Annotated in this window: 108 protein-coding genes, 2 tRNA genes and 3 pseudogenes (1 of these 113 running past the window's edge); 54 read left to right on the top strand and 59 right to left on the bottom strand. The window is 62.0% G+C overall.

Annotated features, from left to right (window positions below; genetic code table 11):
• Both alaS and recA read right to left on the bottom strand, forming a co-directional pair.
• Positions 1 to 596, bottom strand: the start of a protein-coding gene (gene alaS / locus LB536_RS14905; RefSeq protein WP_224593758.1) for an alanine--tRNA ligase. 2071 nt of this gene lie to the left of the window's left edge; only the first 596 of its 2667 coding nucleotides appear in the window; it begins with the start codon at positions 594 to 596; its stop codon lies beyond the left edge, outside the window.
• A 272-nt stretch (positions 597 to 868) separates the two neighbouring features.
• Complete coding sequence (recA, locus tag LB536_RS14900) at positions 869 to 1969, bottom strand: recombinase RecA (protein ID WP_013895892.1); 1101 nt, start codon at positions 1967 to 1969, stop codon at positions 869 to 871.
• Between the two features lie 301 nt (positions 1970 to 2270).
• On the opposite strand from recA, the gene LB536_RS14895 reads away from it, so the two are divergent.
• Both LB536_RS14895 and LB536_RS14890 read left to right on the top strand, forming a co-directional pair.
• Positions 2271 to 3215, top strand: coding sequence for a carbohydrate kinase family protein (locus LB536_RS14895; protein WP_224593756.1), 945 nt, complete (start codon positions 2271 to 2273; stop codon positions 3213 to 3215).
• Between the two features lie 57 nt (positions 3216 to 3272).
• Positions 3273 to 4190 (top strand): pseudouridine-5'-phosphate glycosidase, encoded by a 918-nt coding sequence (locus tag LB536_RS14890; protein ID WP_224593754.1) that lies wholly within the window; start codon positions 3273 to 3275, stop codon positions 4188 to 4190.
• Between the two features lie 188 nt (positions 4191 to 4378).
• On the opposite strand, the gene LB536_RS14885 is transcribed toward LB536_RS14890, so the two are convergent.
• On the bottom strand, positions 4379 to 4702 hold the full coding sequence (locus LB536_RS14885) for a TfoX/Sxy family protein (RefSeq protein WP_224593752.1): 324 nt from the start codon (positions 4700 to 4702) through the stop codon (positions 4379 to 4381).
• A 90-nt stretch (positions 4703 to 4792) separates the two neighbouring features.
• Between LB536_RS14885 and LB536_RS14880 the strand changes: the two genes are divergently transcribed.
• Entirely contained in the window at positions 4793 to 5290 is a 498-nt protein-coding gene (locus LB536_RS14880) for a GFA family protein (protein ID WP_224593749.1), read from the top strand.
• Positions 5291 to 5394: 104 nt separating this feature from the next.
• Here the strand turns inward: LB536_RS14880 and sufA are convergent, their stop codons facing one another.
• From sufA to LB536_RS14845, 7 genes are all read right to left on the bottom strand, one after another.
• The gene (gene sufA / locus LB536_RS14875) at positions 5395 to 5775 is read right to left on the bottom strand and encodes a Fe-S cluster assembly scaffold SufA (RefSeq protein ID WP_224593746.1); all 381 of its coding nucleotides are present in this window, start codon (positions 5773 to 5775) and stop codon (positions 5395 to 5397) included.
• A 102-nt stretch (positions 5776 to 5877) separates the two neighbouring features.
• Entirely contained in the window at positions 5878 to 6270 is a 393-nt protein-coding gene (locus tag LB536_RS14870) for an SUF system Fe-S cluster assembly protein (protein ID WP_027143659.1), read from the bottom strand.
• 5 nt (positions 6271 to 6275) lie between these two features.
• Complete coding sequence (locus tag LB536_RS14865) at positions 6276 to 7517, bottom strand: cysteine desulfurase (protein ID WP_224593743.1); 1242 nt, start codon at positions 7515 to 7517, stop codon at positions 6276 to 6278.
• Positions 7518 to 7692: 175 nt separating this feature from the next.
• A complete protein-coding gene (sufD, locus tag LB536_RS14860) occupies positions 7693 to 8961 on the bottom strand; it encodes a Fe-S cluster assembly protein SufD (protein WP_224593738.1) in 1269 nt (422 codons plus the stop codon).
• Between the two features lie 39 nt (positions 8962 to 9000).
• The gene (sufC, locus tag LB536_RS14855; protein WP_224593735.1) at positions 9001 to 9756 is read right to left on the bottom strand and encodes a Fe-S cluster assembly ATPase SufC; all 756 of its coding nucleotides are present in this window, start codon (positions 9754 to 9756) and stop codon (positions 9001 to 9003) included.
• 30 nt (positions 9757 to 9786) lie between these two features.
• Positions 9787 to 11304, bottom strand: coding sequence for a Fe-S cluster assembly protein SufB (gene sufB, locus LB536_RS14850; protein ID WP_224593733.1), 1518 nt, complete (start codon positions 11302 to 11304; stop codon positions 9787 to 9789).
• Positions 11305 to 11519: 215 nt separating this feature from the next.
• The gene (locus LB536_RS14845; RefSeq protein WP_224593730.1) at positions 11520 to 12680 is read right to left on the bottom strand and encodes a cysteine desulfurase family protein; all 1161 of its coding nucleotides are present in this window, start codon (positions 12678 to 12680) and stop codon (positions 11520 to 11522) included.
• 254 nt (positions 12681 to 12934) lie between these two features.
• Between LB536_RS14845 and LB536_RS14840 the strand changes: the two genes are divergently transcribed.
• Positions 12935 to 13609, top strand: a complete 675-nt coding sequence (locus LB536_RS14840; protein ID WP_027028091.1) for an alpha/beta hydrolase — start codon at positions 12935 to 12937, stop codon at positions 13607 to 13609.
• 96 nt (positions 13610 to 13705) lie between these two features.
• Here the strand turns inward: LB536_RS14840 and LB536_RS14835 are convergent, their stop codons facing one another.
• From LB536_RS14835 to LB536_RS14820, 4 genes are read right to left on the bottom strand one after another with little or no spacing between them, the layout of a single operon-like run.
• Complete coding sequence (locus tag LB536_RS14835) at positions 13706 to 14527, bottom strand: phosphatase PAP2 family protein (protein WP_140809290.1); 822 nt, start codon at positions 14525 to 14527, stop codon at positions 13706 to 13708.
• 25 nt (positions 14528 to 14552) lie between these two features.
• Entirely contained in the window at positions 14553 to 16202 is a 1650-nt protein-coding gene (locus LB536_RS14830; RefSeq protein ID WP_224593726.1) for an ArnT family glycosyltransferase, read from the bottom strand.
• 32 nt (positions 16203 to 16234) lie between these two features.
• Positions 16235 to 16567 (bottom strand): lipid-A-disaccharide synthase N-terminal domain-containing protein, encoded by a 333-nt coding sequence (locus LB536_RS14825; RefSeq protein WP_140755232.1) that lies wholly within the window; start codon positions 16565 to 16567, stop codon positions 16235 to 16237.
• Positions 16560 to 17294 (bottom strand): glycosyltransferase family 2 protein, encoded by a 735-nt coding sequence (locus tag LB536_RS14820; protein WP_140755234.1) that lies wholly within the window; start codon positions 17292 to 17294, stop codon positions 16560 to 16562. The genes LB536_RS14825 and LB536_RS14820 overlap by 8 nt, the downstream gene beginning before the upstream one ends.
• A 321-nt stretch (positions 17295 to 17615) precedes the next feature.
• Between LB536_RS14820 and tyrS the strand changes: the two genes are divergently transcribed.
• Positions 17616 to 18869, top strand: a complete 1254-nt coding sequence (gene tyrS, locus LB536_RS14815) for a tyrosine--tRNA ligase (protein ID WP_224593723.1) — start codon at positions 17616 to 17618, stop codon at positions 18867 to 18869.
• 7 nt (positions 18870 to 18876) lie between these two features.
• On the opposite strand, the gene LB536_RS14810 is transcribed toward tyrS, so the two are convergent.
• Positions 18877 to 22257: a DUF3971 domain-containing protein gene (locus LB536_RS14810; protein WP_224593720.1), complete on the bottom strand. Its 3381-nt coding sequence runs from the start codon at positions 22255 to 22257 to the stop codon at positions 18877 to 18879.
• Positions 22258 to 22352: 95 nt separating this feature from the next.
• Between LB536_RS14810 and LB536_RS14805 the strand changes: the two genes are divergently transcribed.
• Entirely contained in the window at positions 22353 to 22820 is a 468-nt protein-coding gene (locus tag LB536_RS14805) for a peroxiredoxin (RefSeq protein ID WP_140755240.1), read from the top strand.
• Positions 22821 to 22861: 41 nt separating this feature from the next.
• On the opposite strand, the gene LB536_RS14800 is transcribed toward LB536_RS14805, so the two are convergent.
• Positions 22862 to 23998, bottom strand: a complete 1137-nt coding sequence (locus LB536_RS14800; RefSeq protein WP_224593717.1) for a GNAT family N-acetyltransferase — start codon at positions 23996 to 23998, stop codon at positions 22862 to 22864.
• Positions 23995 to 24996: a sterol desaturase family protein gene (locus LB536_RS14795; protein ID WP_224593713.1), complete on the bottom strand. Its 1002-nt coding sequence runs from the start codon at positions 24994 to 24996 to the stop codon at positions 23995 to 23997. Before LB536_RS14795 ends, LB536_RS14800 begins: the two co-directional genes overlap by 4 nt.
• Before the next feature lie 302 nt (positions 24997 to 25298).
• Here LB536_RS14795 and LB536_RS14790 point away from each other — a divergent pair, with 302 nt between their 5' ends.
• The 6 genes from LB536_RS14790 to LB536_RS14765 all read left to right on the top strand — a co-directional run bounded on the left by LB536_RS14790 (position 25299) and on the right by LB536_RS14765 (position 31919).
• Positions 25299 to 26603 carry a M23 family metallopeptidase gene (locus tag LB536_RS14790; RefSeq protein ID WP_140755246.1) on the top strand — a complete coding sequence of 435 codons (1305 nt, stop codon included), beginning with the start codon at positions 25299 to 25301 and terminating at the stop codon, positions 26601 to 26603.
• Positions 26604 to 26982: 379 nt separating this feature from the next.
• Positions 26983 to 28146: an ROK family transcriptional regulator gene (locus LB536_RS14785; RefSeq protein WP_140755248.1), complete on the top strand. Its 1164-nt coding sequence runs from the start codon at positions 26983 to 26985 to the stop codon at positions 28144 to 28146.
• On the top strand, positions 28146 to 28910 hold the full coding sequence (locus tag LB536_RS14780; protein WP_224534337.1) for an ATP-binding cassette domain-containing protein: 765 nt from the start codon (positions 28146 to 28148) through the stop codon (positions 28908 to 28910). The genes LB536_RS14785 and LB536_RS14780 overlap by 1 nt, the downstream gene beginning before the upstream one ends.
• 39 nt (positions 28911 to 28949) lie before the next feature.
• Positions 28950 to 29990: a sugar ABC transporter substrate-binding protein gene (locus LB536_RS14775; protein WP_224593710.1), complete on the top strand. Its 1041-nt coding sequence runs from the start codon at positions 28950 to 28952 to the stop codon at positions 29988 to 29990.
• A 116-nt stretch (positions 29991 to 30106) separates the two neighbouring features.
• On the top strand, positions 30107 to 31102 hold the full coding sequence (locus LB536_RS14770; RefSeq protein WP_224593707.1) for an ABC transporter permease: 996 nt from the start codon (positions 30107 to 30109) through the stop codon (positions 31100 to 31102).
• 46 nt (positions 31103 to 31148) lie between these two features.
• On the top strand, positions 31149 to 31919 hold the full coding sequence (locus LB536_RS14765) for an SDR family oxidoreductase (protein WP_224593705.1): 771 nt from the start codon (positions 31149 to 31151) through the stop codon (positions 31917 to 31919).
• A gap of 112 nt (positions 31920 to 32031) precedes the next feature.
• On the opposite strand, the gene LB536_RS14760 is transcribed toward LB536_RS14765, so the two are convergent.
• A tRNA-Asp gene (locus tag LB536_RS14760) sits at positions 32032 to 32108 on the bottom strand.
• 216 nt (positions 32109 to 32324) lie between these two features.
• Between LB536_RS14760 and LB536_RS14755 the strand changes: the two genes are divergently transcribed.
• Positions 32325 to 32400, top strand: a tRNA-Val gene (locus tag LB536_RS14755).
• 373 nt (positions 32401 to 32773) lie between these two features.
• Positions 32774 to 33541: a hypothetical protein gene (locus tag LB536_RS14750; protein ID WP_224593702.1), complete on the top strand. Its 768-nt coding sequence runs from the start codon at positions 32774 to 32776 to the stop codon at positions 33539 to 33541.
• Between the two features lie 121 nt (positions 33542 to 33662).
• Here the strand turns inward: LB536_RS14750 and rbsK are convergent, their stop codons facing one another.
• From rbsK to LB536_RS14735, 3 genes are read right to left on the bottom strand one after another with little or no spacing between them, the layout of a single operon-like run.
• Positions 33663 to 34619: a ribokinase gene (gene rbsK / locus LB536_RS14745; RefSeq protein WP_140809257.1), complete on the bottom strand. Its 957-nt coding sequence runs from the start codon at positions 34617 to 34619 to the stop codon at positions 33663 to 33665.
• A 4-nt stretch (positions 34620 to 34623) separates the two neighbouring features.
• A complete protein-coding gene (locus LB536_RS14740) occupies positions 34624 to 35076 on the bottom strand; it encodes an RbsD/FucU family protein (protein WP_149905107.1) in 453 nt (150 codons plus the stop codon).
• A 27-nt stretch (positions 35077 to 35103) separates the two neighbouring features.
• Entirely contained in the window at positions 35104 to 36153 is a 1050-nt protein-coding gene (locus tag LB536_RS14735; RefSeq protein WP_140809254.1) for an ABC transporter ATP-binding protein, read from the bottom strand.
• Between the two features lie 276 nt (positions 36154 to 36429).
• On the opposite strand from LB536_RS14735, the gene LB536_RS14730 reads away from it, so the two are divergent.
• From LB536_RS14730 to LB536_RS14720, 3 genes are all read left to right on the top strand, one after another.
• Positions 36430 to 38094, top strand: coding sequence for a sugar ABC transporter substrate-binding protein (locus tag LB536_RS14730; RefSeq protein ID WP_224593700.1), 1665 nt, complete (start codon positions 36430 to 36432; stop codon positions 38092 to 38094).
• Between the two features lie 97 nt (positions 38095 to 38191).
• The gene (locus LB536_RS14725; protein ID WP_224593690.1) at positions 38192 to 39313 is read left to right on the top strand and encodes a carbohydrate ABC transporter permease; all 1122 of its coding nucleotides are present in this window, start codon (positions 38192 to 38194) and stop codon (positions 39311 to 39313) included.
• A 12-nt stretch (positions 39314 to 39325) separates the two neighbouring features.
• Entirely contained in the window at positions 39326 to 40243 is a 918-nt protein-coding gene (locus tag LB536_RS14720) for a carbohydrate ABC transporter permease (protein WP_140755286.1), read from the top strand.
• Positions 40244 to 40296: 53 nt separating this feature from the next.
• Here the strand turns inward: LB536_RS14720 and LB536_RS14715 are convergent, their stop codons facing one another.
• Both LB536_RS14715 and LB536_RS14710 read right to left on the bottom strand, forming a co-directional pair.
• The gene (locus LB536_RS14715) at positions 40297 to 41040 is read right to left on the bottom strand and encodes a creatininase family protein (RefSeq protein ID WP_224593687.1); all 744 of its coding nucleotides are present in this window, start codon (positions 41038 to 41040) and stop codon (positions 40297 to 40299) included.
• Between the two features lie 3 nt (positions 41041 to 41043).
• Complete coding sequence (locus LB536_RS14710) at positions 41044 to 41610, bottom strand: SIS domain-containing protein (protein WP_224593684.1); 567 nt, start codon at positions 41608 to 41610, stop codon at positions 41044 to 41046.
• A gap of 190 nt (positions 41611 to 41800) precedes the next feature.
• Between LB536_RS14710 and LB536_RS14705 the strand changes: the two genes are divergently transcribed.
• On the top strand, positions 41801 to 42823 hold the full coding sequence (locus LB536_RS14705; protein WP_140809243.1) for an aldo/keto reductase: 1023 nt from the start codon (positions 41801 to 41803) through the stop codon (positions 42821 to 42823).
• 89 nt (positions 42824 to 42912) lie between these two features.
• Here LB536_RS14705 and LB536_RS14700 read toward each other — a convergent pair whose 3' ends face one another.
• The 4 genes from LB536_RS14700 to clpP form a co-directional block, all read right to left on the bottom strand.
• Entirely contained in the window at positions 42913 to 43185 is a 273-nt protein-coding gene (locus LB536_RS14700; RefSeq protein ID WP_027143628.1) for an HU family DNA-binding protein, read from the bottom strand.
• Positions 43186 to 43477: 292 nt separating this feature from the next.
• Positions 43478 to 45889 (bottom strand): endopeptidase La, encoded by a 2412-nt coding sequence (gene lon, locus LB536_RS14695; RefSeq protein WP_127869591.1) that lies wholly within the window; start codon positions 45887 to 45889, stop codon positions 43478 to 43480.
• A 274-nt stretch (positions 45890 to 46163) separates the two neighbouring features.
• Complete coding sequence (gene clpX, locus LB536_RS14690; protein ID WP_023759839.1) at positions 46164 to 47438, bottom strand: ATP-dependent Clp protease ATP-binding subunit ClpX; 1275 nt, start codon at positions 47436 to 47438, stop codon at positions 46164 to 46166.
• 294 nt (positions 47439 to 47732) lie between these two features.
• The gene (gene clpP, locus LB536_RS14685) at positions 47733 to 48362 is read right to left on the bottom strand and encodes an ATP-dependent Clp endopeptidase proteolytic subunit ClpP (protein WP_140809241.1); all 630 of its coding nucleotides are present in this window, start codon (positions 48360 to 48362) and stop codon (positions 47733 to 47735) included.
• 335 nt (positions 48363 to 48697) lie between these two features.
• Between clpP and LB536_RS14680 the strand changes: the two genes are divergently transcribed.
• Positions 48698 to 49291 (top strand): hypothetical protein, encoded by a 594-nt coding sequence (locus LB536_RS14680; RefSeq protein WP_224593681.1) that lies wholly within the window; start codon positions 48698 to 48700, stop codon positions 49289 to 49291.
• Positions 49292 to 49293: 2 nt separating this feature from the next.
• Here the strand turns inward: LB536_RS14680 and LB536_RS14675 are convergent, their stop codons facing one another.
• Entirely contained in the window at positions 49294 to 50397 is a 1104-nt protein-coding gene (locus LB536_RS14675; RefSeq protein WP_224593678.1) for an NAD(P)/FAD-dependent oxidoreductase, read from the bottom strand.
• 104 nt (positions 50398 to 50501) lie between these two features.
• Here LB536_RS14675 and LB536_RS14670 point away from each other — a divergent pair, with 104 nt between their 5' ends.
• Entirely contained in the window at positions 50502 to 51752 is a 1251-nt protein-coding gene (locus LB536_RS14670; protein WP_224593674.1) for a cytochrome P450, read from the top strand.
• 51 nt (positions 51753 to 51803) lie between these two features.
• On the opposite strand, the gene LB536_RS14665 is transcribed toward LB536_RS14670, so the two are convergent.
• From LB536_RS14665 to LB536_RS14640, 6 genes are all read right to left on the bottom strand, one after another.
• Entirely contained in the window at positions 51804 to 52148 is a 345-nt protein-coding gene (locus LB536_RS14665) for a cupin domain-containing protein (protein WP_224593671.1), read from the bottom strand.
• A gap of 6 nt (positions 52149 to 52154) precedes the next feature.
• The gene (locus tag LB536_RS14660; RefSeq protein ID WP_224593669.1) at positions 52155 to 53435 is read right to left on the bottom strand and encodes an O-acetylhomoserine aminocarboxypropyltransferase; all 1281 of its coding nucleotides are present in this window, start codon (positions 53433 to 53435) and stop codon (positions 52155 to 52157) included.
• Between the two features lie 157 nt (positions 53436 to 53592).
• A complete protein-coding gene (locus LB536_RS14655) occupies positions 53593 to 54114 on the bottom strand; it encodes a CoA-binding protein (RefSeq protein ID WP_140755302.1) in 522 nt (173 codons plus the stop codon).
• On the bottom strand, positions 54111 to 54893 hold the full coding sequence (locus LB536_RS14650) for an AAA family ATPase (protein ID WP_224593665.1): 783 nt from the start codon (positions 54891 to 54893) through the stop codon (positions 54111 to 54113). Before LB536_RS14650 ends, LB536_RS14655 begins: the two co-directional genes overlap by 4 nt.
• The gene (locus LB536_RS14645) at positions 54893 to 55315 is read right to left on the bottom strand and encodes a VOC family protein (protein WP_224593663.1); all 423 of its coding nucleotides are present in this window, start codon (positions 55313 to 55315) and stop codon (positions 54893 to 54895) included. Before LB536_RS14645 ends, LB536_RS14650 begins: the two co-directional genes overlap by 1 nt.
• A gap of 10 nt (positions 55316 to 55325) precedes the next feature.
• A complete protein-coding gene (locus LB536_RS14640; protein ID WP_224593660.1) occupies positions 55326 to 56150 on the bottom strand; it encodes an enoyl-CoA hydratase in 825 nt (274 codons plus the stop codon).
• 147 nt (positions 56151 to 56297) lie between these two features.
• Here LB536_RS14640 and LB536_RS14635 point away from each other — a divergent pair, with 147 nt between their 5' ends.
• The 3 genes from LB536_RS14635 (at position 56298) to rpsI (ending at position 57925) form a co-directional block, all read left to right on the top strand.
• The gene (locus LB536_RS14635; RefSeq protein ID WP_224593658.1) at positions 56298 to 56762 is read left to right on the top strand and encodes a PaaI family thioesterase; all 465 of its coding nucleotides are present in this window, start codon (positions 56298 to 56300) and stop codon (positions 56760 to 56762) included.
• Positions 56763 to 56976: 214 nt separating this feature from the next.
• Complete coding sequence (gene rplM / locus LB536_RS14630) at positions 56977 to 57441, top strand: 50S ribosomal protein L13 (RefSeq protein ID WP_010915638.1); 465 nt, start codon at positions 56977 to 56979, stop codon at positions 57439 to 57441.
• A 1-nt stretch (position 57442) separates the two neighbouring features.
• Positions 57443 to 57925 carry a 30S ribosomal protein S9 gene (rpsI, locus tag LB536_RS14625; protein ID WP_140809218.1) on the top strand — a complete coding sequence of 161 codons (483 nt, stop codon included), beginning with the start codon at positions 57443 to 57445 and terminating at the stop codon, positions 57923 to 57925.
• 112 nt (positions 57926 to 58037) lie between these two features.
• Here rpsI and LB536_RS14620 read toward each other — a convergent pair whose 3' ends face one another.
• Complete coding sequence (locus LB536_RS14620; protein WP_224593656.1) at positions 58038 to 59096, bottom strand: glycerophosphodiester phosphodiesterase family protein; 1059 nt, start codon at positions 59094 to 59096, stop codon at positions 58038 to 58040.
• A gap of 174 nt (positions 59097 to 59270) precedes the next feature.
• A complete protein-coding gene (locus LB536_RS14615) occupies positions 59271 to 60479 on the bottom strand; it encodes an acyltransferase family protein (protein ID WP_224593652.1) in 1209 nt (402 codons plus the stop codon).
• A gap of 123 nt (positions 60480 to 60602) precedes the next feature.
• On the opposite strand from LB536_RS14615, the gene speB reads away from it, so the two are divergent.
• From speB to LB536_RS14595, 4 genes and pseudogenes are all read left to right on the top strand, one after another.
• The gene (gene speB / locus LB536_RS14610) at positions 60603 to 61610 is read left to right on the top strand and encodes an agmatinase (protein WP_224593649.1); all 1008 of its coding nucleotides are present in this window, start codon (positions 60603 to 60605) and stop codon (positions 61608 to 61610) included.
• Positions 61611 to 61640: 30 nt separating this feature from the next.
• Positions 61641 to 62567 carry an N-acetyl-gamma-glutamyl-phosphate reductase gene (gene argC / locus LB536_RS14605; protein WP_224593646.1) on the top strand — a complete coding sequence of 309 codons (927 nt, stop codon included), beginning with the start codon at positions 61641 to 61643 and terminating at the stop codon, positions 62565 to 62567.
• Positions 62564 to 63407, top strand: a pseudogene (locus LB536_RS14600) (aminoglycoside phosphotransferase family protein). The gene argC and the pseudogene LB536_RS14600 overlap by 4 nt, the downstream one beginning before the upstream one ends.
• An 82-nt stretch (positions 63408 to 63489) precedes the next feature.
• Positions 63490 to 63813 (top strand): hypothetical protein, encoded by a 324-nt coding sequence (locus LB536_RS14595; protein WP_224593643.1) that lies wholly within the window; start codon positions 63490 to 63492, stop codon positions 63811 to 63813.
• Positions 63814 to 63823: 10 nt separating this feature from the next.
• On the opposite strand, the gene LB536_RS14590 is transcribed toward LB536_RS14595, so the two are convergent.
• Entirely contained in the window at positions 63824 to 64915 is a 1092-nt protein-coding gene (locus LB536_RS14590; RefSeq protein WP_224593640.1) for a COX15/CtaA family protein, read from the bottom strand.
• Positions 64916 to 65068: 153 nt separating this feature from the next.
• On the opposite strand from LB536_RS14590, the gene LB536_RS14585 reads away from it, so the two are divergent.
• Positions 65069 to 65284: a DUF2842 domain-containing protein gene (locus tag LB536_RS14585; protein WP_027143610.1), complete on the top strand. Its 216-nt coding sequence runs from the start codon at positions 65069 to 65071 to the stop codon at positions 65282 to 65284.
• Positions 65285 to 65304: 20 nt separating this feature from the next.
• Here the strand turns inward: LB536_RS14585 and LB536_RS14580 are convergent, their stop codons facing one another.
• Positions 65305 to 66363 carry a polysaccharide deacetylase family protein gene (locus tag LB536_RS14580; protein WP_224593637.1) on the bottom strand — a complete coding sequence of 353 codons (1059 nt, stop codon included), beginning with the start codon at positions 66361 to 66363 and terminating at the stop codon, positions 65305 to 65307.
• 89 nt (positions 66364 to 66452) lie between these two features.
• On the opposite strand from LB536_RS14580, the gene LB536_RS14575 reads away from it, so the two are divergent.
• A complete protein-coding gene (locus tag LB536_RS14575; protein WP_224593634.1) occupies positions 66453 to 67676 on the top strand; it encodes a GNAT family N-acetyltransferase in 1224 nt (407 codons plus the stop codon).
• A gap of 3 nt (positions 67677 to 67679) precedes the next feature.
• Here LB536_RS14575 and LB536_RS14570 read toward each other — a convergent pair whose 3' ends face one another.
• On the bottom strand, positions 67680 to 68393 hold the full coding sequence (locus LB536_RS14570) for a GntR family transcriptional regulator (protein ID WP_140809201.1): 714 nt from the start codon (positions 68391 to 68393) through the stop codon (positions 67680 to 67682).
• Positions 68394 to 68655: 262 nt separating this feature from the next.
• On the opposite strand from LB536_RS14570, the gene LB536_RS14565 reads away from it, so the two are divergent.
• From LB536_RS14565 to LB536_RS14540, 6 genes are all read left to right on the top strand, one after another.
• Positions 68656 to 69744: an ABC transporter ATP-binding protein gene (locus LB536_RS14565; protein WP_224593631.1), complete on the top strand. Its 1089-nt coding sequence runs from the start codon at positions 68656 to 68658 to the stop codon at positions 69742 to 69744.
• A gap of 34 nt (positions 69745 to 69778) precedes the next feature.
• Positions 69779 to 71068: a PotD/PotF family extracellular solute-binding protein gene (locus LB536_RS14560; protein WP_140809197.1), complete on the top strand. Its 1290-nt coding sequence runs from the start codon at positions 69779 to 69781 to the stop codon at positions 71066 to 71068.
• Between the two features lie 90 nt (positions 71069 to 71158).
• Positions 71159 to 72070, top strand: a complete 912-nt coding sequence (locus LB536_RS14555; RefSeq protein WP_140809195.1) for an ABC transporter permease — start codon at positions 71159 to 71161, stop codon at positions 72068 to 72070.
• 1 nt (position 72071) lies between these two features.
• Positions 72072 to 72890: an ABC transporter permease gene (locus LB536_RS14550; protein ID WP_224593628.1), complete on the top strand. Its 819-nt coding sequence runs from the start codon at positions 72072 to 72074 to the stop codon at positions 72888 to 72890.
• Positions 72891 to 72892: 2 nt separating this feature from the next.
• Positions 72893 to 73639, top strand: coding sequence for an aspartate/glutamate racemase family protein (locus tag LB536_RS14545; RefSeq protein WP_181182841.1), 747 nt, complete (start codon positions 72893 to 72895; stop codon positions 73637 to 73639).
• 5 nt (positions 73640 to 73644) lie between these two features.
• Complete coding sequence (locus tag LB536_RS14540) at positions 73645 to 74481, top strand: GNAT family N-acetyltransferase (protein WP_224593626.1); 837 nt, start codon at positions 73645 to 73647, stop codon at positions 74479 to 74481.
• 29 nt (positions 74482 to 74510) lie between these two features.
• On the opposite strand, the gene LB536_RS14535 is transcribed toward LB536_RS14540, so the two are convergent.
• On the bottom strand, positions 74511 to 76811 hold the full coding sequence (locus tag LB536_RS14535) for a GumC family protein (protein WP_224593623.1): 2301 nt from the start codon (positions 76809 to 76811) through the stop codon (positions 74511 to 74513).
• A 255-nt stretch (positions 76812 to 77066) separates the two neighbouring features.
• On the opposite strand from LB536_RS14535, the gene LB536_RS14530 reads away from it, so the two are divergent.
• The 4 genes from LB536_RS14530 (at position 77067) to LB536_RS14515 (ending at position 81660) form a co-directional block, all read left to right on the top strand.
• Complete coding sequence (locus LB536_RS14530; protein ID WP_224593620.1) at positions 77067 to 77630, top strand: polysaccharide biosynthesis/export family protein; 564 nt, start codon at positions 77067 to 77069, stop codon at positions 77628 to 77630.
• Positions 77631 to 77641: 11 nt separating this feature from the next.
• Complete coding sequence (locus LB536_RS14525; RefSeq protein ID WP_224593618.1) at positions 77642 to 78772, top strand: glycosyltransferase; 1131 nt, start codon at positions 77642 to 77644, stop codon at positions 78770 to 78772.
• Positions 78773 to 78859: 87 nt separating this feature from the next.
• Positions 78860 to 80395 (top strand): undecaprenyl-phosphate glucose phosphotransferase, encoded by a 1536-nt coding sequence (locus tag LB536_RS14520; RefSeq protein ID WP_140809183.1) that lies wholly within the window; start codon positions 78860 to 78862, stop codon positions 80393 to 80395.
• Entirely contained in the window at positions 80392 to 81660 is a 1269-nt protein-coding gene (locus LB536_RS14515) for an O-antigen ligase family protein (protein ID WP_224593616.1), read from the top strand. The genes LB536_RS14520 and LB536_RS14515 overlap by 4 nt, the downstream gene beginning before the upstream one ends.
• Positions 81661 to 81765: 105 nt before the next feature.
• Here LB536_RS14515 and LB536_RS31225 read toward each other — a convergent pair whose 3' ends face one another.
• From LB536_RS31225 to LB536_RS14500, 3 genes and pseudogenes are all read right to left on the bottom strand, one after another.
• Positions 81766 to 82878, bottom strand: a complete 1113-nt coding sequence (locus tag LB536_RS31225) for a tyrosine-type recombinase/integrase (protein WP_224593614.1) — start codon at positions 82876 to 82878, stop codon at positions 81766 to 81768.
• Positions 82761 to 83063, bottom strand: a complete 303-nt coding sequence (locus tag LB536_RS14505; RefSeq protein WP_224593612.1) for a helix-turn-helix domain-containing protein — start codon at positions 83061 to 83063, stop codon at positions 82761 to 82763. Before LB536_RS14505 ends, LB536_RS31225 begins: the two co-directional genes overlap by 118 nt.
• Before the next feature lie 241 nt (positions 83064 to 83304).
• A pseudogene (locus LB536_RS14500) lies at positions 83305 to 83496 on the bottom strand (hypothetical protein); the annotation flags it as partial.
• Positions 83497 to 83747: 251 nt separating this feature from the next.
• Between LB536_RS14500 and LB536_RS14495 the strand changes: the two are divergent.
• Positions 83748 to 84653 (top strand): LysR family transcriptional regulator, encoded by a 906-nt coding sequence (locus LB536_RS14495; protein ID WP_096454070.1) that lies wholly within the window; start codon positions 83748 to 83750, stop codon positions 84651 to 84653.
• On the opposite strand, the gene LB536_RS14490 is transcribed toward LB536_RS14495, so the two are convergent.
• The 6 genes from LB536_RS14490 to LB536_RS14470 all read right to left on the bottom strand — a co-directional run bounded on the left by LB536_RS14490 (position 84637) and on the right by LB536_RS14470 (position 90237).
• Positions 84637 to 85179, bottom strand: coding sequence for a peroxiredoxin-like family protein (locus LB536_RS14490; protein WP_318013454.1), 543 nt, complete (start codon positions 85177 to 85179; stop codon positions 84637 to 84639). The genes LB536_RS14495 and LB536_RS14490 overlap by 17 nt on opposite strands.
• On the bottom strand, positions 85179 to 85325 hold the full coding sequence (locus tag LB536_RS31220) for a hypothetical protein (RefSeq protein ID WP_318013453.1): 147 nt from the start codon (positions 85323 to 85325) through the stop codon (positions 85179 to 85181). The genes LB536_RS14490 and LB536_RS31220 overlap by 1 nt, the downstream gene beginning before the upstream one ends.
• A gap of 140 nt (positions 85326 to 85465) precedes the next feature.
• Complete coding sequence (locus tag LB536_RS14485; protein ID WP_318013452.1) at positions 85466 to 86794, bottom strand: NAD(P)/FAD-dependent oxidoreductase; 1329 nt, start codon at positions 86792 to 86794, stop codon at positions 85466 to 85468.
• A gap of 36 nt (positions 86795 to 86830) precedes the next feature.
• Positions 86831 to 88225 carry an NAD(P)/FAD-dependent oxidoreductase gene (locus LB536_RS14480; protein WP_224593608.1) on the bottom strand — a complete coding sequence of 465 codons (1395 nt, stop codon included), beginning with the start codon at positions 88223 to 88225 and terminating at the stop codon, positions 86831 to 86833.
• 45 nt (positions 88226 to 88270) lie between these two features.
• The gene (locus LB536_RS14475; RefSeq protein ID WP_224593606.1) at positions 88271 to 89428 is read right to left on the bottom strand and encodes a patatin-like phospholipase family protein; all 1158 of its coding nucleotides are present in this window, start codon (positions 89426 to 89428) and stop codon (positions 88271 to 88273) included.
• 26 nt (positions 89429 to 89454) lie between these two features.
• Entirely contained in the window at positions 89455 to 90237 is a 783-nt protein-coding gene (locus LB536_RS14470; protein ID WP_224593604.1) for a 3-hydroxybutyrate dehydrogenase, read from the bottom strand.
• Positions 90238 to 90520: 283 nt separating this feature from the next.
• On the opposite strand from LB536_RS14470, the gene LB536_RS14465 reads away from it, so the two are divergent.
• Positions 90521 to 91432, top strand: coding sequence for a LysR family transcriptional regulator (locus LB536_RS14465; RefSeq protein ID WP_224593603.1), 912 nt, complete (start codon positions 90521 to 90523; stop codon positions 91430 to 91432).
• Positions 91433 to 91478: 46 nt separating this feature from the next.
• On the opposite strand, the gene LB536_RS14460 is transcribed toward LB536_RS14465, so the two are convergent.
• The 6 genes from LB536_RS14460 to LB536_RS14435 all read right to left on the bottom strand — a co-directional run bounded on the left by LB536_RS14460 (position 91479) and on the right by LB536_RS14435 (position 95815).
• On the bottom strand, positions 91479 to 91922 hold the full coding sequence (locus LB536_RS14460; protein WP_224593945.1) for a DUF302 domain-containing protein: 444 nt from the start codon (positions 91920 to 91922) through the stop codon (positions 91479 to 91481).
• A 66-nt stretch (positions 91923 to 91988) separates the two neighbouring features.
• Positions 91989 to 93191 (bottom strand): MFS transporter, encoded by a 1203-nt coding sequence (locus LB536_RS14455; RefSeq protein ID WP_224593601.1) that lies wholly within the window; start codon positions 93189 to 93191, stop codon positions 91989 to 91991.
• Positions 93192 to 93283: 92 nt separating this feature from the next.
• The gene (locus LB536_RS14450) at positions 93284 to 93766 is read right to left on the bottom strand and encodes a cupin domain-containing protein (RefSeq protein WP_224593600.1); all 483 of its coding nucleotides are present in this window, start codon (positions 93764 to 93766) and stop codon (positions 93284 to 93286) included.
• 193 nt (positions 93767 to 93959) lie between these two features.
• Positions 93960 to 94874 carry a LysR family transcriptional regulator gene (locus LB536_RS14445; RefSeq protein ID WP_224593597.1) on the bottom strand — a complete coding sequence of 305 codons (915 nt, stop codon included), beginning with the start codon at positions 94872 to 94874 and terminating at the stop codon, positions 93960 to 93962.
• A 199-nt stretch (positions 94875 to 95073) separates the two neighbouring features.
• Complete coding sequence (locus LB536_RS14440) at positions 95074 to 95349, bottom strand: hypothetical protein (RefSeq protein ID WP_224593594.1); 276 nt, start codon at positions 95347 to 95349, stop codon at positions 95074 to 95076.
• Positions 95350 to 95539: 190 nt separating this feature from the next.
• Positions 95540 to 95815: a hypothetical protein gene (locus tag LB536_RS14435; protein WP_224593591.1), complete on the bottom strand. Its 276-nt coding sequence runs from the start codon at positions 95813 to 95815 to the stop codon at positions 95540 to 95542.
• A gap of 519 nt (positions 95816 to 96334) precedes the next feature.
• Between LB536_RS14435 and LB536_RS14430 the strand changes: the two genes are divergently transcribed.
• From LB536_RS14430 to LB536_RS14385, 10 genes are all read left to right on the top strand, one after another.
• The gene (locus tag LB536_RS14430) at positions 96335 to 96877 is read left to right on the top strand and encodes a hypothetical protein (protein ID WP_224593588.1); all 543 of its coding nucleotides are present in this window, start codon (positions 96335 to 96337) and stop codon (positions 96875 to 96877) included.
• 230 nt (positions 96878 to 97107) lie between these two features.
• Positions 97108 to 97377 carry a DUF2282 domain-containing protein gene (locus tag LB536_RS14425; protein WP_224593584.1) on the top strand — a complete coding sequence of 90 codons (270 nt, stop codon included), beginning with the start codon at positions 97108 to 97110 and terminating at the stop codon, positions 97375 to 97377.
• Between the two features lie 42 nt (positions 97378 to 97419).
• Positions 97420 to 98454 (top strand): DUF692 domain-containing protein, encoded by a 1035-nt coding sequence (locus LB536_RS14420; RefSeq protein WP_224593580.1) that lies wholly within the window; start codon positions 97420 to 97422, stop codon positions 98452 to 98454.
• Positions 98441 to 99226 carry a DNA-binding domain-containing protein gene (locus tag LB536_RS14415; protein ID WP_224593576.1) on the top strand — a complete coding sequence of 262 codons (786 nt, stop codon included), beginning with the start codon at positions 98441 to 98443 and terminating at the stop codon, positions 99224 to 99226. Before LB536_RS14420 ends, LB536_RS14415 begins: the two co-directional genes overlap by 14 nt.
• 11 nt (positions 99227 to 99237) lie before the next feature.
• On the top strand, positions 99238 to 99714 hold the full coding sequence (locus tag LB536_RS14410) for a DoxX family protein (protein ID WP_224593573.1): 477 nt from the start codon (positions 99238 to 99240) through the stop codon (positions 99712 to 99714).
• Positions 99715 to 100367: 653 nt separating this feature from the next.
• Positions 100368 to 103706 carry an AAA family ATPase gene (locus LB536_RS14405; RefSeq protein ID WP_224593570.1) on the top strand — a complete coding sequence of 1113 codons (3339 nt, stop codon included), beginning with the start codon at positions 100368 to 100370 and terminating at the stop codon, positions 103704 to 103706.
• 718 nt (positions 103707 to 104424) lie between these two features.
• Complete coding sequence (locus LB536_RS14400; protein ID WP_224593942.1) at positions 104425 to 104853, top strand: MucR family transcriptional regulator; 429 nt, start codon at positions 104425 to 104427, stop codon at positions 104851 to 104853.
• On the top strand, positions 104850 to 105032 hold the full coding sequence (locus tag LB536_RS31330) for a Lar family restriction alleviation protein (RefSeq protein WP_224593567.1): 183 nt from the start codon (positions 104850 to 104852) through the stop codon (positions 105030 to 105032). The genes LB536_RS14400 and LB536_RS31330 overlap by 4 nt, the downstream gene beginning before the upstream one ends.
• 154 nt (positions 105033 to 105186) lie before the next feature.
• Complete coding sequence (locus LB536_RS14390) at positions 105187 to 105396, top strand: hypothetical protein (RefSeq protein WP_224593563.1); 210 nt, start codon at positions 105187 to 105189, stop codon at positions 105394 to 105396.
• Between the two features lie 144 nt (positions 105397 to 105540).
• Positions 105541 to 107280: an adenylate/guanylate cyclase domain-containing protein gene (locus LB536_RS14385; protein WP_224593560.1), complete on the top strand. Its 1740-nt coding sequence runs from the start codon at positions 105541 to 105543 to the stop codon at positions 107278 to 107280.
• A 539-nt stretch (positions 107281 to 107819) separates the two neighbouring features.
• Here LB536_RS14385 and LB536_RS14380 read toward each other — a convergent pair.
• From LB536_RS14380 to LB536_RS14365, 4 genes are all read right to left on the bottom strand, one after another.
• Positions 107820 to 108254 carry a hypothetical protein gene (locus LB536_RS14380; protein ID WP_224593557.1) on the bottom strand — a complete coding sequence of 145 codons (435 nt, stop codon included), beginning with the start codon at positions 108252 to 108254 and terminating at the stop codon, positions 107820 to 107822.
• A complete protein-coding gene (locus LB536_RS14375; protein WP_224593554.1) occupies positions 108254 to 108427 on the bottom strand; it encodes a hypothetical protein in 174 nt (57 codons plus the stop codon). The genes LB536_RS14380 and LB536_RS14375 overlap by 1 nt, the downstream gene beginning before the upstream one ends.
• Positions 108428 to 109453: 1026 nt before the next feature.
• Positions 109454 to 109663 carry a hypothetical protein gene (locus LB536_RS14370; protein ID WP_224593553.1) on the bottom strand — a complete coding sequence of 70 codons (210 nt, stop codon included), beginning with the start codon at positions 109661 to 109663 and terminating at the stop codon, positions 109454 to 109456.
• The gene (locus tag LB536_RS14365; protein ID WP_224593551.1) at positions 109638 to 110522 is read right to left on the bottom strand and encodes an ATP-dependent DNA ligase; all 885 of its coding nucleotides are present in this window, start codon (positions 110520 to 110522) and stop codon (positions 109638 to 109640) included. The genes LB536_RS14370 and LB536_RS14365 overlap by 26 nt, the downstream gene beginning before the upstream one ends.
• Positions 110523 to 110651: 129 nt before the next feature.
• On the opposite strand from LB536_RS14365, the gene LB536_RS14360 reads away from it, so the two are divergent.
• The 3 genes and pseudogenes from LB536_RS14360 to LB536_RS31320 all read left to right on the top strand — a co-directional run bounded on the left by LB536_RS14360 (position 110652) and on the right by LB536_RS31320 (position 112561).
• The gene (locus LB536_RS14360; protein WP_224593549.1) at positions 110652 to 111059 is read left to right on the top strand and encodes a hypothetical protein; all 408 of its coding nucleotides are present in this window, start codon (positions 110652 to 110654) and stop codon (positions 111057 to 111059) included.
• 595 nt (positions 111060 to 111654) lie between these two features.
• A pseudogene (locus tag LB536_RS31325) lies at positions 111655 to 112302 on the top strand (thermonuclease family protein); the annotation flags it as partial.
• A gap of 4 nt (positions 112303 to 112306) precedes the next feature.
• Positions 112307 to 112561, top strand: a complete 255-nt coding sequence (locus LB536_RS31320) for an excalibur calcium-binding domain-containing protein (protein WP_224593937.1) — start codon at positions 112307 to 112309, stop codon at positions 112559 to 112561.
• The last annotated feature ends 340 nt before the right edge of the window (positions 112562 to 112901 follow it).

Below are 112901 nucleotides of genomic sequence, written 5' to 3'. Positions count from 1 at the left end.
AGGAACCGGTCGCCATCCTCCTCCGGACTGCCGGGAGGGCCGCCCCAGATGTGCTCGCCACGGTCGATGAATATCTCCGAGCATGGGCCGCAGGGTCCGGTGTCGCCCATCGCCCAGAAATTATCCGAGGTCGGGATGCGGATGATGCGATCGTCGGAGAAACCAGCGATCTTCTTCCAGAAGCCGGCCGCCTCATCGTCCGTGTGGTAGACGGTGACCAGCAGCTTGTCCTTCTTCAGCCCGAATTCCCTGGTGATGAGGTTCCAGGCAAGTTCGATGGCGCGCTCCTTGAAATAATCGCCGAAGGAGAAATTGCCGAGCATCTCAAAGAAGGTCAGGTGGCGCGCGGTATAGCCGACATTGTCGAGGTCGTTGTGCTTGCCGCCGGCGCGAACGCTTTTCTGGGCGGTGGTGGCACGCGAATAGGGCCGCTTCTCCAAACCGGTGAAGACATTCTTGAACTGCACCATGCCGGCATTGGTGAACATCAATGTCGGATCATTGCGTGGCACGAGCGGGCTCGAGGCCACGACCTCGTGGCCCTCCTTGCGGAAATAGTCGAGAAAGGTCGACCGGATCTCGTTCACGCCACTCATGGATACTGCCTTTTCGAGAGAGCCGCCGGCCGGACCGGCGGGAGATGGCTCTGTGTTTTCTAGAAGATGGAGTTGGCCTTTTAGCCGTAGCTCTTGACCCTGTCCAGAAACACGGAATTGGGCCAATTCGCGCCTTGCACCGGCATTTGCGCGGACGCGCAAACGAAAACCGCCGGCGCGAAGGCCGGCGGTTTGGAACGCGATACTACAGAACTCTGTTACTTAAGCATCAGATGTTAGGCTGGTTTTATGGCCAAACTCTGGCCGTTACCCTACATCGCGCCGGCTTCGTCCTCGAAACCGTCGTCGCCATTGCCTTCAGAGCCACCATTTTCAAGGAATTTTTCGGCGATCAACCCGGCATTCTGCCTGAGCGCCAGTTCGATCTCGCGCGCGGTGTCGGGATTGTCGCGCAGGAACAGTTTGGCGTTTTCGCGGCCCTGGCCGAGACGCTGCGAATTGTAGGAGAACCAGGCGCCCGACTTCTCGACCACGCCGGCCTTGACGCCGAGATCGACCAGTTCGCCGGTCTTGGAGACACCCTCGCCATACATGATGTCGAACTCGACCACCTTGAAGGGCGGCGCCAGCTTGTTCTTGACCACCTTGACGCGGGTCTGGTTGCCGACCACCTCGTCGCGATCCTTGACCGAGCCGATGCGGCGGATGTCGAGGCGCACCGAGGCGTAGAATTTCAGCGCGTTGCCGCCGGTCGTCGTCTCAGGCGAACCGAACATGACGCCGATCTTCATGCGGATCTGGTTGATGAAGATGACCATGGTGTTGGAGCGCGAGATCGAGGCGGTCAGCTTGCGCAGCGCCTGGCTCATCAGGCGGGCCTGCAGGCCGGGCAGCGAATCGCCCATCTCGCCCTCGATTTCGGCACGCGGCGTCAGCGCCGCCACCGAATCGACCACCAGCACGTCGATGGCGCCGGAACGGACCAGCGTGTCGCAAATCTCCAGCGCCTGCTCGCCGGTGTCGGGCTGCGAGATCAGCAGGTTTTCAAGATCGACGCCGAGCTTGCGAGCGTAGACCGGATCGAGCGCGTGCTCGGCGTCGACGAAGGCGCAGATGCCGCCCTTCTTCTGGGCTTCGGCCACGGTGTGCAGGGCCAGCGTCGTCTTGCCCGAGCTTTCCGGCCCGTAGATTTCGATGATGCGGCCGCGCGGCAGGCCGCCGACGCCGAGCGCGATGTCGAGGCCGAGCGAGCCGGTCGGCACCGTTTCGATCTCGACGACCTGCTCGTTGGCGCCGAGCCGCATGATCGAGCCCTTGCCGAAAGCCCGCTCGATTTGCGACAGCGCCGCATCCAGAGCCTTTGATTTGTCCACTGCCTTATCCTCTACCAGCCGCAAAGAATTCTGAGCCATGATACATCACCCCTTGGTCGTCAATGAAGGCCGGACAATCCGTAATCCCTGCCATTTTGTACCTTTTTTGTTCTCATTTGGCAAGGGGTGACAACCAACTGAAAAACAAGCGATATCCCAATTTGTTCTTTTTTTGTCTCGCAACCCCGGGCAGGAGAGGGCTCCGCCCGGCAGGAACAAGCTCCGCATTGGGCCAGACGGCTCGATCCTATCGCCCGGCCGAATCGCCGTCCTGCATGCGAAGCTCTGTCGCGCATTGTAGCGCTTGTGCGTCTGCAACAACAAAGGTCATATCGCCGCCATGGTGGAATCCCTAGAGATACTGGCCGTGGGCGGCGCCCATATCGACCGGCGTGGCCAGGTATCCGGCCCCTATGTGCCGGCCGCCTCCAATCCCGGCACGATGCGCGAGGATGTCGGCGGTGGCGTCTTCAATGCGTTGCGCAGCATGGTGCGGCGCGGCCTCTCCGCATCGCTGCTCTCGGTGCGCGGCGGCGACGCGTCAGCCGATACGGTTTCACGGGCCATCGCCGAGGCAGGCATCGTCGATTTGTCGGCGGTGTTCCTCGACCGTACCACGCCGAGCTATACGGCACTGATCGATCGCGAAGGCGAATTGATCGTCGGCTTTGCCGATATGGCATTGTACGACCTGGCCTTTCCCAAGCAGATCCGGCGTTCCAAGATACGCCAGGAAGTGGCCGCCGCCGATGCCATCCTGTGCGACGCCAACCTGCCGTCGGCCGCGCTGGAGGGGTTGCTGTCGCTCGCCGCCGGCAAACCGGTTTTCGCCATCGCGATTTCGCCGGCCAAGGTGACGCGGCTGATACCGGTGCTCGGCGGGCTGGCTCAGCTCTTCATGAACCGACGGGAGGCCGTTGTACTGGCCGACGTCAATGCAAGTGCCGCCGAGCGGGAAATGATCGACGGCTTGCGATGCAGCGGCCTTGCCAGCGGCGTGATCACGGCAGGCAGTGGCCCCGTGCTGGGTTTCGATGAGACAGGCGCCTTTTCGATCGTGCCGCCTGCTCCCAGAAAGGTCGCCGATGTCACCGGCGCCGGCGACGCGCTGGCGGGCGCGACGGTCGCGGCACTGCTGCGCGGCCTGCCGTTGCGCCAGGCCCTGCGCGAAGGCGTCGCGGCGGCAACGTTGGCCATCGAAAGCGCCAACGCCGTGCCCGAATTCACCGCGGCGAGCTTCGCGGAGGCGCTGGCCCTTGTGCCGGATGCCAGGGAAGTGGCATGAGACCGGCAAATTCATAGAGCGCAGGGGATGCGCCGCACTCCGGATTGGAGATCAGAGATGACGCCAGAAACCGCCCGCCCTTTCATCGATATCCACGCACCGGTGGCGCAGGCCCTGGCGGCCGGGCGTGCGGTGGTGGCGCTCGAAAGCACCATCATCACCCATGGCATGCCCTATCCCGACAATGGCGCCATGGCCGCCAATGTCGAAAAGATCATCAGTGACGGCGGCGCGGTGCCGGCGACGATCGCCGTGATTGGCGGCCGCATCAAGATCGGCCTCTCCGACGGCGAGCGCGAATCGCTGGCGATGACGGGTGACGCCATGAAGCTGTCGCGTGCCGATCTCGGCTTCGCCGTCGCGCAGGGACGCACGGGCGGCACCACGGTCGCTGCCACGATGATCGCGGCTGACATGGTCGGGATAAAGGTGTTCGCCACCGGTGGCATCGGCGGCGTGCACAAGGGCGCGGAAAAGAGTTTCGACATCTCGGCCGACCTCGATGAACTGGCGCGCACGCCGGTCATCGTCGTCTCGGCCGGCGCCAAGGCGATCCTCGACATCGAAAAGACGCTGGAGGTGCTGGAAACGCGCGGTGTCCCAGTGGTCGGCCATGGCTGCGAGACGATGCCGGCCTTCTGGTCGCGGCAGTCGCCGTTCCGGGCGCCATTGACCCTGCACAAGCCGGAAGACATCGCGCATTTCTACCAGACGCGCCTGGCTCTGGGGCTCAGCGGCGGCTTGCTGGTCGCCAATCCGGTGCCGGAAAACCATGAAATCCCCGCTGAAGAAATGGCCAGCTACATCGAAGCCGCGCAGAAGGCGGCCGAAGCCCTCAACGTCACCGGCAAGGCGGTGACGCCGTTCCTGCTGGGAAAAATCCTCGAACTCACCGGCGGCCGCAGCCTGAAGACAAACATCGCGCTGGTCGAGAACAATGCAAGGCTGGCAGCGCGGATAGCGAAGGCGCTGTAGTTTCTCGCGACGAAGGTCCCCCTCACCCGGATTGCCAAGACCGAATTGCAAAAGAGCAATTCGGGGCAATCCGACCTCTCCCCGAAGGGAGAGGAGCTGGCTAGCGCCGATGTCGACCTCTTCTCCCCTCGGGGAGAAGGTGGCCGCGAAGCGGCCGGATGAGGGGGCTGCCTCGCGCTTACGGGAATCTACCTCCCGGCGCGCCGCCCCGCCTCATAGGCGCGGCGTGCCCACACCGTCATTTCGTCCGGATCGTCGAAAGCGCTGTCGGGAATGCTCCAGTAGGGCATCGCCACCAGCTTGCCGTGGCGCGTGCCGGTATAGGTCCACTGCCGGCAGCCCGCGGCTTCGAAATCCGGTGCGCCTTGCTCGTCGGCTTTCAGCAGCAATTCGCCGCGCAGCACGATGGCGACGATGACGCCGTCGAAATAGATGCCCTTGCCGCCGAACAGCTTTCGGATGCTGACCGGACCGAGGCCCTCAAACAGTTCGGCGATGCGTTCATTGTCCATGCCGCGATCATGTCACCGGCATTTGGCCTTGTCATCGCCGCAACCAAAATTCATGGTGACAGGTTGAGGCTATCCTGTCGGAGTTTTGCCATGCCTGTGCTGCTCAAGGGGTCCTGTCGCTGCAACGCCGTGCGTTTCGAAGTGGAAAGCCACACGCCGGTGCCGTTCATGCTGTGCTACTGCTCGATCTGCCGCAAGCAGCAGGGCGGCGGCGGCTTCGCCATCAATCTCGGTGCCGACTACAAGACGCTGAACATCAGGGGCAAGAGGAGCCTTGGCGTCTATCGCGCCGAGATCGAGGACGACGAGCATCCCCACTGCGAGGTCTCGACCGGCGAGCGCAATTTTTGCCGCAAATGCGGGTCAGCGCTGTGGCTCTACGACCCGACCTGGCCAGAACTGGTGCATCCCTTCGCCTCGGCGATCGACAGCGACCTGCCGAAGCCGCCCGAAAAGGTGCATCTGATGCTGAAATACAAGGCGAACTGGGTCGAGCCCGATGTCGGGCCGAAGGACAAGGTGTTCGACGTCTATCCTGAGGAATCGATCGCCGACTGGCACAAGCGGACAGGCATGTGGGTGGATTAGCGGCAGATAGATGGGAGAGAGCGGCGCCAAATTCTGAGAGGCAGGCGCTGCCCCTCATCCGGCCCTTCGGGCCACCTTCTCCCCGTAAACGGGGCGAAGGAAGGCTAGGCCGAAGCGCGCGCCTCGGCCAGTGCTTTCAGATCGGCTGGCTTCAATTCGACCGATTCACCGCAGCCACAGGCCGAACTCTGGTTCGGGTTATGGAAGGCAAAGCCGGTGCGCAGCGTTGTCTGTTCGAAATCCATTTCGGTGCCGAACAGGAAAAGGGCGGCCTCGGGCGCAACATAGACATGGGCGCCATCGCGCTCGATATGGTCGTCCTTGGTGTTGGGTTCGGTCACCAGATCGACCGTGTATTCCATGCCGGCGCAGCCGCCCTTCTTGATGCCAAGGCGAATGCCATGCGCGTTGTCGCGCGTGGCGACGATCTCGCGCACCCGGTCGGCGGCCTTTTCGGTCATCGTGATGACGGCAAAGCGTCCCATGTTTTTTCCTTCTCCATTCCCTGCAGGTTCAAGGCCTGCCGAATGATTCCTCACCTAAAATGGTGAAGTTTTACCACTGGCGCAAGTGTACCAGGCTCGGCGCTAGTACCAGCCCACCGCGACCTGCGCCTCTTCCGACATGCGGTCGGGCGTCCAGGGCGGATCGAAGGTCATGTTGACCTCGACCCCGGACACGCCTTCGACCGCGCCGACGGCGTTCTCGACCCAGCCTGGCATTTCGCCGGCCACCGGGCAGCCGGGCGCGGTCAGCGTCATGTCGATCTTGACCGAACGGTCGTCCTCGACGTCGATCTTGTAGACGAGGCCGAGTTCGTAGATATCGGCCGGGATTTCCGGGTCGTAGACCGTCTTCAGCGCCGAGACGATGTCATCGGTCAGCCGCGCCAGTTCATCTGCGGGGATGGCCGAGGCGGAAACGACGCTGTTGCCGGCGGTTTCCGGCGTAGCTTCGGTGGTGGTGCTCACATCATCCATGGTCGTCACCCGAAAAACTTGCGCGCTTTTTCAAGCGCCTCTGCCAAAGCGTCGACTTCGGCCCTGGTATTATACATGCCGAACGATGCCCTGCATGTGGAGGTTACGCCAAAGCGTTTCAACAGCGGCTGGGCGCAATGGGTGCCGGCACGGACAGCCACGCCTTGCCTGTCTATCACCATCGATACGTCATGGGCATGAATGCCTTGCAGTTCGAAGGAGATGATGGCGCCCTTGCCAGGCGCATCGCCGAAGATGCGCAGCGAATTGATGGCGCGCAGGCGCTCATGGGCATAATTCTTGAGGTCTTCCTCGTGTGCCGCGATGCGCTCACGCCCGACAGAGTCCATGTAGTCGAGCGCGGCACCCAGTCCGATCGCCTGGACGATCGGCGGCGTGCCGGCCTCGAAGCGGTGCGGCGGCTCGTTGTAGGTGACGATGTCTTCCGTCACCTCCTCGATCATCTCGCCGCCGCCCATGAAAGGCCGCATACCGGCGAGACTATCCTTCTTGCCGTAGAGCACGCCGATGCCCGAGGGGCCGTAGACCTTGTGGCCGGTGAAGACGAAGAAATCGCAATCGAGGTCCTGCACGTCGATGGGCATGTGCACGGCGCTCTGGCTGCCGTCGACGAGCACCGGGATGCCACGCGAATGCGCGATCCGGACGATTTCCTTGATCGGCGTCACCGTGCCCAGCGCATTCGACATCTGCGTGATGGCGACGAGCTTGGTGCGATCGGTCAGGCGCTTTTCGAATTCCTCGATGTGGAAGACGCCGAGGTCGTCGACCGGCACCCAGACCAGCTTGGCGCCCTGGCGTTCGCGGATGAAATGCCAGGGAACGATGTTGGAATGGTGCTCCATGATCGACAGCACGATCTCGTCGCCCTCGCCGATATTGGGCATGCCATAGCCATAGGCGACGGTGTTGATCGCTGAGGTCGTGTTCGAGGTGAAGACGATGTTGTCGGTGCTTGGCGCGTTGAGGAAACGGCGCACCGTTTCTCGCGCCTTCTCATAGGCATCGGTAGCGGCATTGGAGAGGAAATGCAGGCCACGATGGACGTTGGCGTATTCCTGGGAATAGGCGTGCTGGATGGTATCGAGCACCACCCGCGGCTTCTGCGCCGAGGCGCCGTTGTCGAGATAGACGAGCGGCTTGCCATAGACTTCGCGCGACAGGATCGGGAAGTCACGGCGGATCGCCTCGACGTCGTAGGGGGTGGTCTCGATCTTCTGGTCCATCACAATCCCTTTTGAGGCACCGCCTCACTCCGCCACGCACCCCTCATCCGTCTCGGCGCTGCGCGCCGATCTACAACGGGAGAAGGTCGGGCGCTCTTCCTTCTCCCCTTGTGGGGAGAAGGTGGCCGCGAAGCGGCCGGATGAGGGGTTGGTCGAGGCTACGCCTCGACCCACTTCACCCGTGCGTCAAAAACCACTCATCGAGCCGCGCTTCCAGCGCCTCGACGATCGCCTCGTCGTCCAGTTCCTCGATCACCTCCGCGACGAACGCCTTGACCAGCAGGCCACGCGCGCTCTTTTCGTCGACGCCGCGCGCCATCAGGTAGAACAAATGATCGTGGTCGATCTCGGTGACCGTCGCGCCATGACCGCAGACCACGTCGTCGGCAAAGATTTCGAGCTCCGGCTTGGTGGAGAACTCGCCGTCGTCGGACAAAAGCAGCGTGTTGCAGGCCATCTTGGCGTTGGTCTTCTGCGCATATTGGTGGACGTTGATGCGGCCCTGGAAGACGCCGCGCGCCTTGCCGGTCACCACGTTGCGGATGACCTCGGTCGACGTCGTGTGCGGCACGGCATGGTCGAGCACCATGGTCACGTCGGTGTGGGTGTCGCCGGCCAGCAGGTTGATGCCGCGCAGCTTGAAGTCGGCGCCCTCGCCTGTCGTCTTGACCATGATCTCCTGGCGCACTAGCCTGCCGCCGGCGTTCATGACGAACAGCGTCAGTTTCGCATCCTTGCCGATATGGGCCTTGAATTGCGCCAGATGCGTTGCCGTTTCCGGCTGTTCCTGGACGATAAGCCACGTCACCTCGGCGCCCTCGCCGAGCACCAGCTGACTGACCGAGCTCGTCAGCGCCGCGCCCTCGCCGGCCTGGCGTTCGACGATGACCGCCTTGGCGCCGGTGCCGACCCGTACCGGCAGGCGCACATGGGTCTGACCGCCGGCCTGCAGGTTCTGCAGCTCGATCGGCTTTTCCAGCTCCGTGCCATCGGCGATGTCGACGAAATAGCCGTCGGCGACGAAGGCGGTGTTCAACGCACCGATGGCATCGTCGCTGCCATAGGGATCGAGCCCTGGCGCAATGCTGCCATCGGTCAGCTTTTCGGACAGGCGCTGGACGCTGACGCCTTCGACGACCGGCGCCTTGGCGCTCGAGACCCCGTTCAACAGGCTCAGAACCGTCGAACCGTCGACGATTGGCGCGATGGCTTTCGCGGCGGCGGCCGGATCGAAGTCCGGCACCGCATTCAACAGCCGGCGCAGATCGGTGTAATGCCAGGATTCGATGCGCCGCGTCGGCAGGCCGTGCTTGACCGCCTCGATGGCGTCGTCGCGCTTCAGCATGACAGCGCCGTCGCCCGGCAGCAGCGACAGTCGGTCACCGAACGCGTCGATCAACGCGGTCTCGGCCGGTGTCCGCTGCGGTTGTGTGTGCATGTTCATCAGTCTCGCCTGTCTTTTGGAACAAAATGACTTGGCATCTCACGCGGCTTCGCCGATCACGCCGGCATAACCGTTGGCCTCGAGGTCGAGCGCCAGCGACTTGTCGCCCGACTTGATGACCTGGCCCCTGTAGAGCACGTGCACGCTGTCCGGCACGATGTGCTCCAAAAGGCGCTGGTAGTGGGTGATGACGACTATGGCGCGCTCCGGCGAGCGCAGTGCGTTGACGCCGTCCGAGACGATCTTCAGCGCATCGATGTCGAGACCGGAATCGGTCTCGTCGAGCACGCAGAGCTTTGGCTCAAGCAGCTTCATCTGCAGGATCTCGGCGCGCTTCTTCTCGCCGCCGGAGAAGCCGACATTGAGCGGCCGCTTCAGCATCGCCATGTCCATGCTGAGCGAGGCGGCGGCTTCCTTCACGCGCTTCAAAAATTCCGGGATCTTCAGCGGCTCCTCGCCACGCGCCTTGCGCTGCTCGTTCATGGCCACCTTGAGGAATTCCATGGTCGCGACGCCCGGTATCTCCATCGGATACTGGAAGGCGAGGAAGATGCCGGAAGTGGCACGCTCGGCCGGGTCCATTTCGAGGATCGACTGGCCGTTGTAGAGAATGTCGCCTTCGGTCACCTCATAGTCCTCGCGGCCGGCGAGGATGTAGGAGAGCGTCGATTTGCCCGAGCCGTTCGGCCCCATGATGGCGGCGACCTCGCCGGCTTTCACCGTCAGGTTCAGGCCGCGGATGATTTCTGTGCCGTCATCGACGATGCGGGCGTGCAGGTTCTTGATCTCAAGCATTTTTGTTTCCTGAATATTTGTCTGGGCCGGTCAGCCCACCGAGCCTTCCAGCGAGATGCCGATCAATTTCTGCGCCTCGACCGCGAATTCCATCGGCAGCTGCTGGATGACATCCTTGACGAAGCCGTTGACGATCAGCGCGATCGCTTCCTCTTCCGGAATGCCGCGCTGCATGACGTAGAACTTCTGGTCCTCGGAAATTTTCGACGTCGTCGCTTCGTGCTCGAACTGCGCCGTCGAGTTCTTGGCTTCCATGTAGGGCACGGTGTGCGCGCCGCACTGGTCGCCGATCAGCAGCGAGTCGCAGTTGGTGAAGTTGCGGGCGTTGGTCGCCTTGCGATGCGCCGAGACCTGGCCGCGATAGGTGTTCTGCGAGAAGCCGGCGGCGATGCCCTTGGAGATGATGCGGCTCGACGTGTTCTTGCCGAGATGGATCATTTTGGTGCCGCTGTCGACCTGCTGGTAGCCGTTCGACACCGCGATCGAATAGAACTCGCCGCTGGAATCGTCACCGCGCAGGATGCAGCTCGGATACTTCCAGGTGATCGCCGAGCCGGTCTCGACCTGCGTCCACGAGATCTTCGAACGGTGGCCACGGCAGTCGCCGCGCTTGGTGACGAAATTGTAGATGCCGCCCTTGCCCTCGGCATCGCCGGGGTACCAGTTTTGCACCGTCGAATATTTGATCTCGGCATCGTCAAGCGCCACCAGTTCGACCACCGCGGCATGCAGCTGGTTCTCGTCGCGCTGCGGCGCCGTGCAGCCCTCGAGATAGGAGACGTAGGCCCCCTCCTCGGCGATGATCAGCGTGCGCTCGAACTGGCCGGTGTTCTTCTCGTTCATGCGGAAGTAGGTCGACAGCTCCATCGGGCAGCGCACGCCCTTGGGCACGAAGACGAACGAGCCGTCGGTGAACACGGCCGAATTCAGCGTCGCGTAGAAATTGTCGGAGGTCGGCACGACCGAACCGAGATATTTCTGGACCAACTCAGGATGCTCGCGGATCGCTTCGGAGATCGAGCAGAAGATGACGCCGGCCTGCGCCAGCTCCTTCTTGAAGGTGGTGACGACGGACACGGAATCGAACACGGCGTCGACGGCGACGCGGCCCGATTTGTAGACGTTGTCGCTGATTTCCTCGAACTCCGAGACGTCGGTCTTCTGCACGCCGGCGAGGATTTCCTGCTCCTTCAACGGAATGCCGAGCTTCTCGTAGACCTTCAATATCTCGGGATCGACGTCGCTGAGCGAAGTCGGTCCGGGCGTGCTCTTGGGCGCCGCGTAATAGTAGATGTCCTGGAAATCGATCTTGGGATAGTTGACGCGCGCCCAGGTCGGCTCTTCCAGCGTCAGCCAGCGCCGATAGGCTTCCAGGCGCCACTCCAGCATCCAGGACGGTTCATCCTTCTTGGCCGAAATGAAACGGATGATGTCTTCGCTCAGGCCCTTGGGAGCCTTGTCGACAGCGATCTCGGTTTGGAATCCGTATTTGTATTGGTCGACGTCGATCTTTCGGACCCGATCGATCGTGTCCTGCACAGCAGGCATATGCGTTCTCCATCCACGCCGGGGTCAAGGCCCGACAGTTTTCAAACTATGGCACCGCCGATTGGACGCCGAGCAGCGTCCGCGGCAGCGTAAGTTCAATATAGTGCGCCTCGACCGGAAATTCACCCGGCCAGCATGAAACGCACGGCTCTACCAGGCCGAAGCCCAAATCCGTTTTTCTCAAGCATCGGATTTTCGGTCCGATGCTCAAACCGCTACGCGGCTTTCTCTCTACCCGCCCGGCGCGCGGCAATGCCTGCCAGCGCGGCGCGGAACAGTTCGATGTCCTCGGCTCCGGTCGCGGCACCGACCGACACGCGCAAGGCGCCAAGGCTGTCACCGTACCCCATGGCCTTCAGCACATGGCTCGGCCCAACCTTGCCCGACGAGCAGGCGGAGCCGGCGGAAAGCGCCACGCCCGCCAGATCGAAGGCGATCTGGGCGGTCTCGGCTTTGACGCCGGGAATAGCGAAGAATGTCGTGTTGGCAAGCCTTGGTGCGCCGGCTCCGAAGATTTCCACATCCGGCACCAGCGTCTTGATCGACGTTTCGACCGCATCGCGACGCTGACGCACGGCACCGATGGCGTTCAGTCCGGCCAGGGCTTCTCGCGCGGCGGCGCCAAAACCGGCGATGCCGGGCAGGTTCTCGGTGCCGCCACGGTGGCCCTTCTCCTGGCCGCCGCCATTGATCAGCGGCCTCGGCATCATCAGGTCGGCGGCGGCAACGATGGCGCCAGCGCCCTTGGGGCCGCCGATCTTGTGCGAGGACAGAATCACATAGTCGGCGTATCCAGCCGACATATCGATGGAAACGCGGCCCGCGGCCTGGACGGCGTCGACGGCAAGAATGCCGCCCGCCGCCCTGACGATCTCCGCGATGCGATCGATCGGCTGGATGACGCCGGTTTCGTTGTTGGCGGCGTGGATCGCGACCAGCGGCAAGCCATGGGCCTTGTCGTGACCGCCTAGCGCCGCCGTCAAGGCGTCGAGACTGACGATGCCATCAGCGCCGACACCGATCCGAGTCACCAGGTCCGCCGGGAAGCGTCCGCCATTCAGCAGGCACGGATGGTCGGCCTCGCACACGTAGAGCCGGCTCATGCGAATGGCGCCGCGCCCCATCCGCCAGTCCGGCGTCAGGAGCGTCGAGGCAGCCTCGGTCGCGCCCGAGGTGAAGACGACATGCTCAGCCTTGCCGTTGACCAACGCCGCCACGTCGCGCCTGGCATTCTCGACCAGCCTGCGCGCGGCACGCCCCTCGGCATGGACCGACGAGGGGTTGGCTGCGTCAAACGCCGCGACCATGGCCTCGCGCGCCGCTGAAAGCAGCGGCGCACTGGCATTATAGTCGAGATAGGCGCGTATCGCGGCCATTTTCGTCCAGTTCTTCCCGTCCGAAGCCATTCCGCCGACGTATGGCGTTATTTCCTTGAAATTCCAAGGCAAGCCGTCCTATTTACGCGGCTTGCGGCGAGTGCGACCGGGCGATCGCGTTTCGGCCACCCAGTTTTGAACAATTCTAAACTAGCTTCTAGGAAGACGCTCGCCCTGCGTCAAGGTCTGTGGAAGCGCGGCCAGAGGAAGAGTTCCGGGCGCCGCGCACTTGTATATGTCACGTGGAGTATTTCATGCCTGAGGTCATTTTTACCGGTCCGGCTGGCCGCCTGGAGGGACGCTACCAGCCCTCGAAGGAAAAGAGCGCGCCGATTGCCATCGTGTTGCATCCGCACCCGCAGTTCGGCGGCACGATGAACAACAAGATCGTCTATGACCTTTTCTACATGTTCCAGAAGCGTGATTTCACCACGCTGCGCTTCAATTTCCGCGGCATCGGCCGCAGCCAGGGCGAGTTCGACCACGGCACCGGCGAGTTGTCGGACGCGGCAGCCGCGTTGGACTGGGTCCAGTCGCTGCATCCGGATTCCAAGAGCTGCTGGGTGGCCGGCTATTCGTTCGGTTCGTGGATCGGCATGCAGCTCCTGATGCGCCGGCCCGAGATCGAGGGCTTCATCTCGATCGCGCCGCAGCCCAACACCTATGATTTCTCGTTCCTGGCGCCCTGCCCGTCCTCGGGCCTGATCATCCACGGCGACGCCGACAAGGTGGCGCCGCCGAAGGACGTGCAAGGCCTGGTCGACAAGCTGCATACGCAAAAGGGCATCACCATCACGCAGAAGACCCTGCCCGGCGCCAACCATTTCTTCGCCAACGACGCCGATGTGCTGATCGAGGAATGCGCCGACTATCTCGATCGCCGGCTGGCGGGAGAATTGTCCGATCCGCGGCCGAAACGGCTGCGCTAGGACATCGGGCGATCTGCATTCGCGGCTATGAGTGGGCGGGCAATGCCCGCCTCCTCGACATGTGTCTTGCCGCCGTGCTGATAGTCCGGCAGCGATCTATTTTTCCGGGGCAATGAGCCGGAACGATGGCTTGCGGACCGGCAATCCTGAAGGTGCCGGCCGGAAGATGAAGCCAAGCCTGGCAAAGACCAGTCCGCACGCCAGCGCGAAGGCGCAGCCGAGGCCGAAGCCGGCAACGGTGTCGCTCGGATAGTGCGCGCCGACGAAGACCCTGGTCGAGGCGACGCAGGCCGTGACCGCCAAAGCGATGTACCAACGTCGCGGGAACAAAAGCAGCAGGATACCGAACACGGCACCCATCGTCGTGGCATGGCCGGACGGAAAGCCGGCAAAGCGCGCATCGAAGGCAAAAGGGTGCAGCGCAAGGACGCCGAAATCCTGGAAGTAGAGCGGGCGGGCCCTGCCAATGGCATATTTCAGGACATTGACGGTTAGGCCGGACAGGCCAACGGCGCTCAGCACCAGGAAAGCCAGACAAGTCCAACTGTAGACCAGCATCAGCGCGCGCCGCGAAAGGCTTCGCCAATCCGTCAGATTGGCCGCCACAAGCAGCAGCGCGGACGGGATGAGATACCAGCCGCCCAGTCCGAATTGCGTGAAGAACTCGGCAAGCCTGGCCACATCAGGCGACCATTGGCCATGCGCCACCCCTGCCGGCGTATCGAGACGGACAAAGGCCGCTGCCGTCAGAAAGACCCAGACCAGGCCCCACGCCCACCACGAAATGTTGGGATAGCGACCCGGGCGAACGGCAAGGCGCCGTCTTGCGATCTGCAGGGTGTCGCGAAAATTGCCAAGGGATCGGCGTCCTATCCCGAGGAGCGATCTGGAAACTGGAGGGCGCGATTTCACGAGCATTGGGAACTCGACCCCATCATTGAAGTCATTGCGCGATACGGTAGAGACCGAGCGACAGTTTGTCTCCCGACGAATAGTTGAGGCCGTCGACTTCGGCGAGGCGGTTCGCCGACTTGCCTTGCACGGACAGCATGCCATTCAATTTCTGTTCGTCGCCGATCGGCACCAGGCCCAAGGAGCAAGCAGGATCGGCGAGCAGATGTTCCGCCACGCCACCGACATCGGTCAGCACCGTTTTCGTGCCGACCAGGAACACCAGGCTCGGCTCCTGATAGCGCGCCGAGGCCAGCACCGTCGTGTCGCAAGGTTTGTTGGCGCGCACCGCTTCCTTGATCGCCGGGCTCAGCCAGATCGGCTTCAGCGACGGGGCGATGACCCCGAACAGCAAGGCGTAGGCGATACCCGCACAGGCTGCGGTGGCGCCGATGCGGGGCAGCGGCACCTGCAACTGTCGCGAAAAAGCGAAATAGCCTGCGCCGAGCGCGGCCGCGGCCGCCGGAATGCTCCACCAGGAGAAAGTGTGGGCAAGGTAGATCGGCGCTCCGATGCAGACCGCCGCCAGGCCAAGGCTGACCACGACAAGACCGAATGCGGTCGACCACCACAACCATTGCTGCCAGGGCCTGAGCGGCGCATTGGCGTCCTGCGGTTGCAATGTCAGCAGCCAGCCGATCAGCAGCGCCATGCCGGGATAGGCCGGCAGGACATAATGCGGCAGCTTGGTGGGAATGAGTTCGAAGACGAGCCAGAACGGAACGTACCAGGCGAGGCAGAAGCGCAGCCTGACATCGTCGCGCAGACGGTTGAGGGCCTGCAGGCCAGCGCCGACCGCGATCAGGCCGAATGGCCACATGAACAGCGAATAGGTTAGCATATAGAAGCCGGGCGGCAGGCCGTGCGATTCCGCGCCTGACGCGACCTTGCCGAGCATGTCCTTGCCGACGGCCTGCTGCAGGAAAGCACCGTGGCTCTTCCAGGTGATCGCGGCAAGCCAGGGCAGCGCAATCACCAGGACAAGCAGCAAGCCGCGCCCAATCCTGAGTTTCGAGAGCCAGCGCCCATCGCGCTCGAAGGCGAACAGCGCCGCGATGGTCAACGCGGACAGTAGCGGCGCGATCGGCCCCTTGATCAGGATCGCGGCCCCTTGCGCGATCCAGAAGATCCACCAGAGATGGCCGGCGACCGGTTCATTGCGGCGCGATGCGAGATAGATCTGCCCCAGCGCGCCTTGCGCCGCCACGCAGCAGGCCAGCAGCATCGCATCGGTCTTGGCGTCGCGGCCCTCGAAAGCCGTGGCGAAGATCGCGGCCATCACCAGGCCGGCCGCGAGGCCGGCATTGGCACCGAAAAGATTGGTCCCTGTCCAGGCAATCGCCAGCACGGCAATGGCAATGCCAAGTGCCGAAACCGTGCGATAGACCCAGATCGGTGCCTCGGCTCCCTGCCCGCTCAGCGCCACGGCCGCCGATTGCAGCCAGTAGATCCCGATCGGCTTCTGATAGCGCGAGGTCTCCTGAAAGCGGATGTCGACATAGTCGCCGCTCTCGACCATCTGTTTGGTGGCCTGGACGAAGCGCGGCTCGTCACGGTCGATCGGCGGCATGGAAGCCAGCCCCGAAGCCGTCATCGCCAGGCTGAACAGGAAGAGGAAGATGTAGTTCCTGTTCAACGCCATTTTTGAGCCTCTCCGATCATTTCTTTTTGGGCTCAATCGACCTTGGTCATCGCCGCCTTGCGCTCATTGGCGATCAGCCAGAGATTTCTGATGTAGATGAACATGCCCATGGCCTGCCCGGCGATGAACACCGGATCCTGACGCTGGATGGCATAGATCAGAAGCAGGCCGCCGCCGAACAGCGAGAAGAACCAGAAGGCCACCGGCACGACGCTGCGCTTGGCCTTTTCCGAGGCGAGCCACTGCACGACGAAGCGCATGGTGAAGAAGAACTGGGCGATGAAGCCGAGCAGCACCCATGCGTCGAATTGCATGATGAAGACCTGGTGAAGCCAGGTCGCCAATTCCTGAAGCACGTTAACCACGCCTGATTTCCTCTATCTTTGGCATTCTGCGGCGCCTGCGGCGCAACCACCAGACGCCACAGAGATCGAGCACGCCCTGCAGGCCGCGATCGAAAATGCCGTAATTCGATTTGCCGTGCCGGCGCGAGCGGTCGACCACGTCGCAATGCACGACGCGATACCCCTCCTGGATGACCAGGGCTGGAACGAAGCGATGGGTGCCGTCGAAGAACGGCAGTTTGCGCAGGATATCGGTATGAACCGCCTTCAGGCCACAGCCGGTGTCGCGCGTCTCGTCATGCAGGATGGCGTTTCGCAGCCAGTTGGCAAAACGCGACGCCAATTGCTTGACCTTGCTGTCGCGACGCTTGAGGCGCTGCCCTTGCGCGGCGCCGAAATCGGGGCCGGCCTGGCGCAGCGCATCGACCAGAACCGGAATGTATTGCGGATCGTTCTGGCCGTCGCCGTCGATGGTCGCGACGATGCCGCCCCGTGCCGCCCAGGCGCCCGAACGCACCGAGAGGCTCTGGCCGGCGGACTTCTGATGCCGCAACTCGCGTAGCGCAAACGGGCGACGCGCGGCCTGTTCGGATAGCACGGCAGCGGTCTCGTCGGTCGAGCCGTCATTGACGATGATCAGTTCGAAGTCGCGGCCAACCATCGCCGCCTCGATCTCGTCGATCAGCAGCGGCAGGTTTGCCGCCTCGTTCCTGCAAGGAATGACAATGGATATCAATGCGTCCGGCATGTCGCGTCGGGGCTCTGTCGTCGGATATGGCATTTTGTGGATGCCGTGCGGTGCCGCTTGAGGTCGTGGGCTGCAAGAACCTTTTGGCGCGGCGCCTCATTACGCCAGCCGAAACGATGAAGCAAGCATCGCAGCCGGATCGCCGCGGGCACCATCCGCGCGGCCGCAAACCGGAATCCACTTTTGCTGATCGCCAACTCTTGGTTGGCGCGCGATCCGGCGCAAAACCGGAATCCACTTTTGCTGATCGCGCTTGGGTGCTAAACGCGCGCGTTCACATATGCCCGCGACGGACCGGGCGTACGCTTCGGGAAAGAAAACATGCCTGCCTTCAAATCCGATTTCCTGCGCACGATGAGCGAGCGCGGTTTCATCCACCAGACCTCGGATGATGCCGGCCTCGACACTATTTTCGCCGAGGAAACGGTGACGGCCTATATCGGCTTCGACGCCACGGCCAAGAGCTTGCATGCCGGCTCGCTGATCCAGATCATGATGCTGCACTGGCTGCAGCAGACCGGCCATCGGCCGATCGCGCTGATGGGCGGCGGCACGTCGATGATCGGCGACCCCTCCTTCAAGGACGAGGCGCGCAAGCTTCTGACGCCCGCGGATATCGACGCCAATCTCGCCGGCATCCGCCGCAACTTCATGCCCTACCTCAAATTCGGCAGTGGTCCGAACGACGCGGTCATGATCAACAATGCCGACTGGCTGATGGAGATCAACTACGTCAATTTCCTGCGCGATGTCGGCCGGCACTTTTCCGTCAACCGCATGCTTGCATTCGATTCCGTCAAGTTGCGGCTCGATCGCGAGCAATCGCTGTCGTTCCTCGAATTCAACTACATGATCCTGCAGGCCTATGATTTCGTCGAACTCTACAAGCGCCTCGGCTGCCGCCTGCAGATGGGCGGCTCCGACCAATGGGGCAACATCATCAACGGCATCGATCTCGGCCGCCGCATGGAGGATGCGCAACTCTACGCACTGACCACGCCGCTGCTCACCACCTCGTCCGGCGCCAAGATGGGCAAGTCCGCCTCGGGCGCGGTGTGGCTCGATCCGGAGATGCTGAGCCCCTACGAGTTCTGGCAATACTGGCGCAACACCGAGGATGCCGACGTTGCCCGTTTCCTGAAACTCTACACCACGCTGCCACTGGACGAGGTCGCGCGGCTCGAGCGGCTGGGCGGCTCCGAGATCAACGAGGCAAAGAAGATCCTCGCTACCGAGATCACCGCCCATCTGCATGGCCGCGCGGCCGCCGAACAGGCCAGCGAGACGGCGCGCAAGACCTTCGAGGAAGGCGCGCTCGCCGACACATTGCCGACCGTCGAGACGGACAAGGCCGCGCTCGAAGCCGGCGTCGGCATCCTGTCGCTGTTGGTCAGCGCGGGGCTGGCTTCATCCAATGGCGAGGCACGACGGCACATCCAGGGCGGCGCCGTGCGCCTGAACGACCAGCCGGTAAGCGACGACCGTCGAATGGTCACGCTTCAGGATTTGAGTCCGGAAAACGTCGTAAAGCTTTCATTGGGCAAGAAAAAACACATCCTGGTGAGACCGGCCTGAGAACCCCTCACCGGTACTCGAAGATCGACCTGAATATCCCCGGCGCGATCACCGACAGCGGGTTGACGTCGAGCACCGGCTTGTTGGCATTGCCCCTGAGCCGGTAGGTGACGCCGATCAGACCGCGGTCGCGGCCATTGCCCAGAAGCGCGCCGACGATGGGCAGTTCGCCGAAAATGCGGTTGAGGCCGTAGGCCGGCATGAAGGTGCCGGTCATGTCCATATTGTCGTTCTGGTCGTAGAGGATGCCCTGGAACGTCGTGCCGATGCGCGGGCCACGCAGCACGCCATTGGTCAGCTTCAGATAGCCGCTGCCCTTGTCGATCTCGGCGTAGCCACGTTCGAACTTCACCCGCGACGTGTCGAGCTGGCCCTTCACCGCCTGGTTGAGGCTGCGGCTGTCGCCGGCCGGCGTGGTCGAGACGATGGAGGCGAGCTTGGGTTCGTTGACGACGAAGAAGTTGCTGGTGTCGACCTTGCCCTTCATCGGTCCGTCGCCGGCTCCCGTCAGCGCTAGCGTGATCGATCCGCCTTCCATGTGCTCATAGATGTTGAGGAACCGCAGGATGGCGCCGGCGTCCGCCGACTGCACGTTGAGCGAGCGCCTGCCGCCGTCGGTGGTGTTGCTGATGGCGATGGCGGCGCCGGAACTCGCCGTCGCGCTGACCTTCAGTCCGTTCACCCGCGAACCAGCCGCACTGTAGTCGAGCTTCAGGTTGGACAGTTGCTCATCGTGGAAGCCGGTCAACTGATCGATATCGGCGCTGACGGAAATGTTGTCTGTTCCCGTCGTCTTGGTTGCGGTGTCCACGTCGGACGTGAACTGCTTGATGAGCGAACGAGCGTCGAGCGCGTTGCCGGTGATGTCGACCGCATAGCCCTTGCCCGACCGCTTCACTGAAACCGCTACGTCGTCGCCCCTGTTCAAGGTGACCTTGCTGAACTTGGCCGAAGACAGGGCGCCGTTGACCAGCACGATGCTGCCCTCGACGGAGAACGTCTTGCCGCCGAGGTTGAAGTCGGACAGCGTCGTGGTGTCGCCGGACTTGGTCATGACGAAGGTGGCGCTGGCGGGAACCCCCGCCCCCTTGCTCCAGCCGGCCCAGGGAACGTCCACCCTGGCATTGGTCAGGTCGGCCGAGACATTCTGGTTGCCGCTGCCGCTCTTGTCGATCGCGACCTTCACCGTTCCGCCTAGCAGCGGCGTCAGACCGGGCATGGCGGCGGCGCGGATCTTGTCATCGAGCACCAGGGCCACCTTGCGGCTGCGCGCCGGCCCGTCATCCGCCAGCGGCTCGACGAGGTCGAGTTCGGCCGGAATGCCATTCAGCGATGCCTTGGCCGAAATGACAGCCTTTTGCGGGTCGACGGTGATCGAGCCATCGGCACCGGTCACGGTCTGTCCCTCGAACGGCTTGGCCAGGGACAGGCCGGTGTAGTTGAGCGACACCAGCCAACCGAGCTTCGCGGTATCGACCCCCGACTGCAGCGGAATGTCCGCCTTGACGTGGCCGGTGACGCCGCCGGAAAGGTCCTCCGGCAGAATGCCGACATGGCGCATCGCATTGATCGGTTCGTAGGATGCAAGTTCGGCCACGGCGGACGCATCGCCGGCGACGTCGATATCGAGAGCGCCGATGACCGGTGGGCGGTTGGCTGCCTTGACGGCCAATGTCCCGTTGCTGGCCGCCACCACGCGGCCACTGGGCATGAAGACGGTGCCCGACGACAACGATATGTCGACGTCGTTGCCGTGGAATCCGACGACGCCCACCGCGTCGCGAATCGGCGGAATGCGGCCGGCCGTGTCGAAACGCGCCCCCTCGATCTGGAAGCGGCCGAAGACCTCGTCGGCGGAAAGCGGAACGCCGTTGCCCAGGCGATCCGGCACCACCTGGAACTGGAGATTGGCGTCTACCACGCGGCCGCCGAACAGATTGTCCAGCACCCAGAGCCGCGCATTGCGCGCCGAAAACCACGGCCACAACTGTTTGACATGGGAGACCGGCATGTTGTGGACGTTGAGCGCCAGATTGATCCCGGGGGCCTTGCCGTCGACGAATTCCACCGTCGCGGTGCCAAGCACCTCACTGGAAGCGGCTGATCGAACGGCGATCTGCTCGGCCACCAATTTGTGGCTTTTGGTCTGATAGACGCCGGCGACGCGGGAGAGGAAGGTCAGCGCGGGCTCCGGCGATTCCGACGGCGCCAAGGTCGAGCCGTCGCTGGTCAGGTCGTAGCGGTAGGCGGGCTCCTCGCCCGCGGCGCCGGACGAGGGCTTTGGCCCGATGGAGCCGGCAAAATCGAAAGTCGAGCGGCCGGTCTTGAGCAGCAACCTGTCCACCTGGATCTTGTTGGAGCCATAGACAAGCGTCGCATTGATATCGGCATCCGCCTGCAGCAGCCCACGCGTGCCAAGATCCAGCACCGACCCGGTGGACGAAAGGGTGGCCGTCAAGCGTGATGCAGTGGCATCTGAGCCCTCCGATCCCGCCAGCTTCAACGCGACGGCTCCAAGCTTGCCGGAACCGGCAGCGGCGGCGCCGGCATCCGCCAGATTGATGCTGGCATGCAGGTCCGTCACCCGGTGCGCGGCGATATCGCGAGTGGCTGAGGCGGCAACGGTGACTGTCCTGCCGTCGACATCCGCCTCGGAAGTAAACTCCATGCCGCCCGGCCCCGACTGGACGACGGTCGCGTCGGCGATCTTGACCAGTTTGATCGACCCGGCATCAGGCAGCACGAATTCGACATTGCGGAGATCGATCCGGCGCATCGAATCTTCCCGCACGGCGTCGAGCGCGCGATGGATGTTGGCGAACACCGCGTCCGACAGCTTCTCCGGATCGACGAGGCCGTCCTGGTTGCGCAGCGCCGCGGTCCAGTCGCCGCCGGACGGCATCGCCGCCATGACGATGCGGGCATCGGAGATCCTGGCACTGGTCAGCCGCACCTCGCCCCATAGAAGCGGCACCAGGCGCACGCCAAAGCGCACTCGCCCGGCATCCGCCATCGGTTTGCCATCACTGGTCTTCAGGCTGACATCGCTCACCTGCAGCGCGACGAAGCTCGAACTGTCGAGTGTGATGCGCGCGGGCCCGACCGCGACATCGACGTCGACGCCCGCCAGCCTCTCTATGGCACTCTCCGCTTCGACGCGCAGCCGGTCCGACCCGATGCCGGAAAGGCCGATGAGATAGACGGCCACCGCGGCCAGCAGCATGAATGCGGCCAGGCCGGCAAACACGCGCGAAAGCATGCGGAAGCCGCGGCCGATCGCCGCCTGGCCGAGAGGCGGGACACGGCACGCGGACGGCAAGGCCCCCAGGTCGGTGATCTCGTCCCGCCTGAACCTGATCTTCTCGTGCTGGGGTTGCTCCTGATCCACGCAATCTTCCGTTGTACGAATTCGCTCGTGGACGAATCCCCGCTCGACACTATATCGCTGTGGCTGCGCGCGTAACCTCAAACAAGGGCATCGATATGGCCGACCTCGAAGTAGGCGATCTCGCGCCGCAATTCGATCTTCCACGGGATGGCGGCGGGTCGCTCAGCCTGGCGGTATCCGCCGGCAAGCCGGTCGTGCTCTATTTCTATCCGCAGGACGACACGACGAGCTGCACGCAAGAGGCGATCAGCTTCTCACAGCTGAAGCCGGAATTCGAGAAGGCCGGCGCCGTGGTCATTGGCCTGTCGCCCGACAGCGCCAAGAAACACGACAGGTTCAAGTCGAAATACGATCTCACCATCGATCTTGCCGCCGACGAGGAGCGCAAAGTGATCGAGGCCTACCATCTGTGGGTCGAGAAATCGATGTATGGCCGCAAATACATGGGTGTCGAGCGTGCGACGTTCCTGATCGGCCGCGACGGGCGGATCGCCAGGATTTGGCGCAAGGTCCGGGTCAAGGGCCATGCCGAGGCCGTGCTGGAAGCCGTTCGCGCGCTCTGAACGCAGCCAAAGCCCACGCAGGCAATCGACAATTGCGGTCGTTACTCGTCAGATGCCTCGACCTTCGGCTGCCGCCCAGTCCTCCAGGATTTCGAAACATGGCTCACATGATCGGCCAGCGCGGCGAGATGACCACGCAGGCCGCGCGCGCCCATCATCGATGACAGCGTGACTGACTGCGTGGCGAAGCGCCGCTTGAAATCCTCGCCGCCGCAGAGAAAGTCAATTGTGGCAAGACCACGGTCGAGCGACCACTGGATATAGTCCATCATCAGTACCATGCCCGGCGAGCCGCGCTCATATTCGGGATCGTAGGTGGTGACGAAAGCCATCATCGTGCCGTGCTGTTCGAAATTGATCGAGACGGCGACGATCGTGTCGTCAAGCTCCAGCACGAAGATGCGCAACAGCCCGAGGTCGGCCAGCACCGAAATGAGCGCGGCGAGAACCGGCGAGCCCTTATCGAACAGATCCGAGGCACGACCATGCCGGGCGAGCCAGAGGCGTTTCAGCGTCGCGACCCGCTCGAGCACCGGCTCACGCGGGTCCTCCGCATCCAGGAGCCGGAAACGCAAAGCACCGCTCTCTTCCATGAACTTGCGGCCACGACGATAGTTCTGCCGGCCCTTCTTGGACAACGTCTCGAACCATTCCGCCCCGCGCTGCCAGGGACCCGCGACACGATAGCTGATTTCAGTGCGGTGGTTGGGCCGAAGCGCCTTGCCATGGGCCGGTTCCAGCAGGGCATGAACACCGCCATCCGGCAGCAAACGGTTGAGATAGATCAGGTCGAAGCCGCCCTGGTCAAAAACATACTGCCAAAGTCGGGAGATCGCCCGCGGGTCGCTGTCGGGTGCAACCAGCGCGTCGCAATAGTCACTGTGATCCTTCGCCGCCCATTCGAGCATGCGGACGCCGGAGCGCCTGAAGGTCGCGAGCGCTATCACGCCATCGAGCCGGTCGCCGTTCCAGGCAAGCCCGATCCTGAGTGCGCGCCGCTCCTGATGCGGGGTGGTGCGCCACCAAGCCGCGATCCAGTCCGGGTGCTGGAAGACAAGCCCGCCAGCCCGCTGCCAGAGCGCGCTCCAGGCCGGTGCGATCTCGGCCAGGCGCACCGCCGATGTCACGACTTCGAAGGTACGTGTCCGCGGGACCGCAAGCACAACGGGAGCGTTCATGGCCGTGTCCCTTCCGATGATCGCGAGGTGCGTGGCCGTGGCTTACCAGGCCGCATGCGCCTGGCGATATGCCCCCACATCCGCTTCAACGGCATGACGTAAAGGCCGGCGAGCGACTGGTAGTCACGCACATCGCGGTCGACCAGCCCGAACTTGAAGTCCTCGTCGGGCCTCGGCACGCACAATGTTCCGAAGAGCCGATCCCAGAACGAGAAGAGCAGCCCGAAGTTCTTGTCGTAGTGGCGCGGATCGACGCTGTGATGCAACTGGTGCCAATGAGGACACAGGATCAAATTGTTGAGCGGGCCGAACGAGATCTTGAAATGCGTGTGCCTGACGAAATCCATCATCAGGATGTTGCGCATGACGTAGACGTTGACGCCAAAGACGGTCAGTTCGACAAGGTTCAGCGAAATCAGCGACCAGATGCCGAAGCAGAACCCCACGATGAGGCCGTCCCAGGCTCGATTCATCAGCTCGTCGAGCGGATGGACCCTGTCCTTGGTGACCCCGACCATCACCTCGGCCGAGTGATGCACCTTGTGCAGTTCCCAAAGCAGAGGGTAGCGATGCTGGGCGACGTGATAGAGATAATAGGAAATGTCGTAGGCGAGCAGCATGCTGACGGTGAAGATCAGCACCGTCACCGGACCTGCCGGCCCCTCGATCAGAGGCGGCTGAAACTGGAACAGTGTCGAAAACAGCCAGATGGTCCCGTAGCCCACCGCCGTGACGAAAACGATTCCGGCTGGCAGCATCAGGAAAGGCATCAGGGCCTTCTTCGTGACCCAGAACAGCAGGTCGGCCTTCGCGGAGGGATGGGTGATGACCTCATGCGGGATGACGAACTCGAAAAACTCCTTCCAGCTCTTTTCCTCGACCGTGCGCCAATAGGCCACGAGCGCGCTGACAAGGGCAGTCAGCAGCAAAAGCCCGGTCGCCAGCAGACTGGTGCCCGAAATCTTGTCGAGGATCTTGCCAATCAGATCGTTCAGCATCCCTACCGCCACGGTGAATCCGAAATACCAGCTCGCCTTTACTCGAAAAACGTCAATCAAATGCAATCGAAGACAGTTAAGAAACCCAAGCCTTGCTCTGCGCAAGACAGATCGCTGCTGGCAGAACATTGGTGCTCATCGCCAACGATTTCGCGGCATGGCGGCCGCACCCTGGCGATTTACAAGCAACCTCTTGCCCGCGCTGCGTGCATTCGGCGCCGCGCAGTGGACAAGGCAAACCTTTGTTAACCCTAATAATGTGTAATCGGGCGGTCGTGGTGTCGTAACGAAAGCTTGGTCCCGTGAACGCAACCGGTCAGTCCGCAGTCTTCGGCAGGCGCAAGGAACCCCACACGGTCATCATCGCCCGAGGCAACGAGATCAGGCACTTCACGATCCGTCCCTGGCTCGCGGCATTCATCGGCTCGGCACTCGCCGCCATTGCCATCGGCTACCTTCTGGCCACATCCTATCTCGTGCTGCGCGACGACCTGATCGGCGCCACCACCGCGCGCCAGGCGCGGATGCAGCAGGCTTACGAGGACCGCATTTCGGCGCTCCGCGCCCAGGTCGACCGCATCACCAGCAGGCAGCTGCTCGACCAGCAATTGATGGAGACCAAGGTCAGCGAACTGCTCGAGCGCCAGACGCAGCTCAGCCAACGGCATGGCCGTCTCGGCCCGCTGCTCGAACGCGCCGAGAACGATGTCGGAACGGCGCCCGCCAACGATCCGGCCGCGGCCGCCAAGCCCGACAAGCGCGCAGAGGTGACCGGCAGCATCAACCAGCCCGCGCAGACCTACGCGGTCGCCGGCCTGGGCGCCGACCTCGGCACCGCCGACACCAGGCCCTTCTCCTTGTGGTCGACCCGCACCGATCCGCTGCCCAGCGATTCAGCCGCCGATCGCGCCGACAAGCTGTTTGTCTCGATCAACCAGTCGCTGAAATCCATCGAGAATGAACAGCTCAGCCGCATCAGCACGCTCGCGGACAATGCCTACAAAAGCGCCGATGCCATCCAGCAGGCGCTGCAGGCAGCCGGACTGCCGGTCGACAGCGATTTCGGCAAAAACGAAAACGATGTCGGTGGACCGTTGATCCCGCTCAACGCCTCGATGATCTTCGACAGCAAGGTCAAGGAACTGGACGAGGCGCTGGACACGCTCGACCAGCTGAAAAAAGAAGCGCGCCGGCTGCCGCTTGCCAACCCCGCTCCCGGCCACCCCGTCACCAGTCCGTTCGGCGTGCGCACCGACCCCATCCTCGGCACCGCCGCGTTGCATTCGGGCATGGATTTCAGGGCGCCGATCGGCATGGCGGCGCGGGTGACAGCGCCCGGCATCGTGACCAAGGCCGGCTGGAACGGCGGTTATGGCCGCATGGTGGAAGTCGATCACGGCAATGGCTTTGCGACCCGTTACGGGCATCTCAGCGAGATCGACGTGACGGTGGGCGAAAAGGTCGACGCCGGCGCAACTATCGGCAAGACCGGCAGCAGCGGGCGCTCGACCGGCCCGCATCTCCACTATGAAGTGCGGCACAATGGCGAGGCGATCGATCCGCTGCGCTTCCTGACAGTCGGCAAGAAAGTCGCGCAATATCTCTAGCAAGGGCAACCGCTCGCTTGCCGGCTGAATCCGGAAGTCCGGCCGAGCCGCGCCTCTCTCTCGCCAAGCAGTATCCCGCACCGCCAAACCGCTGACGGCCATCAGCCATTATTGCGGCGCGATCGCAACCCGTCGTTTCTTAATGCATGTCGCCCGGAAGTGTCCTCGGTTCCGGGACAACGACATGCATGAAATCAGAAGCTTACAGCAGGTCTGGCGAACCCTATTCGCCGCGACATGCTGTTGTCTCATCACTGATCAACCGAAGGTGAGACGCAGAAAGATCGGCAGCTCGGTCCCGCGTCCCGAGACTTTTTTGAATTCCATTTGACTGAATAAATGTTTGATGCGAACCTTACGTCAAGTGGGGGCGCAAGGCATGGCATTGCGGGGAACCAATCAGGAGTTCGGGCGGCCGTACAACCGGCGCATCGTGCTGGAGTCCATCCGCCGTCATGGCCCGATCGCACGTGGCGACATTGCCAGGCATGTCGGGCTCACCGTCCAGACCGTGTCGACCATCGTTCGCGAACTGGAGGAACAGGGCTACATCCTGTCCGTGCGCGAAGATCCGAAGGGGCGTGGCCTGCCACCGGCGACGCTGCGCATCAACCCGGAAGGCGGCTATGCCGTCGGCATCCACCTGACGCCGCTTGGAATAGACGCCGCACTGATCAATCTCAGCGGCGACGTCATCGAGAGTTCGCGCCGCGAAGCGCCCAACGCGGCGCCCGATCATGCGTTCGACCAGATCGGCGCCATGGTCCGGGACCTGACCGGCAAGCGGCCCGGCGGCCGCGTCATCGGCGTCGGCATGGCGCTTCCCGGCCCGTTCGACGTGGACTCCATGAGCTTCGTCGGCCCGACCACGATGACCGGCTGGAAGCATGTGGCGCTGCGCGAGCGGCTGACGGCCGCGACGGGATTGCCGGCCTTCTTCGAGACCGACATGGCCGCAGCCGCGATGGGCGAGCGGCTCTATGGCATCGGAGCCCGCCATTCCGACTATTATTATCTCTATTTCGGCGTTGGGCTCGGCGGCGCCATGATGCACGACGGCAGCGTTCTGCGCGGCGCCTGGGGCAATGCGGGCGAGATCGGCCACATTCCCGTGGTCGCCGATGGCGAGATTTGCCCCTGTGGCAACCGAGGCTGCCTCGAGCGCTACCTCTCGCTCGAAGCGCGGGGCCGGCGGGCCGGCAATGACGCCGATTGGGTGGCACAGGTCGGCCCGATCTTTCGCAACGCCATCGCCATCATCGAAAACCTCTTCGACCCGGAGACGGTCGTGCTCGGCGGCCTGGCGGCATCGGAGTTGCTCGAACGCCTGGCGGACGCGGCCGAACCGCTGCACAATTCGGTTTCGGCCCGCGCGGACCGCAAGACGCCGCGTGTCATCGTTGCCAGCGGCGGCCAGCATGCCGTGCTGCGCGGCGCGGCGGCACTTGCCGTTTCCGGGGTATTGTCGCCCCGCTTCGGCCAGATGTTCGCCGCCGAACGCGAGCGCGGCCGCGACGTCCTTTCGGCCCGGGAGATTGCCTGATGAGCGAACCCCTGCTGGTGCTCGACAACGTGACCAAGAATTATGGCGCGATCGAAGCGCTGAAGGGGATCAGCTTTTCCATCGGCAAGGGCGAGGTGGTGGCGCTGCTCGGCGACAATGGCGCCGGCAAGTCGACGCTGGTCAAGATCATCGCGGGCGGTCTCGAACCGACGTCGGGCCGCATGCTGTTCGAGGGCAAGGAGTTCCTGGCCCGGTCGCCGGCGGAAGCCAAGGCGGCGGGCATCGAGACCGTCTACCAGGACCTGTCGCTCTGCACCAATGTCGACGTGGTGGCCAATTTCTTCATGGGCCGCGAGATCACCAGGAAGGTGCTTGGCATTCCCGTGCTCGACGAACGCGCCATGGAAGCCGTCGTCGGCAAGGCGCTGGCCAGCGCCGGTACCCGCATTCCTTCGCTGCGCACCAATGTCGAGCATCTCTCGGGCGGCCAGCGCCAGGCCATCGAGCTCAACCGCTTCGTGCACTGGGGCGGCAAGCTCGTGCTGCTCGACGAGCCGTTCGCCGCCCTTGGCGTCGAGCAGACGCGGCGCGGTCTCGACATGATCCGCCAGGTGGCGAGCCAAGGCATCGGCGTCGTCATCATCACGCATATCATGCAGCAGGCTTTCCAGGTCGCCGACCGGATCGTGGTGATCCGGCAAGGCGTCGTGGCGGGCGATGTCGCACGCAACAAAACAAGTCCCGACGCGGTGATCAACATGATCACCGGGGAAACGCTTGCCGGTGCCGGACCGGCGAGCTGAGGGACAAAGAGGGGTCCGGCTTAACAGGGAGCCAACGACATGAAGCGAATACTTCTTGCTGTCATCGGTATCCTGGCACTGGCTTTTGCCACGCTCACGCCGGCATTCGCCCAGTCCAAGGGTATCGTCTACTACATGGTGCCGACATTGCTCGACGAGTTCCAGACCGGCTCGGTGAGCGCGCTGGAGTTGTTCCTGAAACAGACCGGCTACGAGATGAAGACGCTGAACGCCGACAACAAGACCGACGCCCAGCAGTCACAGATGAACGACGTCATCGCGCTGAAGCCGGCGGCGATCATCCTGGCCGCCGTCGATTTCAATGCGCTGAAACCATCGATCGAAGCCGCGCGCGCCGCCGGCATTCCGGTGGTCGAGTTCGACCGCCAGATCACGTCGACGCCGTCCGACTTCACCTCGGTCGCGGGTACCGTCGAGATCGGCTACGTCGCCGCCGACCAGGCCGAAAAGCTTCTGAAAGCCAAGAACGGCTCGGTGAAGGGCAAGGTCCTGCAGGTGCTTGGCGACCCCGGCGATCCCTACACGCTCGACATCCAGAAGGGTTTCGAAGAGAAGATGAAGGCGTTCCCGGACGTCAAGATCATCTCGCTGCCGGCCATGCAATGGGAGGCCAGCAATGCCGGCACCATCGTTGCCGACCAGATGCTGGCCAACCCCGACATCGACCTGATCTTCAGCCATGCCGCACACCTGTCGGTCGCCGCCGTCGCCTCGCTCGAGGCCGCCGGCAAGAAGCCGGGCGACGTCATGCTGATGAGCTCGAACGGCGCGCCGGTCGGCCTCGACCTGATCCGCAAGGGCTGGCTCAACGTCGAGGTCGAGCAGCCGCTTTACGCACAGGCCGCGGCCGTCGCCATGTTCATGGACAAGGTCGTCAAGAAGGAAGAAATCAAGCCCGGCGAATACGATGTGCTTGGCCTGAAATCGACCGTCACCAAGGAAGCCTGGGGCCCGAACATCAAGATCCCGGGTGCCGCCATCACCAAGGAGAACGTCGACAATCCGGCCTTCTGGGGCAACCAGAAGCCGCCGACCGACACGGTCAAGTCGGTCGAATAGACAGACGGCCCAGGCGCTCCGGGCCATACCCGGCCCGGAGCGCTTCCCTGCCCGCATGAAACGAGACGCAGGCAACCTGCCGCGGCCTCGATTGCGCACGCCAACCGGATCGACACATGAACCTTCGCACACGCCACGCACTGGAGTTCGTCCTCGACAACCTCGTCTGGTTCATGCTGCTTTTTGTCCTGGTCGTCTTCTCGCTGTTCATCCCGAACTATTTCCAGCTCGGCATTTTCGCCAACATCATCGAGGCGTCGAGCGTGCTCGGCGTCATGTCGATCGGCCTGGCGCTGGTCATCATTGCCGGTCACATGGACCTGTCGGTCGAATCCGTCGCAGCGCTCAGCGCCATGGCGGTCGGCATCCTGTTTTGTTCCTCGGGCATCGGCCTCGGCGTCCAATTGCACCCGGAATGGCTGATGGTTCCGGTCTCGCTGCTGCTGGCGCTGGCCGTCGGCGGCCTCATCGGCGCCTTCAACGGCTATCTCGTGGTCAAGGTCAAGATGAGCGCCTTCATCATCACACTCGCCTCCTACATCTGGGTGCGCGGCCTGGTGCTGGTCATTTCGGGCGGCCGCTCGGCGCAGGATCTGGCACCTGCCATCCGCTGGTTCGGCATCCAACGCCTGATCGGCCTGCCGCTTACCGCCTGGATCGCGGTGGCCTGTTTCGTGGTGTTCTCGCTGATCATGGCCAAGACGCCGTTCGGCAGGCACCTCGTGATGATCGGCGGTAATGAAACCGCGACCTTCCGCGCCGGCATACGGGTGAACCGCAACCTGATCATCGCCTTCGTGCTCGCCGGCGCCATCGCAGGGCTCGCCGGCTGGCTGCTGGCGATCCGCACATCGGGCGCCACGGCCAATCTTGGCGTCGGCCTTTTGTTCAACGCCTTTGCCGCGGTCGTCATCGGCGGTGTCAGCCTGAAGGGTGGTGTCGGCTCCTTGCCCGGCGTCTATGCCGGCGTGCTCCTGCTCTCCGCCATCAACACGGCGATCAACCTGATGGGCCTGCCCGCCAACTTCACCCAGGTCATCCACGGCCTGCTGGTTCTGGCAGCCGTGCTGCTCGACGCATTCAAGCAAACCATTCGCCAAAGACTGGCGTGAGCGGGGATTGGCATGAGGTGGGGATTGGCATGACAGGACGGTTCGCATGACAGGACGACTGGAAGGCAAGGTGGCGTTGATCGTCGGCGGCGCGCGCGGCATCGGCAAGGGCATCGCGCTGCGCTTCGCCGAAGAAGGCGCAAGGCTTGTGCTGGCCGATACGGAGGGCGAGGCCGGGCAAGCAAGTGCGGATGAGCTCGGCGTCCCCTTCATCCGCACCGACATCTCGCAAATGAGCGACGCCGAGGCCGCGGTGGCACTAGCGCTGAAACACCATGGCCGCCTCGACATCATCGTCCAGAACGCCGGCATCTATCCCTGGCAATTGATCGAAAACACCAGCGCCGACGACTGGGACCGCGTGATGGCCGTCAACCTGCGCGGCACCTTCAACGCCAGCCGCGCGGCCCTGGTGCCGATGAAGGCCCAGCGCTTTGGCCGCATGCTCTACACCTCCTCCATCACCGGACCGCACGTCACCAGCCCTGGCCATGGCCATTATTCGGCGACGAAAGCGGGCATCAATGGCTTCATTCGCGCTGCGGCGCTAGAATTCTCCGGATATGGCATCACCGTCAACGGCGTCGAACCCGGCAATATCCTCACCGAAGCCATCCAGCAGCATCGCGGCGCCGCCTATATCAAGAACATGGAGGATTCGATTCCGCTCGGCCGGCTCGGCAGCCCGCGCGACGTGGCCAACGCCTTCCTGTTCCTCGCCTCGGACGACGCCAGCTACATCACCGGCACGACCATCGTCGTCGATGGCGGGCAATTGCTGCCGGAAGGGAAGGATTTCCGTATGGTGCCGACGTGAGCGGGGCAAGATCAAGCCGGATACGAAAGGATCCTGGCTACCTCCTGAAATCTTTTGATATTCGACGTCTACATTTCTCCGAAACCAAGGGCTCGAAATCCCTTGAGAGAAATGGCGCGAGTGACGGGGCTCGAACCCGCGACCTCCGGCGTGACAGGCCGGCACTCTAACCAACTGAGCTACACCCGCGCATTGACGAGCACGTGTCAGCCGTGTTCGTCGTTGGGGCGGTGGATAAGGGGTTCGGTACCGAGTGTCAAGCGCGGGAAGACAGCATAAACGCAAAGTCGAGAAGGTTTTTTGACAGCCGGTGATTTGGTCGCAGATGCGCTCGTCGAACAGGGTGCCGGCTGCTCATTTGGCCTTGCGAAGCCGAGCCTGAGCGCTTAAAGGTCCGGCCGGAGAGGGCGATTAGCTCAGTTGGTAGAGCGCTTCGTTTACACCGAAGATGTCGGCGGTTCGAGCCCGTCATCGCCCACCACGTCGATTCAAAGTTCGCAAGATTTTTGACTCCAAATGCCTTCAAAGGCCGAGCGACCACCTACAAAATAGCAACAACTTTCGAAACGTAGCGCGATTGCGGCCGCAGTGTCGGAGCGCCGCTGAGACATCAAAGATTTCTGCGTGACGCACGCCAGGCTATTGTAGTGCCCCAAGGCGCTTACTAGCCGTCAACCCAAGGGAGAAGAAGGCTCCTGCCTCAAAGGACTATCTCGGCTTGCCTTGATCAAGTCTTCGGCGCAATTTCGGATCGCTTTTTCGATTGGCGCCAGATACATCTTAGCGATCTTCACGGACAACCGAGGTCCCAAGATTGGCGCACCCTGTATTCAGAGTTACGAATTAGGCTTCGCTTGGATCACGTCTACGAGGGGCATTTGATGCGAATTTCACATGCTTTCTTTTTGTTAGTCGTCTCAACTGTGACTATGTACGTCGCAGTCCAATTCGCCGTTGCCGACAAGGCGAAGTCTATACAGCAAGAGCCGATGACTTTTAAGATCATCGAGAATCCCCACTGCGAGAACTGCGTTGTCGTGTTCGCCGACGGCGAGATTTCTGACACGACCATCGACCGCTTTCAGACGACGCTCGATCATCTCGAGAAGTCCACAAACTGGTCGCGAGACAACGCCATAAAGGGCCTAGGTCCACATTTTATCCTACTTCTTGATTCTCTTGGCGGGCTGGCCAGTCCAGCCTATTCAGTGTCAAGACAAGCTAGAATTTACGGCGCAATAACGGTTGTCGCACGCCCGTCTGTAACAGTTGAGATCGACGGCGCGCTTGATCCCTCATCATGTAATTCTGCCTGCAGCCTCATTTTGCTGGGCGGCAAGCAGCGCTTCTCCCACATTTTCTCCAATATCGGCCTCCATCAAATTTATCCTTTAGTCAAGGATAAGCGCAATTTCACGCGAAGCGAGGTTCTGCAATATTTGTCATTTTTCAAAGAAGGATCAGCTGATCTTGCTAGACATATTTCTGAGATGGAAATGGATCAGAGAATTTTTCTGATTGCGATGCAGCAGACGGAAGATGAATTTCATTTTCTCAGTGCTTCAGAGGCCATATCGTTCAAATTGATAAACGCGAATGTTGACTCACTTGTTGGGATTTGACCATCGCTCTTAGCATTCCTTGCATTGAATAACCGCATATCCAGGGACCATTGACAAAATCTCTTTGGTCAATGCTTTACATCTGATATGCGGGCCTAGGCAAAAACTTCTTGCCCAATCGCTATGTCTTTAGCCCTTCAAACTTTTTTAACCCCTTGGCCAGCAGCTCCCCAACCTCCTGCAATGTCGGCATCGACGGTGCGGTGCCTGGACGGGTCACGGAAATGCCGGCAACGGCGCAGGCGAAGCGCACCGCCTCCAGCGGCTCCATGCCGCGCGAAAGTGCTGCGGCCAGGCCGCCATTGAAGGCGTCCCCCGCGCCGGTGGTCTCGACGACAGGGCCGGCACTGATGGCTGGAACATGCTCGGACCGATTCTTCGCGTGCAGCAGCGCGCCCTTGTCGCCGAGCGTGACGATGACCGTGCCGACGCCCTTTTCAAGCAGCTTGTCCGCGGCGACGCGCGCTTCATCGACAGAGGAGACTTTCAGCCCGGTCAATTCCTCGGCCTCTGTCTCGTTCGGTGTAAGATAGTCGCAGAGCTTGTAGATGCGGTCGGAAAGCGTTGCGGCGGGTGCCGGATTGAGAATGGTCGTCACCCCTGCCCCGCGCGCGATCTCCAGGGCCCGCATCGCGGCATCGATCGGCTGTTCGAGCTGCGTAACGAAAACACCGGCACTCCTGACAAGGTCGGCATTGGCATCGATATCCTCAGGCGTGATCAGCATGGCGGCGCCGGGGCTGACGATGATGGCGTTGTTGCCGCTTCCCTCCTCGACGAAGATGTAGGCGGCGCCGGTATAGCTGTCCGGCGTGTCGATTGCGGCGCTCTTCACGCCGGCATCCTTCCAGGTCCGCTTGGCCATGTCGGCGAAGGCGTCGACGCCGAGCCTGGTCAGGAATGTGACGTCCGCCCCCAGCTTGCCGGCGGCCACCGCCTGGTTCGAACCCTTGCCGCCTGGTCCCAGCTTGAAGGAATTGCCGAGGATCGTTTCACCCATGCGCGGCTGGCGATCGGCGCGATAGGCGGTGTCGGCAACAAACACACCGAGAATGACGATCGGCTTGCCCGAGGCCATGCCGCTACTCCGCATCCGGTGGCACGACGCCCTTGCGGAAGGCAAAGCAGCCGTAGAATCGGCGTTCTCCGGTCTGGATGACGCAATAGGCCTGCTTGGCTCGCTCGTAGAAGGCGTAACGCTCGACCGGCACCATCGGCCAGGACTTGCCCTCGGCGGCGTCGATCTCCTTCTGCACTTCCTTTTGCACGGTTGGAATCTCGTCCGGCTTGCCGACGATCTCCATGCGGGCGGCCGAGTCGTCGACGAACGTGTCCAGCGGGTAGAGCGACAGCACCGCCTTCACCACCTGGGCCGCCGAGGCATCGATGCGCAGCACGCGACCGAGCGCCGTCTGGCGCGCCACCGAATCGGAGGGAAAGTTGGTGTCGGCGATGATCAGGTCATCGCCATGGCCCATCGCCCGCAATGCCTGGAGCACATCGGCATTGAGCAACGGATCGATCCCTTTGAGCATGATGGTCCTCGTGAAGTGCGTTTGAGATCAGAGACGCTTGCCGGTCTCGGCATCGAACAGATGGATATGGTCGAGCCTTGGCCGAAGCCTTAGCGTATCGCCAGGCTTGAAGTCATGGCGCTCGCGAAACAGCGCCACCATCTCGCCGTCGCCGAAGCGCAGGAAGACTAGGGTTTCCGATCCGGTCGGCTCGACCACCGAAATCTTGGCCGGCACGCCATCGGGATGGATCTCGAGATGTTCGGGCCGCACGCCATACACCACGGAGCGCCCCTCCTCGACGGCGTTGTTCGGAGAAACCGGGAACAGCGTTCCGGCAATGTCGACGCCACCCTTGCGCCCGGTGCCCTTGAGCAGGTTCATCGACGGCGAGCCGATGAAACCGGCGACGAAAAGGTTGGCCGGCCGGTCGAAAAGCTCCAGCGGCGCGCCGACCTGTTCGATGCGGCCGTCGCGCATGACGACGATCTTGTCGGCCATCGTCATGGCTTCGATCTGGTCGTGGGTGACATAGATGGTGGTGGTCTTCAGCCGCTGGTGCAGCTCCTTGATCTCGGTGCGCATCTGCACGCGCAGCTTGGCGTCGAGGTTCGAAAGCGGCTCGTCGAACAGGAATACCTGCGGATTGCGCACGATGGCGCGCCCCATGGCGACGCGCTGACGCTGGCCGCCGGAAAGCTGGCGCGGATAGCGCTTCAGATAGGGGCTGAGGTCGAGGATGTCGGCGGCGCGCTTGACCCGCTCGGCAACCACGGCCGGATCGGTCTTGCGCAGCTTGAGGGCGAAGGCCATGTTCTGCTCCACCGTCTTGTGCGGATAGAGCGCATAGTTCTGGAACACCATGGCGATGTCGCGTTTTGCGGGCGGCAGGTGATTGACGACGCGGTCGCCGATGGCGATCGTGCCGCCAGAGACAGTCTCCAGCCCCGCCACCATCCTGAGCAGCGTGGACTTTCCGCAGCCTGACGGGCCGACAAGCACGACGAACTGGCCATCGGCAATGTCGACGCTGACTTCGTGCAGAACCTTGACGGTTCCAAACGCCTTGGCCACCTTGCTTATCGCGACTTGAGCCATCGTTCCCCCATCGGCTCCAATGGCCGTAGGCGCAGAAGCTAACCAACGCGACCGGTCAGGGCAAGCCGGTCTCTTATAGATAAAAACCGTTCTCGTTGACACGGCGTTTGGTTGCGAGAATAGTGACGAGCGCCGATCCGAAACGCTGGTACTCTATCCGAAAAAACGGAACGCGAAGTGACGCAGGTTGGGGTCCTGGTTTCGCATCTGAACAAAGCCAGCGCCCGGCACGATTGGCACTTCGATTCACGACTAACGTTCTGGGAGGAATAGTCCATGCGAGTAGATCTTTACGACAAACTGGTCCGTGCCGGCGCTACAAGGCGCGACCTATTGAAGGGCGCGGCCTCCATGGCCGCGATCGCGGCCGCATCCGGCGCCGGACTTGGCGCCCTGACGCGCCCGGCTTCGGCCGCAAGCGAACTGCGCTCGAAAATCTTGCAGATTCCCGGGGTTGGCAAAGGTCAGCCGACCGACGCCGACTTCCAGAAGGTCGGCGAACTCTGCCTCGATGCGACCAAGGCAAGTGTCAAGCAAGGCGAGTTCGCCGGTGTCGAGCTCGCCTTCATGGGCCTCAACAACCAGAATCTGCACAATGTGCTGTTCCGCGGCTTCCTGAAGCCATGGGAGACCTATACCGGCGCCAAGATCAACTGGATCGATCTGGCGCAAGCGGATTACAATGCCCGCCTGCAGCAGTCGATTGCCACCGGAACCGTCGACTTCGACATTGCCGAGATGGGCGCGCCTTTCGAAGGCGATGTCTGCGGCAAGGGCCTGACCTCTGAAATGCCCGACTGGGTCAAGAAGCAGATCGACTTCGACGATCTCGTCAACTACCTCAAGCCGCCGGTCGGCACCTGGGATGGCAAGCAGTATCGCGTCACCATCGACGGCGACACGCACAACTTCAACTACCGCACCGACGTGTTCGCCGACGCAGACCTTGCCAAGCAGTGGAAGGACGGCGGCGGAGCCGGTGAATGGGGCGTACCGAAGACCTGGCAGCAGGTGCAGGCCGTCACCAAGTTCCTCAAGGGCAAGAAATTCAAGGGCCAGGACGTCTATGGCTATCTGGATGCGCCCAAGCCCTGGGGCGGTTTCGGCTTCTACTTCCTCGGCAGCCGTGCCACCGCCTACGCCAAGCATCCCGACGACAAGGCGTGGCTGTTCGACGCCGACACGATGAAGCCGCGCATCAACAATCCGGCCTGGGTGCGCGCCATCCAGGACGTCATCGACGCCTTGCCGTCCGAACCGGCCGACCAGATCAATGCCGACCCGAACACCACCGGTTTCCAGCAGTTTCTGGCCGGAACCGGTTCAATGATCCCCTGGTGGGGCGACATCGGTTCCAACGCCAAAACCAACGATTCCTCTGTGATTGGCGACCTTTGCGGCTTCGACATCCTGCCGGGCTCGGATGACGTCTACAATTCCAAGGCCGGCAAATGGGAAAAACTGCCGAGCGGACCGAACTACGCGCCCAACCTCGCCTATCTCGGCTGGGGCGTCTATGTCATGGCCCGCGTCGACGGCGATCCGAAGAAGCACAAGGCCGCCTGGAGCGCGGCGGCGCATCTCGGTGGCAAGGATCTGGCAATCTGGACGGCGATGTATCCGTCCGGATTCCAGTGCTACCGCAACAGCCAGCACGACATCGACGAATGGGTGGCCGCCGGCTACGACAGGGCATTCATCACGAACTACCTCGACTCCCAGTTCAACTCTTACAATCATCCGAATGGCGCTATCGAGCCACGCATCCCCGGTATCTTCCAATACTACAGCGCTGCCGAGGACATCCTGGCCAATACGTTCGCAGGCAAGATGAAGGCACAGGAAGGCGCCGATGCCATCGCCGCCGCCTGGGAGAAGCTGACCGACCAGATCGGCCGCGAGAAGCAGATCAAACTCTACAAGGCCTCACTCGGCGCATAGGTGGACGTTTGATAAAAGTCACGGCCCGGCGTCACATCATCGCCGGGCCGAGTTTTGACCGGCTCTGCCGGCCATCGTACCAGAAGAGGCGAGAGGCGTGGCTGAACAGACCTCGACCACGAATGCGTGGCCGGCAAATTCCACACCAATGGATCTGATCCCGCCTGGCCGCAAACGCTTCGGCTGGACACTGATGGCCTTGGCCACACTCGTCCTCCTGGCGACGATCCTGCTTCAGATCCTCTACAAGACCGAGGTCGATACGATCGGCTTCGAGACATGGCGGCCCGTGGTCTACGCCTATGTGCTATGGGGCGTTGCTATCGGGATAGGCCAGGTTCTGACACGCGGCGAGGACGGCCAGCGCGCGCTGTTCCTGCTGCCGGCGCTGCTGTTCACCATCGCGATGGTGATCTTCCCGACGCTGTTCGGCTTCTACATCGCGCTCACCGACTGGAACCTCAGCTCCTTCAGCGGCCGCAGGTTCAACGGGCTCGACAATTTCTGGCAGATGCTCGGCGATCCATACTACCGCAATGCGCTGTTCAACATGGTGCTCTATGTGCTTGCGGTGCTGGTCGAATATGTCATCGCCTTCGGGCTGGCGCTGTTGCTCAACGCGCAGATCCGGGCGCGAAAATTCTTCCGCGTCGTCTTCCTGATGCCGCTGATGCTGTCGCCGGTCGCAGTGTCCTGGATGATCGGCAAATCGCTGATGGAATACCGGTTCGGCCCGGCGGCGACGCTGGCGCGCCATCTCGGCTGGGACAATCCCGCCTTCTTCTCAGAGCCGATCACAGCCCGCATCTCGATCATGATGCTGGACGCCTGGACCTTCATTCCCTTCATGATGATCATGCTGCTGGCCGGACTGCAGGCGATGTCCCGCGAGGTGCTGGAGGCGGCGCGTGTCGACGGCGCCAATGCATGGCAAACCTTCTGGCAGGTCACCTTCCCGCTGATGCTGCCGGTGTCTGTGACCGCCGTCATCCTGCGCATCATCTTCAAGCTGAAGCTTGCGGACATCATCATTACGGTGACGTCGGGCGGCCCGGGCGGAGCCACCGATTCGGTGTCGAGCTTCATCTACCGCGAATATCGCGACCGCTCGAATGTCGGCTACGGCACCATGCTGGCGATGGCCTATCTCGTCATCATCGTCGTGTTCGTGACCTGGCTCCTGAAGATCGCCAACCGCTTCGTGCGCAACGTCAACTAGAGCGGCCGGATCATGAGCGTTCAGACCACCGACTATACCGTCTCCGAAATCCGCTCCCCGGCGAGCTTCATCACCAGCCGTGTCTTCATCTATGGCGCACTTGTCTTCTGGGCTTTCATCTGCCTGTTCCCCATCTACTGGACGATAACGACCTCGTTCAAATCGGCGGTCGACGTCACGCAAGGGCATCTGATCCCGTTTGTCGACTTCCAGCCGGATTGGAAAGGCTGGCGATCGCTTGGCCTGTCGCCGGACTCGATCTTCCAGACCTCGACCGTGCGCGACGAGTTCCTCAAGCGTTTCATGAATTCGGTCATCACCTCGGTTGGTGCGTCGAGCCTGGCGATCATCATCGGCAGCCTCGCCGCCTATGGCCTGACCCGCTATCGCTACCATTTCGCCTGGTTCAAGAACGAGGACATCTCGTTCTTCTTCCTGTCGCAGTTGATCCTGCCGCCGGTGGTGCTCGCCCTACCCTTCCTGGTGCTCTACCGCGAAGTCGGGCTGCTCGATACGCGCATCGGGTTGATCCTGCTCTACACGCTGATGGTGCTGCCGATCGTCATCTGGATCATGCGCGACCAGTTCAACTCGATTCCAGTCGAGCTCGAGGAAGCAGCCCTCGTCGACGGCCTGTCGATCTGGGGCGCCTTTTTCCGCATCGTCATGCCGATCGCGCTGCCGGGCATGGTCGCCGCCTTCATCCTGGCAATGGTGCTGTGCTGGAACGAGTATTTCTTCGCCGCCCTTTTGACCTCGACGGACGCCAAGACGATCCCGGTCATGGTTGCCAGCCAGACGGGGTCGCAAGGCATCAACTGGTGGTCGATGGCCGCGCTGGCCACCGCAGCGATCGCGCCGCTTGCGGTCATCGGTATCGCGCTGGAGCGCTACCTGATCATGGGCATGACGGCTGGTGCGGTGAAGTGACCGGGCGCCTCTTCTTTCCCTCTGTACCCCTCTGTGGGAGAAGGAGGGGCGCGCTAGGCCTTCAGGATCGCGCGCAGATGATCCATGATCATGGCGACGCCCTTCTGTCCGAGTTCTGCCGAAGCATCCGCCGCGCTCACCGTATACCAGCTTTTGTTGTCCGCGAAGTGCGCGGCGTCCACTGCTTCCGGACATAGCGCCAGCATCAGCGATGTCTCGCCGATGCCGGCATGGTCGAATGGATATTTGCCGTTCATGGCGGCCGGCATCAGCGGATGCACCTGCACCCAGTTGAAGAAATTTTCGCCCGCGGCATGCCCGGCATAGTAGTCGGCCATCGTCTCGGAACCCCACCAGCCCTCGCCGCGCTGCTTCTCGAGGAAGCGGAAGATCGCCTGCCTGCCGGCGGTCTTGAAGGCGAGATCGGTCGGCATGCCGGCGGCGAAATTCTCGGTCTGGTGATGGACGATGGCGTGGATGTTGCGGAAACCGATACGCAGCAGGCTGTAGAACAGCTCCTCGCCGAACGGCGCCAGTTGATTGCCGCCGACCTGAACGGAGCCACTGCCTTCCGGCGGTGCCACCGCATAACTCGCTGCACCGTAATAGAAGGGCGGCAGGATGACGACATCGCTCTCTTGTTCGAGCAGCTCCAGCGTCTTGATGACGGCCAGCGTGTCCATGCCGACGGCCATGTGCTCGCCATGGTATTCCAGCACGCCGAGCGGCAGCGCAACCGGCCAATTCTCAGCGATCGCCTTGCGGATCTGGTGCGGCAGCATCAGGTCATAGCGCATGATCTATTCCATGTTGGTGTGGCGGGCGCGCATGGCTTCCGGCGACGCCGCAGTCAATTCCCTGAGTTTCAGCACCATGATCTCGAACAGCAGGAACAGCGCGCCCTCGAAAACCGAGCCCATCGGCAGCACCGACGTCTTTTGCGGTCCCTGGTCGTCGGCCATGGTCTGCGCCGGGATCAGCAACGTCAAATCAGCCAGCCCTACGGCGCTGCCGCCTGCCTGGGCGGTCAGGAGCAGGACGGTCGCGCCGGCCTCGCGCGCGATGCGCATCAGGGTGAGCACGGTCGAGGTTTCGCCAGGCCCGGAACTGACAAGCAAAACATCGCCCTGCGCTACAGGCGGCGTGTTCATGTCGCCGACGACCGAAACCGGCAGGCCCAGATGATAGAGCCGCATGGCGAAGCCCTTCACCTGCAAGGCCTCGCGGCCGCAGCCATAGACGACGATCTGTCTAGCATCCACCAGCATCCCGCAGGCGGCGTCGATCCGGTCGCCATCGACGCGCGCCAGCACCGCGCCAACCTCGTCGAGTGCGGTCCTGAACATCTGCGAGCTGGAGTTGCTCATGGCCGCGCCACCGGCGTGCCGGTAGTCGAAGATGATTGGCAATTCCCGATCATGCTCTTTCCCGGAACAGCTTGATTTCGTTCATGCTAGCAACCGCGAAAATGCGTGTCCAACGCTCAGCGGCGCTTTTGCCTAGCCACGAGGATGATAGTGTCATGTCAGACAAATCAATCCGGGAAAATTTCAAGACATGAAGACACGGCATTTCGACCGCATCGGCAATGGCGGCATCACCTTCACGGAGCTGGGCTTCGGCACGGCTCCGCTCGGCAATCTTTACCGCGCCGTCTCCGACGAGGACGCCAATGCGACGTTGGAGGCCGCCTGGGCGACCGGCTGCCGCTACTATGACACCGCCCCCCTCTATGGGCTCGGCCTGTCGGAAACGCGCCTCAACCCGTTCCTGCGCTCCAGGAAGCGCGACGACTATGTGCTGTCGAGCAAGGTCGGCCGCATCATGCGCGCCTGCCCGCCGGAGGAGCGCACGGGCATCGGCAAGTTCTTCGACACGCCGTCGCGCAAGGAGGTCTACGACTACAGCTATGACGGCGTCATGCGCTCGTTCGAGGCCTCGCTGGAGCGGCTTGGCGTCGACCGCATCGACATCCTGTTCGTGCACGACGTCGACATCTTCACCCATGGCAGCAAGGAGGCGTCCGACCAGCGCATCGAGGAGTTCATGCGCTCGGGCTATTATGGCCTGCTCGCCTTGCGCGACCAGGGCGTCATCAAGGCGTTCGGCGGTGGCATCAACGAATGGCAGGTGGCCCAGACGCTGGCCGAGCGCGGCGATTTCGACCTGTTCCTGCTTGCCGGGCGCTATACGCTGCTGGAACAGGAGGCGCTGACATCGTTCCTGCCGCTTTGCCAGAAACGCGGCATCGGCATCGTTCTCGGCGGCCCCTACAATTCCGGCATTCTGGCGACCGGACCGAAGCCCGGCGCCTACTACAACTATTCCGAAGCGCCGCAGGATGTGCTCGACCGAGTGACGCGCATCGAGGCCGTCTGCAAACGCCATGGTATCAGGCTCATCGAGGCCGCCCTGCAATTCCCGCAGTTGCACCCGTCGGTGGTTTCGGTCATCCCCGGCGGTCAGCGGCCTGAAGAAGTCGAGAGCAACCGGTCGCTGCTGGACGCGAAAGTGCCTGTAGCGCTTTGGGCCGATCTCAAGAAGGAAGGCCTGATGCGCGCCGACGCCCCGACAGCTTGAGAAGCTTCTGGTCCGATCGATTCGATACGGGGTCCAAAAAAGAAAAGCCGGGCTTGCCCGGCTTTTCATTTTTGAAAATTAAAATGCGCTTAGTTGACGGCGTCCTTGAGGCCCTTGCCGGCCGAGAACTTCGGCACGGTGCGCGCCGGGATCTGCACTTCGGCGCCGGTCTGGGGGTTGCGGCCGGTGGATGCAGCGCGCTTTGACACGGTGAAATTGCCAAAGCCGACAAGCCGGACATCGCCGCCCTTCTTCAGTTCGCCGGAGATGACAGAAAACACTGCATCGACCGCCGACTGCGCGTCACCCTTCGAAATGCTCGCGGCGTCGGCGACAGCGGACACCAGTTCGTTCTTGTTCATAAAAATTCCCTTCCATGAGAACACCGGAACTTACGACTCATCCGGCAGGAAACGGACTTTAGAAAGAAGCGTTCCCGCAACCAAGTCGAAAAGGCAGGAAAAAAGCGGAAAAAGCCCGGAATTCCGGGGTTTTTCACATGAAAAAGCCGGGCGCGAAGCCCGGCTTTCTGTTTGTGCGCTGCAACCTTAGCGATTTCTAACGCATGGCCCTGAAAACCGCGGTCGGTTTTCCGAAAGGACCATGCGCAAATCCCCAGTATTGGAGCGTCCTTTGCGCTGGACGCGCAGCGCCCTAATGCGCAAGCGACTTTCCGGCATCGTCGGCGCTGTCGGTCGCGGCCGGCGGATTGACCGGTTCGACCCATTCGATCGGCTCCGGCATCCGCACCAGCGCGTGGCGCAGCACCTCACCGACGCGTGAGACCGGAATGATTTCCATGCCGTTCTTCACGTTGTCCGGAATCTCCGCCAGATCCTTGGCGTTGTCTTCCGGGATCAGCACCTTCTTGATGCCGCCACGCAGTGCGGCGAGCAGCTTCTCCTTGAGGCCACCGATCGGCAAGATGCGGCCGCGAAGCGTTATCTCGCCAGTCATCGCCACATCGGCCCGAACCGGAATACCCGTCAGCACCGACACAATGGCCGTGGCCATGGCCGCGCCTGCGGACGGACCGTCCTTCGGCGTTGCGCCTTCCGGCAAGTGCACGTGGATGTCGCGCTTGTCGAACAGCGGCGGCTCGATGCCGAAATCGATGGCGCGCGAACGGACATAGGAGGCCGCTGCCGAGATCGATTCCTTCATCACGTCGCGCAGATTGCCGGTCACCGTCATGCGGCCCTTGCCGGGCATCATGACGCCTTCGACCGTCAGCAGCTCGCCGCCGACTTCCGTCCAGGCAAGGCCGGTGACGACACCGACCTGATCGTCAGCCTCGACCTGGCCGAAGCGGTAGCGCTGAACACCGAGGTAGTCGGCGAGGTTCGCCGCCGTGATGCTCACCGTCTTCTTCTTCGTCTTCAGGATCTCGGTCACCGCCTTGCGCCCGAGCTTCATCAGCTCGCGCTCCAGGCTTCTGACGCCCGCTTCACGGGTGTAGGTCTGGATGATGGCGCGGATCGCGTCCTCACCGACGGAGAACTCCTTCGGCTGCAGCGCGTGATCGCGGATAACCTTCGGCATCAGGTGCCGCTTGGCGATCTCGATCTTCTCGTCCTCGGTGTAGCCGGCGATACGGATGATCTCCATGCGGTCCATCAAGGGCGCAGGGATGTTCAGCGTGTTCGCCGTCGTCACGAACATCACGCTCGACAGGTCGTATTCGACCTCGAGGTAATGATCCATGAACGTCGAGTTCTGTTCGGGATCGAGCACCTCGAGCAGCGCCGAAGACGGGTCGCCACGGAAGTCCTGGCCCATCTTGTCGATCTCGTCGAGCAGGAAGAGCGGATTGGACTTCTTTGCCTTCTTCATCGACTGGATGACCTTGCCGGGCATCGAGCCGATATAGGTGCGCCGGTGGCCACGGATCTCGGCTTCGTCACGCACGCCGCCGAGCGCCATACGGATGAATTCGCGACCGGTCGCCTTGGCGATCGACTTGCCGAGCGAGGTCTTGCCGACGCCGGGAGGGCCGACGAGGCACAGGATCGGCCCCTTCAGCTTCTTCTGGCGGCTTTGCACGGCAAGGTACTCGACGATGCGGTCCTTGACCTTGTCGAGGCCGAAGTGATCGGTGTCGAGGACATTCTGCGCGTAGGCCAGGTCCTGCTTGACCTTGGAGTTCTTGCCCCACGGGATCGACAGCAGCCAATCGAGATAGTTGCGCACGACGGTCGATTCAGCCGACATCGGCGACATCGTCCTGAGCTTCTTCAACTCGGCTTCCGCCTTTTCGCGAGCCTCCTTGGAGAGCTTGGTCTTCTTGATGCGCGCCTCGATCTCGGCGGCCTCGTCGCGGCCATCCTCGCCTTCGCCGAGTTCCTTCTGGATCGCCTTCATCTGCTCGTTGAGGTAGTATTCGCGCTGCGTCTTCTCCATCTGGCGCTTGACGCGCGAGCGGATGCGCTTCTCCACCTGCAGGACGGAGATTTCGGCTTCCATGAAGCCCATCGCCTTTTCCAGCCGCTCCTTGACGGAAAGCGTGGCCAGCATCTCCTGCTTTTCAGGGATCTTGATGGCGAGATGCGAGGCAACCGTGTCGGCGAGCTTGGAATAGTCGTCGATCTGGCTGGCGGCGCCCACCACTTCGGGCGAGATCTTCTTGTTCAGCTTGACGTAGTTCTCGAAGTCGGTGACGACCGAGCGGGCCAGAGCCTCGACCTCGACCTCTTCCTCTTCCGGCTCGACCAGCGCCGTGGCCTTGGCCTCGTGGAAGTCGGGACGGTCGGTGAAGGAGACGATTTTCGCACGCGAGGCGCCTTCGACCAGAACCTTGACGGTGCCGTCGGGCAGCTTCAGCAATTGCAGCACATTGGCGAGCGTGCCGATGTCGAAGATCGCATCGGGCTCGGGATCGTCATCGGCGGCATTCATCTGGGTGGCAAGCAGGATCTGCTTTTCCTGACCCATCACCTCTTCCAGCGCCTTGATGGACTTTTCGCGCCCTACGAAGAGCGGAACGATCATGTGCGGGAACACCACGATGTCGCGCAGTGGGAGGACTGCAAAGACGCCGTCGCTGGGAGCCTTGGATATTTTGGCCATTGTCCAACCTTTCATGTCGCGGCCACCATCAGGCCAACCGCGAATCTCATATTAACGACCGGGGATCGTTCCGCCTACCACCGTTTATGACGGGAGTTTTACAGCACAGAAATCGGGCACCTCGGCCTTCTCGTGTTAGGTGGATGCAGGCGGGCCAAAGATCAAGAGTTAACATGGTCCGCAATCCATTCCATCGCGAAGGTGTGCCGGTTCCTCACAGCAAAACGGCGCCGCAAGGGCGCCGTTCCACAAAAATATAGGGCCAAGTGCCATATCAGGCGCTGACATTGCCCTTCTTTTCCTTCTGTTCGGAATAGATGTAGAGCGGCCGGGCGCTGCCGGTCACCACTTCTTCCGAAATCACCACCTCGCGCACGCCTTCGAGCGCGGGCAGTTCGAACATCGTGTCGAGCAGGATCGCTTCCATGATCGAACGCAGGCCGCGCGCACCGGTCTTGCGCTCGATGGCGCGCTTGGCGATCGCCGAAAGCGCGTTCTCGTGGAAGGTCAGGTCGACATTTTCCATCTCGAACAGGCGCTGATACTGCTTGACCAACGCGTTCTTGGGTTCGGTCAGGATCTGGATCAATGCTGGCTCGTCGAGATCCTCCAGCGTCGCCAGGACCGGCAGACGACCGACGAACTCCGGAATGAGGCCGAATTTCAACAGATCCTCGGGCTCGACCAGGCGGAAAACGTCACCCGTGCGGCGATCCTCCGGCGACGCGACGATGGCGCCAAAACCGATCGATGTCTTCCTGCCGCGGTCCGAGATGATCTTGTCCAGCCCGGCGAAGGCACCGCCGCAGATGAACAGGATGTTGGCGGTGTCGACCTGCAGGAACTCCTGCTGCGGGTGCTTGCGGCCGCCCTGCGGCGGGACGGAGGCGACCGTGCCTTCCATGATCTTGAGCAGCGCCTGCTGCACGCCCTCGCCCGACACGTCGCGGGTGATCGAGGGATTGTCGGACTTGCGCGAAATCTTGTCGATTTCGTCGATGTAGACGATGCCGCGCTGGGCGCGCTCGACATTGTAGTCGGCCGACTGCAACAGCTTCAGGATGATGTTCTCGACGTCCTCGCCGACATAACCGGCCTCGGTCAGCGTCGTGGCGTCCGCCATGGTGAAGGGCACGTCGATGATGCGGGCCAGCGTCTGCGCCAGCAGCGTCTTGCCGCAGCCGGTCGGGCCGATCAGCAGGATGTTGGACTTGGCCAGCTCGACATCGTTGTTCTTGCCGGCATGCGCGAGGCGCTTGTAATGGTTGTGGACCGCCACCGACAGTACGCGCTTGGCGTAGGGCTGACCGATGACGTAGTCGTCGAGAACCTTGAGGATCTCCTGCGGGGTCGGCACGCCCTCGCGCGACTTCACCATCGAGGTCTTGTTCTCCTCGCGGATGATGTCCATGCACAGCTCGACGCACTCGTCGCAGATGAACACCGTTGGGCCGGCGATCAGCTTGCGCACCTCGTGCTGGCTTTTGCCGCAAAACGAGCAATAGAGCGTGTTCTTGGAATCACCGCTGTTGTTGCCGACCTTGCTCATTTCATGTCCTTTCATGGCCGCCCGCCGATGGTCTGGCTGAAAGGGCGCATACTCTATTTATCGCGGGAATCCGCCGCCGCCAGTCTTCCGGCTCCCGCAACGTATTCCATACGAAACACAAATCCGAAAACGTGGCAATGATTCGCAGCTTCCCCACGCAAAGCTAAGCCGTCGAAAATCAACATAGCCTTAACGTAGGCAATCCCGACCTCCGAGGGAACAGCCAATTGTGGCCGAAATGACGCAAGACGCGCCAAAAGCGCGTGATGGTGCCATCCAACTGCCAACTAGCCTTTATGCCAACGCTCCCTCGGCCGCCTCGCGCGACGAAATGACCTTGTCGATCAGGCCGAAATCCTTGGCCTCGTCGGCAGTCATGAAATGGTCGCGGTCGAGCGTCTTCTCGATCTCTTCATAGCTCTTGCCGGTGTGCTTGACATAGACCTCGTTGAGGCGACGCTTCAGCTTGATGATGTCCTGGGCATGACGCTCGATATCGGACGCCTGGCCCTGGAAGCCACCGGACGGCTGGTGAACCATGATACGGGCGTTCGGCGTGGCAAAGCGCATGTCCTTGTGGCCGGCGGTCAGCAGCAGCGAGCCCATCGAGGCCGCCTGGCCGATGCACAGCGTCGACACGGCCGGCTTGATGAACTGCATGGTGTCGTAGATCGCCATGCCCGAGGTGACGACGCCGCCCGGCGAATTGATGTAGAGGTTGATTTCCTTCTTCGGGTTCTCGGCTTCGAGGAACAGGAGCTGCGCGCAGACCAGCGTCGCCATGCCGTCCTCGACCGGACCGGTGATGAAAATGATGCGCTCCTTGAGGAGGCGCGAGAAAATGTCGTAGGCCCGCTCGCCGCGATTGGTCTGTTCGACCACCATCGGAACGAGGTTCATGTAGGTTTCGACGGGATTCTTCATCAGTTATCTCTTCTCGCGGTGGGATTTCCGGCGCCGGACAGGCTGGCAGTTCGGGCAGAATCGGTTCTGGATCGTCAAGATGTAAATAGGATGCCGGCTCATCCTTGTGCAAGGCCGACCCGTCCTAGCCATCTGGGTAAGTCGAATCAAGCTTCCGGGCAAGGATTGGCAGCAGCTGATGCCACGCCGCGCCGAAATACCGAGCCTGCCCCCGCCAGGTAGCAGTTTCTTAACCTCGTCACTTAACGAAATGCGCCGAAACCGCTTTTCTCCGCAATGGCTTCCCCTACAATTCAACGTTGAACTTGTGCCTGCAGTTCAAACGGGGGAGTGCCATGTCCGGGAAAACCGCATGCTTCACCATTGCCGGGCTGACCCTGCTCGGCTCGATTTCGCAAACGGCGGCAGGCGGCCGCGCCGTCGAATGCTACGAGCCCGTCCGCACACCGGCCGTTTACGACACCGTCTACGAAGACGTCATGGTCAGCCCTCCCGGCCAGCAGATCGTCGACTATGACCCGCCGATCTACGGCACCCGCGAGCGCGTGGTGATGACCGTGCCGGCACAGGTTCGGTACGAAGTGGTCCCGGCAATCACCCGGACAGTCTACCACACCGTCAGGGTCGATGGCGGCGGCTATTCCTGGGAATGGCGCGTCATCCATGGCCACCGGGTGCTGTGCAAGGTTTGGCACAAGGCAAGCTACGAAAGCGTCGCCGAGACGGTGATGATCCAGCCCGAGCGCACGCGGCGTGTCGTCATTCCGGCGCAATATGACAGCATCGTCGAGGAGGTGCTGGTGCGGCCCGAGCAAAGGCGCGTCATCGATATTCCCGCCTCCTACCGGACCGTCCCGCGCCGCGTTCTGGTGCGCGAAGGCTCATCCGGCTGGCGGCGCGTGCATATTCCGAGGCATTGCCAGGATTGAGCTTAGGCCACCTCGGCCCGTAGCCAGGCCTTGAGGCCGATGACATCGCCGTCGCCGATGGCTTTGGCCACACGGCGCCCCACTGCCGCGCCAAATTTGTAGCCGTGGCCGGAACAGGCCGAGACGACCAGGCACTTACCTGTCTCATGCGCCAGGAATTTCTCGTCCTCGGTGAAGGTGTAGGCGCAGGTGACCACTTCGGTCACCCTGTACTCCTCGATGCGGGCGATCGGCGGCGAAAACAGGTTGCGGATCGCCTCGCCCTCGCCGGGCACAGGCTCGCGGTTCCAGTCGGCGTCGCTGGTCGGCACCTTGTGCAGGCCCGAGCCGAATTTCATTCCGGCGCCGCGGGTGAGCGGGATCATATAGCCGTCGGTCTTGCCGCCGACATCGAGAATGACGGGCGCGGCCTCCCATGCGGCCTTGAGATCGGCCGGGGGCTCGACATAGGCGAGCGCGGTGCGAAAAGTCTTCAATTCGCCGCCGAGCTCGGGGAATAGCTTCAGCACCCAGGCGCCAGCGGCAACGACGATGCGGTCTGCCTGCATCGTCTCGCCGCTTTCCAGCACGACATGGCCGGCTTCGGCATCGATCTCCGTCACCTTGCTGTGCTCGTAGACGTTGGCGCCGTTGGCGCGCAGCCATCTGGCCAGCCCGACCGCGATCTTGCGGCAATGCAGCGCGCCGCCTTCGGGCGAAAAATAGGCGTAGCGGAACGAGCCGACCTCAAGGAACGGCCAGCGTTCGACGGCTGCGCCCGGTTCCAGCAATTCGAAAGGGAAATCGCCCTCCTCCAGACCCTCGCGGTATTCCTCGGCCTCATCGCCAGGCTCGCGCGAAACGCAAACGAATCCCCTGGGATCGAGGTGGTTCTCGCCGAGATCGGCCCACATCTCGTCCCAGGCCTCATAGGCTTCGGTGATCAGCCGGCCGTAGCCGGTTCCAGCGCGGTAGGCACGGCGGATGATGCGGTGATGGTCGCCCGATGCCGCCAGCGGATTGGGGATCGGCCCCTGCTCGACGATCGAGACGGCGTGGCCTGCCTTGACCAGCGACCACGCCGTGGAGAGACCGGCGATACCCGCGCCGACGACGATCACATTCATCCGTTCAGACCTTCCGCAACCCTACTGGCTGGCTCAATGCATCAGGCTGCCGAACGCAACATACGGTCTGGAACCGGGCTGGCAAGCCGCGCTATGGGTCTGGCATGACCAAATCGACGCTCCCGTATCTGGCCTTTGATCCAGCCACACGCCGGCTGAGGCTCGACCCGCGCGAACCGGCTTTCTTCATGAACCCGTACGAGGCCTACGGCCTCCTGCATGACGCATCGAATGCATTTTTCTGGGAAGAGTTCGGCTTCTGGTGTTTTGGCGGCTTCGGCGATGTCAACAGACTGCTGCGCGACCGCCGTTTCGGCCGCCAGAACCCTGCTGGCATCCCAGACAGCCACGGTGTCGGCCAGGACAGGACCCATCTCGAGGCGTTCGACGGCATCGAAGCCAACTCGATGCTGGAACTGGAGCCGCCGGTGCACACGCGGCTGAGGACACTGGTCAACCGTGCCTTCGTCTCGCGTCAGGTCGAACGGTTGCGGCCGCGTGTCGAGGCACTCGCCAACGAATTGATCGATCGTTTCGAACCTGGCAAGGCCTTTGACCTCCTGCCGGCCTTCGCCTCCCCGCTGCCGATCACCATCATCGCCGAAATGCTCGGCGTGCCGGTGGAGATGGGGCCGCAACTACTCGACTGGTCGCATCAGATGGTCGCCATGTACATCCATGGCCGCACCCGCGAGACCGAGGAGACGGCCAATGGCGCGGCACGCGAATTTTCCGATTTCCTGCGCGGCTACGTCACCGAGCGGCGCAAGAACCCGGGCGATGATCTGCTGTCGCTGCTGATCTCGGCGCAGGAAGACGGACAGAAATTGTCCGAGGACGAACTGGTCTCCTCGGCCATCCTGTTGCTCAACGCCGGCCATGAGGCAACCGTGCACCAGACCGGCAACGCAGTGCGCTCGATCCTTGTGCAAGGCGGCGACCCGCGCCGCTTCTTCACCTCACCGGAAACGACCGCGGCGACCGTCGAGGAATGCCTGCGTTTCGACGCGCCGCTGCATATGTTCATGCGCTATGCCTATGAGGAGATCGAAATCGCGCCCGGCATCGTCGTGCGGCCGGGCCAGACGATAGGGCTCTTGCTTGGCATGGCCAATCATGATCCGCACGCCTTCGCCGAACCGCAGGCCTTCCGGCCGGAGCGCACCGACCAGAAGAATGTGTCTTTCGGCGCCGGTATCCATTTCTGCATCGGCGCGCCGCTCGCCCGCCTCGAACTGCAGGTTTCGCTGAAGACTTTGTTCGAGCGGCACCCGCGACTGCATCTTGCCGAACAGCCCCGCTTCCGCGACACTTACCACTTCCATGGGCTGGAGGCGCTCGCCGTGGGTTTCTAGCTGGCGAGTTGCCCGGAAATCCGATCCGATCCTGGATATGTGATCAAGCTTTCAAAGCTTGATCACATACTCCTTGCGAGTCGTTTCAAGCACTTCCCAGCTTCCCCTGAAGCCCGGCCGCAGCACGAAGCTGTCGCCGGCCTTGACGGTGCGCGCTTCGCCGCCCTCTTCCGCGATCACCGAAACGCCTGAGAGAATGTGGCAGAACTCCCATTCGTCATAGACGATGCGCCATTTGCCGGGGGTCGATTCCCAGATGCCGGCATAGAGGCCGCCGTCGCGCTCCTCGGCGTTCCAGGTGCGGAATTTCGGACCGCCCGAGATCAGGCGATCCGGCGCGGGCGCGCCGGATTCGGGCTCCACGCTTTTGGTGTCGACGGAAAGAAACGCGGTCATATCAGGTCAGACCTTGGCGAGCGCCTGTTCGAGGTCGGCGACGATGTCGGTGACGTCCTCGATACCGATGGACAGTCGCACCGTATCCGGCCCGGCACCGGCCTTGACCTTCTGCTCGTCGGAAAGCTGGCGGTGCGTGGTCGACGCCGGGTGGATGACCAGCGACTTGGTGTCGCCGACATTGGCCAGGTGCGAGAAGAGTTCGAGTGCCTCGACGAACTTGATGCCCGCCTCGTAGCCGCCCTTGAGGCCGAAGGTGAACACGGCGCCGGCGCCTTCAGGCGAGTATTTCTTCTGCAATGCATTGTTCTTGTCGCTGGGCAGGCCGGGATAATTCACCCAGGCGACCTTGGGATGGTTGGACAGCCAGCCGGCGACCGTGATCGCATTGTCGCAGTGCCGCTGCATGCGCAGCGGCAAGGTTTCGAGACCGGTCAGGATGAGGAAAGCGTTGAATGGCGAGATCGCCGGGCCGAGATCGCGCAGGCCGAGCACACGGGCGGCGATGGCGAAAGCGAAATTGCCGAAGGTTTCGTGCAGCACGAGACCGCCATATTCGGGGCGCGGTTCCGACAGCATCGGGTACTTGTCCGACTTCGACCAGTCGAAGGTGCCGCCATCGACAATGACGCCGCCGATCGAATTTCCATGGCCGCCCATGAACTTTGTCAGCGAATGCACGACAATGTCAGCGCCGTGCTCGATCGGGCGGATGAGGTAGGGCGAGGCCAGCGTGTTGTCGACGATCAATGGAAGGCCATGCTTGCGGGCGATGTCGCCGATCTTCTCGATATCGACGAAGGTGCCGCCCGGATTGGCCAGGCTCTCGATGAAGATCGCCTTGGTCCTGTCGTCGATCTGGTTCTCGAAGGTCGAGAGATCATTGGTGTCGGCCCAGCGTACCTCCCAGCCATAATTCTTGAAGGCATGGCCGAACTGGTTGATCGAACCACCGTAAAGCTTGTTGGCGGCGACGAAATTGTCGCCGGGCTGCATCAGATTGTGGAAGACGATGACCTGCGCGGCATGGCCGGATGCAACCGCAAGCGCAGCCGTGCCACCTTCGAGGGCCGCGACTCGCTCTTCGAGCACTGCCTGGGTCGGGTTCATGATGCGGGTGTAGATGTTGCCGAACGCTTTCAGCCCGAACAGCGAAGCGGCGTGGTCGGCGTCATCGAAGACGAAGGAGGTCGTCTGGTAGATCGGCGTGGCGCGCGCGCCGGTGGCCGGATCGGGCTTGGCGCCGGCATGGACGGCGAGCGTGTTGAAACCGGGTGTACGGGTCACTGAAACCTCCCTTTGAAACTTCTCAAATCAGCCGCGCATTCTTGGCGAAGGCGGCGTGCGAATGCAAAGAAGAAAATTCCGTTCGGCGTTGATCCTTCGATCACACCGTAGGATAATGCGGCATTCCGCGGAATAATTTTGCGCCTCTGCGTTGCGCCTATTTCTGACGCACGCCAAAACTCTGAAAGCCTTGGCGCATCAGCGGCTTCTTGGACGACAGCACCCCGGAATTGACTCCGGTCCAGCCGATCTCGCCGGAGAGCTTGCCATATTCGATCTTGGGGCAGCGGTTCATCACCACCTTGATGCCCGCCGCCTCGGCGCGTGCGGCCGCTTCGTCATGACGCACGCCAAGCTGCATCCAGATGACTTTCGGCAACGGATCAAGTTGCAACACTTCGTCGACGATACCGGGAACCGCCGCGGCATTGCGGAAAATGTCGACCATGTCGATCGGCTCGGGTATGTTGGCCAGCCTGGCATAGGTCATTCGGCCGAGGATTTCCTTGCCGGCCTGGCCGGGATTGATCGGAAACACCGAAAACCCCTTGGCCAGCAGGTATTTCAGCACGAAATAGCTCGGTCTGACGTCATTCGCCGACGCGCCGACCATGGCGATGGTCTTCACCGAATTGAGGATACCGCCGATATAGGCATTGTCGTAGCTGTCGTGATTCATGCCTCGTCCTCATACAACGCCTCGGCGAGAAAACCATCCGGGTCGTTGCTGAAATCGCGCAGCATGCGGAAGTGGTCCGTATCACGAAAGTCGGCGGGCTCGAGCCCGAAGCGGCTGATGCGGAACAGTTGCGCGCCGGGACAGGCCATCAGCAGCGGCGAATGGGTCGCCATGATCACCTGGGCGGTGCCCGATTGGTCCATGCGCCGCAGCATCTTCAGCAGCTCGATCTGGCGCGTCGGTGAAAGCGCGCTTTCGGGCTCGTCGAGAATATAGATGCCTTGCCTGCGGCAGCGCTCCTCGAAGAAGCGGATGAAGCCTTCGCCGTGCGACCAGGACAGGAAATCGGGCGGCGGTGGCTTGAACGGGTCCTCCTGCGCGGCCTGGTCGAGGTAGCGGGCCACCGAGTAGAAGGATTCGGCGCGAAAGAACCAGCCAGCGGTGACTTTTGGCAACCAGTGGCCGCGGAATGTGTTCGCCAGTGCCGCTCCACTCTTGTCGATGGCACTGGAGTGGTCGACCGGTCGATAGCCCTTGCCGCCGCCGGCCTCGTCATAGCCGGCCAGCGCGCCGATTGCCTCGAGCAGCGTGGATTTACCGGTGCCGTTCTCGCCGACGATGATGGTGATGGGCGTGGTGAATTCGAGTTCGAACTCGTGGCCGCGAAACAGCGGCAGGTTCCAGGGATATTTTTCCCAGTCCGCCACGCGCTCGGGGTCGAGCAGGATGCGCTTGAGATACGGTGCCTTGAGCCGTGTCAGCTGCTTGCGATAAGCCATCAATCAGGCAGCGAAATCGTGCCGTCGTCCGCGATCGGGAAGGCCGGATTGTGCGCGACTTCCCAGACATGCCCATCCGCATCGGCGAAATAGCCGTACCAGCCGCCCCAGAAGGCGCGGCCGGCCGGCTTGACGATCCTTCCGCCGGCCTTTTCAGCCGTGGCGAGCACCTCGTCGACTTCGGCATCGGAGCGGGTGTTGTAGGCGAGATAGACGGCCGAAGGCGCCTTGGCGAAGGTGATGCCCGAGTCCTCCTCGGCGCTGGCGCGCGGGAACAGACCGAGGATGGCGCCGCCCATCTGGAAGAAGGCGACACCGTCGGTGATCCCCGCGTGGCGCTTCAGACCCATCGCCTCGTAGAAACGCACGGCGCGATCCAGATCGTCCGTGGCGATGGTGATGATGGAGATGCGGGGTTCCACGATCCTCGTCCTATTCGTCCGTCCATTCCGGCTTGCGCTTGCCGATGAAGGCGCCAATGCCCTCTTCCGCGTCTCGCGCCAGCATGTTCTCGACCATGACGCGGCCGGCATAGGCATAGGCATCCGCCAAACCCATCTCGGCCTGCGCGTAAAAGGCCTCCTTGCCGGTCTTCACCACCAAGGAGGATTTGGAAGCAATCGTTTGCGCGTATTTGGTGACAATCTGATTCAGGTACTCGCGCGGCACGACGCGGTTGACGAGGCCGAATTCCTTCGCCGTTGCCGCGTCGATCGTCTCGCCGGTCAAGAGCATCTCCATTGCCTGCTTGCGCGAGACGTTGCGCGACAGCGCCACCATCGGCGTCGAACAGAACAGGCCGATGTTGACGCCCGGCGTACAGAAGGTCGCCTCATGCGAGGCGATCGCAAGGTCGCAACTGGCGACCAGTTGCAGGCCGGCGGCAGTCGCCAGGCCGTCCACCTCGGCGATGACAGGCAGGGGATGGCGCACGATCGTCTGCATCAGCGTGGCGCAAGCGGCAAACGTCTCTTCGAAGAAGGCCTTGCCGCGATCGGCGTCGGCGCGCCGCGCGGTCATTTCCTTGAGGTCGTGGCCGGCGCAAAACACCTTGCCGGCCGCTGACAGCACGATGACGCGAACGGCTTTGTCGGCCTTGGCGCGGTCGAGTTCCGCCGTCAGCGCCGCCATCACTGCCAGCGACAGGGCGTTGGCGGGCGGATTGGTGAGCGTCAGGCGCAGCACTCCCTTATCCAGCCTTGTCGCAACCGGACCCTCGTCGGCGGCAGCAGGCTTGATGGCAAGGATTTCGGCCATGGCTAGGTCTCCGAGTTTCCGCTGGCAGAGTATCTAATATCGGATCGGGTTTCGTCCAACACCCATCGCTTGCGCCAGGGCGATGTATATGTTGCCAGAAACACCCGGCTGCGCCCATACAGGCTTGGCGCAGAACGAGAGACCGACATGCCCGCCCAGACCAACCTCAAGCCGGTGCTGACCGCAGCGCAGATCAACGTGTTGATGGAGACCGTCTTTCCGCAACTCAATGAGAACTCGGCCGCCTATGAGGCGATCGACGTGTTTCCTGGGGGCTGCATCGTGCGGCTCAATGCCGACGAGCGGCATTTGCGTCCCGGCGGCACAGTGTCGGGCCCTGCCCTGTTCACGCTGGCCGACATCGGCGGCTATGTCTGCGTGCTCAGCCATGCCGGGCCGGATGCGCTCTCGGTCACCACCAACCTCAACATCAACTTCATGCGCAAGGCCGAAACCGGGCCGATCGACGGGTATTGCCGGATCCTGAAGCTCGGAAAGAGCCTGATGGTGTTCGACATCGACATCGTCGCCGGCCGGGATGGACACACGATCGCGCATGCCACGGGCACCTATTCGATCCCGCCGCAGCGCTCTGTCGATGTGGTAAAATAATACCTTTAGACCAACGTATTGTTTCTACAGCATTTTCTGCGCTGCGGGACTTTCCCGCCGCCTTGACGTGGTCACTCCGCTCGCCTATAAGCCCTCACGAAGCAGCGGCCCGCAAAGGCCGCCGTTTTGTTATTGGCAGGGGTCAAGTGTCTTTAGCCAATTCAAGCAACAAGAAACGCCTTCCCCGTGAAGGTCAAAACCGAGAGCAGAAAACATGACAACCTTTTCGCAGAAGCCTGCGGATGTGGTGAAGAAGTGGATCCTGATCGACGCCGAGGGTCTCGTCGTCGGCCGTCTTGCCACTGTCATCGCCAATCATCTTCGCGGCAAGCACAAGCCGACCTTCACCCCGCATGTCGACGACGGCGACAATGTCATCGTCATCAATGCCGACAAGGTGGTGTTCACCGGCAAGAAATTCACCGACAAGGTCTATTACTGGCACACCGGCCACCCCGGCGGCATCAAGGAGCGCACCGCGCGCCAGCTGCTCGAGGGCCGTTTCCCCGAGCGTGTCGTCGAGAAGGCCGTTGAGCGCATGGTTCCGCGTGGTCCGCTCGGCCGTCGCCAGATGAAGAACCTGCGCGTCTATGCAGGCGCAGAGCATCCGCATGTCGCCCAGCAGCCAGAAGTCCTCGACGTGGCCAAGCTGAATTCCAAGAACAAGAAGGTCGCATAAGATGGCTGAGCTTTCCTCGCTCGCAGAACTGGGCGCCGCCACCGGCAACACCAACACGCAGGCCGCGGCGCCCGTCCACGTCCAGAAGCTCGACAAGTCGGGCCGCGCCTATGCCACCGGCAAGCGCAAGAACGCCATCGCGCGCGTCTGGGTGAAGCCGGGTTCCGGCAAGATCATCGTCAACGACAAGGAATTCGCGACCTATTTCGCGCGTCCGGTCCTGCAGATGATCCTCAACCAGCCGATTATCGCCTCCAACCGTTCGGGCCAGTACGACATCGTCGCCACGGTCGTCGGCGGCGGCCTCTCCGGCCAGGCCGGTGCCGTGCGTCACGGCATCTCCAAGGCGCTGACCTACTACGAGCCGGCGCTGCGCGCCGTGCTCAAGAAGGGTGGCTTCCTGACCCGCGACAGCCGCGTCGTCGAGCGCAAGAAGTACGGCAAGGCCAAGGCCCGTCGCTCCTTCCAGTTCTCGAAGCGCTAAGCGTTTCGAACTCCAATATCAAAGGCCGCCTCCGGGCGGCCTTTGCTTTTGGGACAGCGCCCTACCGGGCAACTCTCACGAGAGAGGAGATCGGCAGCCTCTGCCGCCACTCCTAATTGATGCTGGCTGTATGCGCCGGTTCTGTCGGCCGCTTCTCGTCGGCATAAGGCACGCGATAGCCGTTTGCCGCCAGCCAGTCGATCGCCGCCTTAGGTTCGTCGGTCTGGATGATGGTGGCGCCGCGATCGGCCCAGAAACCCCAGGCTTCGCGCGGCAGGCTGGCCTGGACCGCCAGTTCGTCGCCACGGCCGCCGGCGAGGAAGCCGCCCGGCTTGTTGACGATGGCATAGGTGTCCGCCCAGATATGCCAGTCGCCCTTCACCGCCTCGGCGCGCATGCGGGTGCTGAACAGCGGCCCGCCGGTTTCGGTCAGTGTCTCGGCGCCAGCCCGCCAGTTGATCAGCTCGATCGCGCGCGGCGCGAAGGCGTGGTCGACTATCGAGGCGAAGCCGGCATCATGCACCGCGTCATCGGCGATGATCGGCATGAACTGGAAGCCACCGCCTGCCGCGGCCATGGCGGCTTTCACCGTGGTGATCCTGTTCTGGTTCCACAGGTTTTCCTTGACGATGACTTGCTCGGCCATACCGAGGTCGCGCGCCACCGCGATCATGCCCGGGAGGTCGCCGACTTCGAGTTTGTTGTCGAGATTGATGAGGATTCTGTCCCTTGTCGTCATCAGCATCTCGCGCAACGTCGAGACAGGCTCGTTGGTGACGGCATGGGTGTCCTCGATCACCAGCCGGCATCTCTTCAGCTCGGCCAGCGTGTAACTGACGACCTCGCCCTTGCAGGTGGTCGTGCGGTCGAGCCAACTGTCATGCATGACGATGAACGCGCCGTCCTTCGAGCGCCGGATGTCGACCTCGACGATTTCGGCGCCGATCGCGATCGAGCCTTCCACGGCGGCCAGTGAATTTTCCGCATAGAGCGTCTTGCCGGCCTGCATGCTGCCGGCGCGATGGGCAGCCACCATGACATGGTCGCGCCACTGGTTGGCATGTTCGAAACGGTCGAGGATCTGGCTGGCGCGTGTTTCGCCGGCCAAGGCCTGGCCGGAGGCGGCCGCCAGCGCGGTGGAAAGCAGAAGGCTCAGCCAGATCGTCCGCATCGAGAATCGCTCCTTGCCGGATCGAGCCGGGGATAGGCGACATCAGTGACATCCAGGTGAACGAAGCCGGCTAAAGCGCGTCGCGTCGAAACGGATTCAGGCACCCCTAGGGGCGCACTCCAAACCGAGGTCACCTTTGGCCGACATGCATTAGCGGTTGGCCGGCTATGTCGGTCAGATGCGCTTCGATAGTCGGCGGAACCACGCCATTGCCGGCATTTCGACCAGGCGCCATGTGGCCCAAGACACGGCGATGGTGGCGGCGAGCATGACGACGATCGCCACAGTCCCCGTCCAGCCGGCGCCAAAGCCGGTGGCGGGATCGCCACGCAGTACGATGTCGCCAATCAAGCCGAGGCCGAGTTTGCGCTCGACGAGCCCGGCGACATTGATCAGGCGCACCTGGACGAAGATGTGGACCATGTAGATCGAATAGGACAACGCGCCGAGCGTCAGCATGAACGGTGTCCTGAGCAACGCGCTGATCCAGCCGCCTTCATGGGCGAAGAGGAACAGCGCCAGGACGAACACCAGGGGCGCGGCAATGCCGGCGTCGTTGTCGCCCGCCAGCGAGACAAAAAGACCGATGACGGCCACCATGACGATTTCGGCAAGAGTCCAGCTCATCCGCGGGCCGTTTGCGAGCAGAACCTGTCGCGCCCCTGCAATGGAATCATGCTGAAACCAGGCCAACAGGGCGCCGAGCGAGAAGCCGTAGAGGCAGCGGATGAAGCCGAAATCGTAGGACACATCCATATGACGCATGGAGAAGCCGAGCAGGAACAGCGGCGCGGTGACGGCGGCGGCGACAAACCATATCCAGGCGCGCGCGCCGGCGATGAAGACCACGCCGGCAAACAGGAGATAGGCAAAAAACTCAGCCGAAATGCTCCAGCTTGGCGCGTTCCACGTCAACCGATCCTCGAAGCCGACACCTTGCAGCAAAAGGAGATTGGCAGCCAAGCTCTCGACGTCGAAGCCGCCGGTGAAGGGAGCAGCCCCGGTGCCATGCAATTGCGGCAGCACCAGCCGCAACAGCTCGAAGGCGGCAAGGGCGGCAAGCATGACCAGATGCAACGGGTAGATGCGGCCGAAACGGACCAGCGCAAAGCGGGCGACCTCTCCCGGTCGGCCCAGCCGATTGGCATAGCTGGAGGCGATGACGAAGCCGGAAAGGACGAAGAAGAAGTCGACGAAAAGATAGGCCGAACCGATAAAGCTGCTCTGCGAGATCGCCGAGGCGGTCGGAAAATGAAACAGCGCCACCAGCAACGCGCAGATGCCGCGCCACGAATCGAGAACCTGGAAGCGATCGCCGGCGATCGTGCCGGCGTGGGTCGACACCACGGCATCCGACGGATTAAGAAACGCGGTCTGCGTCATGATGATACAAATCCTGTCTTGCCGCGGCACCCGGGCGGCGCCGTTTCGTCTCCCCAGGCCGTGACTGGCATCTTCCATGCCGGTTCTGTAGTTGTTGCACCCCGATGAAAACGAGGACCAGTAATGGCGACCAAGAACATCGACCATGCCTTCACCGCCCGCTCCAAAACGGGTGGCGCCCTTGAGCCGACCTATTCCGGCGCGCTGTCTTTCATGCGGCGCAAATACACCAAGGACGTGAAGGGCGCGGATGCGGTGGTGTGGGGCATTCCCTTCGACGCCGCCGTCACCAACCGGCCGGGCGCCCGGTTTGGACCGCAGGCGATCCGCCGCGCCTCCGCGATCCTCGATAACGACCCGCAATACCCGTTCTCGCGCGATCTGTTCGAGCACCTCGCCGTGGTCGATTACGGCGACTGCCTGCTCGACTCGGGCAACCATCAGAAGACGCCAGGCACGATCGAGCGCGAAGCGGCCAAGATCCTGAGATCGGGCGCCTTCCTGCTGACGCTCGGCGGCGACCATTTCGTCACCTGGCCGCTGCTCAAGGCGCATGCCGCCATCCACGGGCCGCTCGCCTTGGTGCAGTTCGACGCCCACCAGGACACATGGCCCGATGACGGCAAGCGCATCGACCATGGGTCCTTCGTCGGTCGCGCGGTCAAGGAAGGCATCATCGATCCCGACCGCTCGATCCAGATCGGCATTCGCACCCATGCGCCCGACACGTTCGGCATCAAGATCCTGCATGGTCATGAAATCGAGGAAATGCGCGCCTCCGACATCGCCTATGCCATCGTCGATCGCACAGGCGGCAAGAAGACCTATCTGACCTTCGACATCGACTGCCTCGATCCGGCCTATGCACCGGGAACCGGCACGCCGGTTTCGGGCGGCCCATCCTCGGCGAAGATCCTGTCGACGCTGCGTCAGCTCAATCAGGTCGATATTGTCGGCGCCGATGTCGTGGAGGTTGCGCCGGCCTATGATCACGCCGATATAACAGCGATCGCCGGTTCGATGGTGGCCATGCAGTATCTCGGCCTGCTGGCTGAACGAAAGGCGCGGCTCGAGGAGCTGAACAACGGCAACCACAATGGCGCCGCGGTCAATCAGGGCAACGGCATATAGTGTTAAGATATCAGGGAATTTGATCAGGCAATGAAACCGAAAATCTTCATCGACGGCGAACACGGCACCACCGGTCTCCAGATCCGGGCGCTGCTTGCCGAGCGCGGCGATCTGGAGATCATTTCCATTCCGGTCGAGCGCCGCAAGGAAACGGCCGCGCGCGCCGAATTCCTCAACGCCGCCGATATCGCGATCCTGTGCTTGCCCGACGATGCAGCCAAGGAAAGCGTCTCGCTGATCACCAACGACACCACCAAGGTCATCGATGCGTCGACCGCGCATCGCGTGGCCGAAGGCTGGGAATATGGCTTCGCCGAACTGGACAAGGAGCAGGCGAAGAAGATCGCCACGGCCAAGCGCGTCGCCAATCCCGGCTGCTGGCCACAGGGGCCGATCGCGACGCTCAGGCCACTGGTCACTGCAGGCCTGCTGCCGGCCAATTTCCCGATCGCGGTCAACGGCATTACGGGGTATTCGGGCGGCGGGCGCCCGATGATCGAGGACTACGTCGCCAAGGGCGAGGACGCCTCGGAGTTCCTGCCCTATGGCCTGACCCTGCAGCACAAGCACGTGCCGGAATTGAAGGCCTATGCGAAGTTGTCGCATGATCCGATCATGCAGCCGGCGGTGGGCAATTTCGCGCAAGGCATGATCACGGTCGTGCCGTTGCAACTCGCTGGCCTCGACCGCGTACCGACTGGTGCCGAACTTCACGCCGCCATTGCGGACCATTTCGCTGCGATCGAGGGCGGTGTGGTCGAGGTGGCGCCTTACGCGCATCTGGAGCGTGTGCCGGACATCGATCCGGAGATCTACAACGGCACCAACCGCATGAAGGTCTATGTCTTCGCCAATGACAGCAGAGCCCAGGCGCTGCTGCTGGCGGTCTACGACAATCTCGGCAAGGGCGCCTCGGGTGCAGCCGTCCAGAACATGGACCTGATGCTCGGTCTGTGATGGACGCGCCAGCCTTCCCAGCGCGCTGGAGGGTCAGCGAACCCGAACTCATTGCCGAGACCTTTTCGAGCCGCATCTGGAAGGTGCGGCTCGAGGACGGCTCACCGGCGATCGTGAAGGCGCTGAAGCCGTTCGACGACGTTGCCGACGAGTTGCGCGGCGAGCATTTCCTTGCCTGGCGACGCGGCGAAGGCGCGGTGCGGCTTCTCGGCCGCGAGGGGCATTCCATGCTACTCGAATATGGCGGGGACACACTTCTGTCGCAGGTTCTCGACGAGCAAGGCGACGATGCAGCGACCGCCATCGCGGCGGATGTGATGGCGAAATTGTTTTCGCCATCCGAGCACCCCTACCCGCCCGAGCTTCAGCCGCTCAGGGAGCGGTTCGCCAGCCTTTTCAAGAAGGCCGCAACCGATCGCGGCATCGGCGATGACAGCCTCTATGTCGAGGCCGGCGCCATCGCGGATCGATTGCTGGCCAATCCGCATGACATCAGGCCGCTGCATGGCGACCTGCATCACGAAAACATCCTGCGGGGGACCGCGCGGCTGGCTGGTGATCGATCCGAAAGGCGTGCTTGGTGATCCCGGCTTCGACGCCGCCAACATGTTCTACAACCCGCTCGATCGCGACGCACTTTGCCTCGCCCCGGAGCGGATCGCGCATATGGCCGAGGTCTTTGCCCGGGCGCTGGGACAATCACCGGCAGCGATACTGGACCATGCCATCGCCTATGGTTGCCTGTCCGCGGCCTGGCACCATGAGGACGACAATGCGGTCGAGGAGAACCGCGAGCTGTCGATTGCCGCGGCGATCTGGGAAGTGCGGGCGCGTTTGTGATCCCGGGGAAGAGCTGAAGTAACGGCTTGTTCACCATGATCGGCTACAGACCGTGTCCTGTCTCCCTCCTCAAGGATTTGTCATGGTCGGCGCGATCTCGGGTTCCTCTCAGGCAACCCAATATTCCTCGTCCGGTTCCTCGAGCAATGCAGCCCAGGAGGCCGCGCTCGAAAAGCAGATTCAGGACCTGGAAGACCAGGCCAAGGCGATCACGGATGAGATCAAGGCAGCCCAGGTGCGGCAAGATATCGCCACCGCCCAGGCCAAGCTCGACGCATTGAGAGCCGCGGACGCCGACAAGGCTGCCAAGGCCGCTCAGAGCCAGTCGGCGCCATCCGCCGCCGCTTTGCGTCAGGCTGAATTCGATGGCGAGAAGACGACGCAGTCGAACGAATTCTGGATGTGATCGGCCGCACTCAGCGTCCGACGGCAACCTCGTTGGGCAAGGGATAGGCGCCCTTGGTGCCGCGCCAATGCGCGGCGGCAAAGCCCAGCACGACAAGCGCAAACGCCTGATGGGTCAGCGCCATATGCAGGGGCACCTGCATCAGCAGCGTACCGATGCCGATCGAGGCCTGCACCAATACCAGAACGAACAACAGCGTCGCGCGTCGCGCATGCGTCGAGCCGGGCAGCCGCCGACGCGTGGCGATCATGTGCCAGAGCGCGACGGCGAAGACCGTGTAGGCGCCAAGTCGATGGACGAACTGCACCGTTTTCGGGTTCTCGAAGAAGTTGCGCCACGCCGGCTCGAGGATGAGCAGATCGCCGGGGATGATCCTACCGTCCATCAGCGGCCAGGTGTTGTAGCTCATGCCGGCGTCGAGACCGGCGACCAGACCGCCGAGATAGATCTGGATCAGCGCCAGAAGCACGATGAAGCCGGCCAATCTCTGCGTCGAGCGATCGGCCGCGGGTTCGGAATGCGGCGCCAGCCCGCGCGCGACGACCATGGTTGCGGTGAAAATCAGTGCCGCCAGCGTGAGGTGCGTGGCGAGCCTGTACTGGCTCACCGACACGCGGTCGACCAGGCCGGAGGCCACCATCCACCAGCCGATGACGCCCTGCAGGCCGCCGAGAAGCAGAATGCCGACCAGTTTCGGCCCAAGGCCGCGCTCGATGCGGCGCGTCGCCCAGAAGACCAGCAGCGGCAAGGCAAAGACCAGGCCGACGCTGCGCGCCAGCAGGCGATGCGCCCATTCCCACCAGAAGATCGACTTGAACGCCTCGACGCTCATGCCCTTGTTGAGCTCGGTGTATTGCGGGATCTGCTGATAGCGCTGGAATTCCTCCTGCCACTCGGCGTCGTTGAGCGGCGGGATGACGCCATGGATCGGCTGCCATTGGGTGATCGACAGGCCGGATTCGGTCAACCGCGTGGCGCCGCCAACCAGCACCAGCGCGAACAGCACCAGGAGCACGACGTACAGCCAGCCGCGCACGAGGGCCCGGTTGTGCAGATCGCGGTCGCGGGCCTGATAGGGCGCGGCGGCAGTGATGACGGCCATGAATATATCCCGACGGGTTGAATGTCGCGGATTGGTGAACCATCGCACTCCTGCTGGCAAGACCGGGCAGCGCGGCACGCCGTCGCGCCCGATGTCGTGGGTTGCGCGCGTCCCGCGTTCGGCCTAAGCGGTAGCCATCAACGAGACCGTACCATGCCCATTCGCCTGAAAAAGCTGATCGGAATGTTCCTGCTGTTGGCGCTGGTCATCATCTACGCGCTGGTCGCTTCGATCTTCGCGGTCGCCCGGTTGTCGGAATCGGGCGCGCTGGTGCAATTCCTGTTCTTCCTGCTTAGCGGTCTGCTCTGGGTGCTGCCGGCGATGGGCATCATCAAGTGGCTGATGCTGGAGCCACGGGCCAAGCGCTGAAACGCCCCGTCAGCCGTACGTCAGACGGTGACGAGCATCTTGCCGGCATTGGCGAGTGGCGTCGTCACGCCCGACAGCATGGTGCGGATATGGGCGAGGCTCTGGTAGCGGCCATTGACCGAAATGCGCGGCAAGGCATGCAGGAAGCCGGCATGTTCGGCGCGCAGCACGCCGTGGCGGGTGGTCACCGCGGAGGCATAGCCGGCGTCGCGCGCAAAGCCCACTTCGCGGCAGCCAACGGCGCTGGCGTAACCATAGGGATAGGCGAAATGGCGCGGCTCCTCGCCTAGCCCGGTCCGTAGCATGTCCTTGACGGCGCCGATCTCGCGCCGCGCATCGGCCTCGGAAAGCCGCTTCAGATTGCTGTGATTGATGGTATGGGCGCCTATCGTCACCAGCGGGTGCGCGGCGACGGTGCGGATCTCATCCCAGTTCATGAGCGTGCGCAGACGCGGTGCGTCCGCGTCGACGCCGTTCGAAGCGGCCAGATCGCGCAGCACGGTCCGCAGGTCTTGCTCGCGGACCTCGGTGGTGAAATAGGCGTGCAGGCGGGCGATGGCCTGATGTTTCCTTGTGGGGGTCGCGCAATCGATCACCGTCGGGCCGCTCGATGCCGCCAGGGTCAGCTGATCGCAGGCATTGACGATGTCCTCGACCACATCCCACCAAAGGTGGGCGGTACCATCGATCAGCCCGGGAGCGACATAGATGGTGAGCGGCGCGCCATGCTTCTCCAGCACCGGCAGAGCCTCCGTCATGTTGTCGCGATAGGCATCGTCGGCGGTGATGGTGGCGAACCGGCCGCCCTTGCCACCTGCCTTGATGCGCTCCACGGCTTCGTCCATCGAGACGAAGGCATAACCGTCCGCTCTCATGTCGACGATCACGGCATCGAGGAAACTGGGCGCGATGTTGAGGTGCCGGTTGACGCTGTCGGGCTTTTCAGGTGTCGCCGTCACACGGTGCAGCATCAGGATGGCGCCGATGCCGCCGACAAAGGGCCTGGCCAGCGGTGCGAGGCCGGTATAGCGGGCGACGTTGAGCGCCAGTTTCCGGATTGCCTCCCCACCGTCGATCATTCATTCACCTTTTGCGCCTAGGTTATCCAAGCACGGAATACGCCCGAGCGCCCCCCAAATCGGGATCAGTACGCCCTAAGGATTGAGGTATGGTTGACGCAACCGCGTCATTTGATGGCAAGCGGCTCGCGGAGGCTTCGCCACGCGCACTGCCTGGGAATGCCGCGGGGCTGTCGGTTTCCGTTGCCGCCGCCGAAGGGCTCGCGGCATATGCGGCGTTCTGCAGTTCGGCGCTCTGTGCGCCGGCGCAAAGTGCGGCATGGATCTTGAACTGGGCCGCCGAGGTCAAGCCCGATCTGCTCATTGCCACACTTGAACTGGAGGGCAAGCCGGCCTTCGCACTGGCGTTGGAGGTGGTCAGGCGCGGCCCGTTCCGGGTCGCCCAGTTCATGGGCGGCCGCCACGCCAATGGAAATTTCTGCGCCGCCGAACCGCAGCGGCTTGCCAGCGGCGACCTCACAGCCATCCGGTCGATGCTCGCGGCGATCGCCAGATCCCGGCCCGATATCGATCTCATCGCGCTGGAAAGATTGCTGCCCCATCTCGACGGCATCGCCAATCCGCTGGCATCGCTTGATCATTTCGCCAGTCCCAATCTTTCGCTGGCCGTCGACCTCAGCGGCGGGTTCGATGCGCTGCTGCTGCGTGCCAGCGGCAAGCGCAAACGCAAGAAGCATCGTTCGCAGACGCGCAAGTTCGATGCCGTCGGCAGCCACCGGCGCATCGAGGCGCGTAGCGCCGACGAGGTGGAGAGGCTGCTCGATGCGTTCTTCGAGATGAAGGAACAGCGCTTCCGCAAGATGGGCATTGCCAACGTCTTCGGTGACGGCCGGACACGCGCCTTCTTCCGAGGGCTGTTCACGCAAGCAGTCGCCGAGGACAAGCCTTGCTTCGTGCTGCACGGGCTGGAGGTCGCCGGCAAGCTGCGCGCCGTCACCGGATCGAGCCGCTCGGGCAGCCGCCTGATCTGCGAGTTCGGAGCGATCGCCGAGGACGATCTCGCCAACACCAGCCCGGGCGACTTCCTGTTCTTCGACAACATCCAGAATGCCTGCCAGAGCGGGTTCGCGGTTTATGATTTCTCCGTCGGAGACGAAGCCTACAAGCGGCTATGGTGCGATATCGAAACGCAGCATTTCGACGTCCTGGTCCCGCTGACGCTCAAGGGCCGTGGGCTGGCACAGGTACTTCGCCAGGGCGCGGGGCTGAAGGCCTTGGTCAAGAACAACCCGACGATCTGGAAGCTCGCCAAGATGCTGCGCCGCAAGGCAGCCGGACAGACAGCCCCCCTGCCCACGGAAGACGAAAACTAGCCGTCAGAAATTGAGAGCCTCGCGGAGCGCCGGACCTGCCCTGACGCGCAGATCGAGATCCGCCTCGATGTGGTCGATATGGTGCAGCATCAAGCGGCTCACCAGCCCGGAATCGCGGCTCTCCAGCGCACCGACGATAGCCGTGTGCTCACCGTGGCCGCAGGCCGACACGCCGGACCGTCCGTAAAGTGCAATGACAAGCGAGGAGCGCGCAACCAGTTCCTCCATGAAGCGCTGCAGGATGGCATTGCCCGCGACCGAAGCGAGCAGCAGATGGAAATCGCCGGACGCCTTGATTTCAGAACGCCGCGCCGTCGGACCGCGCTCGGCGATGAAGCGGCCCTCCTCGTCGAGTTGCGCCCTGAAGGCGACAATGTCGGCTGCTGTGACCCGTTCGCAGGCGGCAGTGGCAATGCCCGGCTCGATCAGCCGGCGCGAGGCGAACACCTGGCGCGCTTCCTCGGGTGATGGATTGGCGACGAAGGCACCGCGATTGCGCTCGGTGCGCACCAGCCCTTCGAAGGACAGCATCTGCAGCGCCGCGCGCGCGACGGTGCGAGACACGTCGAACAGCGTGCCGACCTCGCCTTCCGAGAGCTTGGTGCCCGGCGCAAGCCTCCGGTCGACAATGGCGTCGCGCAGATTGTCGCGGATCGCCTGGGCGCGATCCTGATTGGCGCTATCGGCGGCGGAATGGATCTGATCGGTGATGTTCATGGCGATGAGGTTCCCGCCCTCTTCTAGCGCGACTCGTCGTCTGTTCACGAGAGGCAAAGTGAACACGAAGTCGAAAAAGATTGCATACGATTTTTGTGCAAATTGCGCTCAATAGCCCATAATTTGTGCAACGCACAAAGCAGCCTCGGAGACGGGCAGCGACAAGAATCCTGATCTTTCAGACAATTCAAGCGCTTGGCCGGTCATCCCCGGATTGGCACGCCTGATGCTTTGTTTAGTGCGACCAAACGGGGAAGCCTGAATGTCCAAAGCAGCAGAGATCGACATCGTGTCCGTTTCGAAAGTCTATGGAACGACGACCGCCGTCGAGGACATCAGCCTGAAGATACCGGCAGGCACCTATTGCTGCCTGCTCGGCCCCTCCGGCTGCGGCAAGACCTCGACGTTGCGCATGATCGCTGGTCACGAAAGCATCTCGTCCGGTGACGTTCGCCTCGGCAACACCGTCGTCACCGACCTGCCGCCGGCCAAACGCGGCACGGCAATGATGTTCCAGTCCTATGCGCTGTTCCCGCATCTCGACCTCATCGACAATGTCGCCTTCAGCCTGAAGATGAAGGGCGTCGACAAGGAGCAGCGCCGCGCCAAGGCGCTCGACATGCTGAAGCTGATGCAGATGGAAGCCTATGCGACGCGCCGGCACGCGCAGCTTTCCGGCGGCCAGCAGCAGCGCGTGGCGCTGGCGCGAGCGCTGATCACCGATCCGGAAGCGCTGCTGCTTGACGAGCCGCTGTCGGCGCTCGACCCGTTCCTGAAGATCCGCATGCGCGCCGAACTGAAAAAACTGCAGGCTTCGCTCGGCATCACCTTCGTCCACGTCACCCACAGCCAGGAGGAGGCCATGGCCTTGGCGGACCTGATCGTGGTGATGAATGACGGCCGCATCGAACAGGCGGCACCTCCGCGCGAGGTGTTCGAACGGCCGGCCACGGCCTTCGTCGCGCGCTTCATGGGTGACCACAATGTCATCTCCGGCCGGGTCACCGGCGCACGTGATGGCATGGTCGTCTTCGACGTCGTTGGCGGCGGCTCGCTCGCCGCCCGCGGGCAGGGCCGGGAGCCGGGTGCGCCGATCGACATCGCCATCCGTACGGACCATGTGCGCATTGGCGACGCGCCCGCGCCCGGCCTCGGCTTCACCGGCATTGTCTCCAACATCGAATACCGCGGCGCCACGGTGAAACTGTCGGTCACCGGCGCCGGCATAGACGACTTCACCGTGATTGTCGACGATTCCGACTTCTTCGCCCGGCCCGTCGCCATTGGCGACGCCGTTCCGCTCGCCTGGGATTCGCAGGATGCGATCATCCTCGGCCATCTTCATTCATGAATTCAACGAAGCAAAACAAGACAGGGGAATACGCATGACAAACACATCGAAAACCAAGACAGGCATTTCGCGCCGCTCGCTGCTCAAGACAGGTGCCGCCGCCGTCGGCTTTGCCGCCGGCTCGGGCGTCATAACGGGCTTTCCGACCATCTGGGCGCAGTCCAACATCACGCTGCGCCAGTTCGGCACCGGCGTGTCGAATCTCAACGCCATCGCCGACAGGTGCAAGGCCGATCTCGGCATCACCCTGGAGATGACGGCAACCGATTCCGACGCCGCCGCCCAGCGCGCCGTGACGCAGCCAGACAGTTACGATATCGCCGACATCGAATACTGGATATGCAAGAAGGTATTCCCCACCGGCGTGCTGCAGCCGATGGATGTCAGCAAGCTGAAATATTACGACGAACTGGTGCCGCTGTTCAAAACCGGCAAGCTCACACCCGACAGCGTGATTGCCCAGGGGACCGCGCCGCACACCGTTGGCTACGTCGAGGCGCAGGATAGCAAGACCTTCGCCAAGGCACCGACCAACTGGTTCACCATGGTGCCGACCATCTACAACGCCGACACGCTTGGCATCCGCCCCGACCTCGTCGGCCGTGACATCACCACCTGGGCCGACATCATGGACCCGGCCTTCAAGGGCAAGACCGCGATCCTCAACATCCCGTCCATCGGCATCATGGACGCGGCGATGATCATGGAAGCGACCGGCAACATCAAATATGCCGACAAGGGTAACATGACCAAGGACGAGATCGACAAGACGATCGACTTCCTGATCAAGGCCAAGCAAGCCGGCCAGTTCCGCGCCTTCTGGAAATCCTTCGACGAGAGCGTCAACCTGATGGCATCGGGCGAAGTCGTCATCCAGTCGATGTGGTCGCCGGCCGTCGCCGCCGTGCGCTCCAAGGGCATCGCCTGCCGCTTCCAGCCGCTCAAGGAAGGCTACCGCTCATGGGGCGGCGGTCTTGGCCTCGCGGCCCATCTCAAGGGCGCCGAGCTCGACGCGGCTTATGAATACATCAACTGGTACACGTCGGGCTGGGTCGGCGGATACCTCAACCGCCAAGGCTACTATTCGGCCAACATGGTCTCGGCCAAGAAGTTCATGTCCGACGACGAGTGGGGCTACTGGATCGAGGGCAAGCCGGCCAAGGGCGAGATCAAGGCGCCGGACGGCACCGTCATGGAGAAGGCCGGCGCCGTACGCGACGGCGGCTCCTTCGAAGAGCGCATGGGCAAGGTCGCCTGCTGGAATTCGGTCATGGACGAGGACCGCTACATGGTGAAGCGCTGGAACGAGTTCATCGCGGCGTAAGTGAAACAACAAGCACCTCCTCTGCCCCTTCTCCCCTTGCGGGAGAAGGGAAAGCGGCTCAGGCCGCGTCGCCAAGAACCGAGAGCATTGATGACAGTCGCGCTCGAACGCCCCGCAATCGCCGCCGCGAAACCAGCCCGACGACGACGCTTGTCAATCGGCGTCGTCACGCCCTATCTCCAGTCGGCGCCTCTGGCGCTGATCCTCGGCTCGTTCCTGCTCCTGCCCATCATCATGATCGTCGTCGTGTCCTTCTGGGACTACGACTTCGCCTCCATGTATCCGGACTTCCTGACCACGAACTATTCCGATGTGCTGGGCTCGTGGGTCACGTGGAAAACTTATCTCAACACCATCAAATTCGCTGTTGTCGTCTGGGCGCTGACCTTGTTCATCGGCTTCTGGGTTGCCTATTTCCTCGCCTTCCATATCCGCACCACGGCCATGCAGATGGTGCTGTTCCTGGTCTGCACCGTGCCGTTCCTGACCTCCAACATCATCCGCATGATCTCGTGGATCCCGGTGCTCGGCCGCAACGGGCTGATCAATTCGACCCTGGTGCATCTGGGCCTGGTGCCCAAACCCATCGAATGGCTGCTCTACTCTGAATTCGCGGTCGTGTTGGCCATGGTACATCTCTACACGCTGTTCATGGTGACGCCGATCTTCAACACGCTGATGCGCATCGACCGCTCGCTGGTCGAGGCCGCGCGGGATGCTGGCGCGTCCGGCTGGCAAGTGTTGTGGAACGTCATCATCCCGCTGGCCAAGCCCGGCATGGCGATCGGCACCATCTTCGTGGTCACGCTGGTAATGGCCGATTTCTCCACCGTGCAGGTGATGTCGGGCGGCCAGAGCGCATCCGTCGCGCTCATGATGAAGAACCAGATGTCGCTGCTGCAATATCCGGCGGCCGCCGCAAACGCCGTAGTGCTTTTGGTGCTCGTGCTCCTGATGGTCGCCGGCATCCTGCGCATCGTCGACATCCGGAGGGAACTGTGACGTGAGCCACGAAAAACGCACCCTCGAATTCTACGCGCTGGCGGTGTTCTTCGCGCTGTTCGTACTGTTCCTCTATGGGCCGCTGTCGGCGATCCTGATCCTCTCCTTCCAGGGCGAGACCGGCGGCCTCACCTTCCCGCTCAACGGCGTGTCGCTGCATTGGTTCGCCAATCTGTTCGAGCGCCAGGCGGTCGGCGATTTCGGCGGCAGCTTCAGGCGCTCGCTGGTTCTCGGCCTCATGGTGATGATCGTCACCGTCGTCGTCTCGCTGCTGGCCGGGCTGGCCTTCCGCCAGAAATTTCGCGGTGCCACCGCCTTGTTCTACTTGGCGGTCGCCAGCCTCGTCGTACCCTCGATCATCATTTCGCTGGGCATCGGCGTCGTCTTCCAGCAGGTCGGCTTCCGTCCGGCCTGGTATACGTCGGCCTTCGGCGCGCATCTGACCTGGACCTTGCCGTTTGGCGTGCTCATCATGTTCGCCGTCTTCAACCGCTTCTCGCCTGCCTATGAGGAAGCCGCGCGCGACCTTGGCGCCTCATCCTGGCAGACCTTCGCCCATGTCGTGCTGCCGATGATCGCGCCAAGCCTGATCGGCGTCGGCCTGTTCGGCTTCACGCTATCCTATGATGAGTTCGCCCGCACACTGATGACCTCGGGAACCTTCAACACTCTGCCGCTCGAGATCTACGGCATGACCACCAATGTCACCACGCCGGTGCTCTACGCGCTGGGCACGGTGACCACCGTGTTTTCCTTCCTAGTGATCCTGGCGACGCTAGGCGCCATCCTCTATGTCGGCCGCCGCCGGACCAGAGCGTGACAGTGCAGATACTGGTGGTAAATCCCAACACGACGGCGAGCATGACCGAGACGATCGCGGCAGCCGCGCGCAGCGTCGCCGGTGCCTGGACCGAAATCGTCGCCGTCACCTCGTCCATGGGACCGGCCTCGATCGAGGGTTATTATGACGAGGCACTGGCCGTGCCCGGCCTGCTCACGGAGATCGCCGCCGGCGAACGTGCCGGGGCGCAGGCCGCGATCATCGCCTGCTTCGACGACACCGGCCTCGATGCCGCCAGAGCCATGGCCGCCATTCCCGTCATCGGCATCTGCGAGGCAGCACTCAGCACGGCCTGCTTCATTGCCCAGCGGTTCACTGTCGTAACCACCACCGAACGCTCGCGTGTTCCGGTCGAGGGGCTGGTGCAACGCTACGGCATGTCCGCTCGGGCGCGCGTGCGGGCCGCCGAGATTCCGGTACTGGCACTTGAGGACCCGGCTTCAGGAGCGGTTGGCAAGCTCCGCGACGAGATCGCCCGGGCCGTGGAGGAGGATCGCGCCGAGGCCATCGTGCTTGGCTGCGCCGGCATGGCGGATCTTGCCCACAGGTTGCAGAGCGAGTTCGGTCTGCCTGTCGTTGACGGCGTCGGAGCCGCTTTGAAGCAAGCCGAGGCCCTGGTGGCTCTTGGCCTCTCGACATCGAAGCGCGGTGCTTATGCGAACCCGCTCGCCAAGCCCTATCGTGGTATGCTGAAATCGTTCTCCCCAGGAGCAGTCGCTGCTGAGTAAGCACCATGAAACCGATCATCCGCACGCTGTCGCTGGGAGAATTGGCCGATCTCGTCGACTGGGCGGCCGCGGAGGGTTGGAACCCCGGCCTTGACGATGCGGCGATGTTTCAGGCAGCGGATCCCAGGGGTTTCATCGGTGCCTTTGCCGGCAGCGAAATGGTTGCCGGGATATCAGCGGTGGCCTATGGGCACGATTTTGGTTTCATAGGCCTCTACATCTGCCGGCCGGACATGCGCGGCAAGGGCTATGGCAAGGCGGTATGGACCGCGGGCATGACAAGGCTGGCCGGGCGCACCATCGGCCTCGATGGCGTCGAAGAGCAACAGGCCAATTACGAGAGCAAAGGGTTCAGGCCGCTCTACGAGACCATTCGTTACAGCGGGCGCCCTACAACCTTGACCATCGGCGCCGAACGGCCTCGCACGGTGACCGCGCAATTGGTGCCAGACATCATCAGGTATGACGCACTCTGCTTTCCCGCGTCCCGCCATTCCTTCCTGCAGCGATGGCTTCAGCCGCCGCATCGCGCGCTGGCAGCAATCACGCCGCGGGGGACGGCCGGTTACGCGGTAGCGCGATCCTGCCGCAGCGGCTTCAAGATCGGCCCGCTCTTCGCCGACGATACACGGACCGCACTGGATTTGCTCGAAGACCTGGCGACCGCCTGCGAAGGAGGCGACCTTCACGTCGACGTTCCGGCCAGCAAGGTGGATTTCATCGCCGCGCTCGTGGCGGCAGGCTTCTCACCGACCTTCACCACCACGCGCATGTACAAAGGCCCGCCGCCGAGGCTCGACGCCAACAGGATATTCGGCGTGACGACGCTGGAGTTGGGATAGGCCTGACGTGCCTTCGAGTGGCAGCTCTTTCAGGCTGCTGAGCGCCGCCCCGGCACCGGGTTGCCTGGCGGCTCGTGGCCGAGCGGCGTCACCAGCGTCAGGTCGGGATAGCCGCTCTCGATCAACTTGACCGCGGCCTGCGTCACCTCGTCGTCGGCCTCCAGCATGGACAAGAATACCTCGGTGGCCTCGCCGCCCAGGCGGCTGATGCCTTGTGCGTCGGCCGGGCCGCATTCGACCACCACCAGGTCATAGGCTGTTGTCAGCGACTGCATGATGATCGGCAGCCTATCGGCGGCGCGCATGGCACGGACCGGATCGGCGGTGCCTACCGGGATGACATGGCAGTCGGAATAGAGGTCAGCATGGATCACGTCGCTGAACTGCGCCTGCGACGCCAGCAGATTGGTGATGCCGGGGAAAAGCCCGCTGTCCAGCATCGGCCGCGAAGCAGCACCGGAGGCAGTGAGGTCGAGCAGCAGGACGCGCAGACCGGCGTCGGAAACCTCGCGCGCCACCAGGATCGCCGACGCCGCCGCCTCGTCGCCCTCGGGGGAAACGAATATGGCGCGCGCGGCCCCGCTGGCGATCAGCTTCTCGGCAGCCTTCTCGACGTCGATCTCGCCGAGCACGGAACGCGGCCGACGAACCTCCACGACGGGCTCCGGCGGCTCAGCCATGGGCTCAGGCTCGGCAACGGGTTCAGATTTGGCCAAGGATTCAGGCTCGGCGACAGGCTTCGCTTTGGCGACAGGCTCGACCTCGGCGGCAGGCCGCGGCTGCGTCGGTGCAGGCGCTTCGGGCCATGACGGCTCGGCGGCGCGATTGGCGAACTCGTTGGCGACTGCCGGCTCCGAGCGGGTGGATGGCTCCTGATAAGCGGCTGGCGGCATCGCCACCTCGTCGATCGGTTCAAACCGCGCTCCGCTGGCCGGGCGCATGGCGCGGCCCGAGAAGAGCTCCCGAAGCAGCGTGAACACCGCCGCCAGCAGAAGGGAAGCCGCGGCGGCAGCACCGACGATCGGCCCGATCTTGGGGAAGTACGGCTCGGAGGGAACGGAAGCCGGCGAGGCGATGCGAGCGTCGACCGGAACATAGTTGCGATCCTGACGCGACGCCGCCTCGCGATAATTGGTCAGGTAAAGTTCGAGCTGCTGGCGCTTGGCGGCGGCATCGCGCTGCAGCGCGTCGAGCCCGACCTGCTGCTCGCCGGCCTGCGCCGAAGCAGCCTTGAGCGTGTTGACGTCGGCGACAAGCTGGCTTTCGCGCGCCTTGGCGGCATCGGCCTGCATCGCCAGCCCCTTCATGATCTTCTGGGCTTCGCTGCGAATCTGCGCATCGAGATCGGCCAGTTGCGATTTGGCGGCGCGAATACGCGGATGATTGTCGAGCAGCGTCGTCGACAGATCGGCGATGTTGGCACGCAGTTCGACCTGCCGCTCCCGCAAACGCTGGATCAGATCGGAAGACAGCACTTCCGGCAGCGAATCCAGCGATCCGCCATTCTGCAGTGCCTTGCGCACGCTCTCGGCCGTGCCTTCGGCCGCGGCGCGGTTGGCCCGCACCCGCGACAACTCGGTCGACAACTCGGCCAATTGCTGGGTGGCCAGGGTGGAATTGTTACCGCCCATCAGAAGGTCCGACTGGGCGCGGTAAGCCGCGACCTTGGCTTCGGCATCCCTGACCTGCTTGGACAGGTCGGCGATCTCGGGCGCCAGGAAGTCCGCGGCGGCGGTGTTCGATTCGCTCTTGGCCGCGCCTTGCCCAGCTATGTAAGCGGCGGCAATGGCATCGGGGATGGAGGCGGCAAGCTTGGGATCTTCCGAAGAGAACTCGATGGCAATGATGCGAGTCTTTTCAACGCCGTAGACGTTGAGCTTCTCGCGCATCTTCTTCAGCACGCGCTCGTCGGTGGGAACGTCCATCGGATCGCTTTTCAATCCAAGCAGGATCAGACCGCGGCTCAGGGACGACATGTTGATCGTTTCGTCGAACTCAGGCAGTCGTGACAGGCCGAGTTTCTGCGCCACCTGTTTGAGGATTTCGTTGGACGAAATTATCTGGACCTGGGTAGCAACGCCCTGCTCGTCGAGGATCGGCTTGTCGCCGTCATTGTTGCTGCCGGCCGGACGGGTGTAGACGGATTCACGTGGAGCGATCTCCACCTGCGTCTCGGCCTTGTAATACCGGGTCGCGAACGACGCGGCCGCGAAGGCAAGTCCCGTCACGACGAGAACGAAGACCAGAATCCGCAGCCAGTTCCGCCCCAGGCTGGCAAAGAGCTGCCTGAGATCAACATCGACGTCTGCGGCCGCGGATTGAACGGACATGCATCCCTACTCCGAAACTGGGTCGGGACGCACCGTAAACAACTATGGTAACTCAGCCGTTAAGATCACGGTAAGCTTCCATTAGGGTTTACTGCGGGCAACAGCAAAAAATCGATAAAATCGCAAAACCTTGTCTGCTGATCGCTATTGGCGGGGCTCCTTTACCGGCCATTAACCCTAACAGGATGATAACGGGCGCGATCCCAGATGTTTGCTGCGACGCCGCAGCGGCCAGTCGAAGGTACCTGTCCGATCATGAAAAGCACTGCTTCCCTCTTTCGCGCACTGCTTGCCGTGTCGATGCTCGCGGGCTGCTCCAGCTACCGGCCGACGCCGGCCGCCTTTCACGAGGTCCTCAACCAGCCCTATCGTCTCGGCGCCGGCGACCGTGTCCGCGTCACCGTGTTCGAGCAGGACGGCCTGACCAATAGCTACAGCGTCGACCAGTCCGGCTACATCTCCTTCCCGCTCGTCGGCGCCATACCGGCACGTGGCCACACCGCGCAGCAGATGGAGAAAGAGATCGCCGACAAACTGCGGCAAGGCTATTTGCGCGACCCCGACGTCTCGGTCGAGATCGATCGTTACCGACCGATCTTCGTCATGGGCGAAGTGGGCGCCGCCGGCCAGTATTCCTACGTGCCCGGCCTGACCGTGCAGAAGGCCATCGCCATCGCCGGGGGCTTCACGCCACGCGCCAACCAGGAGAGCGTCGACATCACCCGCGACATCAACGGCAAGGTGATAACCGGCCGCGTGGTCACCTCCGATCCGCTGCTGCCGGGAGATACCGTCTACGTCCGCGAACGCCTGTTCTGAACAGACACCTCGTGGCGGGCAAGCTCAGGATCGTCCACTGCTTTCGCTCACCCGTCGGAGGAATTTTCCGGCACGTGCGCGACCTGACGGAAGCGCAGGTCGCCGCCGGCCACATGGTCGGCATCGTTTGCGACTCGACCACAGGCGGCGAATTCGAGGAGCGTCTGTTCGAGCAGATGAAGGACATGCTGGCGCTCGGCATCCATCGCACGCCAATGCAGCGCCATGTCGGCGCGGGCGACCTGACTTCGGCCCGGCAAACCTACAGGATCATCAAGGAATTGCGGCCGGACGTGCTGCACGGGCACGGTGCCAAGGGTGGCGCCTATGCCCGTCTGTTCGGCTCATTGTTGCGGGTATCAAGGTCTCGCGTAGCCCGCCTTTATTCGCCGCATGGCGGCTCTCTCCACTATGACGAGAATACAGCCACCGGAAAGCTGTTCTTCGCGCTCGAGTATCTCATGGCACGCTTCACCGATAGCCTGCTGTTCGTGTCCGACTACGAGCGGCGGACCTATCGCAGGAAGGTGGGCGAGCCGCCGATCCCGAACACGCTGGTCTACAATGGCCTTCGCGCCACCGAATTCGAGCCGGTGACCGCCAGGGCCGATGCGGCCGATTTTCTCTATATCGGCATGATGCGTGACCTCAAGGGTCCCGACATCTTCATCGATGCCCTGGCCGCCGCCGCGCCCCGGCTCGGGCGGGCGCCGAATGCGGTGATGGTCGGCGACGGCGATGACCTGCCCCGCTACCACGCGCAAGTGAAGCGCCTGGGGCTTGAAGGCAATGTCCGCTTCCTGCCGCCTATGCCGGCCCGGGAGGCCTTCGTGCTGGCGGCGCTCGTCGTCGTTCCCTCGCGCGCCGAAGCGATGCCCTATACCGTGCTGGAGGCACTTGCCGCGGCAAGACCAATGATCGCAACCTCGGTCGGCGGCATACCGGAGATTTTCGGTTCGGGCTCCCCTGCCCTGATCCGGCCGGATCCGACTGAGCTCGCCGAGAAGATGAGCCAGGCGCTGGGCGACCTTGCCGCCTATCGCAAACTCATGCCCGATGACTCCACGCTCAGGGCGCGCTTCGGCGCCGACGTCATGGCCGCCGAAATCGAGAAGGCCTACTTCGCCGCACTCGAAAAGTAGTTCAGGCTCTTCCAAAGCCACAGGTTGTTTCAAGGGTTTCTTAGCTCTCTTTTGCTAATCACCCTGGGAAAGCTTGCGGACAGTTCCATGAACGAAATCGACCCCGCGAACCGCTTTTCATCAGAAGCGGTGCGTCAATTCGACGGCCCTGCCGACGGCGACAAGCCCGGCGGCATGAACGACGTTGCCCGGCAGGTCGCGTCGCAATACCGGCGCGATACGATGTCGCCGATCATGGTCAGCGGCGTGCTGCGCATGGTCGAATTCGCGGTGCTGCTGGTCTCGGGGCTCTGCGTCTATTTCTACTACGTCGGATTCTTCAATTACCTCGCCTGGCAATATCCGCTGACGATCGCCGCCGCGTCGTTCCTCGCCGTGGTGCTGCTCGATGTCACCGATTGCTACCAGGTCGTGTCCCTGATGCGGCCGATCGCCAATTTTGGGCGCATCCTGTTGGTCTGGGCCGGGACCTTCGCCATGATGGCGTTGACGGCGTTCACCATGAAGATGTCGCAAGACTATTCGCGCCTGCTGTTCGGCACCTGGTTCGTCGTTGCCTTCGTCTGCCTTTTCGGTCTCAGGCTGGTGATGTCGAAGCTGATCCGGCGCTGGGCGCGCGATGGCAGCATGGAACGGCGCGCGGTCATCGTTGGCGGCGGCAAGGCGGCGGAAGTGCTCATCCGCTCGGTGGAAAAGCAGCCTTACAACGACATCCGCATCTGCGGCATCTTCGATGATCGCAACGACAAGCGTTCGCCAGCCCTCGTCGCCGGCTATCCCAAGCTCGGCACCATTTCGGAACTGATCGAATTCGCCCGCATCGCCCGCATCGACATGCTGATCGTGTCGTTGCCGCTGACCGCCGAATCGCGCGTGCTGCAATTGCTGAAGAAACTGTGGGTGCTGCCGGTCGACATCCGGCTGTCGGCGCATTCCAATGCGCTGCAGTTCCGTCCGCGCGCCTATTCCTACATCGGCTCGGTGCCGATGCTCGACATCTTCGACAAGCCGATCAACGACTGGGACTCGGTCGCCAAACGCGCCTTCGACATCATCTTCAGTCTCGTCGGCATCGTCGTCTTCTTGCCGGTGATGCTTGGTACGGCAATCGCCATCAAGCTCGACAGCAAGGGGCCGGTTCTGTTCAAGCAGAAGCGGCACGGCTTCAACAACGAGGTGATCGAAGTCTACAAGTTCCGTTCCATGTACACCGACAGGTCGGACCCGACCGCCAAGCAGACCGTGACCAAGAACGATCCGCGCGTCACCCGTGTCGGCCGCTTCATCCGCAAGACCTCGATCGACGAACTGCCGCAGTTCTTCAACTCGCTGCTCGGCTCGCTGTCGCTCATCGGTCCGCGCCCGCACGCCATTGCCGCGCAGTCGCACAACCTGCTCTACAACGAGGTGGTCGATGGCTATTTCGCGCGCCACAAGGTCAAGCCAGGGGTTACCGGCTGGGCACAGATCAATGGTTGGCGCGGCGAAATGGACACCAACGAGAAGATCCGCATGCGGACCGAATACGACCTCTATTACATCGAGAACTGGTCGCTGCTGTTCGATCTGCGGATCCTGTTCCTGACGCCGATCCGCCTGCTCAATACGGAAAACGCCTATTGAGCGCGATCAGCCATGATCTGCCGCGCGCGGCGGTCAACGCCAAGCTGATCACGCTGATCTCCTCGAGCGCGGTCGTGCTCGGCATTCTTCTGTCGGGGTTCGTCATCAGCGAGCCGGCGCCTTACGAAATCTACATGGCCGGGCTGATCGCCATCTGGGCTCTGTTCGGCCTGAGGATTTCGCGCGCGGCCATGCCGCTGCTGGTGCTGCTTGTGACGATGAATATCGGCGGCATGATCTCCATGACGCAGATGGCGAACCTCGCCAACACGCCGCTCTATCTCGCCGTGTCGCTGTTCCTCGCCTTCAGCGCCGTCTTCTTCGCATCGGTCACCGCCACGCAGCCGAATCTCTACCGGCTGATCTTCAATGCCTATGTCGTCTCGGCGGTGGCGACGTCGCTGCTTGGCATAGCGGGCTATTTCCATGCTTTCCTGGGCGCGGAAATGTTCACCAAATACGACCGCGCCGCCGGCGCCTTCCAGGACCCGAACGTGTTCGGGCCGTTCCTGGTGCTGCCCGGCATCTACCTGCTCTATCTGCTGCTGACCGGACCGGTCACGCGCATGCCGCTGCTGGCTATGCCGCTGCTGGTCATCAGCGCCGGCATCTTTTTCTCCTTCTCGCGCGGCGCCTGGGGCATGTTCGCGTTTTCGGCCGTCCTGCTCACCGGCTGCCTGTTCCTGCAGAGCGCCAGCGGCATGTTCCGACTGCGCGTGGTGATCATGACCATCGCCGCGCTATCGCTGCTGGCCATCGCCATCATCGTCATATTGCAGTTGCCTGGCGTGGCGGAGATGTTCTCCAACCGCGCCCATCTCGAACAGAGCTACGACACCGCCCGCCTCGGCCGCTTCGCCCGCTACACGATCGGTTTCCAGATGGCGATGGAGCATCCGTTCGGCATCGGGCCGCTGGTCTTCGGCACGATCTACGGCGAGGACACGCACGACATCTGGCTGAAGATGCTGATGGACTATGGCTGGCTCGGCTTCGTCTCGTTCCTGACGCTGATCGTCTGGACGATATCGGCGGGGTTCCGCATCCTGCTGCGCGACCGGCCCTGGCAGCCCTACCTCCTGTGCGCCTACGTCGCCTTCATCGGCAATATCGGGCTCGGCACCTTCATCGACATCGACCACTGGCGCCACATGTATCTGCTGCTTGGCTTGATCTGGGGAGCCATCGCCCTGGAATACCGCCACCAGCGGGAGTTGAGGCCGGTATTGCGGGCCTCGTTCAAGCCCGCGGTCGCGGCAAGATAATTATCGCGGAAATCGGTTGACCCGAGCCGGGTTATCACGATACATCGCGACCGGTCCGGAGTGTAGCGCAGCCCGGTAGCGCACTTGACTGGGGGTCAAGGTTGCTCAGGCCGATTTCTTCTTGTCTTCCAAGTCTTTAGAAGCGTCTTGTTCGGCTCCGGTGTGACTTCCGGTGTGATTTGCTGTTTCCATGGCAACGCGCATGTCCTCGATCATCGCGTGGGCGTATTTCGCCGTCGTGGTGATATCTTCATGGCCAAGCATGCGCTGGACGACCTTCATGTTGCCCGCGCGTAGGGTGCGCGTCGCGGCGGTATGGCGAGTGTCATGGAAGCGGAAGTTCTCAACCCCCGACTTAGCGCTGTAGCGGCGCCAAGCGGTCTTGAAGCCTTCCATCGTGATGGGATAGCGCGTTCCCCGAACGAGACCAAGCTGCTTGCTCGTCCTCTTCGCTTTATAGGTGAAGACGGCCGTCGAATGGTTATCCCTGAGTGGCAAAAGAAGATCACGGACTGCATCCGTCATAGGCAGGATCCTGGTCTTGTTACCCTTGCCTACAACGGTCATGGTCTTGCCGAAGAAATCAACCCGTGACCAGGTGAGATCCACGATCTCCATCCGCCGGCAACCAGTAAGGATTGCAAAGCGGACTGCCGGCGCGTAGTCGTCGCGCATAGCTGCCAAGAGGCGCTTTTCCTCGTCAAAGCTGGCCTCACGGACGCGCTCCTTCGGCTCCCTGAGAAGGTGCCGGCTCCAGTCGATGTCAGCGACCGGCACCTTCCACGTTTTCTTTGCCCGAGTCATGATCCCGCGTAGCGGCACAGTCGCGGTCCGATTGACGGTCGCATTGGTGACACCGTCGGCCCGGCGCTCAGAGACCATAGCTGCGATCTTTGAGTCTGAAATGCGATCGAGCGTGGTGTTCTTGCCGAAGTGCTCCAAGAGCCAACCGAGGAAACGGAAATAGCTATCGGAGTTCGCTAGATGCTGGCCAACCTCGTGCCAAAAGCGCGAGGAGGCGATTTCCAGGGACATCGGCCCCTCAGCGGTGAACGACGCCGCCTGCTTAGAACGCTCCCGCGCCTCGCGGCGCTTTTCGTCTAGGACCCGTTCCGCCTGCCGCTTGTTGCTCGTGCCCGTGGCGCCTGAAAATCGACGACCGTGAAAGATGAAGTCGTAGTGGTATTCTGGTTTGCCGTGTTTTCGATATACCGACACGCATTCTTGCTCCGCCGCTCGATGAACTGCAGCAGGTCTTCTTGCCTGTAGCGCCGGGTCGGCCGCCTACCATCGAGACCAATATTGACCCAGGGCAACTGACCGGCATCAGTGAGCCAACGCAGGTGCTTGGGGCTGATCGCAAGAAGCGTGGATGCTTCGGCTGGGGTGAGAAGACGCTGCATGTCCAACTTATAGCGAACGCCAAACTGCGGTGCAGGTTACGCTGCGTTAACTGTGATCAAGCTGGTCAGATTCGGGGCCAGTATGGCCGGCCCCTGGGAGATTTTCGGGGCAAGCGTTGCTCTTGTCGTGGGCACCGCATCCTTGAGAAAACGGCGAGGCTTGGGTGGAAATCTGACTTGAGCGCATACGAAGGTGCTGAGCGAGGATTGAACTCTGAGTTCAATCAATAAAATCAATAACTTACAGGACAATTTGTAACGTTGTGACGACCGCCGAAATGACCACTGCCTCAATCATGTCGGAAGGGCCTCTGCCCTGCGCCGCCCACGACAATACGTGATAGAGCCACTCGTGCGAGATCATTCGCGCAGTGCCGTAGCCCAGCATCGAGGCCAGCATCAGCGCGATGAGGTTGTCGTGGTTGCCAGTCATACCAGCATCCGAACTTTTTCTCCGGTTGATGCATCTACCAAGAAGGCTCAGGCTGCTGTGAAAAAATGGCGATGTGACAGTAGTCGCGCTGACGAACCCGCCGACTGGAGCCGGCGGGCATCGCGCGGGCCTCGTGCCCCGGTTATGCTCTGCCACCACCCTCCGCCTTTGCCTCGGCCACTTGTTGCATTAGCATACGCACAAATTAGCTATGCCTGACGAATCGGATTTCGCTGAGGGGGCGAAAATTCATGGAAATGCAGCAGGTCCGCTATTTTCTGGCCCTGTCCAGCACGTTGAACTTCACCAGGGCAGCCGAAGAGTGCAACGTCACTCAACCTGCCCTTACGCGCGCGATCAAGACCCTTGAGGAAGAGTTGGGCGGAGAGCTCCTTCGGCGCGAGCGCCAGCATTCGCACCTGACCGAACTCGGTCGACGCATGCTCCCCCTGCTGCAGCAATGTTACGATGCCGCCACGTCTGCCAAGTCCCTCGCCAAGGCCGTGCAAAGCAGCGACGTAGCTCCTCTCAACGTCACCATCTCCAATAGCGTCAACATAGCGCTGCTGGTTTCACCGTTCACCGAGCTTTTCCGGGCCTACCCCGGAGTGCATCTTAAGATCAGCCGCGGTTCGCCGACCGCTGTCGTCGAAGCCCTCAAGAACGGCGGGGCCGAACTGGCGGTTGCCGGTGTTCTGGGGCAAGCCTGGGACCGGCTCGACGCCTGGCCGCTCTTCCAGGAGGGAATAGAGCTTGTCGTGAATTCCGATCACCCGTTGGCCCGCCGCAACGAGGCAGAGGTCGCGCTGAGCCAGCTGGCAGCGGAACCTGTGCTCAGCCGAATCGACTGGGAAACGAGCGAGGAGTTGTCGCGCAACCTTGCGGCAAAGGGGGTGGCGCCCCGAACCGCGCATGAGGTGGAGACCGATCAGGATTTGCTCGCACTGCTAGAGGCCAACGCCGGGGTAGGCTTTGTCTCGGCGACAGCACCGCATTCGCCCAATGTCCGCAGACTCAAGCTGCGTGACTTGGACATTTCGCGGATCGTCGCCGCATATGCGGTCGCCGGCCGACACCGGTCACCAGTGGCTACGACGTTGCTCAACCTGTTGCGGTCGACCGACTGGTCGACCTTCGGCGTCAGCGAGCCCGCCTGAGCGCCGCGATCAAGTCATCGATGTCCATGCGCCGACGGTAGTCAGGATCGACAAAGCGGTCCGTGATCACTCCGTTCGTGCCAACGACGAAAGTCGCGGGGATCGGCAGGAACCAGCTGGCGTTGCCATCATACGCAACCCCCATCAACCGTTCCATTTCGGTCCCGATCCAGATCGCAAGATTAAGCGAGAGGGCATAGCCGTTGTCCATGTCGGTCAGGAACGGGAAGTTGGCACCCACGGCCGCCTTCATCGCTTTCGCGAACCTGCGCCGTTCAGGCATGATTGCCACGACCTGCCCGCCCAGCGTCGCAATCTCCTGCTGAGCTTCGACGATTCCGATCGCATTCAACCGGCAATAGGGACACCAATGTCCGCGTTGAAAAGTGATCACGGCCGGCCCCTGGAGAAGGATATCGCCCAGACCAACCAGTCTGCCCTCGTCGTCAGGTAGCAGGAATGCCGGCATGAGTTCGCCGGGAGCGGGCGCCATCGCTCCGGCCTCTTGCTGTTCCAGGCGCGCCACTAGCCGGTCCACCGCATCGGCGAAACCTGGGTGAGCCGGCGCACCGCGTTTGCAATCACCGCCAGCCGCTCGTTCAGAGGGGCATCGAGTTCTATCGCAGCCTGGACGGACTGTTCAAATGTCATTGATTGATCGTCGACGGCCATTTCCGCGCTTTCATAGGTCGGATGTAGCCTATCATTGAAGCCCCGCCGCCACGGCCATGTTTTTCTCGCATGGTTTTGATGCCGCGCGTGCATCACCGCAGGAGATGTTTGTGTTCTGTTCGCAGCCTCTCCTCGATTCGTTACATCATGTTCCTGATATCCGAGGCAAAGGTCGGGAAGCCGTAAACCGTTTCGGATAGCTGCGACGCCGTGATGTCATGTTTCATGGCAAGCGCGAAAATATGGATCAGTTCTTCGCCGGCATGGCCCACCATGTGGGCGCCAACGACCCTGTCAGTCGCTTCTTCGACGATGATCTTCGACCACGCTACTGTCTCGGCATAAGTCCTGGCGGAAAGCCAGCCCAACATGTCGTTCACATGGACCTTTACGCCAAGGCCTTGCTCTTTCGCCCTGGCCTCGGTCAGCCCGACGCTGGCCAAGGCGGGGACCGTGTAGAGAGCCGACGGTATCTGGTCATAGTCCGGCCGGTGTCTAGGTCCATCGACGATATTGCGGCCAACGATGCCGCCCTCGTAAGTCGCGACAGGTGAAAGCTGCGGAGAATTCCACACTGCGTCGCCACAGACATAGACATCCGGGTTCGACCGCGAACGCAGATGATCGTCGATTTCGATGCGGCCTTCGCGATGCACGATAACACCGGCGCCAAGGTCGAGCGCCTCGACATTGGCTACGCGCCCGGCGCAATTCACAACCCTGTCCGCGTCCACAGCGCGCTCGATGCCATCCGCCACAAAGGTGACGCGCAATCGTCCTTCGGCCTTGTCGATCTTCTTGACCCAGGCAAGCGTGCGGACTCGAATGCCTATACGTTCGCTCTCGCTGCGGATCTGGGCCACGGCATCAGCGTCGAATGCTCCCAGTAGATGTGGCAATGCTTCGAGAATCGTCACGTCAACGCCGGCACGCGCATAAACGTGGCCCAGTTCGAAGGCAATGACCCCGCCGCCGACGAAGACGACCGCGCGAGGGAGCACCGGGTCATTCAGGACATCGTCGGAAATCGTCAGGTGCTCGGCACCAGGAATTGGTAGTGATCGCGGCTTCGAACCGGTTGCGATGACAATGTTCCTGGCTTCAAGCTCGCGACCGTCGGCACTGATGGCATTGCTCCCTATGAAAGCGGCCTCCCCGACGATGACATCGACACCGCGCTTGGCCATCAATCCGGACAGGCGGGACGGAATGTCATGGATAATGTCTTTTTCGCGCTCGATCAGGGCACGCCAGTCGAGCCTCGGCCTGCCGATAGTGATCCCGTGCCTATTAGCCCGTTCGATCTCGTGGAGCGCATGAGCCGCCGCAACGAGCACCTTCTTCGGTGTGCATCCACGATTGGGGCAAGTGCCCCCGAGGTCGCGTGCCTCGATCATGGCCACCGACAGCCCCGCAGCGCGAGTAGCCACCGTCACGCCCATTCCGGCGTTGCCACCGCCGAGGATCACGACATCATACTTTTTCATCGCATCGCCTGCACAGGTTCAGTGGAGCTTGATCCGAGGCCTGCTGCGCCGCGCCACTATCTCGCCAATCGAGTCCAGGGCGGTCTTAGCAAGCCCGTGCACTGCCTTGAGATGCAATTTGTAAAGCGAGCGATACATCAGCCGGGCGAGCAGACCTTCGATCTTCAGTCCACCGATCAAGCTGCCAAACGAGCCATAGTCGGCGAGCGAAACAAGGGATCCGAAGTCTCGATAGCGGAAAGCCGGCGCGGCCCGTCCCTCGAGGCGCGCGGCAATCACCTTGACCAAGTGATCGGCCTGCTGATGAGCGGTCTGGGCGCGCGGCGGCAATGGGTCGCCCCCGCCGGACAAAACACAGCTCGCGCAGTCACCGATCGCAAACACGTTTTCGTCCCCTCTGGCTTGCAGTGTCTCATCCACGACCAGGCGGTTGATGCGGTCCGTTTCGAGGCCATCAAGCTTTTCCAGGAAATCCGGGGCCTTGATTCCAGCGGACCAGACAACGAGTTCGGCAGGCACAAACAGTTTCTCCCCAAGCTTGATGCCTTCCTCCGTCACCTCGGTGACCCTGATCCCGCACCGTATCTGGACGCCCAGATCAACAAGCAGACGTGCTGAAGCGCGTGCCAGGTGTTCCGGCAACGCCGGCAAGATGCGCGGCCCTGCCTCAATGAGGGTGATGCGGATCAGCCTTTCAAAATCGATGTTGTCGAGATTGTGCGATGCGATCTCCCGCATCGACTTATGCAATTCCGCAGCCAGTTCGACGCCGGTGGCCCCCGCGCCAACGATGACGCAATGGAGTTGGCTTGGCGACAGTTGCTCGTATTGCGCGTTGGCGCGCAGGCACGCGTCTATCATGCGTTTGTTGAACCGGGCGGCCTGCTCAGCAGTATCGAGCGCGATTGCGTGGCGTGCCGCTCCTGGCGTGCCGAAGTCGTTGCTGACACTGCCTACGGCCAGCACCAGCGTATCATAGCCCAACACGCGCGGCGGGATGATCTGCCTGCCATCGTCGTCGAAGCTTGGCGCGACAAAGACCTGGCGCCTGGAGCGATCAATGCCGACGACTTCACCGATGCGGTATCGATAATGGTGGCGGCTGGCATGGGCAATGTATTCCACCGCATCGTTCGACGCACTCAAGGCACCGGACGCCACCTCGTGCAGAAGCGGTTTCCAGATGTGCGTGCGGTTGCGGTCGACAAGCGTGACGGAAAGCCGTCGCTTGCCGAACTTGCGGCCAAGACGCGTCGCGAGCTCCAGTCCGCCCGCGCCGCCGCCGACGATGACCACTCGATGCAGTGACGTGTCCGCATGCGATGGCGTCTCCGGTATCGTGCGGAAAAGCGCGGCGTTGTTGGCGAGCACGGCTTCTGGAACAAGCCGCATTCTCGGAGTGATGATCTGCATCGGTATTCTCCGTCTCTTTCCTCGGTCCCGAGGCGCTCGAACAAGTCACTCTTGCGATTCGTGGATGACGATGCCCTGCAGCATGTCGACGTCGCATTCCCAGGGTTTCTCCGTGAGAACGCGCTGCCCATGCTCGTATCCCGCCTGCCAGCGTGTGCGGATGCCTGAGCGGGTGAAGTCGATGTCCTTGGTGTGGTCCTCGCCGTCGAGGCGTGGTGAAAGCAGCCGAACAAGGTGCATGACCGACCGACAGCCGTAGGACGCGAGTTCCTTGAACATCGGATCCTCGCGCTGTTGCTCGGGGACCAGCCTCCCCATTTCGCGCACGACGTGGCGCAGACGATGCAGTTGCTCCTGCCGCGCCACGTGGCTCCGGCCCCGGCTGGCGTATTGGAGATCCTTCTGACGCCCCATGACCTGCCAGATCGATTTCGGCTCGGTGGCACGAGGCTGCCACATGTTCACGGCAAAGATCAGCGAGTCGCGCCGCGGATGCGCGTCCAGCACGACCTCGATGGGTGTGTTCGAATAGATGCCGCCATCCCAGTAGGGCTCGCCATCGATACAGACCGCCGGAAACGCCGGCGGCAAGGCGCCCGAGGCCATGATATGCGCCGCTGACAGCGTCATCTCACGGGTGTCGAAGTATTTGAGTTCGCTGGTGTTGACGTTGACCGCGCCGACCGTCAGCCGCGTGTGGCGCCGGTTGAGATAGTCGAAGTCGATCAGGTCATTCAGCGTCCTCTTGAGCGGATCGGTGGTGTAGTAGGAGGCATTCTCCACACCCACTTCGCGGTTCACCCCGAACATGGCGCTTGGGTTCGGTTCAAAGAAGCCCGGTATGCCGCGCATGACCGTGCCCATATTGGCAAAGATGTTGCTTGGAGCCATCATCCGGAAAAACTCGTCGAGCGGGCTGCTCCGGCTGACGCCGTCCCAGAATTCCTGAAGCTTAGGCAACCGATCCTTCGGCTCGTTCCCTGCGATCAGCGCGGCGTTGATGGCGCCGATCGAGGTGCCGATGACCCAATCCGGTTCAATCCCACCTTCGGCGAGCGCCTGGTAGACACCTGCCTGGTAGGCTCCGAGGGCTCCTCCTCCCTGAAGCACCAATACGGTCTGGCGCTGGACCGAACCATCGGCCTGATGGCCGATCTCTGGAAAAGTGTCCGAAGCCGACGGATTTCGAGCGATCTTGTTCATAGCCTTTTTGCTCCTCGTTGCCGGATTCAATGGGCTGTCCAGCCGCCTTCGATCGGGATGATGGCGCCGGTGATCGATGCCGCATCGTCTGAGGCCAGGAACAGGCAAAGCGCCGCAACCTGGGTGACGGTAACAAACTGCTTGGTAGGCTGGGCGGCCAGGAGCACATCCTTGATCACCTGCTCCTCGGTGATCCCGCGTGCCTTGGCTGTGTCCGGTATCTGCTTTTCAACCAGCGGGGTCAGCACATAACCGGGACATACCGCGTTGACGGTGATGCCCTGTTCGGCGACTTCCAGCGCGACCGTCTTGGTCAGGCCGGCGACCCCATGCTTGGCAGCGACATAGGCGGATTTGTATGGCGAAGCGACAAGGGCGTGGGCTGAGGCAACGTTGATGATGCGACCCCATTTGCGCTCCTTCATCGCCTGGAGGACGCGCCGGATCGTGTAAAACGACGACATCAGATCGATCGCCACGACCGCCTCCCATTTATCGATCGGGAAGTCGTCGATCGGCGCGACATGCTGAATGCCAGCATTGTTGACGAGGATGTCGACCGCGCCGAACTCGGCGATCGCCTTGTCCATCATCGCGGTGATCGCACCACCCTTGCTCATGTCCGCATTGTCGTAGCGAACGGTTACCCCGTGGTCAGCGGCAAGCTTTGCCCGCAGCAGGCCAATCTCACCGGTATCGCCGAAACCATTGAGCACAATGTTGCAGCCCTTGGCCGCGAAGGCCTCGGCGATGCCTTTGCCGATGCCGCTGGTCGAGCCGGTGATGAGTGCTGTCTTTCCTCTGAGCATCGTCGTTTCCTTCGGTTGGAGCCGCGGCCGGGATGGCCGGCAACGGCTGAGAGCAACGGGCTTGCGCGCCCAGGTCTCGAGTTCTGGCCCAAGTATGGCGAGGGGCTGGAAGCAGCGGAAATGCCGTTGAGACATGGATTCGATAGCCGAGGGTCAGATCATCAGCTCGGCGCCGGCGACGCCTTCGACCCAACCGCCTTGGCTTGTTTGACGTAGGGGCAGCTAGTAAGGTCTCACCGCAACACGGGCCGTGCCGTATGCCAGGCCGCCGGGGGAGCGTGCAGTGGAGATCAGCCAAGTCAGATACTTCTTGGCCGTCGCCAAGGAATTGAACTTCACCAGAGCGGCCGAGCAGTGCAACGTCACGCAGCCGGCGCTTTCACGCGCGATCAAGCTGCTCGAGGACGAATTTGGCGGCGCGCTTTTTCATCGTGAGCGACGCTTCACCCATCTCACGGAGCTCGGCCGCATGGTCGAAACCTATCTTGAGGGTGTTTTTGAGAACTCCCGGCAAGCCAAGCAGATAGCCGAGCAGTATGTGCATCTGAAGAAGACGCCGCTCAGGGTCGGTATCATGAGCACGATTGCTCCCGACGAGATCATCGAGCTCATCTCGTCCATCCGCGGCCATCACCCGGGTGTGGAGCTTCATCTTTGCGACGCCGACGCACCGAGTTTACGGCGGCGGCTGCTCGAGGGCGATCTCGAGGCAGCCATTTACGCATTGCCGTCGAACGTTCCCGACGAGGAAGTTCACTCCTTGCCGCTTTTTCGCGAACAGATGGTGATGGCGGTCAATCTGACCCATCGCCTCGCCAACCAGCGCAGAGTGCAAGTGAAAGACATGAGCAATGAAAGTTACATCCACCGCAACAACTGTGAATTTGCCGGCTATGCGGACGCCGTTCTCTCCGAGCAGGGCGTGACCGTCAGCCCCGTTTACTGGAGCGATCGCGACGATTGGACACTCGCGATGATCGCCGCCGGGCTTGGTTTCGGTTTCATGCCTAAGCATACCGCCAAGCACCCGGGAGTGGTCGCCCTGCCGATTACCGACCCGGAATTCTGGCGCGAGGTCAATCTTGTCACCGTGCGCGGCCGCAGGCATTCGCCAGCGGTTGGCGCGCTGGTGCGCGAGGCTACGCAGAAAAGGTGGTTCGGCGAGCGGGCGAAGGCATTGTCCGCCGCCGAGTAGCGCTGTCGCATACCCGGGCCACGGATCTCCGGCGCATCGTTCGCGCTCAGTTTTTTCTGATCGTCGAGGTGACGGACTGGATGACTTCGGTCGCCATCTTGAACTGCGCCTCGCGGTCGGTAATTCCATGCCGCTTGGCGATCCAGTCGAAATCGCTGTAGGCCGCATAAACTGCACCATCCGCGGTCTGATAGACCAGAACACGCACCGGCCAATCGAGCCCGGCTTCCGGATTTGATGTGATGAAGGTCGTCCCAAGCGCCGGATTGCCAAACATCACCAGCCGCGACGGCCTGACATCGTTGCCGGCATTCTTGCCAAGTCTTGCCTGGTCGATGACGCCAAAGAACTTGATGCCCTTCTTGAGAACATCCCTCTTGATGCGCGCGACCGTCTCGCCGACGGAATAGTCGCTCTTCACCGTCACGACACCGTCCGAAGCTGTGGCTGGGAGAACGATCGCCATCATTATGGCGCCGCCGGCAATCATGCTCTTCAGGTAGTTGGTCATCTCAGTCTCCTTTGTTGGATAGTCAAGATTCTCGGTCGTTAGGTCTCATGCCTTTGGAGTTTGAAGCACGCGCGCCACTGCGATCGCGCCGGCGAGGACCGCGGCAAGCACGGTCACGCATGCGGTCCACCCGATCCGGTCGTAGATCTGTCCGATGACGAAGCTGCCGGCGAGCCCGCCCGCATAGTAGGAGGCGAGGTAAATGCCACTTGCGGCGGCGCGGTCGTGCGAGGCGGTGCGGCTGACGTGTCCTGTCGCTATTGCCTGCGCCAGGAAGGTGCCGATGGCAACCAGCGCCATCCCGGCTAGAACGATCGGAAGGCTGGTCGTGAGCAGCAAAAGCAAACCCAGGATCGCAAGCACGAGCGTCGAACCGATGCCGACCCTTGGACCGAGGCCCGCGGCGATGCGCCCGGCGAGCGGAGTGGTCAGCATGGAAGGCAGGAAGACGAAATAGACCAGTCCGAGCGCCATCGGCGACAGCGATAGTGGCGCGGCGACGAGCTGGAAATTCACATAGGTGAAAGTGCCGATAAATACGAAGAGGATCAGGAAGCCGATGGCGAAGCAGCCGCGCAGCTCGGTGTTTTTCAGCGGACCTTTCCAGGCCGAACGGGCGGGCCCGCCCATCGTGTCGGCACGCATCATTGCGGATGTCTTCTGCAGCGTGAACCAGACGAGAGCCGCGCCAATCAGATTGAGGGCGGCGAATGTCAGGAAGTTGGTGGAAATGCCGAATGTGTCGGCGACGGCGGCCGACATCAGCCGTCCGAAGAAGTTGCTGGCGACGTTGCCGGTCACATAGGCCGCAAGCGCACTCGTCGTCTGCCGCGCGGAAAAATGCTCGGCCAGGTAGGCCATCGTCAGTGTGAACGCGGTCGACATACACAAGCCTTGGGCAACACGCAGCAGGGCGAAGACCAAGATACTGTCGGTCTGCGACAAAAGCGTCGTCGGGATCGCCAGCACCGCGAGGCTGATCCAAATGCCGTTGCGGCGATCGAGGTTCTTGCCGAAAAGCGCCACCGCGATCCCGGCCACAGCCATGCCGAACGTGCTGGCGTTAACGGCAAAACCCATGGTCGCGCGGCTAACGCCGAATTTTATCACCAGCGAAGGCAGGATGGCCTGGGTGGCGAACAAATCGACGAGCGTGAGAAACGCGATCAGGGCAATCAGGCCGAAGCGCCAGCTGTCGGCGGCAACCATGCGCAGCCGCGTCGGTTCAGTCTGTTCACTGGTCGTCATGACAAGGCTCCGTGGCCACACGTCCCCAGGAGATCACCCGAGGACGCGCTTTCAGTTGTTGATGCTGGAATCTGTTCGCCGCGCCGAGCGGCTCACATCATGTGGTCTTCGTGCATTGCCGGCGGCAGGACGTCGGCCGAATAGAGCACCGCAGGCACCTTGCCATTGTTCTTCCACCAGTGAGCGAGCTGGCCGAATTCGGCGGTCACGTCGCCGGCCGGATGCTCGATGCCGACCTTGCAGGTGCTGCGATATTCGGTGATCGAGCCTTCGACGACGATGATGTTGGCTGGGCGGACATTGTGCTCATGCCACGGCACGACGCCGCCAGGCTGCACGACGAGCTTGCGCAGGCGCAGCATGTTGCCTTTCCAGGCCTCGCCCTTGCTGCTCAGATCGATCGCGGAGAGAACCGTGTCGGCGACGCCGACCGGCTTGCTTGGATGTTCCTGGATGTCGGTCGTGGCGGCCTGGCCGGCAGGGCAGTCGCCGGCGAAGGCCGGAGCAGCGGAAAAAGCAGCAGTTGCGGCAAGCAACCCGATCGCAAACGCGAGGTTGAGTTTCTTGGTAGCCATCTTGTATTTCTCCTTTGTCGGTGCCCAAACGCGGGAGGCGGGGCATGACAGGGAGAGTGATCGGAGCCGCCAAGAAAGAGAAATGCTGACTGGCTTTCAATTCGATACCTGAAAACTATCGTAAGCCATCATGGCTGCATGCAGACGCATGGCATCACATGCTACGCCGTGCCAAAATTTCTTGGAGTTTGCTTCAGGCAGCGGTCTTGCGGATTGCCTGGGGTATGGCACTTTCCGGCCAGCCATGCGCCTTGACGCTGTTGACGAAGGCCGATGCCGCCGGCGAGAACCTGCGTCCCGCGACGACGACCAGGGACACTTCCCGCCAGACTTCGGGATCGATGACGGGCCGGACCTGCAAACCCGGGATCACCGCGCTGAACTCTGGGATGAAGCAGATCCCAAGTCCGCCTGAAACCATATTCTGGATCCAGTCCTCGCGCTCGCTGGCGTAGGAGATCCTGAGCTTCACGCCACGGTCGGTGCACAGTCCGGCGAGGTGATCACGATACTCGCAGTTGAGCCGCCTGAGATAGTTTTCACCGTCGAGTTCGGAGATGGCGACATTGTCGTTGCGAGCCAGCCGATGGCCGTTTGGGAAAGCAAGGACAAAGCGTTCGCGATAAAGCGGGGTCACATCGAACCGGTCTGGAAAGCTGTTGCTCGACGCCATGATGGCAACGTCGATTTCCCCTGATTCGAGCAGTTGGGAAAGCGATGCCGGCACGCCTTCGACCAGCTGCAGTTGGATGCCCTGCTGACGTCTGTTGAAGTCTGCCAGCAGGCCAGTAAAGCGGCGCGGCCCGATGGTGCACATGACGCCAACCTTGAGGTTGGCGTTTTCCAGGCACAAGAATCTCGACGCTTCCTGCCGCACTCCGGTCAGCTCGTCGAGGATCTGCTGGAAACGAGGGCGCAGCAGCACGCCAAGATCGGTGAGATGGGTCAGGTTTCGCTCGCGGCGAAACAGCAGGCCGCCGACCTCGTCTTCGAGCTGTTGAATGGCGCGAGACAGCGCCGGCTGGGTGACATTGCACTTTTCGCCGGCGCGCGTGAAATTTCGCGTCTCGCATACGGCAAGGAAGTAGCGGATGTGATGAATGTCCATGCCGATTTGTCCCCGTTGCGTAGTCCTTTTTTGCTCAACCGAACCTTGCCGCAAACGACATCAACGTTCCAATGCACCGCTGCTATAGAGTTCATAGCATATCGTCATGGGCTGGTGCCACTGAAAGGCTTTGTCGGGACACAGGGGACGGCGGCGAGCAACTTGCTCGCCGTCGCGCTCTGGAAAGCTAGGGTGACGTTCAGCTGTTGCCGCCGAGCTGATGAACTTTCACGCAGAATTCGGCATGGGGCTTGCTCATCGCTGCGTCGTTGCATTCTTTCTTCATGGCATTCCGTTTGTCCTTCGACATAGCCCCCCAGGCTGCTTTGAAGTCGGCATCCGATTTCATCGTCTTCATGCCGGCGTCGGTGAAGAAAGGCTGCATGTTGGACGGCTCGTCGAGCACGCCGGCGAAAGCAACGCCGCTCAGAACGGAAAGTGCAAAGGCGCAGAGGCAGATAGATTTTAGATTCATAGTATGATCTTTCTCTGAAGTTTAGCAGTCGTCCCATCGACGACTGCAGTAATGTTCGATAGCAATTCAAAATTCTGTGATTCCTCCTTACCAAGACGAATTTTGCTGCAATCACTCACTATTTCGCCAATGCCGTCCGCGTATGAAGTTTATACCGGTTCTGCATCCTGCGGATGCTTGGCGGCGGTCGCTATTTGGCACCACCCAAGGCGAGCACGTTGCCGCAGAATTGCGAATGGGGCTTGCTCATTGCCGGATCTTTGCACGCCTTTGTCATCGTGACCCGGTCATGCTTCGGCATGGCGAACCAGGCCTTCTTGAAGCCAGCAATCGGCTTCATCGTCTTCATCGAGGCGTCTGTATAGAACGTCGGCAACGCAGCAAGGTCGCTGAAGGGATCTGCGGCGGCGGCCCCGGCAAGCAGGCCGAGGGCTAACGCGCCCAGGCAGGCAGTTCGTATTGTCATGACACGCTCCTTTCTTTGTGCTGAAGGCTCGCCGGCCACCTGCGTGTCGCAGGCTCAAAGCAAAATCCTGGGATTTGCCTGCCTTGCAGAACCTTGCGACGCACGAGGCCATGCAGCCAATGCAATCTTCCTATGGAGTTCATGCCACCTTGGCATTTCGCCGACAGGAGAAGATGCGGCAGTCTTTCCATCAAACGCCCAGCTTGGCGCTTTTGGGATGGAGACTGGGACAATGCATATCCAGACCGGAATCGAAACCGACCAACTCGTCGCTGCAGGATCTGCAGTGGCAGACATGCAAGTCGTGAACATTGTTCTGACAAGCGATGCACACGGCGCATTTGTCTGGGGTGTCCTCGACCGCTTGTTGGACGAGCCTGCCCTTCCTTCGGCAACATCACGGCGTCCGGTTTCGGCGCAACGGAGGCGGCGGTTCTCGCCTATGGCCTAGCCCTGGGCGGTCGGCGTGGCGCCCGGACAGCGCTCACGAACTTCTGGCGACGCGTCAGTCATGCGTCGGTGTTCGATGCAGCCAATCCGCTAAGATCGATCCTTGAACAGTCAATCGACATTGCGGAGATCCGCAAGACAGGCTGCCCGGTGAGCCTCAGCATTCAGGCTTCGAATTCTCGCACAGACGCCTTGAAGACCTTCGCCAGCGATCAATTGTCGATCGACGCGATCCTGGCGGCGGCCACGATCCCCTTCTTCTTCCCGGCCGTGGAGATTGACGGCGACACCTATTGGGGCCACGGCGACGCTTCGGCTTTGCCTCTGGTGCAGCCGTTTGAGACCGGCCATCGGCTGATCGTCACCGGTAAGGCATCACTGCCCATGACGCCCTGTGCGGATCGCCGTCTCGCCGCCAGTCCTTGCTCGATGACGTGCACGCCAATTCACATCATCTACGATAGCCAGCAGCGGGCCGCCTCGGCGCTGTTCACGAGACCGTGGACCGACTGGGGTGAACTGACCGACATGCGCGACAGAGGACGGCAGCAAGCAGAGGATTGGCTTCTCGCCGAATGCCCGACCGCCAACAGCAAAAATCGATATGTCTAGGCGCCTCCCTCCCGCCTAGCCGCGCCTGCTTCGCCCCGCAAACGAGCGCAGGCGCCAAGCCCTCCGGTTCCCCGCCGGAGGGCTTTTTGCATGGGCCCCTTCAACATAGTGACCGCGTATCAAATCCATGCCGAGACAGCATTTCAGCTCGGCCGCCGGATCAGGGACACTGCTTGCAGACAGGCCGCAAGGTCGGTCTTTCCCTCGAAACGCAACCAGGAGACACGTCTGTGATCAACGCCAAAACCCTCATCGGATCGGCCCTAGCGGCCGCCACTTCGCTGGCCGCGACGGCCGCGTATAGCGGCCCGGCCGCCAAGCCCGCCTTCGCCTTCGAAAAGTGCTACGGCGTCGTCAAGGCTGGCCAGAACGACTGCCAGACCGCGACGCATTCCTGCGCCGGCACCTCCACCGCCGACAACCAGCCGGATTCGTGGCTCTACGTGCCCGCCGGCAGCTGCGCGAAGATCGCTGGCGGCAGCGACAAGCCTAAGGTCTGACCGATCAGACTTCGAGCGAACCCCCTAGGAAGGAGCAGACCGATGTCCCGTGCATTTCAGCGCCTCTCGATCCCCGCATCAGCGGGCACCGGTCTTCGCTCACCTCACATCAGCGAGATGCTGACCCGCAGACCCTCCGCTGGCTGGCTCGAAGTGCATGCCGAGAACTACATGGGACACGGCACCGGCGTCGAGGCGTTGGACCGGCTGCGCCAGATCTATCCGCTATCGGTTCATGGCGTTGGCCTCTCGCTGGGCAGCGCACGAGGAGTGGACCGCGATCATCTGGAAAGGCTGCGCAAGGTCTGCGAGCGCTTCCAGCCCGATCTCGTCTCGGAACATCTCGCCTGGAGCGTGGCCGACGGCGCCTACCTGAACGACCTGTTGCCGCTGCGCTATGACGAAGAGGCGCTGGCGATCGTGGCGCGCAATGTCGAGACTGTCCAGGGCGCGCTGGGGCGGCAGGTGCTGATCGAAAATCTGTCTGCCTATGTCGCCTTTGTGGATTCCTCTATGAACGAGGCCGAATTCCTGGCCGAGCTCGTCGCGCGGACCGGCTGTGGCCTGCTGCTGGATGTTAACAATGTCCAGGTTTCGGCGCACAACCTCCAATATGATGCAAAAGCGTTCATCGATGCGCTGCCAGTAGAGGCTGTCGGTGAGATCCATCTCGCCGGACATGCGACCAATTACGTCGGGACCGACACCGTGCTCATCGACGATCATGGCTCGCGCGTGCCACCGGTCGTCTGGACGCTCTACCAGCATGCCATAAGTCGGCTTGGACCGCGCCCCACCCTGATCGAATGGGACACGGATGTTCCTGTTCTCGATGTGCTGCTCGGCGAAGCGATGTGGGCCGACATGCTTTCCGCTTCGATCATGTTCAACCGCAAGCAGGCCGCGAGACAAACAGCGGCCGCAAAACCCCGACCACAGTCCGCCCTCGTCTCCTTCGAAACCGAGGCGAGGACAGGCATGCCCGTCCTTGCGGCATTTGCCGTCGCCAAGGCCGGACAGGTCATGCCGTTAGCATTGCCGCCAATAATACAGGGAGGATATCATGCTGCCGCTTGAAGACCTGCAGACCACCATGGCGCGCTCGGTGCTCGCCATGGAGCCGTTGGTCGCCGCAAAAATTTTGACCGCCGGCAAGGCCGATCCTTTGGCGCGCCTGAGTATCTACCAAAACAACACCCGCAGTTCGCTCACTTCGGTGCTGATGGCGGTGTTTCCCGTCACGGTTCGCCTTGTCGATGAACGGTTCTTCCGTTTCGTTGCGAGCGAGTTCATTCGACGGCATCCGCCGGTGGAGTCGCGGCTGGCGCGTTATGGCGCCGGCTTCCCGCGCTTCCTGAAGACGATCGATACACTTTCCGGGATGCCGATCGTGGCCGAGACGGCACGGCTTGAATGGACCATTGCAGAAGCGCTTGACGCGGCTTGCTTGTCGCCGCGGACTCTCGCTGAATATGACAGCATCAATCTCGGACCTTCGCCTTATATCGTGCTGCAGCCCTCCCTGCGGTTGATTGTTTCCCATTGGTCGATCCTGTCCGTTTGGACGGCGCACCAGCAGGACGTGGCGATCGACCAGCAGAGTGCTTGGTTAAGGCGCCCTCAACGCGTGGCATTGTGGCGGGCCGGAGACAGCGTCCGGCTGGTTCTTCTCGATCGGGCGCACTTTGCGTTCCGGCATTCGCTGAGGCACGGCCTAGGCCTCGAACACGCCACAAGCCGTGCCCTCGCTCTCGATCCGACGTTCGATCTGGTGTCCGCACTCGTGTGTCTGTTCGGCGACGGGCTCGTCACGGATGTGCGGATCCCGACACATCCCCTCTCAAACTGATGGAGAAAGTCATGACCGCGATACCCGAATACTCCTCGCCCAATTCTGGCGGCGTTGTCGGCCTCTACAGGCGCGTCATCAAGCTACCCGAACGCATTCCGTTTTCCCTGGTCCAACTCGCAGCCCGCCTCGCAATATCGCATGTCTTCTGGCAGTCCGCGCAAACGAAGCTGGCCTCCTGGCCGGTGACGCTGCAGCTGTTTGCCAACGAATACAATCTGCCGTTCATCGATCCGTCGATCGCAGCCCCTCTGGCAACGGCTGCCGAAATCACGGGATCGGTGCTGCTCTTCCTGGGGCTGTTCTCCCGCCTTGGCGCGCTGATGCTGCTCGGTGTCGTATCGGTAATCCAGATTTTCGTTTTCCCGGAGAACTGGGCCGAGCATCTGTTGTGGGCCTCGCTGCTCCTGCTCGTGCTGACCCGTGGTGCCGGCGTCTTTTCGCTCGACTACGTTGCCGAGCGGTCCTTTTCAGCATCCAGAAAATGAACATCTCGACCAGCTAGGGAAGCGCGGTGCGCATGAAGACAGGTGAGCGAACCGAGGTAGGAGGACGCTGAATTCGCAATCCCTCGCGATCGCTGTGGTCCCCTTGAGGCATCTATTTCGGCATGTGTATTCAGTCGCTTGAGGCTTCGTGGCGCCTCAAATCGTCCTCATTGCGGAATAGTTTCCGCGGATCATTTTGATCCACAGAGTTCCGGCGGCGCTGCACCTCACGACCGGGCAGACCATCAGATGCTAGCGACCGCGACGTAACGGATGCGGAAGTTGACAGTTTGCAAAAACGCGGGTTTCCGCCAGATTTGTCAACTTAGTGTAAACTTAGCGTCAAGCCGGCTCTTAAAACGTAAGAGAACGCCCTACGTTTTGGTTGACAGATGGCGAGTGGATCGCTGCCATCCAGGCAGCCAAGTTGACAATGTCAACTTCGAACCTGGTTGGTTTGGTGGGGACGCTTGATCACCAGGGTATCGTCGCCTTTCTACCGAAAGCTGTGACCGCCCCGGTAACTGGGTCGGACAGCAAGCCCGATTCTTCCCGAGCGACCTCCGCTTCGACAGAATCCGAGCTACAGCATTTTCCTGGCATCTGAGCTAATATTGCGGCTGAGGGACCGAATTCAGCCTTGGGAGAGCTGTGTGGACGTTGCCGCTTGGTTGCGAGGCCTCGGCCTCCAGCAATACGAGCAGGCATTTCGCGACAACGCGATCGACGCGGAAGTCCTGCCGGAGTTGACCGATGCCGACCTCGAAAAGCTCGGTATGCTCCTCGGTCATCGCAAGCGATTCCGCAAGGCGATAGTGGGGCTGGGGCCGTCGTCAAGCCACCCCGACGCGAGCATCGATGACATCGCGGCTCAGAGCCGCACCCGGGCGCTAAGCGCGGAGCGTCGACAGCTGACCGTCATGTTCGTGGATCTCGTCGGCTCGACGGCGCTGGCGACGCGTCTGGATCCCGAGGACCTGCGTGAGATCATCGGAGCGTATCACCGGTGTGTTGCCGATACGGTCGCCCGCTTCGGCGGCTTTGTCGCCAAATATATGGGCGACGGAGTTTTGGTGTATTTCGGCTACCCGCAGGCGCACGAGAACGCCGCCGAGCAGGCGGTGCGAGCTGGCCTTGCTCTCGTCGATGCCGTCAGCCGCCTCCCAGAGCCCGAGCCATTGCGGGTGCGTGTCGGAATCGGCACCGGACAGGTCGTCGTTGGCGACCTGATCAGCTCCGGCGAAGGGCACGAGCGCGGCGTCGTGGGCGAGACGCCGAACCTTGCCGCCCGCCTGCAAGCTCTTGCCGAACCCGACACGGTCGTGATCGGGCCGCAAACACGGCAGCTGGTCGGCGATCTTTTCGAATATCGCGATCTTGGCGCCCTCGAGGTGAAAGGCTTTCCGGAGCCGGTTCATCCCTATCAAGTGGTTCGTGAGAGCGCTGTCGAAAGCCGGTTCGAGGCAATGCATGGGACGACGCCGACGCCGCTGGTCGGGCGTGAGGAGGAGGTCGAGCTGCTGCAGCGCCACTGGCATCGCGCGAAAAGTGGTGTAGGTCGTGTGGTGCTGCTCTCAGGTGAGCCGGGCATCGGAAAATCGCGCCTCACCCTCACCTTGCAGGAGCGGATCCAGAATGAGCCACACACCCGCTTGCGCTATTTCTGTTCGCCGCACCGGCAGGACAGTGCACTCCACCCGACCATTGCGCAGCTAGAACGCGCCGCCGGGCTGGAGCGCGACGACCCGCCTGAGAGGAAGCTGGATAAGCTTGGAGCCCTGCTTGCCCCGGCCTCGCCGGAGGACGGGGCGCTGCTGGCCGAGCTGCTGTCGTTGCCAACCGAAGGCCGCTTCCCGCCTCTCCAACTGACGCCCCAGCGCAAGAAAGAGAAAACCTTCGACGCACTGGTCAGGCAGCTCGAAGATCTGGCGCGACAAGGTCCGGTGCTGATGCTCTTCGAGGATGTGCACTGGATCGACCCCAGCTCGCGCGAGCTACTCGACCTGGTCATCGAGCGGGTGCCGCGCCTACCAGTTCTACTTCTCCTCACGTTCCGCCCCGAATTTCAACCGCCGTGGACCGGGCAGTCGCACGTCACGGTTCTGGTCCTCAATCGGCTCGACCGTCATGAAGGCGCCGCGCTGGTCCAGCGGGTCGTCGGCACCGGAGAGCTGCCGAGCGACGTTGTCGCGGAGATCATCGAGCGCACGGATGGGGTGCCGCTGTTCGTCGAGGAGCTGACTAAGGCGGTGTTGGAGAGCGGCAACGCCAAAACAGTGCTCTCACGAGCTGCCGCGACGGCGTTGAACGTTCCCGCCACGCTGCATGCCTCGTTGATGGCGCGGCTCGACCGCCTTGGCCCAGCCGTTAAGGAGGTAGCACAGGTCGGCGCGGTTCTGGGTCGGGAGTTCTCCTACGAATTGCTGGCCGGAGTCGCACAGCGAAATGCCGGCGAGCTAAATGACGCACTGGATCAACTCGGCGCCGCCGGTCTGGTGTTCTGCCGCGGGACGCGGCCACTGGCCACTTACCTCTTCAAGCATGCGCTCGTTCAGGACGCAGCCTATGGCACGCTGCTGCGCGCTAAGCGCCAGGAGCTACATAAGCGCGTCGCAGATGTGTTGGAGGAAAAGTGGACCGAAATCGCTGAAGCGCAACCCGAGCTCCTCGCACACCACCTTCAGCAAGCCGGGGATTGGGCCGGCGCGCTCGATCACTGGCAAAGGGCGGCAGGGGCGGCCGTAGCCAGAGCTGCGACCCGGGAATCCGTGTCGCACTTTGCCAGTGCTATCGACTGCAGCAAGAGACTTGGCGAAGTGTCCGGCGGAGCCGAACGGATGACACGTCTCCACCTTGCGATGGCCAATGCCTTGATGCAGGCTGAAGGGTATCGATCTGAGCGCCTTGAGAAGACGCTTGAGGATGCACGTCTTGCCGCCGCGAACACTGCATCGGTCGAATTGCAATGCGACGTTGCGCTTTCACTCGCTCCATTTTTTTATGCCACTGGGCGCAATCACGATTACCTGACCCTGGCCGAAGAGCTGCTCGCAAACTCTGCCGATGTCCTTCCAACGGCCTATTTGAGTGCTCTTTGGGCAACGAAGGGAATGGCTCATTCCAACCGGGGAGAAGAACCGCAGGCAGCAGAAGCTTTGCGCAAGGCCTTGGATTTGCCTGATCGTGTTGACCCAAGTCGGGGTATCTTGTTCGCCGGGGGGGATCAGCCCCGCGTCTCTGCCCAGGAATATTTAGGCGGATCGCTGATGATATTGGGTTTCTTTGACGCTGCAGTCGAGGAGAAAGAGAGCCTAATTCGAGATTTTGACCAGGTCGATAAGCCCTTCGAACTCGCGTGGCGTCTTCTCGGGCAGTGCGAATTGTGCGCGCTGCTTGGTCAATACAAGGAGCTCCTTGAGAACGCTACGAAGATCATCGAGATTTGCGACTTGCATGGCTACACGGCGCGTCGAAGCAGCGGCATCAGGTGGCGTGGCCATGCCCGCTCGCATTTAGGTGAACTGGATGCCGGCATCGATGACGTCCGGGAGAGTTTGGTGCTTTGGCGTGGGCACGGCGTCGTCTTTCATACCCCTGAGAAAGCATGCGCACTTTGTGATCTTCTCCTGCGAGCCGGTCGCATCGAAGAGGCATCGCAAATGCTTGATGACGTCGATACGCTCGTTTTCGATACGGACGAGGCGAGCTATCTGGCAGAATGTATTCGCTTGCGTGGCCAAATCGCCGCTGGCCGAGGTGACCTGACGGGTGCCGTGCATCTATTCGAAACAGCAATTGCCACTGCCCGTCGTCAGCAAGCGAGACTCTTCGAGCTTCGCGCCGCAACGCAACTGGCACCAGTTCTGGCAAGTCAAGGTCGTGTCCATGAGGCCGCAACGGGTCTGCAAGCGGTGGTCAACACATTTGACACTAGGTATCCAGTCGTAGACCTCATCGCAGCACAAAGGGCGCTGGCCGCTCTGAGCCGTTGAGGTCGCACCATCTGCGTTGGACAACGCAGATGTGTCGATTGATGCAAGCTTGGTTCATTCTGCTCCGAGTCGAGCGGTGTAACGCTGCTATCCGCATTGCGGAAGATGTCGGTATTGGTCAAAAGGCGCCCTTAGCCGTTGGACACCCGATGCTGCCACTCGGCCCACCTACCCTCCCACAAGAAGCGGAGCATTGACGAAATTTTTGTCTGTCCCAACAAGAGGCATCCCCACCACTCACCATGGGCATTCCTAGGACTCCCATCTATGTGGGGCACCCCCTCTCGCGAATACTCTTGATTGGCTCCTAAACGCGCCAAGTCCGCACCAACATCGGGTCCCAAATCGCCCCAATTCGCCCGAGATTGCCCCGACTATCTCGCACGGCCATGAATGTCTGGCCTTCGCTTTGGCTCGACAGAGCCATGTTCAGCGCCTTCGGCATCGCGGCGGCCGGCCAAGCAGGTCGACGGCCCGTTGGCTCTTCTTGTCTTAAGACCAGATCACTTGTTCCGCCATTTGGTCCCAGCGGACATGCGCGAAGAACCTGGTCTAACCGACCCGCCCCAAAGTGAGGACGAGGATGGCTGACCCTAACCGAGTCGTTGTGCATAGGCTAAGTTCGGGTGCCGTCTTGGCGTTTGTTTTTAAAGCCGATAAGGATCGCCGCTTGATCTAGACGCAGGAGAATAGAGTGCCGGAAGAGACACAGCAGGCAATGCCCCTTTTGATTGAGCTCACCGCCGACATCGTGTCGGCCTATGTCAGCAACAACCCGGTGCCGGTTACATCTCTTTCTGATCTCATCGCAAGTGTGAATTCGTCGCTGGCAAAGATTGGACCGCAGGCCGAGCCCGAGACGCCGACTCAGGCGCCCGCGGTGAATCCGAAGCGTTCGGTGTTTCCCGACTACATCATCTGCCTCGATGACGGTAAGAAGTTCAAATCGCTGAAGCGTCATCTCGCCGTGCGCTACGGCCTGACCCCCGACGAGTATCGCGAGAAGTGGAGATTGAAGTCCGATTATCCGATGGTCGCGCCGAACTATGCGGCACAGCGGTCGGCCTTGGCGAAGTCCAGCGGGCTCGGCCGGAAGACGGCGGCAAAGCCGGTGACGAGCACCCGCAAAAAGCGTTCGAGCCGGTGACTGCGCATCCTTGCCCGTTTTGCACGAGCAACGACGCAAGGCCTCATGTAACAGACGAGGGGCGAGTCGTGATGCGGTGCGACGACTGCGGTGCATCCGGCCCGGTCTGCGTCGACGAATTGAACGCCGTCAGAAGCTGGAATCGGCGTCCAGCTACACCTGAGCAGGATTGGGACTAACGGCCATGCAAGCATAGTCGACCCGCCGATCGCGGGGCGAGGTTGTGCCATTTTAATACAATCCCCAATTTGTAGACTTCCGCGTTCCATCGGCAGCTAGTGTCTCCTTCCATACCGAAGGAGGAGAAAGGCTGCGGATCGGGAGGGAAAACCAATGTCTGCCCAGAAAGAAGACTATCGAACCAACAAGGCCGATTATTTGATCGCCGGGAAGAAACGCCGATCGACCGTCGATGTCAGCCTCAATGAGACACTGGAAAGAAGGAAGAAATCGTTGTGGCTAAGAGATCCGGGAGCCGCCAGATTGGCCGCAAATCCGTGCGATAGCTTGCCGGCACCAAGAGTCAGGCCACGCGGCAATTGACGACGGTATTGCTTCCTTCGAGGCCGCAGCAGCGCTTGGGGATAGGCGGGCGCACGCCCTGCGGCATTCTTCGCAGCGAGGGGCGCCGGCCACTCGCTCTGCGCTCGGTCTTCCTGCTATCCTAGTGGAGAAGGAGGTCGCGCGATGAGCGAAAATCGCAAGCTAGCCGCAATCCTGGCTGCTGACGTTGTCGGATACAGCCGGCTCGCCAGCAAGGACGAGGATCGCACTTTGGCGCGGTTGCGCGCACTACGCAGCGATCTGATCGATCCGACCATCGCTGTTCACAACGGTCGCGTGATCAAGCGCACGGGGGACGGTGCGCTAGTCGAGTTCCGCAGCGTCGTGGATGCCGTGCGTTGCGCCATCGAGGTGCAGAACGGAATGGTCGAGCGCAATGCCGGCGTGCCGCCAGACCGCCGCATCGATTTCCGCATCGGCGTCCATCTGGGCGACGTGGTGGAAGAAAGCGACGGCGACGTGATGGGTGACGGCGTCAACATCGCATCGCGGCTGGAAGGCATCGCGGCGCCCGGGTCCATCTGCCTCTCGGAGGATGCCTATCGTCAGGTTAAGGCGAGGCTCGACCTCTCGGTCACTGACCTTGGCAACACGCAGCTGAAGAACATCGCAGAGCCTATGCGGGTCTATTCACTTCGGGTGGGGATGCTCGGGCGGGCCTCGCAACCTGCTACGAGCCATCGCACCGGGTCGGCGTCGCCGAAGCTGTCGATAGCGGTCCTGCCGTTGGTCAACATGAGCGGAGAAGCAGAACAGGCATTCTTCACCGACGGGCTAACGGAAGACATCATTACCGATCTGTCGAATGTGCCTGGCTTCTTTGTCATCGCCCGCAATTCCACATTTGCCTACAAAGGCAAGTCCACCGACGTGCGCCAAATCGCCCAGGACTTAGGGGTAAGATACATCCTTGAGGGTAGCGCGCGCCGCTCGGCGGAGCGTCTGCGGATCAATGTCCAGTTGATCGACGCTGCGAGTGGCGGCAACCATATCTGGGCTGAACGCTTTGACCGCGATCTCGCCGATATTTTCGGCGTTCAGGACGAAGTCACGCGGCGAGTTGTCGAAGCGATTTCTGGCAAGCTTGTTGTCAACATTGTTGGCCGTTCCAGGCCGTCAAATCTCGAAGCCTACGATCTTTGTGTGAGATCGCGAGGCAAATGCAACATTTCGAAATCGGACAATCGTCAGGCGTGTGCTGATTTGGAACGGGCCATCCAGATCGATCCAAATTACTGCGAGGCGCACAGCGATCTTGCCATCTCACTGCTATTCGGCTGGATCTTTTGGGGAGAGCCCCAGATACCCGGCCGTGCAAGGGCTCTGATGCACGCGCAACGAGCCGTGGAGCTTGATCCTGGTGATTCCCACGCTCGTAGGATTCTGGGTTGCGTGCAACTTTATGAGCGCAATTGGGACGAAGCAGAATCGCAATTCGATGCTGCCATTCGGCAAAATCCCAATAATGCAGATGCGGTTGCATGGATGGGTGAGCTTCAAGTCTACTTGGGCAAACCCCAAGAGGCACTGAATTCTTGTGCAGAAGCGTTGCGTTTAAATCCGCATCCACCCGGTTGGTATTTCTGGTCCACGGGACTAGCGCAAATTGCTTCAGGTCAGTTCGAAGAGGCTGTTGCGACCTTGAGCCGGGACGAAACCTACGGGACCGGTTCGAGGGAGGACCTGATTGCCGCGCTGGCTCTTGCCGGCCGGGTTTCTGAGGCGCGGGAGGAAGCCTGCCTTCTTCTCAACGGAAACCCGGATTGGAAAATCGCTGATGTGAAGACGAAATTCCCCTTTAAGAGTGTGCTTGTTGCGGAGCCCTTCGTCGCTGGTTGGCGCCTTGCGGGCCTTCCTGAGTAGACCGCTTCGACACCATCCCTTCAAGGCCAGCTTGTCCATGAGATGAAAGTGGATTTGCTTCGCCCGGGAGCGCTTTGGCTGAACTGTGCTGGCCTTGCGGTATCATTGCCTCCAGAAGATGTGGAACTGATCCTATTCGGTAGGCGAGGCTCGACCTGCGGCCCCTCCAATGATCGGCGGCCCCAATCAAAGAGCTTCATCACACCCCCTGAGCTTTCTGGCCTCGCACTCCAAGGTCTTGCGATCATCGCCGTGGGATTAGCTCTCGAACCTGCTCGGGCGTGATCCGATGCTGCTACGCGAGATCCTGTATTTCGTGACCATGAATCTGCTCCACTTGAATGGCCACGATCTGCGCGACATGCCGCTGGTCGCCTCGCGCTTTCTTCCCTAGCCAATCGTTCACCGAAGGCTGCCAAGCGTTCGTCGAAGAGCACGCGGATAGCACGTCGGAATAACCAATTCGACGATGGAAACGACGGCGAGGACAGCGACTAATAGGAACGGTCGTGCCTCTTCGCGGCTAGTTCCGGGGCAGTTTATGGATCTCGGCCGCCACGATTGCAACTCGTGCAGAAAAGCGCCCGCTCAACGGTGCTGAATAGCGCGTCCTTGCCATATCGCCGGATCAGTGCGGCCGCCTTTACCGGGGCATGATGGGAGCAATTTTTGCACCAGGCCCGCAGCGTGTGCCACTCGCGCAAATCCCCGAGCGCGACGTCGAGACCGGCGTGAATGCTCCCATCGACAATCGTCTGTGGCGGTATCTTCACTTCGCCGGGCGTGATGATTTTCTCCATGACGTAGCGGCTGTTGAAGTGAATCAGCAGCATACCCGGCCGGCGCCGGATCGCTGCCTGCCAGGCGGCCTGACTGACCGCAGCGTCCGGCGAGCGTGAAATAGTTTCGAGATGGGTTTTCTCCTCTCGGTCCCAAACTTCAATGCGAAAATTGTCCTCGGCCGTATTCGCCATCACGATCGCGCCTTGTGCCAGCCGCGAGAGAACCCGTTGGAAATTGCCGCGCGCGAGAGCGCGAGCTCGCGCTCGAGTTCAGCGTTCCTGGCCAGCACATTCAGGAGCGCAACCACGGCGTCCCCGCCGGCTGCAGCGATGGCCTGCTGTGCCGCCATTTCCAATTCCGACATAGCTTCGCCATTCGGCGCGTTCTGGCGCTTTCCCATAGCCGTTCCTGCTCAGATCGCCTTCTGGAATAAGGAACATATTCCTGTCCGGTCAAGGTCGCCCCTGACTTTTTGTTCTTATTTTGTTCACTGTTAGCCAGATAGCCACAGGAGGCGAGTTATGAGGCTTCAGTTGGAGATCAACGGCGCTTCGCCGGAAGAGAAGGCCAAGCCCACAGAAAGCCGCCATCAAGGGGACGTCTCACCCGCTTGGAAATGGCCCGCATGGTCCGCTCCGTCCGTGGTCCCGGCATCAAAAACTTGGAACACTTCCCTAGCCAGGGATTCCCGCTTGTTCCCTGTCTTTTTTGGCTAGACGGCGATCGCTACACAGCCGATCAAATACCCGCTGGAGCTTCTCCAGATCAGCGGGCCAGTAGACATTACTGTTGCTCGACCAACGCATTGCCCCGCCCTCGGCGCGGCTTTGATAAGGCACCGTTTCTCGGAGCGGCAGGAACCCGCTCCAGAACTCTACACGGAGCGGGTTCCATCCCATTCCTGACCACAGCGCGGGCTCAGGCAGCCGCTGCCGCGGGCAATGGAATTGCTGAAAGAATATTGACTGCCGCGGCGCGAACGCAAGTAAGTCTTCCGGATGGTGCCACCGCCGAATGGAGCGCCGTCCAATTCTAGGACAGCGCCGTCAAAAACGTCGGTCAACTTGTGCGTCAGCCCGACGACGGAGATGACATCCGCCAAGTTGATGCGGTGTGTCTCATTCGGCGATAAGCTCGGACACCGCGTTAGGTTCCGACTTGTTCACGGTGGCCTCGTCAAGCTCCGCCTCGATGTTGTTACTTACCGGCAACCGGACGCCAGCACTCTCCAACGGCTCCCCATCGAAGCCCTGTAGCCAGGCGTCGGCCTGTTCCTGCCAATACTCAGGCACCGTGCGCTACTTGCCATCCTTGCGTGTCTGGACGCCATACATCCAGGCATAGGCGATGCGATCCTGATCCTTCTTGGCAACAGCCATCAATCTTATTCCTACCGGCCGAGCGGCTGCCGGGACAGCAAGACAAGCTCGGCTTCGTCGGTCACCCCAGCCATATAGTTCGCGATGACGCGCGATGCGAGCGCGTTTAGCGCTTCGGGCGACTGGCGGTTGACGGTGACCTGTTCGAATACCCGGCCCAGCAATGCCAGTTCCTCAGGTTCCAAAATTCCTGCTTCAGTTGCCTTTCGTCGAATCGGCATGATTCTCCTCGCGAAAATCCTGCAGCGAAGCGTGCCGCAAATCCTCCTCGCCACGCAAGTGCTTCACCCGCCCGATGATCCCGGGCCTCACCCATTGGGTCGCCGGTCGCTTCATGCCCTTTGGCGCCGGCCCGGCATGCTCTTGAACGCGCTTCCATAGCCGCTCGCGGATTGCCCGGCTGGAGTTGATAAAGGCCGACCCGACATATTGCCCCGTCTTGCGATCGGCCATCAAAGCGAACGCCGGCTTGCCGGGCTCCCGTTCGACGCCCAGCAGCTCGTATTCCTCGACCGTATAGCATTTCGCCTTCAGCCAGTTGGTCGACGGGCCGCTGCGATATTTGCTGTCCTTGCGCTTCGAGACCATGCCTTCCATGCCTGCTTGTTCGATCAGATGAAAGATGGCGCTCGCCTCGCCTGGCAGGGCCTCGCTGAACTGGATGCGCTGTCCCTCAGGGATCATCTCGGAAAGGATCCCGCGCCGGTCCTCCAGAGGCATGTCGCGCAGATCGTGGCCGTTGACGTGCAGGAGGTCGAAGGCGACGAAATAGAGGTCATGTTGCCGGCTGGTGATGGCTTTGCGCAGTGCGCCGAAGTCCGACAGCCCGGCCTCGTTCAGCACGATGATCTCGCCGTCTATGATGGCGCTCTCGACATCGAGGTCGCTGGCCGCTTTGGCGAGATCCCGGTATTTGGCCGTCCAGTCGAGCCCGCGACGCGTGAAGATCCGCACACCGCCGTCATCCTTGATGATCTGCGAGCGGTAGCCATCGAACTTCACCTCGTGAATCCAGCCTTCACCCTCTGGAGGCTTCTCAACCAGGGTCGGCATCAGAGGTTCGATGAACTTCAAATGCATGCACAGGGACTCGCAAACCGCGATTCAATCAGCTTTGGCTAAAATAGTTCCGAAACTGCAAACTGCACGCCTAATGCAACAAAGCTAGGCGCACCACGTTGCCCACCACACCATCGGATTGAGGCGACGATGACGAAGTATCAGGTCGAAGAGATTTACGGCACCACGGTCGTGTCATCTGGCACCGTCGTGGAGAGCGATCCCATGAAGGCCGCCGAAGCGACTGCCGGGCAACGAGTCTTGCCTAGGGCACTACAGGATCATTGGTTCCGGGTGGTCGATGAGGATCAAGCCGCCGTATACGAATACAGTTTGGCCGGACCTGACGAGCGTCCAGAAGAATGGACGAAACTCTCCGATCTCGGCTCGCCGATCCTGGGGCACACGCGGGAGTCCGATGCTGCCGATGAGCAAGAGAGTTTCTACAATTGCCCCATTTGCGGACAGCCAGTCGACATGCACGATCTCCGTCAGGTGATGTGGCACGAGCAGCCGAGGCATGAGCGGCTGAAGCCGGAAATCGTCAAACGCTCCTGAAAACCCAAAGAGCCCGCCGGCCGAAGCTGACGGGCCTGGTAATGCATTCGACGCAATCCGGCTAAGTGACCGGCCCCGACACGACTACCACTCAGGCGCGAAATGACCCGCACCTCTCGGGGAGGCGCGGGCCGACCAGAGATTGGGTCTTTGGTCAGCGACGGGCCTGTGCACCCTGCCGCCAAATGGCTCAATCTGCGGCGATCGACAAGGTTCCACCATACGAAAAAATGCCCGCCGCCGGAGAGGTCATGGCAGCGGGCCAGTTAACTGTCGTGGGAACACGCACCGTAATGGGAGAACAGTGCAACCGCCGAAGTTTTTCGACGCAACAATGTTCCACAGCGGATCAGATCCGGCCGTGCAGGAGGCGTGCTGCCGAGCGAGGCCAGCGACCATGCGTTTGGATTCAGTTCCTACCGGTGCGGACGATCCTCTGCGATAACGTTGTAGAGCACACAACACGCTACCAATGAGGCGACGCCGCCTACGAGATCACTCGCCGTCAAACCTGAAAAATAGACGAATTCAAACGCTGACATGGCCGCCCCTCTCCCTTGGAAATCGACCAAGATAGAACTGGTAGAAGGCTCTAATGTTCCGCTCCGGTTGGGCACTTCTGGACTCTTTCTCGCGATGCACGCATTCTGCCCCAGGGGAGCATGGGGGCGTGGACAAACATCGGCACGACAACCGGTCTGATCAGTGGCGAAGGCGAACTGGCGCCAGGCGCGCGCGCGCACGCAGATGGGCGAGCGTCCCGCTACGCCTGATCGTTGTCACGGTCATTGCGACCGGCGCATTGGCCGCGCAGACGCTCCTGCAGCACAACGTCAGCTTGCCGGAGCTCAACCTGTCGAACTTGCTTAAGCCGAAGCCGGAACCAATCACCGGCGTCGCCTCCGTCATCGATGGTGACACGATCGAGATCCATGGGCAGCGGATCCGGTTCAACGGCATCGACGCGCCGGAGAGCTGGCAGGATTGCGACGACGCCGAGGGATTTGAATATCCCTGTGGCCGGCGATCAGCCGAAGCGCTCGACTCTTTCCTGGCGGCCTCGAGGCCGGTGCAATGCAGCTTCGTCGATTGGGACCGCTATCACCGCTTCGTCGGGGACTGCCGGCGCGCTGATGGCGCCAGCGTCGCCGCCTGGATGGTCGAGAACGGCCAGGCTCTCGATTGGCCGCGCTATAGCCACGGCGCCTACGCACAGCAGCAGGCGACGCCCGAGGCGGCCAGAGTAGGTGTGTGGGTCGGAACGTTTCAGGCGCCTTGGGAGTGGCGCGCAGAGCTATGCCGACGGCACGGCGCCGTCGCGCCAGCCGCTCGGCATCATCAGCCGCAAGCTGGTCGCGCAGAGCGGATATTCGTGCGAGCCCCGCCGAACGTGCAGACAGATTGGCTCGTGCGAAGACGCCCAGTGGTATCTGCACAACTGCTCGTGGGGCCGGAAGTTGGATCGCGACGGCGACGGCGTGGCGTGCGAGACGTTGTGCTAGCAGCCACTGCCGCGGCGTCTTCGACCGTGAGCTGGTTACGCCGAACAAGCGCAATTCGAAATTTCCGGAGCTAATCATTGGCATAGAGTTCCACTACAACTAGCTGGCACAAGGGGACTGCATCCAGGACATCAAAGCCCGATGAGGACATTGGGAAGCTCACGAAACTCCTGAGCAGGCTGGAAGAGCGCCGTCAGATGATGGGCGCTGAAATGGGTGGTCCGGCTTCCAAGGAGCGCTACGACCAAATTGACGCCTACATAGTCGTCCGTGAACAATGAAGTGGGTCAGGCTGCGCTGGATCTGGGGCGGCTTTGGAGTGCTGTGATGAGAAGCCGCA

This window comes from Mesorhizobium sp. ES1-3, assembly GCF_020164795.1.
Classification (GTDB): Bacteria; Pseudomonadota; Alphaproteobacteria; order Rhizobiales; family Rhizobiaceae; genus Mesorhizobium.
The sequence above is the reverse complement of the archived record's forward strand: the minus strand, read 5'-3'. Positions and strand labels throughout refer to the sequence as shown.

Excerpts from the sequence above, each read along its gene's own strand:
- LB536_RS14880 (WP_224593749.1), top strand. The coding sequence starts at position 4,793 with ATGCCTGTGCTGCTCAAGGGGTCCTGTCGCTGCAACGCCGTGCGTTTC.
- LB536_RS14445 (WP_224593597.1), bottom strand. The coding sequence starts at position 94,874 with ATGGACATTCATCACATCCGCTACTTCCTTGCCGTATGCGAGACGCGA.
- LB536_RS14495 (WP_096454070.1), top strand. The coding sequence starts at position 83,748 with ATGGAAATGCAGCAGGTCCGCTATTTTCTGGCCCTGTCCAGCACGTTG.
- LB536_RS14470 (WP_224593604.1), bottom strand. The coding sequence starts at position 90,237 with ATGCTCAGAGGAAAGACAGCACTCATCACCGGCTCGACCAGCGGCATC.
- sufA (WP_224593746.1), bottom strand. The coding sequence starts at position 5,775 with ATGGGACGCTTTGCCGTCATCACGATGACCGAAAAGGCCGCCGACCGG.
- LB536_RS14665 (WP_224593671.1), bottom strand. The coding sequence starts at position 52,148 with ATGACCGCGTTTCTTTCCGTCGACACCAAAAGCGTGGAGCCCGAATCC.
- LB536_RS14360 (WP_224593549.1), top strand. The coding sequence starts at position 110,652 with ATGACGAAGTATCAGGTCGAAGAGATTTACGGCACCACGGTCGTGTCA.
- LB536_RS14670 (WP_224593674.1), top strand. The coding sequence starts at position 50,502 with ATGACCAAATCGACGCTCCCGTATCTGGCCTTTGATCCAGCCACACGC.
- LB536_RS14575 (WP_224593634.1), top strand. The coding sequence starts at position 66,453 with ATGGTTGACGCAACCGCGTCATTTGATGGCAAGCGGCTCGCGGAGGCT.
- LB536_RS14415 (WP_224593576.1), top strand. The coding sequence starts at position 98,441 with ATGCTGCCGCTTGAAGACCTGCAGACCACCATGGCGCGCTCGGTGCTC.
- LB536_RS14410 (WP_224593573.1), top strand. The coding sequence starts at position 99,238 with ATGACCGCGATACCCGAATACTCCTCGCCCAATTCTGGCGGCGTTGTC.
- LB536_RS14455 (WP_224593601.1), bottom strand. The coding sequence starts at position 93,191 with ATGACGACCAGTGAACAGACTGAACCGACGCGGCTGCGCATGGTTGCC.
- LB536_RS14740 (WP_149905107.1), bottom strand. The coding sequence starts at position 35,076 with ATGCTCAAAGGGATCGATCCGTTGCTCAATGCCGATGTGCTCCAGGCA.
- LB536_RS14375 (WP_224593554.1), bottom strand. The coding sequence starts at position 108,427 with ATGTCGGAATTGGAAATGGCGGCACAGCAGGCCATCGCTGCAGCCGGC.
- LB536_RS14655 (WP_140755302.1), bottom strand. The coding sequence starts at position 54,114 with ATGAATCACGACAGCTACGACAATGCCTATATCGGCGGTATCCTCAAT.
- sufC (WP_224593735.1), bottom strand. The coding sequence starts at position 9,756 with ATGCTTGAGATCAAGAACCTGCACGCCCGCATCGTCGATGACGGCACA.
- LB536_RS14680 (WP_224593681.1), top strand. The coding sequence starts at position 48,698 with ATGTCCGGGAAAACCGCATGCTTCACCATTGCCGGGCTGACCCTGCTC.
- LB536_RS14700 (WP_027143628.1), bottom strand. The coding sequence starts at position 43,185 with ATGAACAAGAACGAACTGGTGTCCGCTGTCGCCGACGCCGCGAGCATT.
- LB536_RS14390 (WP_224593563.1), top strand. The coding sequence starts at position 105,187 with ATGTCTGCCCAGAAAGAAGACTATCGAACCAACAAGGCCGATTATTTG.
- clpX (WP_023759839.1), bottom strand. The coding sequence starts at position 47,438 with ATGAGCAAGGTCGGCAACAACAGCGGTGATTCCAAGAACACGCTCTAT.
- LB536_RS14565 (WP_224593631.1), top strand. The coding sequence starts at position 68,656 with ATGTCCAAAGCAGCAGAGATCGACATCGTGTCCGTTTCGAAAGTCTAT.
- LB536_RS14480 (WP_224593608.1), bottom strand. The coding sequence starts at position 88,225 with ATGCAGATCATCACTCCGAGAATGCGGCTTGTTCCAGAAGCCGTGCTC.
- LB536_RS14730 (WP_224593700.1), top strand. The coding sequence starts at position 36,430 with ATGCGAGTAGATCTTTACGACAAACTGGTCCGTGCCGGCGCTACAAGG.
- LB536_RS14370 (WP_224593553.1), bottom strand. The coding sequence starts at position 109,663 with ATGCCGATTCGACGAAAGGCAACTGAAGCAGGAATTTTGGAACCTGAG.
- LB536_RS14520 (WP_140809183.1), top strand. The coding sequence starts at position 78,860 with ATGAACGAAATCGACCCCGCGAACCGCTTTTCATCAGAAGCGGTGCGT.
- LB536_RS14795 (WP_224593713.1), bottom strand. The coding sequence starts at position 24,996 with ATGCTGAACGATCTGATTGGCAAGATCCTCGACAAGATTTCGGGCACC.
- LB536_RS14835 (WP_140809290.1), bottom strand. The coding sequence starts at position 14,527 with ATGCTCGTGAAATCGCGCCCTCCAGTTTCCAGATCGCTCCTCGGGATA.
- LB536_RS14530 (WP_224593620.1), top strand. The coding sequence starts at position 77,067 with ATGAAAAGCACTGCTTCCCTCTTTCGCGCACTGCTTGCCGTGTCGATG.
- LB536_RS14800 (WP_224593717.1), bottom strand. The coding sequence starts at position 23,998 with ATGAACGCTCCCGTTGTGCTTGCGGTCCCGCGGACACGTACCTTCGAA.
- LB536_RS14460 (WP_224593945.1), bottom strand. The coding sequence starts at position 91,922 with ATGATTGCCGGCGGCGCCATAATGATGGCGATCGTTCTCCCAGCCACA.
- LB536_RS14820 (WP_140755234.1), bottom strand. The coding sequence starts at position 17,294 with ATGCCGGACGCATTGATATCCATTGTCATTCCTTGCAGGAACGAGGCG.
- LB536_RS14770 (WP_224593707.1), top strand. The coding sequence starts at position 30,107 with ATGAACCTTCGCACACGCCACGCACTGGAGTTCGTCCTCGACAACCTC.
- LB536_RS14440 (WP_224593594.1), bottom strand. The coding sequence starts at position 95,349 with ATGAATCTAAAATCTATCTGCCTCTGCGCCTTTGCACTTTCCGTTCTG.
- LB536_RS14615 (WP_224593652.1), bottom strand. The coding sequence starts at position 60,479 with ATGACGCAGACCGCGTTTCTTAATCCGTCGGATGCCGTGGTGTCGACC.
- sufB (WP_224593733.1), bottom strand. The coding sequence starts at position 11,304 with ATGCCTGCTGTGCAGGACACGATCGATCGGGTCCGAAAGATCGACGTC.
- LB536_RS14805 (WP_140755240.1), top strand. The coding sequence starts at position 22,353 with ATGGCCGACCTCGAAGTAGGCGATCTCGCGCCGCAATTCGATCTTCCA.
- LB536_RS14705 (WP_140809243.1), top strand. The coding sequence starts at position 41,801 with ATGAAGACACGGCATTTCGACCGCATCGGCAATGGCGGCATCACCTTC.
- LB536_RS14450 (WP_224593600.1), bottom strand. The coding sequence starts at position 93,766 with ATGGCTACCAAGAAACTCAACCTCGCGTTTGCGATCGGGTTGCTTGCC.
- LB536_RS14400 (WP_224593942.1), top strand. The coding sequence starts at position 104,425 with ATGCCCCTTTTGATTGAGCTCACCGCCGACATCGTGTCGGCCTATGTC.
- LB536_RS14675 (WP_224593678.1), bottom strand. The coding sequence starts at position 50,397 with ATGAATGTGATCGTCGTCGGCGCGGGTATCGCCGGTCTCTCCACGGCG.
- rbsK (WP_140809257.1), bottom strand. The coding sequence starts at position 34,619 with ATGGCCTCGGGCAAGCCGATCGTCATTCTCGGTGTGTTTGTTGCCGAC.
- LB536_RS14870 (WP_027143659.1), bottom strand. The coding sequence starts at position 6,270 with ATGGATGATGTGAGCACCACCACCGAAGCTACGCCGGAAACCGCCGGC.
- LB536_RS14535 (WP_224593623.1), bottom strand. The coding sequence starts at position 76,811 with ATGTCCGTTCAATCCGCGGCCGCAGACGTCGATGTTGATCTCAGGCAG.
- LB536_RS14365 (WP_224593551.1), bottom strand. The coding sequence starts at position 110,522 with ATGCATTTGAAGTTCATCGAACCTCTGATGCCGACCCTGGTTGAGAAG.
- LB536_RS14865 (WP_224593743.1), bottom strand. The coding sequence starts at position 7,517 with ATGGACCAGAAGATCGAGACCACCCCCTACGACGTCGAGGCGATCCGC.
- LB536_RS14580 (WP_224593637.1), bottom strand. The coding sequence starts at position 66,363 with ATGATCGACGGTGGGGAGGCAATCCGGAAACTGGCGCTCAACGTCGCC.
- lon (WP_127869591.1), bottom strand. The coding sequence starts at position 45,889 with ATGGCCAAAATATCCAAGGCTCCCAGCGACGGCGTCTTTGCAGTCCTC.
- LB536_RS14435 (WP_224593591.1), bottom strand. The coding sequence starts at position 95,815 with ATGACAATACGAACTGCCTGCCTGGGCGCGTTAGCCCTCGGCCTGCTT.
- LB536_RS14560 (WP_140809197.1), top strand. The coding sequence starts at position 69,779 with ATGACAAACACATCGAAAACCAAGACAGGCATTTCGCGCCGCTCGCTG.
- recA (WP_013895892.1), bottom strand. The coding sequence starts at position 1,969 with ATGGCTCAGAATTCTTTGCGGCTGGTAGAGGATAAGGCAGTGGACAAA.
- LB536_RS14635 (WP_224593658.1), top strand. The coding sequence starts at position 56,298 with ATGCCCGCCCAGACCAACCTCAAGCCGGTGCTGACCGCAGCGCAGATC.
- LB536_RS14555 (WP_140809195.1), top strand. The coding sequence starts at position 71,159 with ATGACAGTCGCGCTCGAACGCCCCGCAATCGCCGCCGCGAAACCAGCC.
- LB536_RS14840 (WP_027028091.1), top strand. The coding sequence starts at position 12,935 with ATGCCTGAGGTCATTTTTACCGGTCCGGCTGGCCGCCTGGAGGGACGC.
- LB536_RS14380 (WP_224593557.1), bottom strand. The coding sequence starts at position 108,254 with ATGGCGAATACGGCCGAGGACAATTTTCGCATTGAAGTTTGGGACCGA.
- argC (WP_224593646.1), top strand. The coding sequence starts at position 61,641 with ATGAAACCGAAAATCTTCATCGACGGCGAACACGGCACCACCGGTCTC.
- LB536_RS31220 (WP_318013453.1), bottom strand. The coding sequence starts at position 85,325 with ATGGCCGTCGACGATCAATCAATGACATTTGAACAGTCCGTCCAGGCT.
- LB536_RS14650 (WP_224593665.1), bottom strand. The coding sequence starts at position 54,893 with ATGGCTTATCGCAAGCAGCTGACACGGCTCAAGGCACCGTATCTCAAG.
- LB536_RS14715 (WP_224593687.1), bottom strand. The coding sequence starts at position 41,040 with ATGCGCTATGACCTGATGCTGCCGCACCAGATCCGCAAGGCGATCGCT.
- speB (WP_224593649.1), top strand. The coding sequence starts at position 60,603 with ATGGCGACCAAGAACATCGACCATGCCTTCACCGCCCGCTCCAAAACG.
- LB536_RS14780 (WP_224534337.1), top strand. The coding sequence starts at position 28,146 with ATGAGCGAACCCCTGCTGGTGCTCGACAACGTGACCAAGAATTATGGC.
- LB536_RS14595 (WP_224593643.1), top strand. The coding sequence starts at position 63,490 with ATGGTCGGCGCGATCTCGGGTTCCTCTCAGGCAACCCAATATTCCTCG.
- LB536_RS14830 (WP_224593726.1), bottom strand. The coding sequence starts at position 16,202 with ATGGCGTTGAACAGGAACTACATCTTCCTCTTCCTGTTCAGCCTGGCG.
- LB536_RS14845 (WP_224593730.1), bottom strand. The coding sequence starts at position 12,680 with ATGGCCGCGATACGCGCCTATCTCGACTATAATGCCAGTGCGCCGCTG.
- LB536_RS14590 (WP_224593640.1), bottom strand. The coding sequence starts at position 64,915 with ATGGCCGTCATCACTGCCGCCGCGCCCTATCAGGCCCGCGACCGCGAT.
- LB536_RS14585 (WP_027143610.1), top strand. The coding sequence starts at position 65,069 with ATGCCCATTCGCCTGAAAAAGCTGATCGGAATGTTCCTGCTGTTGGCG.
- LB536_RS14505 (WP_224593612.1), bottom strand. The coding sequence starts at position 83,063 with ATGCAGCGTCTTCTCACCCCAGCCGAAGCATCCACGCTTCTTGCGATC.
- LB536_RS14765 (WP_224593705.1), top strand. The coding sequence starts at position 31,149 with ATGACAGGACGACTGGAAGGCAAGGTGGCGTTGATCGTCGGCGGCGCG.
- LB536_RS14620 (WP_224593656.1), bottom strand. The coding sequence starts at position 59,096 with ATGCGGACGATCTGGCTGAGCCTTCTGCTTTCCACCGCGCTGGCGGCC.
- LB536_RS14785 (WP_140755248.1), top strand. The coding sequence starts at position 26,983 with ATGGCATTGCGGGGAACCAATCAGGAGTTCGGGCGGCCGTACAACCGG.
- LB536_RS14385 (WP_224593560.1), top strand. The coding sequence starts at position 105,541 with ATGAGCGAAAATCGCAAGCTAGCCGCAATCCTGGCTGCTGACGTTGTC.
- LB536_RS14720 (WP_140755286.1), top strand. The coding sequence starts at position 39,326 with ATGAGCGTTCAGACCACCGACTATACCGTCTCCGAAATCCGCTCCCCG.
- LB536_RS14885 (WP_224593752.1), bottom strand. The coding sequence starts at position 4,702 with ATGGACAATGAACGCATCGCCGAACTGTTTGAGGGCCTCGGTCCGGTC.
- LB536_RS14640 (WP_224593660.1), bottom strand. The coding sequence starts at position 56,150 with ATGGCCGAAATCCTTGCCATCAAGCCTGCTGCCGCCGACGAGGGTCCG.
- LB536_RS14540 (WP_224593626.1), top strand. The coding sequence starts at position 73,645 with ATGAAACCGATCATCCGCACGCTGTCGCTGGGAGAATTGGCCGATCTC.
- LB536_RS14710 (WP_224593684.1), bottom strand. The coding sequence starts at position 41,610 with ATGAGCAACTCCAGCTCGCAGATGTTCAGGACCGCACTCGACGAGGTT.
- sufD (WP_224593738.1), bottom strand. The coding sequence starts at position 8,961 with ATGAACATGCACACACAACCGCAGCGGACACCGGCCGAGACCGCGTTG.
- rpsI (WP_140809218.1), top strand. The coding sequence starts at position 57,443 with ATGGCTGAGCTTTCCTCGCTCGCAGAACTGGGCGCCGCCACCGGCAAC.
- tyrS (WP_224593723.1), top strand. The coding sequence starts at position 17,616 with ATGCCTGCCTTCAAATCCGATTTCCTGCGCACGATGAGCGAGCGCGGT.
- rplM (WP_010915638.1), top strand. The coding sequence starts at position 56,977 with ATGACAACCTTTTCGCAGAAGCCTGCGGATGTGGTGAAGAAGTGGATC.
- LB536_RS14895 (WP_224593756.1), top strand. The coding sequence starts at position 2,271 with ATGGTGGAATCCCTAGAGATACTGGCCGTGGGCGGCGCCCATATCGAC.
- LB536_RS14475 (WP_224593606.1), bottom strand. The coding sequence starts at position 89,428 with ATGAACAAGATCGCTCGAAATCCGTCGGCTTCGGACACTTTTCCAGAG.
- LB536_RS14570 (WP_140809201.1), bottom strand. The coding sequence starts at position 68,393 with ATGAACATCACCGATCAGATCCATTCCGCCGCCGATAGCGCCAATCAG.
- LB536_RS14735 (WP_140809254.1), bottom strand. The coding sequence starts at position 36,153 with ATGGCTCAAGTCGCGATAAGCAAGGTGGCCAAGGCGTTTGGAACCGTC.
- LB536_RS14890 (WP_224593754.1), top strand. The coding sequence starts at position 3,273 with ATGACGCCAGAAACCGCCCGCCCTTTCATCGATATCCACGCACCGGTG.
- LB536_RS14775 (WP_224593710.1), top strand. The coding sequence starts at position 28,950 with ATGAAGCGAATACTTCTTGCTGTCATCGGTATCCTGGCACTGGCTTTT.
- LB536_RS14420 (WP_224593580.1), top strand. The coding sequence starts at position 97,420 with ATGTCCCGTGCATTTCAGCGCCTCTCGATCCCCGCATCAGCGGGCACC.
- clpP (WP_140809241.1), bottom strand. The coding sequence starts at position 48,362 with ATGAAGAATCCCGTCGAAACCTACATGAACCTCGTTCCGATGGTGGTC.